General features: G+C 71.4%; 116 protein-coding genes and 2 pseudogenes (2 of these 118 running past the window's edge). 60 read left to right on the top strand and 58 right to left on the bottom strand.

All coding sequences use genetic code 11. The features are described 5' to 3' along the window. The 3 genes in view from JAP66_RS01095 to JAP66_RS01105 are tightly spaced (each overlapping or abutting the next) and all read right to left on the bottom strand, a layout consistent with a single transcriptional unit that may run on beyond the window. Positions 1-264, bottom strand: the 5' end (the start) of a protein-coding gene (locus tag JAP66_RS01095; RefSeq protein ID WP_199429263.1) for a YceI family protein. 567 nt of this gene lie to the left of the window's left edge; 264 of the gene's 831 nt are visible here — the first part of the coding sequence; it begins with the start codon at positions 262-264; its stop codon lies beyond the left edge, outside the window. Further along, positions 264-2897 (bottom strand): MFS transporter, encoded by a 2634-nt coding sequence (locus JAP66_RS01100; RefSeq protein WP_199429265.1) that lies wholly within the window; start codon positions 2895-2897, stop codon positions 264-266. Before JAP66_RS01100 ends, JAP66_RS01095 begins: the two co-directional genes overlap by 1 nt. After that, complete coding sequence (locus JAP66_RS01105) at positions 2894-3397, bottom strand: MarR family winged helix-turn-helix transcriptional regulator (protein ID WP_199429267.1); 504 nt, start codon at positions 3395-3397, stop codon at positions 2894-2896. The genes JAP66_RS01100 and JAP66_RS01105 overlap by 4 nt, the downstream gene beginning before the upstream one ends. Positions 3398-3587: 190 nt before the next feature. On the opposite strand from JAP66_RS01105, the gene JAP66_RS01110 reads away from it, so the two are divergent. Together JAP66_RS01110 and JAP66_RS01115 are read left to right on the top strand one after the other, a co-directional pair. Then, the gene (locus tag JAP66_RS01110) at positions 3588-4016 is read left to right on the top strand and encodes a PPOX class F420-dependent oxidoreductase (protein ID WP_199429269.1); all 429 of its coding nucleotides are present in this window, start codon (positions 3588-3590) and stop codon (positions 4014-4016) included. Positions 4017-4025: 9 nt separating this feature from the next. Further along, the gene (locus tag JAP66_RS01115) at positions 4026-5417 is read left to right on the top strand and encodes an FAD-binding oxidoreductase (RefSeq protein ID WP_199429271.1); all 1392 of its coding nucleotides are present in this window, start codon (positions 4026-4028) and stop codon (positions 5415-5417) included. Positions 5418-5424: 7 nt separating this feature from the next. Here the strand turns inward: JAP66_RS01115 and JAP66_RS01120 are convergent, their stop codons facing one another. The 5 genes from JAP66_RS01120 to JAP66_RS01140 all read right to left on the bottom strand — a co-directional run bounded on the left by JAP66_RS01120 (position 5425) and on the right by JAP66_RS01140 (position 9044). Beyond that, positions 5425-6105, bottom strand: a complete 681-nt coding sequence (locus JAP66_RS01120; RefSeq protein ID WP_199429273.1) for a DedA family protein — start codon at positions 6103-6105, stop codon at positions 5425-5427. Positions 6106-6138: 33 nt separating this feature from the next. Next, the gene (locus tag JAP66_RS01125) at positions 6139-6423 is read right to left on the bottom strand and encodes a hypothetical protein (RefSeq protein ID WP_199429275.1); all 285 of its coding nucleotides are present in this window, start codon (positions 6421-6423) and stop codon (positions 6139-6141) included. 11 nt (positions 6424-6434) lie between these two features. Further along, positions 6435-7196 carry a MerR family transcriptional regulator gene (locus JAP66_RS01130; RefSeq protein WP_199429277.1) on the bottom strand — a complete coding sequence of 254 codons (762 nt, stop codon included), beginning with the start codon at positions 7194-7196 and terminating at the stop codon, positions 6435-6437. Positions 7197-7206: 10 nt separating this feature from the next. Then, a complete protein-coding gene (gene nagA / locus JAP66_RS01135) occupies positions 7207-8364 on the bottom strand; it encodes an N-acetylglucosamine-6-phosphate deacetylase (RefSeq protein WP_199429284.1) in 1158 nt (385 codons plus the stop codon). 65 nt (positions 8365-8429) lie between these two features. Further along, entirely contained in the window at positions 8430-9044 is a 615-nt protein-coding gene (locus JAP66_RS01140) for a SigE family RNA polymerase sigma factor (RefSeq protein ID WP_199429286.1), read from the bottom strand. 167 nt (positions 9045-9211) lie between these two features. Between JAP66_RS01140 and JAP66_RS01145 the strand changes: the two genes are divergently transcribed. Continuing rightward, the gene (locus JAP66_RS01145) at positions 9212-9496 is read left to right on the top strand and encodes a YciI family protein (protein ID WP_199429288.1); all 285 of its coding nucleotides are present in this window, start codon (positions 9212-9214) and stop codon (positions 9494-9496) included. Between the two features lie 39 nt (positions 9497-9535). Here JAP66_RS01145 and JAP66_RS01150 read toward each other — a convergent pair whose 3' ends face one another. The 3 genes from JAP66_RS01150 to JAP66_RS01160 form a co-directional block, all read right to left on the bottom strand. Further along, positions 9536-10648: an NDMA-dependent alcohol dehydrogenase gene (locus JAP66_RS01150; protein WP_199429297.1), complete on the bottom strand. Its 1113-nt coding sequence runs from the start codon at positions 10646-10648 to the stop codon at positions 9536-9538. A gap of 133 nt (positions 10649-10781) precedes the next feature. Continuing rightward, positions 10782-12440, bottom strand: a complete 1659-nt coding sequence (locus tag JAP66_RS01155; protein ID WP_307849388.1) for a sigma-54-dependent Fis family transcriptional regulator — start codon at positions 12438-12440, stop codon at positions 10782-10784. A 144-nt stretch (positions 12441-12584) separates the two neighbouring features. Further along, positions 12585-13481 carry an SDR family oxidoreductase gene (locus JAP66_RS01160; RefSeq protein WP_199429299.1) on the bottom strand — a complete coding sequence of 299 codons (897 nt, stop codon included), beginning with the start codon at positions 13479-13481 and terminating at the stop codon, positions 12585-12587. 112 nt (positions 13482-13593) lie between these two features. Between JAP66_RS01160 and JAP66_RS01165 the strand changes: the two genes are divergently transcribed. The 3 genes from JAP66_RS01165 to JAP66_RS01175 all read left to right on the top strand — a co-directional run bounded on the left by JAP66_RS01165 (position 13594) and on the right by JAP66_RS01175 (position 16125). After that, the gene (locus JAP66_RS01165; protein WP_199429301.1) at positions 13594-14424 is read left to right on the top strand and encodes an LLM class F420-dependent oxidoreductase; all 831 of its coding nucleotides are present in this window, start codon (positions 13594-13596) and stop codon (positions 14422-14424) included. A 59-nt stretch (positions 14425-14483) separates the two neighbouring features. After that, positions 14484-15512, top strand: a complete 1029-nt coding sequence (gene fbaA, locus JAP66_RS01170; RefSeq protein WP_199429303.1) for a class II fructose-bisphosphate aldolase — start codon at positions 14484-14486, stop codon at positions 15510-15512. Between the two features lie 196 nt (positions 15513-15708). Continuing rightward, the gene (locus JAP66_RS01175) at positions 15709-16125 is read left to right on the top strand and encodes a DUF3151 domain-containing protein (protein WP_199429305.1); all 417 of its coding nucleotides are present in this window, start codon (positions 15709-15711) and stop codon (positions 16123-16125) included. An 18-nt stretch (positions 16126-16143) separates the two neighbouring features. Here JAP66_RS01175 and JAP66_RS01180 read toward each other — a convergent pair whose 3' ends face one another. Beyond that, entirely contained in the window at positions 16144-16773 is a 630-nt protein-coding gene (locus JAP66_RS01180; protein ID WP_372448934.1) for an HNH endonuclease family protein, read from the bottom strand. Positions 16774-16880: 107 nt separating this feature from the next. Then, entirely contained in the window at positions 16881-17528 is a 648-nt protein-coding gene (locus tag JAP66_RS01185; protein ID WP_199429309.1) for a hypothetical protein, read from the bottom strand. A gap of 84 nt (positions 17529-17612) precedes the next feature. Between JAP66_RS01185 and JAP66_RS01190 the strand changes: the two genes are divergently transcribed. After that, positions 17613-18899 carry an adenylosuccinate synthase gene (locus JAP66_RS01190; protein ID WP_199429311.1) on the top strand — a complete coding sequence of 429 codons (1287 nt, stop codon included), beginning with the start codon at positions 17613-17615 and terminating at the stop codon, positions 18897-18899. Positions 18900-18937: 38 nt separating this feature from the next. Here JAP66_RS01190 and JAP66_RS01195 read toward each other — a convergent pair whose 3' ends face one another. Further along, entirely contained in the window at positions 18938-19882 is a 945-nt protein-coding gene (locus JAP66_RS01195; protein WP_199429313.1) for a LysR family transcriptional regulator, read from the bottom strand. A 338-nt stretch (positions 19883-20220) separates the two neighbouring features. On the opposite strand from JAP66_RS01195, the gene JAP66_RS01200 reads away from it, so the two are divergent. Next, positions 20221-20595, top strand: coding sequence for a MerR family transcriptional regulator (locus JAP66_RS01200; protein WP_199429315.1), 375 nt, complete (start codon positions 20221-20223; stop codon positions 20593-20595). Positions 20596-20641: 46 nt separating this feature from the next. Here JAP66_RS01200 and JAP66_RS01205 read toward each other — a convergent pair whose 3' ends face one another. Beyond that, entirely contained in the window at positions 20642-21784 is a 1143-nt protein-coding gene (locus tag JAP66_RS01205) for a glycerophosphodiester phosphodiesterase (protein WP_235998646.1), read from the bottom strand. 154 nt (positions 21785-21938) lie between these two features. On the opposite strand from JAP66_RS01205, the gene purD reads away from it, so the two are divergent. The 12 genes and pseudogenes from purD to JAP66_RS01265 all read left to right on the top strand — a co-directional run bounded on the left by purD (position 21939) and on the right by JAP66_RS01265 (position 32073). Then, the gene (purD, locus tag JAP66_RS01210; protein ID WP_199429317.1) at positions 21939-23201 is read left to right on the top strand and encodes a phosphoribosylamine--glycine ligase; all 1263 of its coding nucleotides are present in this window, start codon (positions 21939-21941) and stop codon (positions 23199-23201) included. Positions 23202-23319: 118 nt separating this feature from the next. Continuing rightward, positions 23320-23697, top strand: coding sequence for a hypothetical protein (locus tag JAP66_RS01215; protein ID WP_199429319.1), 378 nt, complete (start codon positions 23320-23322; stop codon positions 23695-23697). Then, positions 23681-24268, top strand: coding sequence for a DUF3558 domain-containing protein (locus tag JAP66_RS01220; protein ID WP_199429321.1), 588 nt, complete (start codon positions 23681-23683; stop codon positions 24266-24268). The genes JAP66_RS01215 and JAP66_RS01220 overlap by 17 nt, the downstream gene beginning before the upstream one ends. Before the next feature lie 9 nt (positions 24269-24277). Then, entirely contained in the window at positions 24278-25969 is a 1692-nt protein-coding gene (locus tag JAP66_RS01225; protein WP_199429323.1) for a magnesium chelatase, read from the top strand. Beyond that, positions 25966-26742, top strand: a complete 777-nt coding sequence (locus JAP66_RS01230) for an ESX secretion-associated protein EspG (RefSeq protein ID WP_307849389.1) — start codon at positions 25966-25968, stop codon at positions 26740-26742. Before JAP66_RS01225 ends, JAP66_RS01230 begins: the two co-directional genes overlap by 4 nt. Positions 26743-26772: 30 nt before the next feature. Continuing rightward, a complete protein-coding gene (locus JAP66_RS01235; protein ID WP_307849390.1) occupies positions 26773-27099 on the top strand; it encodes a hypothetical protein in 327 nt (108 codons plus the stop codon). 62 nt (positions 27100-27161) lie between these two features. Continuing rightward, positions 27162-27395, top strand: a pseudogene (locus tag JAP66_RS32655) (WXG100 family type VII secretion target); the annotation flags it as partial. A 1725-nt stretch (positions 27396-29120) separates the two neighbouring features. Beyond that, positions 29121-29336: pseudogene (locus tag JAP66_RS01245) on the top strand (transglycosylase SLT domain-containing protein); the annotation flags it as partial. Between the two features lie 93 nt (positions 29337-29429). Continuing rightward, entirely contained in the window at positions 29430-30173 is a 744-nt protein-coding gene (locus JAP66_RS01250; protein ID WP_307849391.1) for a DUF8692 domain-containing protein, read from the top strand. A gap of 74 nt (positions 30174-30247) precedes the next feature. After that, entirely contained in the window at positions 30248-31411 is a 1164-nt protein-coding gene (locus JAP66_RS01255) for a pyridoxal phosphate-dependent aminotransferase (protein WP_199429327.1), read from the top strand. 116 nt (positions 31412-31527) lie between these two features. Then, on the top strand, positions 31528-31713 hold the full coding sequence (locus tag JAP66_RS01260) for a hypothetical protein (protein ID WP_199429329.1): 186 nt from the start codon (positions 31528-31530) through the stop codon (positions 31711-31713). A gap of 9 nt (positions 31714-31722) precedes the next feature. Further along, the gene (locus JAP66_RS01265; protein WP_199429331.1) at positions 31723-32073 is read left to right on the top strand and encodes a DoxX family protein; all 351 of its coding nucleotides are present in this window, start codon (positions 31723-31725) and stop codon (positions 32071-32073) included. 15 nt (positions 32074-32088) lie between these two features. Here the strand turns inward: JAP66_RS01265 and JAP66_RS01270 are convergent, their stop codons facing one another. After that, the gene (locus JAP66_RS01270) at positions 32089-32670 is read right to left on the bottom strand and encodes an HAD family hydrolase (protein ID WP_199429333.1); all 582 of its coding nucleotides are present in this window, start codon (positions 32668-32670) and stop codon (positions 32089-32091) included. Beyond that, positions 32667-33635 carry a threonine aldolase family protein gene (locus JAP66_RS01275; RefSeq protein ID WP_210769594.1) on the bottom strand — a complete coding sequence of 323 codons (969 nt, stop codon included), beginning with the start codon at positions 33633-33635 and terminating at the stop codon, positions 32667-32669. Before JAP66_RS01275 ends, JAP66_RS01270 begins: the two co-directional genes overlap by 4 nt. Before the next feature lie 201 nt (positions 33636-33836). On the opposite strand from JAP66_RS01275, the gene JAP66_RS01280 reads away from it, so the two are divergent. The 12 genes from JAP66_RS01280 to JAP66_RS01325 all read left to right on the top strand — a co-directional run bounded on the left by JAP66_RS01280 (position 33837) and on the right by JAP66_RS01325 (position 42213). Continuing rightward, the gene (locus tag JAP66_RS01280; protein WP_199429345.1) at positions 33837-34346 is read left to right on the top strand and encodes a SigE family RNA polymerase sigma factor; all 510 of its coding nucleotides are present in this window, start codon (positions 33837-33839) and stop codon (positions 34344-34346) included. Continuing rightward, entirely contained in the window at positions 34339-35055 is a 717-nt protein-coding gene (locus JAP66_RS01285) for a hypothetical protein (RefSeq protein WP_199429347.1), read from the top strand. Before JAP66_RS01280 ends, JAP66_RS01285 begins: the two co-directional genes overlap by 8 nt. Before the next feature lie 33 nt (positions 35056-35088). Further along, a complete protein-coding gene (locus JAP66_RS01290) occupies positions 35089-35667 on the top strand; it encodes a TetR/AcrR family transcriptional regulator (protein WP_199429349.1) in 579 nt (192 codons plus the stop codon). A 57-nt stretch (positions 35668-35724) separates the two neighbouring features. After that, entirely contained in the window at positions 35725-36111 is a 387-nt protein-coding gene (locus JAP66_RS01295) for a sigma factor (RefSeq protein WP_307849392.1), read from the top strand. Then, complete coding sequence (locus JAP66_RS32850) at positions 36039-36248, top strand: sigma factor-like helix-turn-helix DNA-binding protein (RefSeq protein ID WP_307849393.1); 210 nt, start codon at positions 36039-36041, stop codon at positions 36246-36248. The genes JAP66_RS01295 and JAP66_RS32850 overlap by 73 nt, the downstream gene beginning before the upstream one ends. Beyond that, complete coding sequence (locus JAP66_RS01300) at positions 36245-37069, top strand: hypothetical protein (RefSeq protein ID WP_199429351.1); 825 nt, start codon at positions 36245-36247, stop codon at positions 37067-37069. The genes JAP66_RS32850 and JAP66_RS01300 overlap by 4 nt, the downstream gene beginning before the upstream one ends. A 26-nt stretch (positions 37070-37095) precedes the next feature. Then, positions 37096-38526, top strand: coding sequence for an adenylosuccinate lyase (gene purB / locus JAP66_RS01305; protein WP_199429358.1), 1431 nt, complete (start codon positions 37096-37098; stop codon positions 38524-38526). A 3-nt stretch (positions 38527-38529) separates the two neighbouring features. Beyond that, positions 38530-39357, top strand: a complete 828-nt coding sequence (locus JAP66_RS01310; RefSeq protein WP_199429365.1) for an MOSC domain-containing protein — start codon at positions 38530-38532, stop codon at positions 39355-39357. A 70-nt stretch (positions 39358-39427) separates the two neighbouring features. Then, positions 39428-39526, top strand: coding sequence for a putative leader peptide (locus tag JAP66_RS33135; RefSeq protein WP_372448924.1), 99 nt, complete (start codon positions 39428-39430; stop codon positions 39524-39526). 67 nt (positions 39527-39593) lie between these two features. Then, positions 39594-40520 carry a sulfite exporter TauE/SafE family protein gene (locus tag JAP66_RS01315; protein WP_199429367.1) on the top strand — a complete coding sequence of 309 codons (927 nt, stop codon included), beginning with the start codon at positions 39594-39596 and terminating at the stop codon, positions 40518-40520. 21 nt (positions 40521-40541) lie between these two features. Continuing rightward, positions 40542-41435, top strand: a complete 894-nt coding sequence (locus tag JAP66_RS01320; protein ID WP_199429369.1) for a phosphoribosylaminoimidazolesuccinocarboxamide synthase — start codon at positions 40542-40544, stop codon at positions 41433-41435. Between the two features lie 97 nt (positions 41436-41532). Next, positions 41533-42213 carry a DUF2334 domain-containing protein gene (locus tag JAP66_RS01325; protein WP_307849394.1) on the top strand — a complete coding sequence of 227 codons (681 nt, stop codon included), beginning with the start codon at positions 41533-41535 and terminating at the stop codon, positions 42211-42213. Here the strand turns inward: JAP66_RS01325 and JAP66_RS01330 are convergent. Together JAP66_RS01330 and JAP66_RS01335 are read right to left on the bottom strand one after the other, a co-directional pair. Continuing rightward, positions 42176-42811 carry an MBL fold metallo-hydrolase gene (locus tag JAP66_RS01330; RefSeq protein WP_199429371.1) on the bottom strand — a complete coding sequence of 212 codons (636 nt, stop codon included), beginning with the start codon at positions 42809-42811 and terminating at the stop codon, positions 42176-42178. The genes JAP66_RS01325 and JAP66_RS01330 overlap by 38 nt on opposite strands. Before the next feature lie 31 nt (positions 42812-42842). Next, positions 42843-43778: an ArsR/SmtB family transcription factor gene (locus tag JAP66_RS01335; RefSeq protein WP_199429373.1), complete on the bottom strand. Its 936-nt coding sequence runs from the start codon at positions 43776-43778 to the stop codon at positions 42843-42845. Between the two features lie 72 nt (positions 43779-43850). Between JAP66_RS01335 and JAP66_RS01340 the strand changes: the two genes are divergently transcribed. Both JAP66_RS01340 and JAP66_RS01345 read left to right on the top strand, forming a co-directional pair. Beyond that, complete coding sequence (locus JAP66_RS01340) at positions 43851-44978, top strand: MFS transporter (RefSeq protein ID WP_210769519.1); 1128 nt, start codon at positions 43851-43853, stop codon at positions 44976-44978. Positions 44979-45039: 61 nt separating this feature from the next. Then, entirely contained in the window at positions 45040-46548 is a 1509-nt protein-coding gene (locus JAP66_RS01345) for an aldehyde dehydrogenase family protein (RefSeq protein ID WP_199429375.1), read from the top strand. A gap of 32 nt (positions 46549-46580) precedes the next feature. Here the strand turns inward: JAP66_RS01345 and JAP66_RS01350 are convergent, their stop codons facing one another. Next, positions 46581-48365: an ABC transporter ATP-binding protein gene (locus JAP66_RS01350; protein WP_199429377.1), complete on the bottom strand. Its 1785-nt coding sequence runs from the start codon at positions 48363-48365 to the stop codon at positions 46581-46583. A gap of 63 nt (positions 48366-48428) precedes the next feature. Here JAP66_RS01350 and JAP66_RS01355 point away from each other — a divergent pair, with 63 nt between their 5' ends. After that, positions 48429-48857: a MarR family winged helix-turn-helix transcriptional regulator gene (locus JAP66_RS01355; protein ID WP_199429379.1), complete on the top strand. Its 429-nt coding sequence runs from the start codon at positions 48429-48431 to the stop codon at positions 48855-48857. A 61-nt stretch (positions 48858-48918) separates the two neighbouring features. Here JAP66_RS01355 and JAP66_RS01360 read toward each other — a convergent pair whose 3' ends face one another. From JAP66_RS01360 to JAP66_RS01370, 3 genes are read right to left on the bottom strand one after another with little or no spacing between them, the layout of a single operon-like run. Further along, the gene (locus JAP66_RS01360; RefSeq protein ID WP_372448925.1) at positions 48919-50283 is read right to left on the bottom strand and encodes an aldehyde dehydrogenase (NADP(+)); all 1365 of its coding nucleotides are present in this window, start codon (positions 50281-50283) and stop codon (positions 48919-48921) included. Beyond that, positions 50283-51443 (bottom strand): mandelate racemase/muconate lactonizing enzyme family protein, encoded by a 1161-nt coding sequence (locus tag JAP66_RS01365; protein ID WP_199429381.1) that lies wholly within the window; start codon positions 51441-51443, stop codon positions 50283-50285. The genes JAP66_RS01360 and JAP66_RS01365 overlap by 1 nt, the downstream gene beginning before the upstream one ends. Continuing rightward, positions 51440-52387 carry a U32 family peptidase gene (locus JAP66_RS01370; protein WP_199429383.1) on the bottom strand — a complete coding sequence of 316 codons (948 nt, stop codon included), beginning with the start codon at positions 52385-52387 and terminating at the stop codon, positions 51440-51442. The genes JAP66_RS01365 and JAP66_RS01370 overlap by 4 nt, the downstream gene beginning before the upstream one ends. A 222-nt stretch (positions 52388-52609) precedes the next feature. On the opposite strand from JAP66_RS01370, the gene JAP66_RS01375 reads away from it, so the two are divergent. From JAP66_RS01375 to purQ, 4 genes are all read left to right on the top strand, one after another. After that, positions 52610-53959, top strand: a complete 1350-nt coding sequence (locus JAP66_RS01375) for an MFS transporter (RefSeq protein ID WP_199429385.1) — start codon at positions 52610-52612, stop codon at positions 53957-53959. A gap of 74 nt (positions 53960-54033) precedes the next feature. Continuing rightward, positions 54034-54609: a hypothetical protein gene (locus tag JAP66_RS01380; protein ID WP_199429387.1), complete on the top strand. Its 576-nt coding sequence runs from the start codon at positions 54034-54036 to the stop codon at positions 54607-54609. A gap of 183 nt (positions 54610-54792) precedes the next feature. Continuing rightward, on the top strand, positions 54793-55032 hold the full coding sequence (gene purS / locus JAP66_RS01385; protein WP_199429394.1) for a phosphoribosylformylglycinamidine synthase subunit PurS: 240 nt from the start codon (positions 54793-54795) through the stop codon (positions 55030-55032). Beyond that, entirely contained in the window at positions 55029-55715 is a 687-nt protein-coding gene (gene purQ, locus JAP66_RS01390) for a phosphoribosylformylglycinamidine synthase subunit PurQ (protein WP_199429396.1), read from the top strand. Before purS ends, purQ begins: the two co-directional genes overlap by 4 nt. A gap of 24 nt (positions 55716-55739) precedes the next feature. Here the strand turns inward: purQ and JAP66_RS01395 are convergent, their stop codons facing one another. Both JAP66_RS01395 and JAP66_RS01400 read right to left on the bottom strand, forming a co-directional pair. Then, positions 55740-57479, bottom strand: coding sequence for an ABC transporter ATP-binding protein (locus tag JAP66_RS01395; RefSeq protein ID WP_199429398.1), 1740 nt, complete (start codon positions 57477-57479; stop codon positions 55740-55742). After that, positions 57470-59092 (bottom strand): ABC transporter transmembrane domain-containing protein, encoded by a 1623-nt coding sequence (locus tag JAP66_RS01400; protein ID WP_199430015.1) that lies wholly within the window; start codon positions 59090-59092, stop codon positions 57470-57472. Before JAP66_RS01400 ends, JAP66_RS01395 begins: the two co-directional genes overlap by 10 nt. A 96-nt stretch (positions 59093-59188) precedes the next feature. On the opposite strand from JAP66_RS01400, the gene purL reads away from it, so the two are divergent. Further along, positions 59189-61477 carry a phosphoribosylformylglycinamidine synthase subunit PurL gene (gene purL, locus JAP66_RS01405; protein ID WP_199430016.1) on the top strand — a complete coding sequence of 763 codons (2289 nt, stop codon included), beginning with the start codon at positions 59189-59191 and terminating at the stop codon, positions 61475-61477. A gap of 15 nt (positions 61478-61492) precedes the next feature. Here the strand turns inward: purL and JAP66_RS01410 are convergent, their stop codons facing one another. From JAP66_RS01410 to JAP66_RS01430, 5 genes are all read right to left on the bottom strand, one after another. Further along, a complete protein-coding gene (locus JAP66_RS01410) occupies positions 61493-62566 on the bottom strand; it encodes a pentapeptide repeat-containing protein (protein ID WP_199429400.1) in 1074 nt (357 codons plus the stop codon). Positions 62567-62649: 83 nt separating this feature from the next. Beyond that, complete coding sequence (locus JAP66_RS01415) at positions 62650-63729, bottom strand: hypothetical protein (protein ID WP_199429402.1); 1080 nt, start codon at positions 63727-63729, stop codon at positions 62650-62652. Positions 63730-63924: 195 nt separating this feature from the next. Beyond that, complete coding sequence (locus JAP66_RS01420; RefSeq protein ID WP_199429404.1) at positions 63925-64791, bottom strand: lysozyme; 867 nt, start codon at positions 64789-64791, stop codon at positions 63925-63927. A 145-nt stretch (positions 64792-64936) separates the two neighbouring features. Next, positions 64937-65755 carry a lysozyme gene (locus JAP66_RS01425; RefSeq protein ID WP_372448926.1) on the bottom strand — a complete coding sequence of 273 codons (819 nt, stop codon included), beginning with the start codon at positions 65753-65755 and terminating at the stop codon, positions 64937-64939. Positions 65756-65893: 138 nt separating this feature from the next. Continuing rightward, positions 65894-66502 (bottom strand): type VII secretion system-associated protein, encoded by a 609-nt coding sequence (locus JAP66_RS01430; protein ID WP_199429406.1) that lies wholly within the window; start codon positions 66500-66502, stop codon positions 65894-65896. 58 nt (positions 66503-66560) lie between these two features. Between JAP66_RS01430 and JAP66_RS01435 the strand changes: the two genes are divergently transcribed. Beyond that, a complete protein-coding gene (locus tag JAP66_RS01435; RefSeq protein WP_199429408.1) occupies positions 66561-66947 on the top strand; it encodes a sterol carrier family protein in 387 nt (128 codons plus the stop codon). A 4-nt stretch (positions 66948-66951) separates the two neighbouring features. Here JAP66_RS01435 and JAP66_RS01440 read toward each other — a convergent pair whose 3' ends face one another. Then, the gene (locus JAP66_RS01440) at positions 66952-67749 is read right to left on the bottom strand and encodes an SAM-dependent methyltransferase (protein ID WP_199430018.1); all 798 of its coding nucleotides are present in this window, start codon (positions 67747-67749) and stop codon (positions 66952-66954) included. Positions 67750-67962: 213 nt separating this feature from the next. On the opposite strand from JAP66_RS01440, the gene JAP66_RS01445 reads away from it, so the two are divergent. The 8 genes from JAP66_RS01445 (at position 67963) to JAP66_RS01480 (ending at position 75852) form a co-directional block, all read left to right on the top strand. Further along, positions 67963-68841, top strand: coding sequence for a Sco1979 family transcriptional regulator (locus JAP66_RS01445; RefSeq protein WP_199429410.1), 879 nt, complete (start codon positions 67963-67965; stop codon positions 68839-68841). Between the two features lie 189 nt (positions 68842-69030). Beyond that, the gene (locus JAP66_RS01450; protein ID WP_199429412.1) at positions 69031-69270 is read left to right on the top strand and encodes a DUF397 domain-containing protein; all 240 of its coding nucleotides are present in this window, start codon (positions 69031-69033) and stop codon (positions 69268-69270) included. Further along, a complete protein-coding gene (locus JAP66_RS01455; protein WP_199429414.1) occupies positions 69254-69631 on the top strand; it encodes a hypothetical protein in 378 nt (125 codons plus the stop codon). Before JAP66_RS01450 ends, JAP66_RS01455 begins: the two co-directional genes overlap by 17 nt. A gap of 97 nt (positions 69632-69728) precedes the next feature. Next, entirely contained in the window at positions 69729-71276 is a 1548-nt protein-coding gene (gene purF, locus JAP66_RS01460; protein ID WP_199429416.1) for an amidophosphoribosyltransferase, read from the top strand. Between the two features lie 31 nt (positions 71277-71307). Continuing rightward, complete coding sequence (purM, locus tag JAP66_RS01465) at positions 71308-72378, top strand: phosphoribosylformylglycinamidine cyclo-ligase (protein ID WP_199429418.1); 1071 nt, start codon at positions 71308-71310, stop codon at positions 72376-72378. Beyond that, the gene (gene arfB, locus JAP66_RS01470; RefSeq protein ID WP_199429420.1) at positions 72359-72847 is read left to right on the top strand and encodes an alternative ribosome rescue aminoacyl-tRNA hydrolase ArfB; all 489 of its coding nucleotides are present in this window, start codon (positions 72359-72361) and stop codon (positions 72845-72847) included. The genes purM and arfB overlap by 20 nt, the downstream gene beginning before the upstream one ends. Positions 72848-72911: 64 nt before the next feature. Continuing rightward, positions 72912-74228 (top strand): M20 family metallopeptidase, encoded by a 1317-nt coding sequence (locus JAP66_RS01475; protein ID WP_372448927.1) that lies wholly within the window; start codon positions 72912-72914, stop codon positions 74226-74228. 67 nt (positions 74229-74295) lie between these two features. Continuing rightward, the gene (locus JAP66_RS01480) at positions 74296-75852 is read left to right on the top strand and encodes an AbgT family transporter (protein ID WP_199429422.1); all 1557 of its coding nucleotides are present in this window, start codon (positions 74296-74298) and stop codon (positions 75850-75852) included. Here the strand turns inward: JAP66_RS01480 and JAP66_RS01485 are convergent. From JAP66_RS01485 to JAP66_RS01495, 3 genes are all read right to left on the bottom strand, one after another. Next, positions 75798-76406, bottom strand: a complete 609-nt coding sequence (locus JAP66_RS01485) for a VanZ family protein (protein ID WP_199429424.1) — start codon at positions 76404-76406, stop codon at positions 75798-75800. The two genes, JAP66_RS01480 and JAP66_RS01485, sit on opposite strands and share 55 nt — an antisense overlap. A 124-nt stretch (positions 76407-76530) precedes the next feature. Further along, on the bottom strand, positions 76531-77214 hold the full coding sequence (locus JAP66_RS01490) for a response regulator (protein WP_199429426.1): 684 nt from the start codon (positions 77212-77214) through the stop codon (positions 76531-76533). Further along, positions 77211-78800 (bottom strand): sensor histidine kinase, encoded by a 1590-nt coding sequence (locus tag JAP66_RS01495; RefSeq protein ID WP_199429428.1) that lies wholly within the window; start codon positions 78798-78800, stop codon positions 77211-77213. Before JAP66_RS01495 ends, JAP66_RS01490 begins: the two co-directional genes overlap by 4 nt. Positions 78801-78949: 149 nt before the next feature. On the opposite strand from JAP66_RS01495, the gene JAP66_RS01500 reads away from it, so the two are divergent. The 3 genes from JAP66_RS01500 to JAP66_RS01510 are packed head-to-tail and all read left to right on the top strand — an operon-like array spanning position 78950 to position 81992. Beyond that, complete coding sequence (locus JAP66_RS01500; protein ID WP_199429430.1) at positions 78950-79936, top strand: Bug family tripartite tricarboxylate transporter substrate binding protein; 987 nt, start codon at positions 78950-78952, stop codon at positions 79934-79936. 8 nt (positions 79937-79944) lie between these two features. Then, positions 79945-80478: a tripartite tricarboxylate transporter TctB family protein gene (locus tag JAP66_RS01505; protein WP_235998698.1), complete on the top strand. Its 534-nt coding sequence runs from the start codon at positions 79945-79947 to the stop codon at positions 80476-80478. 2 nt (positions 80479-80480) lie between these two features. Next, positions 80481-81992: a tripartite tricarboxylate transporter permease gene (locus tag JAP66_RS01510; RefSeq protein WP_199429435.1), complete on the top strand. Its 1512-nt coding sequence runs from the start codon at positions 80481-80483 to the stop codon at positions 81990-81992. Between the two features lie 60 nt (positions 81993-82052). On the opposite strand, the gene JAP66_RS01515 is transcribed toward JAP66_RS01510, so the two are convergent. The 3 genes from JAP66_RS01515 to JAP66_RS01525 all read right to left on the bottom strand — a co-directional run bounded on the left by JAP66_RS01515 (position 82053) and on the right by JAP66_RS01525 (position 84103). Continuing rightward, positions 82053-82949, bottom strand: a complete 897-nt coding sequence (locus tag JAP66_RS01515; RefSeq protein WP_199429437.1) for a Gfo/Idh/MocA family protein — start codon at positions 82947-82949, stop codon at positions 82053-82055. Between the two features lie 23 nt (positions 82950-82972). Beyond that, entirely contained in the window at positions 82973-83833 is an 861-nt protein-coding gene (locus JAP66_RS01520) for a 3-hydroxybutyryl-CoA dehydrogenase (RefSeq protein ID WP_199429439.1), read from the bottom strand. Positions 83834-83917: 84 nt separating this feature from the next. Further along, complete coding sequence (locus JAP66_RS01525; protein ID WP_199429441.1) at positions 83918-84103, bottom strand: DUF3073 domain-containing protein; 186 nt, start codon at positions 84101-84103, stop codon at positions 83918-83920. 209 nt (positions 84104-84312) lie between these two features. Between JAP66_RS01525 and JAP66_RS01530 the strand changes: the two genes are divergently transcribed. Continuing rightward, positions 84313-85224: a DUF8083 family protein gene (locus JAP66_RS01530; protein WP_199429443.1), complete on the top strand. Its 912-nt coding sequence runs from the start codon at positions 84313-84315 to the stop codon at positions 85222-85224. A 31-nt stretch (positions 85225-85255) separates the two neighbouring features. Here JAP66_RS01530 and JAP66_RS01535 read toward each other — a convergent pair whose 3' ends face one another. From JAP66_RS01535 to ygfZ, 3 genes are all read right to left on the bottom strand, one after another. Then, positions 85256-86245, bottom strand: a complete 990-nt coding sequence (locus JAP66_RS01535; RefSeq protein ID WP_199429445.1) for an asparaginase — start codon at positions 86243-86245, stop codon at positions 85256-85258. Further along, positions 86242-86811 (bottom strand): RsiG family protein, encoded by a 570-nt coding sequence (locus JAP66_RS01540; RefSeq protein ID WP_199429447.1) that lies wholly within the window; start codon positions 86809-86811, stop codon positions 86242-86244. Before JAP66_RS01540 ends, JAP66_RS01535 begins: the two co-directional genes overlap by 4 nt. Before the next feature lie 167 nt (positions 86812-86978). Then, a complete protein-coding gene (gene ygfZ, locus JAP66_RS01545) occupies positions 86979-88100 on the bottom strand; it encodes a CAF17-like 4Fe-4S cluster assembly/insertion protein YgfZ (RefSeq protein WP_199429449.1) in 1122 nt (373 codons plus the stop codon). A gap of 31 nt (positions 88101-88131) precedes the next feature. On the opposite strand from ygfZ, the gene JAP66_RS01550 reads away from it, so the two are divergent. Continuing rightward, a complete protein-coding gene (locus JAP66_RS01550; RefSeq protein ID WP_199429451.1) occupies positions 88132-88983 on the top strand; it encodes an aminodeoxychorismate lyase in 852 nt (283 codons plus the stop codon). Between the two features lie 44 nt (positions 88984-89027). Here the strand turns inward: JAP66_RS01550 and JAP66_RS01555 are convergent, their stop codons facing one another. The 6 genes from JAP66_RS01555 to JAP66_RS01580 form a co-directional block, all read right to left on the bottom strand. After that, positions 89028-89645 (bottom strand): heme-binding beta-barrel domain-containing protein, encoded by a 618-nt coding sequence (locus JAP66_RS01555; RefSeq protein WP_199429453.1) that lies wholly within the window; start codon positions 89643-89645, stop codon positions 89028-89030. A gap of 191 nt (positions 89646-89836) precedes the next feature. Beyond that, positions 89837-90142, bottom strand: coding sequence for a DUF1416 domain-containing protein (locus tag JAP66_RS01560; RefSeq protein WP_199429455.1), 306 nt, complete (start codon positions 90140-90142; stop codon positions 89837-89839). Then, positions 90142-90978: a sulfurtransferase gene (locus JAP66_RS01565; RefSeq protein ID WP_199429457.1), complete on the bottom strand. Its 837-nt coding sequence runs from the start codon at positions 90976-90978 to the stop codon at positions 90142-90144. The genes JAP66_RS01560 and JAP66_RS01565 overlap by 1 nt, the downstream gene beginning before the upstream one ends. 49 nt (positions 90979-91027) lie before the next feature. Continuing rightward, positions 91028-91462, bottom strand: a complete 435-nt coding sequence (locus tag JAP66_RS01570) for a DUF4395 domain-containing protein (protein ID WP_199429459.1) — start codon at positions 91460-91462, stop codon at positions 91028-91030. Positions 91463-91678: 216 nt separating this feature from the next. Next, positions 91679-92104 carry a thioredoxin family protein gene (locus JAP66_RS01575; RefSeq protein WP_199429461.1) on the bottom strand — a complete coding sequence of 142 codons (426 nt, stop codon included), beginning with the start codon at positions 92102-92104 and terminating at the stop codon, positions 91679-91681. Between the two features lie 46 nt (positions 92105-92150). Continuing rightward, complete coding sequence (locus tag JAP66_RS01580) at positions 92151-93017, bottom strand: LmeA family phospholipid-binding protein (RefSeq protein ID WP_199429463.1); 867 nt, start codon at positions 93015-93017, stop codon at positions 92151-92153. 182 nt (positions 93018-93199) lie between these two features. Here JAP66_RS01580 and JAP66_RS01585 point away from each other — a divergent pair, with 182 nt between their 5' ends. Both JAP66_RS01585 and mshD read left to right on the top strand, forming a co-directional pair. Beyond that, positions 93200-93955 (top strand): winged helix-turn-helix transcriptional regulator, encoded by a 756-nt coding sequence (locus JAP66_RS01585; protein ID WP_199429471.1) that lies wholly within the window; start codon positions 93200-93202, stop codon positions 93953-93955. A 15-nt stretch (positions 93956-93970) separates the two neighbouring features. After that, positions 93971-94903, top strand: coding sequence for a mycothiol synthase (gene mshD / locus JAP66_RS01590; protein WP_199429473.1), 933 nt, complete (start codon positions 93971-93973; stop codon positions 94901-94903). On the opposite strand, the gene pstB is transcribed toward mshD, so the two are convergent. The 9 genes from pstB to JAP66_RS01635 form a co-directional block, all read right to left on the bottom strand. Further along, positions 94879-95658, bottom strand: coding sequence for a phosphate ABC transporter ATP-binding protein PstB (gene pstB / locus JAP66_RS01595; RefSeq protein WP_199429475.1), 780 nt, complete (start codon positions 95656-95658; stop codon positions 94879-94881). The two genes, mshD and pstB, sit on opposite strands and share 25 nt — an antisense overlap. Positions 95659-95685: 27 nt before the next feature. After that, positions 95686-96768, bottom strand: a complete 1083-nt coding sequence (gene pstA / locus JAP66_RS01600) for a phosphate ABC transporter permease PstA (RefSeq protein WP_199429477.1) — start codon at positions 96766-96768, stop codon at positions 95686-95688. Continuing rightward, positions 96768-97712, bottom strand: coding sequence for a phosphate ABC transporter permease subunit PstC (pstC, locus tag JAP66_RS01605; RefSeq protein WP_199429479.1), 945 nt, complete (start codon positions 97710-97712; stop codon positions 96768-96770). Before pstC ends, pstA begins: the two co-directional genes overlap by 1 nt. A 96-nt stretch (positions 97713-97808) precedes the next feature. Continuing rightward, complete coding sequence (gene pstS / locus JAP66_RS01610; RefSeq protein WP_199429481.1) at positions 97809-98909, bottom strand: phosphate ABC transporter substrate-binding protein PstS; 1101 nt, start codon at positions 98907-98909, stop codon at positions 97809-97811. Between the two features lie 277 nt (positions 98910-99186). Continuing rightward, the gene (gene phoU / locus JAP66_RS01615; RefSeq protein WP_199429483.1) at positions 99187-99849 is read right to left on the bottom strand and encodes a phosphate signaling complex protein PhoU; all 663 of its coding nucleotides are present in this window, start codon (positions 99847-99849) and stop codon (positions 99187-99189) included. A 108-nt stretch (positions 99850-99957) separates the two neighbouring features. After that, positions 99958-101466 carry an LCP family protein gene (locus tag JAP66_RS01620; RefSeq protein WP_199430020.1) on the bottom strand — a complete coding sequence of 503 codons (1509 nt, stop codon included), beginning with the start codon at positions 101464-101466 and terminating at the stop codon, positions 99958-99960. Positions 101467-102460: 994 nt separating this feature from the next. Then, positions 102461-103240, bottom strand: coding sequence for a GGDEF domain-containing protein (locus tag JAP66_RS01625; protein ID WP_372448928.1), 780 nt, complete (start codon positions 103238-103240; stop codon positions 102461-102463). Positions 103241-103478: 238 nt separating this feature from the next. Then, entirely contained in the window at positions 103479-103892 is a 414-nt protein-coding gene (locus JAP66_RS01630; protein ID WP_199429485.1) for a VOC family protein, read from the bottom strand. 147 nt (positions 103893-104039) lie between these two features. Continuing rightward, a complete protein-coding gene (locus tag JAP66_RS01635) occupies positions 104040-104681 on the bottom strand; it encodes a winged helix-turn-helix transcriptional regulator (RefSeq protein ID WP_199429487.1) in 642 nt (213 codons plus the stop codon). A gap of 46 nt (positions 104682-104727) precedes the next feature. Here JAP66_RS01635 and JAP66_RS01640 point away from each other — a divergent pair, with 46 nt between their 5' ends. Further along, positions 104728-105684, top strand: a complete 957-nt coding sequence (locus JAP66_RS01640; protein WP_199429489.1) for a sigma-70 family RNA polymerase sigma factor — start codon at positions 104728-104730, stop codon at positions 105682-105684. Positions 105685-105714: 30 nt separating this feature from the next. Then, positions 105715-106209, top strand: a complete 495-nt coding sequence (locus tag JAP66_RS01645; protein WP_199429491.1) for a GyrI-like domain-containing protein — start codon at positions 105715-105717, stop codon at positions 106207-106209. Here the strand turns inward: JAP66_RS01645 and dusB are convergent, their stop codons facing one another. Both dusB and JAP66_RS01655 read right to left on the bottom strand, forming a co-directional pair. Continuing rightward, positions 106210-107349, bottom strand: a complete 1140-nt coding sequence (gene dusB / locus JAP66_RS01650) for a tRNA dihydrouridine synthase DusB (RefSeq protein ID WP_199429493.1) — start codon at positions 107347-107349, stop codon at positions 106210-106212. A gap of 116 nt (positions 107350-107465) precedes the next feature. After that, entirely contained in the window at positions 107466-108041 is a 576-nt protein-coding gene (locus tag JAP66_RS01655; RefSeq protein ID WP_199429494.1) for a superoxide dismutase family protein, read from the bottom strand. 138 nt (positions 108042-108179) lie between these two features. Between JAP66_RS01655 and JAP66_RS01660 the strand changes: the two genes are divergently transcribed. Together JAP66_RS01660 and JAP66_RS01665 are read left to right on the top strand one after the other, a co-directional pair. Further along, positions 108180-109076 (top strand): DMT family transporter, encoded by an 897-nt coding sequence (locus tag JAP66_RS01660; RefSeq protein ID WP_199430022.1) that lies wholly within the window; start codon positions 108180-108182, stop codon positions 109074-109076. After that, complete coding sequence (locus JAP66_RS01665; protein WP_199429495.1) at positions 109073-109537, top strand: DUF6328 family protein; 465 nt, start codon at positions 109073-109075, stop codon at positions 109535-109537. The genes JAP66_RS01660 and JAP66_RS01665 overlap by 4 nt, the downstream gene beginning before the upstream one ends. 32 nt (positions 109538-109569) lie before the next feature. On the opposite strand, the gene JAP66_RS01670 is transcribed toward JAP66_RS01665, so the two are convergent. Beyond that, positions 109570-110780: the 3' portion of a glycoside hydrolase family 13 protein gene (locus tag JAP66_RS01670; protein ID WP_199429496.1), read on the bottom strand. 358 nt of this gene lie beyond the right edge of the window; only the last 1211 of its 1569 coding nucleotides appear in the window; the start codon falls outside the window, past its right edge; the stop codon is at positions 109570-109572.

A 110780-nucleotide genomic window follows, 5' to 3' on the forward strand; every position in this document is an offset into this window, starting at 1 on the left:
CGGTTCGAGGGTGACCTCGCCGATCGACGCCGAGCCGTCGCCGGCCACCCGCGCGGTGCGGGCGACCGGCAGGTGGCCGGCCGCCGTCACCACCGCGGTGCAGACGCCGGGCGGCAGCGCCTCGGTGGTCACCTCGCCACGCCCGTCCGCGGGCACGCGCGCCAGCTGCCGTCCCGTCAGGTCGGTCACCGTCAGCACCGCGTGCTCGACGGGCCAGCCACCGGCCGTGCGGATCAGCCCTCGCAGGCCATGCCGCCCTGGCATCAGTGCTGCGGTCCCGTGAGGTCCTCGATCACCTTGTCGTAGCCGAGCCGCACGTCGTGGGTGGCATCGCCAGCCGAGACCCGGACCTGGCTCGTTACCGGCGGATACCCGCTGGCGACCACGGTGTAGTCGCCCCGGGGCAGATCGCTCACCACGTACTGCCCGGCCTCGTCGGTGCGGGTCACCGCCGCCACGTCCCCTTCCGCGTCCAGCACGGTGATCCGCGCGTCGGGCACCGGCCTGCCGTCCTCGGCGCGCGCCGTACCGGTCAGCAGCACCGCGGCGGCCAGCTCGACGTCGTGCCGCAGCACGCCGCTCTCGGGCACGGTGAGCGGGACGGCGACGGGCCGCAACCGCTCGCCGCAGGCCACCAGTGTGTGGCCGCCCGAGCCGACGCCGCTGAACGCGTACACCCCGTCCGCCTTCGTGACGCAGGCCCCGGTGACCTCGCCACGGCCGTCGGTCAGCGTCACGGTGACCTCGGGCAGCGGTGCGCCGGAGCCTGCCGCGCGCACCACCCCGGTTACCTCGCCCGAACCGGCGAGTGTGATGTCCACGGTCGCCGGCCGCTCGCCGAGCACGACGCTGGACGCCTGCGGCTGGTGCCCGTCCGCGGAAACGATCAGTACGTAGCTGCCCTCACCGGGAGCGCTGATCGTGTAACCGCCGTCGGGCTGCCCGCTGCCCCGGCCCACCTGGCGGCCCCGCTGGTCGATCAGCGTCAGCGCCGCGCCGGACACGGAGCTGCCGTCCTGCTTGCGGATGTGCCCGGTGATCGGCAGGCCGGGCACGTCCACCCGGCCGGCGACTCCGTTCGCCGAGCCGGTGATCGGTGCGGCCACGCCCTCCAGCTCGCCGTGCCCGTTGCGCTCGGCCCGCCAGTGCCTGCCCGCGGCCACCAGCTCGGGGTCGGGCTCGCCCGCCGGCTGCTCGTCGAGCGCCGCGTCGGCGTCGGCGAGGGCGGCCTCACGCACGCTCTGCACGCCGTCCGTGCCGTCCGGTTCCGCCGTGCCTTCGTCGTCCAGGAGTGCCTCGCCGCCCTCGACCGGCGCGGCCTTCGGCGCGCCGTCGGAAAGCGGGATCTCCTTCATGAAGAGCAGTACCAGGAAGGCGAGGGCGGCCACGCCCGCACCGATGTAGAACACCGTGTTGATCGACTCGGTGAAGCCGATGAAGAACGGCCGCGCCTGCTCGACCGGCAGCGTCTGCAGGAAGGACGAGTCCTCCATGATGTTCCCGCCTGCCGAACGCATCGCCGCGGGTGAGAGCCCGGCGTCGCGGAAGGCGTCCGCGATGTTGCCGGTGAGCGTGCTGAACAGCACCGAGAGGAAGGCCGCGACACCGACCGTGCCGCCGATCTGCCGGAAGAACGTGGCGGAGGCGGTGGAGACACCCATGTCCCGCCGCGGTCCGGCGTTCTGCACGGCGATGATCAGCGTCTGCATGCACCCGCCGAGCCCGAGCCCGATGACCAGCATGTAGACCAGCGGCTGCCAGATCGGGCTGTCCCACTCCACCTGCGCGAACAGGAGCATGCCCGCCGACATCAGCGCCGTGCCGATGACGGGGAAGACCTTGTAGTGCCCGGTGCGCGAGGTGAGCTGGCCGGAGATGACCGACGCGGACATGATGCCGAGCATCAGCGGCAGCATCAGCAGGCCGGACTCGGTCGGCGAGTAGCCCTGCACGATCTGCAGGTACTGCGGGATCAGCATGATCGCGCCGAACATCGCGACACCTACGATGACGCCGCCCATGATCGCGACGCTGAAGGTCGAGTTGCGGAACAGTCGCAGCGGGATCAGCGCGGCGTCCTTCATCACGTGCTCGATGAACAGGAACAGCACGAGGCCGACGGCGCCGATGCCGTAGCAGAGGACGGCACCGGTGGAGGCCCAGCCCCACTCGCGGCCCTGCTCGGCGACCAGCAGCAGCGGGATGAGGCAAATCGCCAGCGCGAGACCGCCCCACCAGTCGATGCGGTGATCCTGCCGCTGGTGCGGCACGTTGAGCACCTTCGCGACGACGAACAACGCGATCGCGCCGAGCGGCACGTTCACCAGGAAGACCCAGCGCCAACCGTCCACCGAGAGGAAGGAGTCCATCCCGGCGAAGAACCCGCCGAGGACGGGGCCGAGCACGGTCGAGGTGCCGAATACGGCGAGGAAGAAGCCCTGGTACTTCGCGCGCCGCCGCGGCGGCACGATGTCGCCGAGGATCGTCAGGGCCAGCGACATCAGGCCGCCGGCGCCAAGGCCCTGCACCGCGCGGAAAGCGGCGAGCTCGTACATCGACTGCGCGAACGTCGCCGCCACCGACCCGGCCACGAAAATCGTGATCGCCGCGAGGTAGAAGGGCTTGCGGCCGTAGATGTCGGAGAGCTTGCCGTAGATCGGCGTCGCGATCGTCGCGGTGATCAAGTAGGCGGTGGTGATCCACGCCTGCAGGCTCAGCCCGTTCAGGTCGTCGGCGATCGTGCGGATCGAGGTGCCGACGATCGTCTGGTCGAGCGCGGCGAGGAACATCCCCGTCATCAGCCCGATCAGGATGACGACGATCTGGCGGTGGGTCAGGTTCGGTCCGCTGTCGTCGTCCGCACTCGGTGCGGGCGGCTTCTCCACGGCGGATGTCATGCGTCGGCCCCCTTGGTCGTGCGCTGCTCGTTCTCGGTGAGGAGCGGGTCATGTTCTTCGATGCCGGTATTGAGGCGGTCGAAGAGGACGTTGAACGTGCGCCGGTCCTCCTCGGGCCAGTCCGCGAGCAACGTCGCCAGCCACCGGTTGCGCCGCTGCCGGTTCTCCTCGAAGACCCGCAGCCCCTCCGGCGTCGGTGCGAGCAGGCAGGCGCGGCCGTCCTCCGGATCGGCCTGGCGCTCGACGAGGCCGTGCTGCACGAGTGAGCTGCTCTGCCTGCTGACCGTGGAGATGTCGGAGTGCAGGGCCTCGGCGAGGCGGCTGGTGCGCTGCGGGCCGTCGTGGATCAGGCTGAAGAGGATCGAGTAGGCGGCGCGTTCGATGCCGTCCGGCCCCGGCTTGGCTACCTGCGACTTCACCCGCGTCATCAGGCGCATGAACCGGACCATCTGCCTGCCCAGCTCGTCGGCTACGGCGAGCTCGTCGTCGTTGGATGCCATGAATGGATCTCTCGTTCGGAAGGGCTTGCTTGAGGGGCTACAACTAGTTGCCTCCAGCAAGGATGTCCGCGGCGACTTTCTTGCGCAAGCCAGCTGCCCGGGCCTGTGGGCGACACCACGTTAGTTGTCACACGCAAGTGTGTTCCCGGCGGCACAGGAATGTGACGCCGGTCTCGCGCGTTGGCCCGGCATGACGACGAATGATCAGGCACTGCGCGCGCTGCTCGGCGAGCGTGAACTCGGCGTGCTGGCGACCCTCAAGCGCGACGGACGTCCCCAGCTGTCCACCGTCACGCACCACTTCGACGCCGCGAACGACACGATCCTGGTGTCGGTCACCGACGGCCGGGCGAAGACAAGGAACCTGCGCCGTGATCCGCGGGCCAGCTACCACGTCGCGAGCGAGGACGGCTGGTCCTACGCGGTCGCCGAGGGCACGGCGGAGCTGTCCGAGGTGGCCAGGGACCCGCACGATGCCGCCGTCGAGGAGCTCATCGACCTGTTCCGGCGGGTCCAGGGCGAGCACCCGGACTGGGACGAGTACCGCGCCGCGATGGTCGCCGACAAGCGCGTCGTGCTGCGCCTGCGGGTGGCGCGGGTGTACGGCATGGCCCGCTAGCGTGTGGCCATGAGTGCTGACGCCCTGCTGCGTGACCTGCGGGAAGACCTCGGCGGGGACGCCGTGCTGACCGACGCCGACGTGACCGCCGCGTACTCCCGCGACATGATGCCCCTCGCTCCTGCGGGCGAGCCGCTGGCCGTGGTGCTTCCCGCCGACGTCGAAGGAGTGCGGGCCACCGTGCGGCGCTGCGCGGCGGCCGGAGTGCCGATCGTCCCCCGTGGCGCGGGTAGCGGGCTCTGCGGCGGGGCCAACGCGATCGACGGCTGCGTCGTGCTGGTCACCACCAGGCTCGACCAGATCGTCGAGGTCGATCCGGCCAACCGGCTCGCCGTCGTGCGGCCCGGTGTGGTCAACCTGGACCTGCGCGCGGCGGTGGAGAAGCACGGCCTCTTCTATCCGCCCGATCCGTCGAGCTACGACTGGTGCACGATCGGCGGCAACCTCGCCACGAACGCGGGCGGGCTCTGCTGCGTTAAGTACGGCGTGACCACGGATTCCGTGCTGGGCCTCGAGGTCGTGCTCGCCGACGGCTCGCTGCTGCGCACCGGAAGGCGCACGGTGAAGGGCGTCGCGGGCTACGACCTGACGAAGCTGTTCGTCGGCAGCGAGGGGACGCTCGGTGTCATCACCGAGGCGACGCTGGCGCTACGGCCGCTGCCCGAGGCGCCCGGCACGCTGGTCGCGGCGTTCGCCTCGGCGCGCGACGCCGGGGCGGCGGTGAGCCGCATCGTCGGCGAGGGACTCGTGCCTTCACTGATGGAGATCATGGACGCCACGACGATCGCCGCCGTCGAGGCGTACCTGCGCACCGACCTCGGCACCGGCTCCGACTCCGGCACGCTGCTGCTGTGTCAGTCGGACGCGGGCGGTGAGGCCGGGCGGCGTGAGCTCGCGGCCGTCGAGCAGGTGTGCCGCGACGCCGGTGCGGAGCTGACGCACGCCACCACCGACGTGGCCGAGGGCGGGATGCTGTTGCAGGCCCGCAGGGTGGTGCACCACGCGCTGGAGGCCTACGGCTCCTGCATGACCGACGACGTGTGCGTGCCGCGCACCCGCATCGCCGAGCTCATCGCGGGGTGCGAGCGGATCGGCGAGCGCGTGGGACTGCGGATCGCCGTCGCAGGCCACGCGGGGGACGGCAACATGCACCCGACGGTCGTCTACGACGCCACCGCCGAGGGTGAGTTCGAGCGGGCGCGGCGCGGGTTCGACGCGATTCTCGAGCTCGGCCTCTCCCTCGGCGGGACGGTGACCGGCGAGCACGGCGTCGGCAAGTTCAAGCAGGACTGGCTGGCCCGGGAGATCGGTCCGGTCGGCCTGCGCGTGCACCGGCAGCTCAAGCAGGCGCTCGATCCCGCCGGCCTGTTCAACCCCGGTTCGATGTTCTCGCCGGGCTGAAGCGCGCTCAGTGCTCGGTTTCGCCGGCCGCCGCGCCGGCGGCCGGCTTCCTGCTGCGCCGGCCCTTGACGTACTCGAGGGCGATCGGCACCACCGACACCAGCACGATCAGGATGAAGATCGCGTCGACGTTGTCCTTGATGAAGGTGATGTTGCCGAGCATCGCGCCGAGCACGATGATCCCGGCAGCCCAGAGGATGCCGCCGAGGACCGTGTAGGTCAGGTACTTGCGCGGGTCCATGCGGCCGATCCCGGCGAGCCAGGTGATGAAGGTACGGACGAACGGGACGAACCGCGCGAGCACCACGGCCTTCGGCCCGTGCTTCACCAGGAACTGGTGCGTCTTGTCGGCGTACTCCCGCTTGAAGAACCGGGAGTCCGGGCGGTTGAACAGCCTCGGTCCGGCCTTCCAGCCGATCCAGTAGCCGACGACGTTGCCGATCACCGCCGCGCCGGTAGCCAGCACGCAGACGAGCCAGAGCGGTGCGTCGATGGCGCCGTTGGCGATGAACAGCCCCGCGGTGAACAGCAGCGAGTCGCCGGGCAGCACGGGGAAGACGCTGCTCTCGGCGAAGAGAATCAGGCACAGCACCGCGACCACGGCCGGGCCGAGGCCGGACAGCAGGTGTTCCGGGTTCAGGAAGTCCGGCATGATCGACATCTTGGCCGGCGTCTGCGCGAGGATCACGCCGCAAACGGTACAGGGTCGGCGAATTCCGGTTTACACCAGCGTGAGGACTCCGACGACCGATCCGGCGGCGAGGCCGAGCAGCGCCGCGAGCAGCAACACCCAGTGCGCGGCGAGCGGCGGGCCCGGTTCCGGTTCGGCCGCGGGCGCGGTGGCGGGGACCGGTTCGGCCTCCAGCGCCGCCCACTCCCGCTCGAGGGAACCCTCACCGGCACCCGAGAGCAGGCCGTAGCCGTTCGGTGTCTCCACGACCGGCGGCGCATTCCTTGCCTGCGCCCGCAACGCCTCGGCCAGCAGCCGCTCCGGGTCGTCGCTCATGGTCCACCAGGTTAGTGCCCGCCGCCGCGCCGCGTGGTCTCGTGCTGGTGCAGCAGGGGGCCGAAGCGGTCGACGATCCAGTTGCTGAGCTCGTGGCTCATCGACCGGGACAGGAACGCGGACACCGCGGCCTGCGCCAGTGGCCGCAGCTGGGCTGCGCGGTCGGTGAGCTCCGGCACCTCCTCGGCGCTCGGCGTCCAGCCGGTGGCGCGGGATGGCAGTACGTGGTCCTCGACCATCTGCACGAACAGCGCCGCGAGCTGGTTGGTCTGCCGCTGTACGCGTTCGGCAAGGTCGAGCACGGCCGCCATCGGCACCCCCGCGGCAAGCAGTTCCCGGCCGGTGTTCAACAGGCGCGGGCTGCGGACGAGCACACCGGAGCCGTCCCGCTTGAACACGCCCAGCCGTTCCAGGCGCTTGAACGTGTCCGGGGTGGCGTGCGGCCCGAACTCGGCTTTCAGCTCGGCGTACGGGATGCGCTGCGGCGCCTCGTCGGTCCACGGCTGGGTGAGGACCTGTTCCAGGCCGAGCAGGTCGCCGAGGTCGCGGCCGGACTCCCAGGCGGAGATCAGCTCGCGGATCTGCGCGAACGTGTAGCCACGGTCGAGGAGGCCGAGGATCAGGCGCAGGCGGGCGAGGTGCGCCTCGGAGTAGAGGGCCACCCGGCCGTGCCGGATCGGCGGGGGCAGCAGGTCCCGGTCCTGATACACGCGCACGTTGCCAACCGTGGTGCCTGCCGCGCGAGCGAGATCGTCGACCCGGTACTCCGCCATCCCGCGAAGTCTAGGAGTCCGGACCGACCACCCAACCGCCACGCCGCAATACCCCGGTCGGGCGAAGATCGTCGTCGAGAACGACCAGGTCGGCCTGCAACCCCGGCCGCAGTGAGCCGGTGCGGTCGGCGATTCCGAGCAGTTCGGCGGGGCGGCCGGAGGTCGCGCGCACAGCCTCGGTGACGCTCAGCCGGGCGCCCCGGACGAGGTTGCGGAACGCTGCGTCCATCGTGAGCGTGCTGCCGGCCAGGGCGCCGTTGCCCGCCAGTGTCGCGACGCCGTCGCGGACGTCGACCGCGAGCCTGCCCAGCCGGTAGGTGCCGTCGGCCGCGTCGGTGGCCGACATCGCGTCGGTCACCAGCACGGTGCGGTCGGTGCCCGCATGCCGCGCGGCGAGGCGCAGCACGGTGGGATGCACGTGCACGAGGTCGCAGATCAGCTCGATCGTCACGCGCTCGTCGTCGAGCATCGCGCCGATCGGCCCCGGCTCGCGATGGTGCAACGGGCGCATCCCGTTGAAGAGGTGGGTGGCCACCGTCGCACCGGCCTCCACGGCCGGCCGGATCTGCTCCTCGACACCGTCGGTGTGGCCGATCGCGGCGAGCACGCCGGACTCGGTGAGCTGGCGGACCGCCTTGACGCCGCCCGTGAGCTCCGGGGCGAGGGTGACCATCCGGATGTGGCCCCGGCCGGCCTCCAGCAGCGTGTCCACCGTGCTGGTGTCCGGTTCGCGCAGTGCGCCCGGATCGTGCGCGCCGCACCGGGCCTGCGCGATGAACGGTCCCTCCAGGTGGATGCCCGCGAGGTCACCGTCCTCGACCAGTTCGGCGAGCGCCGCCATCCGCTCGGCCAGCACGGGTACCGGGTCGGAGACGAGGCTCGCCACCAGCGTGGTCGTGCCGTGTCCGCGGTGTGCGGCGACGGCCCTGGCCGCCTCCTCCGCGTCGGCGCCGGAGAACGAGCCGCCACCGCCACCGTGGCAATGGGTGTCAACGAATCCGGGCACGACGAGCGAGCCGCCGAGGTCCACGTGGACGCCTTCCGGCGGGGTTCCGGTGCCGACAGCGCTGAGCAGTCCACCGGATACGGAGAGCCAGCCCTGCTCCAGCACACCGTCGGGGCAGGCCAGCCGGCCGCCCGTGAGTACGAATTCCTCGGCACGTGTCACAAGCACATCATATTGGTCCAGACCAGAACGTGGGCAACTACCACTCTTTGAGAGTACCCCGTTAGTTACTGACGACCCGCGTCGTGCATCGCCTTCTGCAGCGCTTCCAGCGCGCGGCTGGCGGTCGACTTGACCGTGCCCTTGGAGATGCCGGCCACCTCGGCGATCTCCGCCTCCGACATCCCGCCGTAGTAGCGCAGCACCAGCACCTCGCGCTGCCGGGGCGGCAGCTTGGCCAGCGCGTTGACCACCGACTGGTGCTCGGTGGACAGCATCGCCAGGCTCTCCGCGGAGCGGGCGTTGACCGCGTGCGGCGGCACGTACTCGCGCGCCGTTTTACGCCTGCGCAGCACGCTGCGGGACCCGTTCACGACGGCCGTGCGGAGGTAGCCGACGGCGGCCGCGGCATCGCGCAACTTTCCCCAGTTGCGGTGCAGGCCGGTGAACGCCTCCTGCACGACGTCCTCGGCGGTGGCCGGTTCGTCGACGAGGAGGATGGCGAGGCGGACGAGCCGCATCCGGTGCGTGCGGTACAGATCCTCGAGCGTCAGCGGCCCGGCGGGCTGGGCGGGCGGCATCGGCGCGTCGATCGTCCGCAGGTGACCGAGCGTCTGCTCGACGCTGCTCTCCGCACTGCCCCGGGTAGCGCGCTCGCGCATGGGCTCCGCGCTGCCGTGCATGGAAACCTGCCCATCCCCTCGACGGTGTCCCTACGAGCCCCCTCCCCGTCAGGACTCACGCGCACACAGCGTATCGGGTCGGCGCGGCATTACCCAGCGATCTCACGTGACCATTGGGTACCGATACCGTGCGCATGAGGACAGAGCGGTCGACCCCGGGAGGATCAGTGGCCTGGTTCGTGGTGGAGATCCGGTACGTGCCGGAGAAGTTCGCCGAGGTGCGGCCCCGGCACAGGGACTACCTGCTGTCGCTGGCGGAGCGGGGCATCGTGGCGATCGCCGGCCCGCTGGAGAACGACACCGGCGGGATGGCGCTGTACCAGGCCGAGAGCAGGGAGGCGTTGCAGGAGATCATCGACACCGACCCGTACCACCTCGAAGGCGCGGTCGCCGAACGCACCGTGCGCGAGTTCAAGCCGGTGATCGGAGCGTGGCTGCCCGCGCCCTCGTGAGTGGCTACCCGAGTTAGAACTCGGGTAGCCACTCACGAGTCATTCGGCGTGCACCATGACGCCGCGGATGTTCTTGCCATCCCGCAGGTCCTGGTAGCCCTCGTTGACCTGTTCGAGCGTGTACTTCGTGGTCACCAGCTCGTCGAGCTTGAGCTGGCCCGCGTCGTACAGGCGCAGCATCTTGACGATGTCGTACTGCGGGTTCGCCGAGCCGAACAGCGTGCCTTTGATCGTCTTCTCGAACAGGGTGAGCACGCCGCCGGAGACGTGCACGGTCAGCTTCTCCGGGTTGGCCAGCCCGGTCACGATCACCGTGCCGCCCTTGCCGACCACGTCGAATGCCGCCGAGACGACCGCCTCGTCGACCGTGCCGACCGTGATCAGCGCCTGGTCGGCCAGCTGGCCCCAGGTGAGCTCCGCGACCTTCTCGGCGGCCTCCTCCGCCGTGGCGAACGCGTGCGTGGCGCCGAGCTTCAGCGCCGTCTCGCGCTTGAACTCCACCGGATCCACGGCTATCACGTTCTTCGCGCCCGCGTGCGCCGCGCCCTGCACCGAGTTGATGCCGATGCCGCCGATGCCGTAGACCACCGTCGTGTCGCCCGCGCGGACCCCGCCCGCGTAGTTCGCCGTCGCCCACCCGGTCGGCACGCCGCAGCCGACCAGCACGGCCGTCTCCAGCGGCAGCCAGTCGTCGACCTTGACGACCGAGTGCTGGGAGATGGTGGCTCGTTCGGAGAAGGTGCCGAGCATGCACATCGCACCGAAGTCGGTGCCGCCGGAGTGGAAGCGGAACGTGCCGTCGGGCAGGTGACCGTCGAGGATCGTCGCACCCATGTCACACAGGTTCGACCGGCCGGTCGCGCAGTAACGGCACGTTCCGCAGTTCGGGATGAAGCTGCACACGACGTGGTCGCCGGGCTTGACCTTGGTGACGCCGGGACCGACGTCCTCGATGACGCCCGCGCCCTCGTGGCCACCGACGATCGGGAACCGTGGTGCCAGGTCGCCGTCGATCAGGTGCAGATCGGAATGGCACAGCCCGGCCGCCGTGTACTTGATGAGGACCTCGCCGGGACCGGGACCGTCCAGGTCGAGCTCCATGATCTCGAACGGTTTGCCCGCGTCGTACAGTACCGCCGCCTTCGTCTTCACAGCCTGGGCTCCTCACATGCGCCGTTGCAGTGTTGCCGTGTCGATTGTGGACGGGCTCCCGGCGCGTCAACTGTGCAAATCCCGGACACCTCGGCTGTGCTCGAGAAACGCAAACAGCTCCTCGGCTGCGGTGCTACGAGCTGATGCGCAACGCCCGCATCCGGTTGTAGAGGGTCGAGCGGCTGATCCCGAGCCGTTTCGCGGCGTGCACCTTGTTGCCGCTCGCGGCGGCGAGCGCCTTGGTGATCGCGTCGTGCTCGGCCTGCTCCCAGCCGGTCAGCCGGTGCGCAGCGGCGCTGACCTGGCAGCTCGGCGCCACGTCCCGTGCCGTGATGTCCCCGGCCGAGCGGTGCTCGGTGGCGGCCCGCAGCACGGTCGCCAGCTCCCGCAGGTTGCCCGGCCACGGCTGCGCGGCCAGTAGTTCGAGTGCTCCCGCCGTCAGCCGCAGCGAGCTGTCCGGCCACAGCGCGCCGAGCAGTGTGCGGGCCAGAGCGGGGATGTCGGCCCGCCGCTCGCGCAGCGGCGGCAGCTCGACACGGCGGTGCATGCGGGTGGCGAGCGCGGCGTGCTCGCCGCTCAGCTCGGCGGAGGGCCCGCTGGTCAGCGCTATCCATGCGGACGTCTCGTCGAGCAGCCGGGCAACGCCCGCGGCGAGCACCGGCGGCAGCAGGTGCACGGCCTCGACGACGACGAGGCCCTGGTGTTCCGTGGCGAGTCGCTCCAGCCGGGCCGCCCAGGCGCCCTCGCCGAGTGCGGGCACGTCGGCGGCGTCCAGCCTGGCCGCCGGTTCCCGCCCGGCGAGCTCCGCGGTGGCCGTCGAGCGGCCGGTACCCGGCTCACCCGCGACGAGCACCCGGCGACGGGCCTGCATGCTCCGTTGCAGCCGGTCCTGCGCCTCGGCGGGCAGCACCCCACCGGCGCCGCGCCGCCCCGTCCGCCGCGCGGCCGACGGGTAGGCCGGGCGCACCGGTGCCAGCTCGAACAGCGTGCCCGCGTTCACCGACACCGCCTCGACCCGCACCTCCACCTCGGTGCCGGAGGTCAGGCGCAGCCTGCGCACGCCCCGGCGGGTCCGGCTCACCTCGCGCAGCAGCGGGTGGTCAGCGGCGTCGACCAGGTCGACCGCGGCCGTGTTGGCCAGCACGACGTCCTCACCCAGCGCCAGCACGGCCGACGAGCGGTGCTGCGCCGACTGGAACGCCGCGAGCAGCCGCTGCTCGGCCAGCTTCGATCCGTCGAGCAGTCGCCGCTCGATGTCGGCGACCGCGTGCACCAGGAACGGCGCGAGCAGCGGGTTGGTGTCCTCCACGAGACCGGTGATGTCCAGGACGCCTTCGAGGCGCTTCGTCGCCGGGTGGACGATGGGGTGCCCGTAGCAGGTGAACCGCTTCAGCGACTCCAGGTAGTGCTCCTCGCCGTGCACGGCCACGCCGTGTCCTACCTCGTACGGTGTGGCCAGCGAGTTCGTACCGCTGGTCTCCTCGGTGAACTGGCAGCCGGGCACGGCGTGGATGCTGTCGAGGACCCGCTCCACGGACCGGGTGCCGAACCGGCGAGCTACGATCCGGCACTCGCGGTCGGCGAGCATCACGCACAGGCCGGTGTCGGCGAGGTGCCGGGCCATCTCGTCGAGCACCGGGGTCGCCGCGCCGAGCAGCCTGCTCCGCCGGTCGATGTCCCTGACGGTCAGGCGGTCGGTCGGGCTGCCCGGCCTGAGACCGCTGAGCTCCGATCGCCGCCACGACTCCGCGATCTCGGGCCGCAGCTGTCGTTGCTCATCGAGAAGGTCCACGGCGCACTCCCCGTCGAGTGGGTTCTCGCCATCATGGCAGGTGAACACCGTTCGATGCACCCCCGCGCATACCACTCGTGAGTGCGTACACGAGTTAGAACTCGCGTAGCCACTCACGAGTCAGCTCAGCCGGCCGACGTCTCCTCAGCTCTGATTCGCCGCGCGACCGCCGTGGCCGGTGATCGACGACTCCCTGGCGCCGCGCGCGGCGATGTCCTCCAGCGCGGCCCGGTCGGCCGCGGGCACGCGGGTCCGCGAGCCGAGTTCGATCATCGGCGGCAGGAACGTGCGGATCAACTTCAGCCCGCCGACCCAGCGCGGCGCGTGGATGGTGCGGGCGCGGCGCCTGATGCCGGTCTCGATGCAGCCGAGTGCGACGTCGAGCGGGTAGGTCTTGCCGATCAGGCCAGGCATCCCGGTACGGAGCTTGCCGAACACCGGGTGCGCGTCGGCGCTGTCGACAAGGTCGGTCCTGATCCAGGTGGGGTGCGCGACGCCGACCCGCACGCCGAGGTGGGCGACCTCCGCGCGCAGGCTGTTGCAGAAGGCCTCGACGCCGGCTTTCGCGGCGGCGTAGTTCGCCATCCCGGGGGCGTGCGCGATCGCCGCGAGCGAGGAGATCGCGAGCAGGTAGCCCCCGCGCTCGATGACGTGTGGCATGGCGACGCGGAACGTGCGCCAGACGCCGAGGAGGTCGACCTCGATCACCTTCTCGAATGCGGCGGGGTCGACCGAGCGGACGAAGCCGGTGGACGCTATGCCGGCGTTGGCGACCACGATGTCGATCCCGCCGAAGTGCTCGACGATCCCGGCGGTGGCCCGCTCGAGCTGCTCCCAGCTGGTGACGTCGGCCTCCCACGACCTGGCGGCAGGTCCGATGCGCTCGGCCACCTTCTTCTGCTCGCCGGGTTCCAGGCCCACCAGGGCCACTTTCGCGCCGTCGGCGGCCAGCCGCTTGGCCAGCCCCGCGCCGATGCCGCGGGCCGCGCCGGTGATGAGCACGACCTTGCCCTTGATCTTCTGCCCGGTCAGGAACGCCATGGGTGCCTCCATCGGTATGCCTTGACCGGCACCGTACCTCAACTTACTCCCAGTAGGCTACTCGCAAGTAGGCTTCGGAATTCCGGGCCGCCGTCGAGCTGTTGGCACTGATATGACGATGAACCTGGGCAAGATCGGAATCTGGCGGTGGGCCAGCGGACTGAACCCCGCGCTGGCCGCCGAGGTGGAGCGGCTGGGCTACGGCGCGATCTGGATCGGCGGCTCGCCACCGGCCGACCTCGAGCTGGCGGAACGGCTGCTCGGCGCCACGAGCACGCTGACCGTCGCCACCGGGATCGTGAACATGTGGAACGCCGACGCGGCGACGGTCGCGGAGTCCTACCACCGCATCGCCGAAAAGCACCCCGGCCGGTTCCTGCTCGGCGTGGGGGTCGGGCACCCGGAGGCCACGCAGGAGTACCAGAAGCCCTACGACAAGATCGTCTCCTACCTGGACGAGCTCGACGAGGCGGGCGTGCCGGTCGAGGGCCGTGCCCTCGCCGCCCTCGGGCCGAGGGTGCTGAAACTGGCCAGGGAGCGCACGGCAGGCGCGCACCCGTACCTCACGACGCCGGAGCACACCCGGCAGGCCCGCGGGATCCTCGGCACCGCGGCACTGCTCGCGCCGGAGCAGAAGGTCGTGCTGGAGACCGACCCGGAGCGGGCGCGCGAGATCGGCAGGCCGCCGGTGCGCAACCCTTACCTCGGACTGGTGAACTACCGGAAGAACCTGCTGCGGCTCGGCTGGACCGAGGCCGACATCGACAACGGCGGCAGCGACCGGCTGATCGACGCGCTGGCGATCCACGGGGACGCGGCGACGGTCGCCCGCGGGGTCCGCGCACATCTCGACGCCGGCGCCGACCACGTCTGCATCCATGTGCTGACCGAGGACAACGAGCCGCTCCCGGTGTACCAGGCCCTCGCCGACGCTCTGTTCTGAGCGGGGCGCCGGGCTCGTAGGATCGAGTTGGAAGCGACTGTCAGCCGAGGAGGACAACGATGCCCATCGCCACACCCGAGGTCTACGCGGAGATGCTGGACCGGGCCAAGGCGAACGAGTTCGCGTACCCGGCCATCAACGTGACCTCGTCGGAGACACTGAACGCGGCCCTGCGCGGCTTCGCCGAGGCGGAGAGCGACGGCATCATCCAGTTCTCCACCGGCGGCTCCGAGTTCGCCTCGGGACAGAAGGTGAAGGACATGGTGACGGGTGCGACCGCGCTCGCCGAGTTCGCGCACGTCGTGGCGGCGAAGTACCCGGTCAACGTCGCCCTGCACACCGACCACTGCCCCAAGGACAAGCTCGACGGGTTCGTCTCCCCGCTGATCGAGATCTCCAAGGAGCGGGTGAACCGTGGCGAGAACCCGCTGTTCCAGTCCCACATGTGGGACGGCTCGGCGATCGACCTGGACGAGAACCTGAAGATCGCCTCCGACCTGCTGGACAGGGCTGCCGCCGCGAAGATCATCCTGGAGGTGGAGATCGGCGTCGTCGGTGGCGAGGAGGACGGCGTCTCCAACGAGATCAACGAGAAGCTCTACACCGCCGAGGGCGACTTCCTGAAGACGGTCGACGCGCTCGGCTCCGGTGACAAGGGCCGCTACCTGCTCGCCGCCACGTTCGGCAACGTGCACGGCTCCTACAAGCCCGGTGCCGTGCAGCTGCGCCCGGACGTGCTCAAGCGGGGCCAGCAGGTGGCCGCCGAGAAGCTGGGTCTCGGGCAGGACGCCAAGCCGTTCGAGCTCGTGTTCCACGGCGGTTCCGGCTCGCTGCTGGAGGAGATCCACGAGGCGGTGTCGTACGGCGTGGTGAAGATGAACGTCGACACCGACACGCAGTACGCGTTCACCCGGCCGATCGCCGATCACATGTTCAAGAACTACGACGGCGTGCTGAAGATCGACGGGGAGGTCGGCAACAAGAAGACCTACGACCCGCGTAGTTACCTGAAGGCGGCAGAGGGTGGCATGGCTGCCCGCGTGGTCGAAGCGGCCGAGAACCTCAAGTCCGCGGGCCAGAAGCTCTAGCCCTCGTCGCCCCGATGTGGCGTCCGGTGGGCCGGATGCCACATCGGGGCGGCCGAGTGGAGTGAGGCAAGCTGTTCACTCATGATGCCGAAACGTCTCGTTGCCGCCGTCCTCGTCGCCGCACTGGTGCTGGCGGGCGGGGGCATGGTGGTGACCCTCTTCTTCTGATCGCCGGGCCTGCACCACAATGGCGGCCATGACGCACGCCAACCTGCTCGGCCCGGATCCCACGAAGCTGCCCGAACGCCCGGAGGCGGAGGCGGCGATGGACTCCGGCACCGATCCCGCCGAGGTCGCCGCCGAACACCCAGACTTCAGCGAGGCGTGGGCGGCGCTGGCCGAGCGGTCCCTGGCCGCGGACGAGTTCGTCGCGGCCTACGCCTTCGCGCGCACCGGCTACCACCGAGGGCTCGACCAGCTGCGCCGTGCGGGGTGGAAGGGTTTCGGCCCGGTGCCCTGGGAACACCGGCCCAACCAGGGCTTCCTGCGTTCCGTCGCGGCGTTGGCGAAGGCGGCAGGCCGGATCGGTGAGACCGACGAGTACGAGCGCTGCCGGCAGCTGCTCGACGACTCCGATCCGGCCGCCGCGCAGGCGGCCGGCCTGGCCGACTGAGAACGAGCCGGGTGGGCTTCAGCAGCGGTCGAGCATGGCCGTCAGCGCGGCCTTCTCGGCGCCGCTCGTGGTCAGCCGGTACTCGTGCTTCACCGCGATCCACATGCTCGCGTAGGTGCACCAGTAGCCGGTCTCCGAGGGCTTCCATGCCTCCGGCCCGTCGTCGCCCTTCTCCTGGTTGACGTTGTCGGTGACGGCGATGAGCTGCGGGCCGTCGAGGTCGTTGGCGAACGCCTCCCGTTCGGTGGTGGTCCAGTCCGCCGCGCCGGTCCGCCATGCCTCCGCGAGCGGCACGACGTGGTCGATGTCCACGTCCGAGGGCTGCGTCCACGTGGCCCCGTCGTACGGGCTGCGCCAGCTACCGGACGTCGGGTAGCAGTCGCCGCCCGTCTCCACCCTGGTGCCGTCACGCTTCAGCACCGCCTCCCGGGTGTTGCAGTTGTCGCCCTGGCTGCTCCAGTGCGGGAAGCGGTCGCGGTCGTAGCCTGCCATCGAACCGTCGGCCGCGACCGTCAGCGCGGCGAGCTGGTTGCGTGCGGTGGCCTCGTCGGGAATGCCGGGCGGCTCGGCGGTCGCGACGCCGGCCGAGCCGGCCGTAAGAACGCCGATGGCGCCCAGCGCGATCAGTGAGTTACGGAGAGTGCGGATGGTCGGCACGGCGTCGCCTCTCTGCGCAGGGTGTTGGGGACTTTCCGACTCTGACTCACCAAGGTGACCGAGGCAACACTGTCGGGTTAACGTGGCGCGGAGCGTGTTCAACCAGGGCGCGTCAGCAGCAAGTCCTCGGTATGCCGGTACCAGGTCCAGCGCTCCATCGCGCGCGGGTACGGGACGCCGTCCAAAACGGGAGTCACCGGCACGCAGCCGAACTGCACCGCGCGTCCGGCGAAGCTCTTCCGCCGGTTGAGCAGCCGGCCGCGCGCCAGCGACACCACGAGCCCGGCGCCCTCGCCGCGGTCCGGTTCCACCTCGATCGAGCGCGTCCGCCCCCGCAGGACCAGCTGGTCGTCGCAGTACACGACGCCGCTCACGGGCGCGAGCGAGCCGCGCCCCAGTAGCACGCCGCCCGCGTCGTCGCGGATCAGCGGCACGGGCCGCGCCGTGCCGGTCAGCGCGAGCTTCAGTGCCTGCCGGGGGTCGGCCGGCAGTCCCCAGCGCCGCGCGAACGGCGAGTCCGCGTCGGTGGGCACGAACCCGACCGAGGTCACGGCCAGCCGTTCGGTGCGCAGCAGGCGCAGCACGACCGCCGCGAGATCGGCGTCGGTGCCCGCGACCACGAGCTCCGGTCCGAGCAGGGGGTCGACGTCCTTCCTGCCCGGCCTGGCGGGCAGCGCCTCGACCCGGAGCCCGTCCAGTGGCAGCGCCGTCGCGATCTGCCCGCAGGCCAGCACCGGTCCACGCACCCGCCGGTCCTCCGTTTCTGTACGCTCATGCACCGGCATTTACCAGCGCCAAGAATCCTGCCGTCGAATAACCAGGAGTGTCACATGCCGGCCATCGTGCTCATCGGTGCCCAATGGGGAGACGAAGGCAAGGGCAAGGCCACCGACCTGCTCGGCGACCGGGTCCAGTGGGTCGTCCGCTACCAGGGCGGCAACAACGCGGGCCATACGGTCGTGCTGCCCGACGGCCAGGATTTCGCGCTGCACCTCATTCCGTCCGGCATTCTCACCCCTGGTGTGACCAATGTGATCGGCAACGGCGTGGTGGTCGACCCGGGCGTGCTGCTCGACGAGCTCGCCGGGCTGGAGGAGCGCGGCGTCGACACCGCCGGGCTGCTGCTCTCCGCCGACGCGCACCTGATCATGCCGTACCACGTGGCGATCGATAAGGTCACCGAGCGTTACCTCGGCGCGAAGAAGATCGGCACCACCGGCCGGGGCATCGGCCCGTGCTACCAGGACAAGATCGCCCGCGTCGGTGTCCGCGTGCAGGACCTGCTGGACGAGAAGATCCTGCGGCAGAAGGTCGAGGCCGCGCTCGAGTTCAAGAACCAGGTGCTGGTGAAGGTCTACAACCGCAAGGCGCTCGACCCGGCGGAGGTCGCCGACACGGTGCTCGAACAGGGCGAGCGGTTCGCCCACCGCATCGCCGACACCCGGCTCGAACTCAACCGGGCACTCGAACGCGGCGAGACCGTGCTGCTGGAGGGCTCCCAGGGCACGCTGCTGGACGTGGACCACGGCACGTACCCGTTCGTCACCTCGTCGAGCCCGACCTCCGGCGGGGCGAGCGCCGGTTCGGGCATCGGGCCGGGCCGCATCACGACCGTGCTCGGCATCCTCAAGGCCTACACCACGCGGGTCGGCTCGGGGCCGTTCCCCACCGAGCTGCACGACGAGTCCGGCGAGAACCTGCGCAAGGCCGGCGGCGAGTTCGGTGTCACCACCGGCCGGTCCCGGCGCACCGGCTGGTTCGACGCGGTCATCGCGCGTTACGCGGTGCGGGTGAACGGCATCACCGACTACTTCCTGACCAAGCTCGATGTGCTGTCCGGGCTGGAGAAGGTGCCGGTGTGCGTGGCCTACGAGGTGGACGGCTTCCGCACCGAGGACATGCCGATGACGCAGACCGACGTGCACCACGCGATCCCGATCTACGAGGAGATGCCCGGCTGGTGGGAGGACATCAGCCAGTGCCGGACGTTCGCGGAGCTGCCGGTGAACGCGCGGGCGTACGTCGAGCGCATCGAGGAGCTCTCCGGGGCGCGAGTCTCGGCGATCGGCGTCGGCCCTGGCCGCGAGCAGACGATCGTGCGGCACCAGTTCGCCTGACGTGTTCGCGGTCGGCGAATTGACCCGAAGCGCGCGAGCTACCGCGCTACCCGCGAACGCGGCGCAGTAGAGGCGCTGCAGCCGTAGCCGCGCACGGCGTCGCCGAGCAGCGTCAGCGCGGCGGCGACCGGGGGCGCATCCCGGGCGCCGCGCCGGGTGCAGGTGAGGAACTTGCGCGACGGCGCGGTGCCGCCGAGGCGCACCCGGCGGACGTCGAGGTCAGGGAACAGCTGGGACAGCCGGGGGAACAGTGCGACGCCGAGCCCGAGATGCACCAGGTTCGCCACGAGGCTCGCGTCGGCGGCCTCGTGCGCGATGGTGGGGCTGAATCCCGCCGCGGAGCACGCCGCCAGTACGTGCTGCCGGGCCGGGTCCGCGGCCACACCGATGATCCACGGCTCGTCCGCCGCCTCGTCCAGCTCGACGTGCCGCCGCCCGGCCAGCCGGTGCCCGGCGGGGACCAGGAGGTCGAACGGGTCGTCGAGCAGCGGCCGCTGGTCGAAGCGCGGGTCGCTGGTCGCCGGGTTGCCGGGCACCGCCTCGAGCACGGCCAGGTCGGTGTCGCCGTCGAAGAGCAGGTCGAAGCAGGTCGCCGTGTCGGCCTCCCGTACGTGCACGGACAGCTTCGGGTGGCGGGCGGTCAGCGTCGCGGCGACCGGCCCGAGGAACCGGCACATCGCGGTCGGAAAGCCAGCCATGCGCAGGTTCCCCGCGGGCTCGTCGCCGCCCGCGTGCAACTCCGCCTCGGCCTGCTGCCAGCGGGTCTCGATCGCCTCGGCGTGGGCCAGCAGGTTGCGGGCGGCGGCGGTCAGCCGGACGTTGCGACCGTTCGGTTCGAGCAGTGGCACGCCGAGCTCCCTGCCGAGCTGGCGGACCTGCTGGGAGGCCGCGGACGGGGTCAGGTGCAACGCACGGGCGGCGGCGGTCACCGTGCCGTAGTAGGCAACCGCTCGCAGCACGCTCAGCCGGCGCAGGTCGATCATGTAGGCGATTCTTCACGTTTCCGTGCATTTATCCAACCTGGACCTGCACACTCAGCGCGCCCATGCTGGAGGCATGAGTAACTGTCCGTACTGTGGTTGGCCCGATACGCGGCCGTTCGCCGTGCTCTCGCGGCACCGGACGCCCGAGGGTGAGACCGTCTGGACGCGCTGCGCCTGCGGGTCGCTCCAGATGCGGCTGGTCGGCGCGGGCGGTGTCCGGATTGCGACGCGCAGCCGGCCGGGTCGCCACCCCTCGTGAGTGCCCACACGAGTTAGAACTCGCGTAGGCACTCACGAGTCTTGACCTGGAGTCCACTCCAGGTGCCACTCTAGGTTTCGTGATTTCCTACTCGCCGGCAGAGGTGAGCCAGAAGACCGGCTTCAGCATCGACACGTTGCGCTACTACGAGAAGATCGGCCTGCTCTACGACGTCGGCCGCACGGCGGGCGGCCGCAGGCGGTTCGACGAGAACAACCTGAACCTGCTGCGGCTGCTGCGCTGTCTGCGCGACACGGAGATGCCGATCGCGGACATGCTCCGGTTCGTGCAGCTGCTGCGCGCGGGAGACGAGCGGCGCCGGGAGCGGCTGGCCGTGCTGCGCGAGCACGACAGCCGGGTCGAGGAGCAGATCGCCCGGTTGCGCGAGCATCAGCGCCTGATCCGGCACAAGATCGAGGTCTACACGGCCGCGGAATCCACCACCTGCTCGTGAGTGCGCACGCGAGTTAGAACTCGCGTGCGCACTCACGAGCTGTGCCTTACCTGTCGCGGAAGGCGGCCACCGCGATGTCCGGGTGGTCGGCGAACACGCCGTCGATGCCGGTCGCCAGGAACGCGTCGTACTCGGCGAAGATGTCGCCCCACGCGGCCGGATCCGCCGAGGACCGGAAGTCGGCGGGCAGGAAGGTGTTCTCGGCGCGGAACGTGTACGGGTGCACCACCAGCCGCTCGGCGTGCGCGTCGTCCACCAGCGTCGTCGGCTCGGTGAGGAAGCCGCCCGCGTCCCTGGGGATGATCCGGTCCTTCGAAGGACCGATCCCCCGCGCGTACGTCGCGATCTCCGCGAGCCCCTCCGGCGTGGCGAGGTCGTCGTAGGTGCGCGGATCGCCCGCGGCCACCAGGTCGTACGGCGCCCCCGAGCCGCCGATCAGCTGCACGAGCGGTACCCGCAGCTGGCGCCGCAGCTCACGCAGGTTGGTCACCTCGAACGACTGCACGTACACCTTCGCGTTCGGCCGGTTCAGCCCGTTGCGCGTCAGCGTCCGCACGAGCGCCGGTTCCAGCGGCAGGCCCTGCTCCCGGAAGTACGTCGGGTGCTTGGTCTCCGGATAAAGGCCGATCTCGCGGTGCAGCTGCCTGGACAGCCGCCGGGACAGGTCCACGATCTCCTGCAGCGTCGGAACCTCGTACCGGCCGTCGTAGATCGTGTTCTCCTGGCGCAGCTCGGGAATCCGCTCCTTCGCGCGAAGCTTCTTGAGCTCGGCGAGCGTGAAGTCCTCGGCGAACCAGCCGGTCACCTCGGTGCCGTCCAGCGACTTCGTGGTCTTGCGGTCGGCGAACTCGGGATGGTCGGCCACGTCGGTGGTGCCGCCGATCTCCGGCTCGTGCCGCGCGACCAGCACGCCGTCCTTGGTCGTCACCAGGTCGGGTTCGATGTAGTCGGCGCCCATGCGTGCGGCGAGCTCGTAGGCGGCCAGGGTGTGTTCCGGCCGGTGCCCCGACGCGCCGCGATGCCCGATGACGAGGGGCTCGTCGTGCGCATGTGGCTGGCCGAAGGCCGTCCGCGGCGCCTCGGTGGCGCTCGCCGGGACGATCACCACGCTCGTCATGCCCAGTACGGCGAGGCCGGAAAGGGCCACCGCGGTCCGTCTCCAGGTGCGCGTGCTCCAGCGCTTTCGCATCTTCGTGACCTTCTCTCGTGAACGTCGGGATACGGGCACACCCTCGTCGCCCGGCCCGTCGCCCGCACGACGCCGATACGGCGTGCGGGGAACATGCGGGTGAACGGCAGGGGAGCCGGGCCGCGCCGAACGGTCGCGGCTACGCTGTGAAGCCGTGCGCGTCCTGGTAATCGGCTCCGGTGCCCGTGAGCATGCCCTCGTCCTCGCCGCCTCACACGATCCGGCGGTCACGGCACTCGGCTGCGCGCCGGGCAACGCGGGAACGGCCGCGCTCGCCGAGACACTCGGCGGCGACATGTCCGAGCCGGCCACGGTCGCGCAGCTCGCCCGTGAATGGAAGGCCGACCTCGTCGTGATCGGCCCCGAGGCGCCGCTCGTCGCGGGCACCGCGGACGCCGTGCGCAGGGCGGGCATCGCCTGCTTCGGCCCGTCGGCGGAGGCCGCCCGCATCGAGGGCTCCAAGTCCTTCGCCAAGGACGTGATGGCCGCGGCGAAGGTGCCCACCGCCCGCAGCGAGGTCGTCGACAACCCCGCGCATCTCGACGCGGCGCTGCGCCGGTTCGGCCCCACCTGGGTGGTCAAGGACGACGGCCTGGCGGCGGGCAAGGGCGTGGTGGTCACCACCGATTTCGACACCGCGCACAAACACGCTCTCACCCTGCTCGACGGCGGCCACCCCGTCGTGCTGGAGTCCTTTCTGGACGGACCGGAGGTCTCGCTGTTCTGCCTGGTCGACGGGCGCACGGTCGTGCCGTTGCTGCCCGCGCAGGACTTTAAGCGAGTCGGCGACGGCGACGCGGGCCCGAACACCGGCGGCATGGGCGCCTACGCGCCGTTGCCGTGGGCGCCGCCGAACCTGGTCGACGACATCGTGGCCACCGTGGTCCAGCCGGTCGTGGACGAGCTCGCCGCCCGGGGCATCCCCTTCTCCGGCCTGCTCTACGCGGGGCTGGCGCTGACCTCCGACGGCCCGCAGGTGATCGAGTTCAACTGCCGCTTCGGTGATCCCGAGACCCAGGCCGTGCTCGCCCTGCTGCGCACCCCGATCGCCGGGCTGCTGCACGCCACGGCCACCGGCACTCTCGCCGGGCAGCCGCCGCTGGACTGGGCGGACGGCGCGGCCGTCACCGTCGTGCTCGCCGCGAACAACTACCCCGGCGTCCCGCGCACCGGCGACGTGATCACCGGCAGTGAGGCCGAGGGCGTGCTGCACGCGGGCACCCGGCGGCGCGAGGACGGCGCCGTGGTGTCACACGGCGGCCGCGTGCTCAGCGTCGTCGGCACGGGCCCGGACCTGAGGGCGGCCAGGGAGCAGGCGTACGAGCGGGTGGCGAAGGTTCACCTGCCCGGGGCGCACCACCGCACCGACATCGCCCTGCGTGCCGTGCGCGGCGAGATCGCGCTGCCCACCGGCTAGCGATCCGCGGGAACCGGCGGCCCTCTCGATTCGTCGAACTTCAGGTCGCCGTCACACGGGGGTTGGTAGCCTGCGGTGTGAGTCCGGCTGGCTACCGACCGTAGCAAGGGGTGCGCACATGGCAGAGAACACGGACCTCGCCGCGGCTGTCCCCGGTGTCCCGGACGCCCGGGACATCCAGGTCTCGCCGGACAACATCCTCGACGTCGCAAGGGTGATCGACGAGCAGGCGGGCCTGCTGCAGGAGAAGATCGCCGGGCACCTCGCCGCGCTGCGCATCCCGCCGCCTGCCGCCGACGTCGTCTCCACCAACGCCACCGAGGCGTGGAACGTGCTCGTCGCCGGTGGCCCCGGCTCCTACGAGCAGCGGGTCCGCGCGTACGTGCAGGGCCTGCGCGACCTTGCCGAGCAGCTCCGGACCGCCAGCGAGACCTACCGCGTGAGCGAGGAGCAGAAAGCGGAGAGCTTCGGGGACCGCCGTGTCCACGAAGGCTGACCACGCGCTCCTCGCGTGCGCCGTGCTGCTGCTGGCGACGGCGTGCACGTCCACCGAGGCCGGGCTGGCGGGCGCCGACCCCTCCGCCGCGCCCGCGGCGCCCGAGCTGCCCCGCCGCCCCGCGGAGCTCTCGCTGCGCGGCGTCGACCCGTGCCGGTTGCTCAGCGACGCCCAGCTCGACGAGCTGAAGGTGACCAGCGAGCCGCGGCTCGCCACCGAGCAGCGGGACGGGCCGACGTGCTCGCTCGACGTCGACCGCACGGAGCCCTACTACAGCTACTACGTCGAGACGATCACCACCGCCGATGTGCGCGCCTGGCTGGACGGCGAGCGCGCGAACCCGAGCACCAACACCGAACCCGCCGAGGTCGAGGGCTTCCCGGCCCTGGTCAACCACGCGCCGGGCCCGCATCCGGGGGACTGCGAGACGCTCGTCGGCGTCGCCGAGGGGCAGACGCTGCGCACGCAGCTGTACCCGGTCACCCAGAACGCCTTCGATCAGCGGCAGCTGTGTGACATGTCCACCCAGGCGGCGCGGCTCGCCGTGCAGACCCTGCAGGCCACGAGGTAAGGACCCGATATGGACAACCTCGACATCCCCGCCCTCGTCGAGCGGATCCGCGAGCACCGGTTCAACGGCTACACCGACAACATGCTCGCCGACGAGGTCGAGCGGTTCCGCGCGGGTCCGGGCACCGACGGCATCGGGGCGGCCGTGGAAGCACTGAAGGCCGTCGCCACATCGCTGTCGGAGACCGACGACACCCTGCGTGACGAGCTCGGCAGGCTCGGCGTCGAGTGGCAGAGCGAGGCGGGCGCGCAGGCGGGTTCCGCGATGAACGAGCACGCCCGGTTCTCCCGCGACGCCAACGACAAGGTGCTCAACGCCGCGCAGTTGATCTTCGCGCAGGGTGAGGCGTTCAACCGCACCCTGCACAAGCTGCCCGATGCCCAGACCCTGCGGGCGGGTGCCGGCGGCTACAACGCGGCGGACTCCGTGCTCAGCCTCCTCGGCTTCGAGACCGACCACAGCAGGAAGGTCGCCGCGGCCAGGGAGGCGCGGCAGCAGGCGCTCGAGGCGCTCAACGCCTACGCGCGCGACAGCGGGGACAACCTCTCCGGCACCGAGGAGCTCGCGCCGCCCCAGGCCCTGCGTGCCGCCGCGGCGCCGCGACTGCCGGGCACGGTGGACGCGGGCGGCGGGCCCGGCGACGTGACGACCGCCGCGGGTGCCACCGCCGGTCAGCCCGCACCGGCACCGGCGGCCGCGCCGTCCGGGCCGTTCCCGGGGGGCGCTCCGGCGCACAACGCGCCGACCCCCGCCCTCGGGCTGCCGGCCCAGCACGCACCGGCGCGCGGCACGGGCAGCGGTACGCCGGCACCCGGCGCCCCGGCGCCGGAACGCACGGCGCCCAGCGGCGTCCCCACCGCACCGGCCGCGGCGGCGGGCGGCGTGGCAGGAGCCGTGGGAGCGCTCGGCGCCGCCGGTGCCCGCGGCGTGCCGCGCTCGGGCGGCCGTCCGGAGACCGCAGGCGGTGGGCAGCAGCCCGGCACGACGCCCCCCGGCTCCCCCGCTCAGGGCTCCGGTGGCGCCACCGGAGCGGCGCCCGGAGCGACCGCGCGGCCGGGTCCGGGCGGTACGCCGGGTGCGGGCCTGCCCGGCAAGGTCGCCGGACCGGGTTCCACCGGCGCGCCGGTGCCCGGCACTCCGGGCGGCACGGCGGTGCCGCCCGCGAGCGGGCTGGTCGGCAAGGTCGGGACGCCGAGCCCCGGCACGCCCGGCGGCAACGCGAACGAGCCGCCGCTCGGCAAGGGCAAGTCCTTCGGTTCCGCCCCGCAGCCGCAGACCCCGGGCAGCGGCACCGGCAGCGGCGGCTACCCGGCTGCGCCGAGAACCGGGATGTCCGCCAACGACTTCGGCGCGGGCGCGGCGGCACTCGGTGCGGGCGGGGTCGCCGGTGCGCTCAGTGGCGAGGGTGAGCGCCGTGGACGCGGGGTCGGCCGCAGCGCGCCGGGCGCCGCCCGGTCGCCCCACCAGCTGCCCATCGGCGACCTGCCGGAGGAGGAGGCCAGGGCGCAGCGCAACTCGGACCGCCTCGCGCCGAGGGAGAACAGCAGGCAGAACGGGCTGCTGGAGCGGGCAGCGGATCGCGACGAGCAGGACGGTGACCACGTGCGCCGCTACGGCGTCGACGACAGCGACCTGTTCACCGATCAGCGCATGGTGTCGCCCGACGTGATCGGCGACGAGCGTCCGGAAGGGCGCCGGTGAGCGGACCGGCAGGCGGCAGCGTCGTGCTGTCCTCGCTCGAGTTCGACATGCTGTGGGAGGCCGAGCGGCTCCCCGAACGGCACGTCGCCCTCGATGTGCCCAGCCCGGGCAGTACCCACGCCGAACGGGCCGCACTCGTCGAGCGGGCCTGGGAGTCACTTGCCGAGCGGCGGCTCGCCAGGGGACGTAAGGCGGCGGGCGAGCTGGTCGACATGCTCAACCTGCTCGCGTACCCGAAGGCGGGCATCGACCTGTGGGTCTGGACCGACCGGCAGATTTCCGGCGTCGCGGTGAGCATCGGCAGCCAGGCGCTGCTCGGCGTGCTCGACGGCGACGAGGTCTGGCTGATCCCCGCGCGGGACTCCGCGCTCGCGGAGGCGGCGGTGTCGGTGGCCGGGGAGCTGGCCGCGGGCGTGGGCCGCTCGGTGAGCCTGCCGCACGAGGTGCTGGTCGCCGCCGACGCCGAGGCCCGCGGCGACGCCAAGGCGCTGGTGACCGCGCTGGAGGACCGTGGGGTCGAGCTGTGGCAGGCGCAGGAGCTGGCGGGCATGCTCCTCGGCACGCTGGCGCGCGGGCAGTTCGGCGTGCAGCGGGCGGGCCGGGACGGGCAGACTCACCGTGCGCGCCGCGTCGTCGCGTTCCACGACACCGACGCCGGGCGGTACCTGTTCGAGGTGCGGCCCGGCGGCGACGGCCGGGACTGGGCGACGGTCGCGCCCGCGGACAACCAGCTGCTCGCGCAGCGCGTATGGGAACTGCTGGACGAGGTGTAGGGGCGAAGGGGGAGTGACGGAGCCGTGCCCGTGTACGACGCGGAATCGATGAACATCACGGCGGACGGTGTCGACCGGATCGCGGAGGACTTCCGCACGTCGAAAGGCAAGCTGAAGGGCTGCGTGGGACCCGAGGGGCGCGCGGGGCAGAGCCCGTTCGGCGAGGTCGAGGATCCGGACGATCCGGACCAGGTGGCGGGCACGCTCGGCTCGTTCACCACGGGGATGCAGGACGAGTTCGAGGCGGCGGCCGGCCTGATGTCGGCGGCCGGCTCGGCGCTGCGCGAGGCCGTGCGGACGATGAAGGAGACCGACGCGGTGGCGGCGGACAACCTGACGATGCGGGAAGTCCGGTGACGGGCGCGGGAATCCCTGCCGAATGGTCCGATGTGGAGACCAAGGCGGCCCGGGTGGACAAAGTGGACCCCGGGGCGATCCAGGACGTGGCGCGGCAGTTCGACGACGCCTCGCGCGACGCGGGCGACCACACGGCGGCGCTGACCAACGCCGCGGCCCCGCTGCGGGACGGCGGCGTGTGGGACGGGCCTGCGGCCGATCGGTTCTTCGACTACGTCGGGCGGGTCGCGGCGGCGGGCAACAAGGTCAAGGACAAGCTCGACGAGGTCGCGGCCGAGCTCAGCACGTTGCAGGGCACGCTGGCCGACCTCAAGCAGGAGATCCGGAGCACCAAGGAGGACGCCCGCAAGACCATCGACGAGCGCAACGACGACGCGCAGGGCCGGGCCGACGCCGCCACCGCGCGGATGGCCGCCTACCGCAACGGCGAGGCCGACGCGCCACCCGCGCCGACGGCGGAGGAGATCATCGCGGCCGCCGGCGAGGCCAACCGGCAGACCGCGCGGGACGCGGCGAAGCGCATCGACGCGCTGCTCCGGCAGTCGAACGAGGCCATCAAGCGGGCCCAGCAGCTGATGAAGGCCGAGATCGGCGGCGGCTTCTCCACGGTGCCCCCGCCCGGCTCGGCGGACTCGCAACTGGCTTCGACCGGCGGGATCACGCACGAAACGGGCGGGGGCGGCTCCTCCGGTGGCAGTGGCGCCTCGGGCGGTGGCGGCGCACCGGGCGGCGGGGGCGGCCTCGGTCCCAGCGGCGGCCCGCCGTCGAGCGGCCCGCCGCCCGGCAACGTCGACCAGTGGATCCGCGAGGCGATCAAGATCCTCCAGGCCAACGGCATCCCGGTGACCGAGGACAACATCGACGAGATCTGGACGATCATCGAGAAGGAGTCCGGCGGAGATCCACACGCGATCAACAACTGGGACTGCGTGCCGCTGGACACGATGATCCTCACCCGGCGCGGCTGGCTCAAGCACGACCAGGTCAGGATCGGCGACGAGACGATCGGCTACAACACCGCAACCCGCCGTAGCGAGTGGACCCGGATCACCCGGGTCGTCCACCACGACGACGCACCACTCGTCCGCATCGGAAATTCGCGCTGGCAGGCGATCACCACGCCCAACCACAATTGGGTCAACGTTCCCCGGGTCAGCCTGCGGCAGACCGGCCTGCCGACCATCTGCCCGGAATGCGAATGGATGCCGCGGAATCCGACGCAGGCGGTGAACGGGGTTGCGGTGCATCGTCGCAAGAGGCACGGGATCATCGCACCGAAGCAGCGCCATGTTTACGTGACGGACGCGCGGTTCGTGCACACCGGACAGATCCGCAGCCGGGACCGGGTCCTGCTGGCGGCACCCGCGGAGACCGACTCGCGCCTCGACATCTCCGTGCGGGAGGCGGGGATCCTCGGCTGGGTGGCGGGTGACGGTCATGTGGAGACACGCAGGCACCGGCCGACGATCTCGATCGCGCAGTCGAAGCCGGAGATGGTGCGCCGGCTCCGGGAACTGCTCGACGGCATACCGCACGCCGTGTACGCCGACGACCGCGGCGGATGTGGTCCACGGCATCAGTTCCGGCTCGATCACGACTACGCGCGCGGGTTGCTCGCCCGCGCGGGCCACCCGAAGTCGGAGGCGGTCGCTCAGGTGATCGGGATGTCGAGCGAGCAACGTGCGGCCTGGCTGAACGCGGTCATCGACGCCGAGGGACATCGCTCGATGCGGCCGGGCTGCACGAGGCCGAAGGTCACCATCTACCAGCGACCCGGTGCGGTTCTCGACGCCATCGTGCTTGCGGTGTACCTCTCCGGTGCGCGGCCGCGGGTGTTGCGGAGCACGCGCGAGGGGCGGCCGGAGAGCTGGAGCGAGGAGATGTCGGTCCGGTCGAACAAGGCGGTGGTGACCGGGGGATTCCTCGCGAAGGAGGACACCGGGCGCGGTGACGTGTGGTGCGTGACGACCGGGCTCGGCACGTGGACGGCGATGGCGGGCGAGCACGTATTCCTGACCGGCAACAGTAACGCCGCCAAGGGCACGCCGTCGAAGGGGCTGATGCAGTGCATCGACCCGACGTTCGAGGCGCACAAGCTGCCCGGGCACGACGACATCTACAACCCGGTGGACAACATCATCGCCGGTGTCCGGTACACGTTCGACCGCTACGGCGGCTTCGAGGGGCACCCCGGCCTTGCCTCGATGGCCGGTGGCGGCGGTTACCAGGGCTACTGACGGCCGGGTCCCACCGGTGCGGAGGATGCGCGGGCGGCGTGTGAGGATTGCCCGAAGTTTCCTCTTTGTTCACCCGGGCGAAAGGTGGCTGCCGTGGCCGACGACACCATCAGCAGGTCGGTGGCACCGGCCGTTGCGCCGGTCCGGCCGTTGCCGCTGCGGCTCCGCGCGTTCGGCTGGACCCTGCTCGGCATCTCGGTCGCGATCAACGTGGCCAGCATGGCGGTACCCGCGCTCGTTCATCACTCCCTGACCCGCAACCGCGGGGAGATCCAGCTCTACCTCGACGTGTTCGTGGAGGGCAACCTGCCGACCTGGTGGAGCACCGGCCTGCTCGTGGTCGGCGCGGCGGTCCACGGACTGACGGCGGTGGCGGCCCGGATCGGCGGTCGACGTGAGCATTGGGCCTGGTGGGTCAGCGCCGGGTTGCTGGCGGTGCTCTCGCTCGATGACCACACGCAACTGCACGAGCGTCTTGACCGCATCGGCAGGCAGCTCGTGACGTTCGACGGCTTCCCGTTCTACTGGCTTGTTCCCGGAGCCGTCGCGGGTTTGCTCGTCGCCGGAGCGCTGTTGGTGCTCGCGCGGCGACTGAGTGGTGCGCCGCGCTGGCTGACCGTCACCGGCTGCGCGCTGCTGCTCGGCTCCGCGCTGGGTATGGAGCTGCTGCAGGGGCTGTTGATCGCGGAGGGCGAAAGCGGACCGCTCTACGTGCTGACCTACCACGTGGAGGAGCTCGGGGAGAACCTCGGCGTGTTGCTCCTGCTGGCCGCGGCCGCACGGTCGTTGTCACTGGTGCGTGAGGGGAGCCGGCTCACGCTCGACTACCGGGGCTGACCCCCTCGTGAGTGCGCACACGAGTTAGAACTCGCGCGCGCACTCACGAGGGGTGGGGGGCCTAGGGTGGCCGCATGGTCGACTTCGCCACGTTCCCCGGGCCCGCGGCGCGCGCCGACGTCGCCCCGTTCCACGTCATGGAGGTGCTCTCGGCCGCGCAGGCGCGCCAGCGCAGCCACGGCGACGTGATCGCGCTCTGCGCGGGACAGCCCACGGCGAGCGCGCCGCGGCCCGTACTTGAGGCCGCCGAGAAGGCGCTGCGCGGCGACCTGGGCTACACCGTGCAGCTCGGCATCCCGGAGCTGCGTGAGGCCATCGCCGGGCACTACGAGCGCGGCTACGCCCTCGACGTGAGCCCGCAGGACGTGACCGTCACCACCGGCTCCTCCGGCGGGTTCCTGCTGTCGTTCCTCTCCGCGTTCGAGGCGGGCGACCGCGTCGCGATGGCCCGGCCAGGCTATCCGGCCTACCGCAACCTGCTGGCGGCGCTCGGCTGCGAGGTTGTCGAGTTCGCCACCGACGAGCGCACCCGGTTCCAGCCGACGACGGACCTGCTCGACGAGCTGGGCCCGGTCAAGGGCCTGATCGTGGCCAGCCCGAGCAACCCGACCGGCACCGTGCTGCCGCCCGGCGAGCTCGCCGCGATCGCCGGCTGGTGCTCCGCGCGCGGCGTCCAGCTGATCAGCGACGAGATCTACCACGGCATCTCCTACGAGGCCGAGCCCGGCTGCGCGTGGCAGACATCCACCGAGGCGGTCGTGCTCGGCTCGTTCTCCAAGTACTTCGCGATGACCGGCTGGCGGCTCGGCTGGATGCTCGTGCCGCAGCGGCTGCACCGCGCCGTCGACGTGCTCACCGGCAACTTCAACATCTGCCCGCCCGCGCTGGCGCAGCAGGCGGCCGTCGCGGCGTTCACCGACGAGTCCTACGCCGAGCTGGACGGTCACGTTGCGCACTACCGCAGCAACCGTGACCTGCTGCTGGACGGCCTCCGGGACATGGGCCTCGGCCGGGTCGCACCGGTCGACGGCGCGTTCTACGCCTACGCCGACGTCTCCGAGCACACCGACGACAGCCTCAGCTGGTGCCAGCGGCTGCTCGCCGACACCGGCGTGGCCATCACCCCTGGCATCGACTTCGACCCCGTCGAGGGTGGCCGGTTCGTGCGGTTCTCCTTCGCGGGTGCGCGCGCCGACGTCGCCGAGGGGGTGCGGCGACTGGGCGAGTGGCTGCGCTGAGCATCGGGGAACCCCGAATTCTCCCTGAACGTTGGTCCGGGCAGCACCGATCCGGGCCCAGGCGTGACAACCTGGAGGGGTACTCGGCACCAAGCCACGCGCAACGGAGGAATGCCATGTTCTGGAAGATCGTCGGCGGCCTGCTGCTGGCCTGGGTCGCCTTCATGGTGATCGGCTCGATCGTCGGCTTCCTCGTCAAGGCGGTGTTCTGGATCGCCGTCATCGGCGGGGCGGTCTTCCTCGGCACCGCGGCCTACGGCGCCATCAAGGGCAGGGGCAACTCCAAGCAGATCCGCTCGTAGCCGGCACGCATGTCGATCGTCATCGGCGTGCTGTCGCTCCTGCTGACAGTCGCCTTTCTCGGTGCGGCCGGGCTCCGCATCGCCGGCGCGCCGTCGATCCGCGCCGCCGACGCGCGCCTCGGCGTTTCGCCCGCCCTGGACCGCGCGATCGGCGCGCTGGAACTGGCGGCGGTGGCCGGTCTCATCGCGGGCTTCTGGTTCCGGCCGCTCGCGCTGGCGGCGTCGATCGGCCTCGTGCTGCTGATGATCGGTGCGGTGACCTACCACCTGCGGGCCCGCGATCCGGCCGCGCTCGCCGCGCCCGCCGCGACGCTCGGGCTGGCCGCCGTCGCCAACGCGGTGTTGCTCGGCCTCGCCTGATCCGGGACGGCGTGCTCAGCGCAGCGAGGCAGGATCGGGCGCACCGACCCAGCGCTGGGCACGCAGGCCCACCGCCCTGGCGGCGTCCACATTGGCCTGTTTGTCGTCGAGGAAGAGGCAGTCGCCAGGTTCCGCGCCGATCCGCGAGGTGAGCAGCTCGAAGATCTCGGCGTCGGGCTTGGCGATGCCGACGTCGCCGGAGAACAGCAGGTGCCGGAAGTGCCTCGTCCACGGCTGCCGCTCGGCGAACCGCGCGAACGACCGCGGCGCGTTGGACAGCAGCGCGAGTGGCGAACCCGCCTCAGCCAGCCCGGCCAGCAGGGCCATCGACGACGGCTCGATCCGCGACCACCCCGCGATGTCGAGCGCGGTGAGATCGTCCGAAGTGGACTCGTCGACGGTGGTCCCGACCACCTCGCCGATGGCTCGCCAGTAGTCGATATCGGCGGCCCCGCGGTCGTAGAAGTCGCGGTAGGCCCAGTAGGCGGGTTCGAAGTCGGTCACCGGCACGCCGAGGCGGGCCGCGAGCTCGGGTACCGCCGCCGTGCGCGAGCAGATCACCTCGCCGTAGTCGAACACGACCCAGCGCGGGCTCATCTGCTGCCCGCCTTGATCCGGCGGAGCGCCTCCTCGACATCGCCCGCGGAAAGGTCGCGGTGGGTCACGAACCGGACCTTGCCCGCCATCGGCAGGGCGAGCACGCCGAGCCCGCGCAGCCAGTCCAGCGTGAGCAGCAGGTCCGGCACCCTCGCGAGCACGATGTTGGTCTGCGGCTCGCTGACGTCCCAGCCGTACTCGCGCAGCCCCTCGGCGAGGGTCCGTGCGTGGGCGTGGTCCTCGCCGAGCTCGCCGACGCGGTCCAGCGCGAGCAGGCAGGCCGCCGCGAGCACCCCGCCCTGGCGCACCCCGCCGCCGAGCATCTGGCGCATCCGCCTCGCCTCCTCGACGAACTCCTCGCCGCCGGCCAGCACGGAGCCGACGGGCGCGCCGAGGCCTTTGCTGAAGCACGCCGACACCGTGTCGACGCCGACCGTCAGCGCGGCGGGTGGCAGGTCCAGCGCGGCCGCCGCGTGCCACAGCCGCGCCCCGTCGAGGTGCACCCGGAGCCCGGCCTCCCGCGCGGTCGCGACGAGCTGCGCGTGCTCGTGCGGTGGGGTGATCGCGCCGCCGGCCACGTTGTGCGTGTTCTCCAGGCACAGCAGCGTGGTGCGCAGTACGTAGTACGGCCCCTCCCGGGTGCCCGCCGCGGCCCGCACGGCACCCGCCGAGGGGCGGCCGGGGCCCGCGTCGTGCTCCAGCGGCTCGGGCATGCCACCGGCCAGCCATGCCGCCGAGCCGAGCTCGTTCACCAGCACGTGCGCATCCCGCGGCGCCAGGAACCGGTCGCCGCGGCGCAGGTGCGTGGACAGCGCGATGAGGTTCGCCATCGTCCCGCTCGGCGTCCACAGCGCCGCGGGCGTGCCGAGCGTCTCGGCGGCCCGCTCCTCCAGCGCGCGGATCGTCGGGTCCGAGTCGATGACGTTGTCGGCGACCTCCGCCCGTGCCATCGCGGAACGCATCATCTCATCCGGCCGGGTGACGGTGTCCGAGCGGAAGTCGATCACCGAACTGGCTGCAGAGGTCACTTTCCGATCACATCACACTGGTTGTTGATCTCACAAACGGGTGACATATGGGTGCCGGGGCGCCGGGCGTGCAACCGTGGGACACGTCAGTTTCGTCTCTACCTTCGGACAACAGACTCAGACCGGAGAGCCGACCGCGTGGATCACCGCGAGGAGCAGGAGTTCGCGGAGTACTTCGCCGCAAGGCGGGACTCCGTGCGCCGGACCGCGTACATGCTCTGTGGTGACTGGCACCGCGCGGACGACCTCGCGCAGACGGCGTTCGTCTCGTTGCACCGGCGCTGGCGCAAGATCCGCGACCGGGCGGCGACCGACGCCTACCTGCGGAAGACGCTGGTGAGGGCGGCCATCGACGAGTCCCGGCGCCCGTGGCGGCGGGAGCGGCAGACCGATGAGCTGCCGGAGCCGCCGCCCGCCGGCGAGCTGGTCGCCGACCGGGTGGCGACCAGGGAGGACCTGCTCGCCGGCCTGCGCCGGGTGCCGCCGAGACAGCGTGCGGTGTTGGTGCTGCGCTACTTCGAGGGCCTCGACGTCGGCGGCGTCGCGCGGGTGCTCGGTTGCAGCGAGGGCAACGTGAAGAGCCAGACCGCGCGGGGCCTGGCGAACCTGCGGGACGTGCTGGGCGAGGAGGTGGAGACGCATGGATGAGCACGAGCTGGAGACGCTGTTCCGGCAGGCGCCGGGCGAGCCGCCGCCACCGACCTTCACGGAGCGGGACGTGGCCGCGGCCTCGCGCAGGGCCACCATGCGGCGCCGTTCCGTGACCGCGGCCGTGAGCGCGTGCGTCGTCCTGCTCCTCGGTGGGGTCAGCGTGGTGGGACTCGGCCAGAGGGCGAACACGGGCGGTGACTCGGGCGCCGCCTCCGCGCCCGCATACGGTGACGCCGAAGCGGAAGCGGGCGAGCAGGAGCAACCCGGCGGCTCCGCCGGACGTCTTCCGAACGCACAGGGCTTCCCGGATGGCTCGCCCAAGCAGGGGGGCGAGGCTTCCGGGGAGAACGGCCCACGGGCCGGTCGCACCTCCGGGTGCGAAAAGGTCGACCGGGAGCTCGCCATCGCCCTCGCTGGCGAGCTCCCGGTCACCGCCGGGGCGGATGCCGTGCCCGGGCTGGTCTGCCCGGAGCCGTCGCGCTCGGCCGCGTACGCCGTGGACGGCGGCCTGGTTTCCGCCGTGCTGGTGCCGTCCGGCGTCGCATCGCAACTGCCCGAACAGCCCGAGGGAACCGTCATCGCGGAGGAGCGCACCGCGGCCGGGGCGACCGTCGTCGTGCTGAGCACCCCGGCGCCGGACAAGGCCACCGCACCGCTGGCCGGGGGGCTGCAGGGCATCGCGACCGCGCTCGCGCGGCAACTCTGAGTTCGCGAATCCCGGATGGCAGACTTGGCTGCCATGACGTCAGCCGCGAGCACACCGAAAGGTGAACGCAGGCGTGCCGCCCTCGTGGCGGCGGCGGCCGACCTGCTCGTCGAGGGCGGGTTCGACGCGGTGCGGCACCGGGCGGTCGCCGAGCGGGCCGGTCTTCCGCTCGCCTCGACCACCTACTACTTCGACTCGCTCGACGATCTGATCTACGCCGCGATGGAGCACTACGGGCGTTCCGAGCTGGCCAGGGGGCGCGAGCAGCTCGCCGAGCTGAGCACCGAGCGCCGGGGCACGGACACGCTCGTCGAGCTGGTGCTGGACCAGCTGCTCGGCGAGGACCCCGAGTACGACGCCGTGCTGCTGCGCTACGAACGGCTGGTCGCCACCGGCCGCAGGCCGCATCTGCGCCCGCTGATGCGCACGCTCGCGGTGGAGCTGCGTGCGCTGCTGACCGAGATCTTCGTCAGGTCCGGGGTGGAGATCGGAGGGCGGCGGCTCGAACAGCTCATCGCGCTCGTCGACGGCGCCGTGGTCAACGCGCTCATCGAGGTGGACCCCGACCCGCGCGCCGCCGCCGCGCGGATGCTGCGTGCGGCGCTGAGCTGACCCCCGTGCAACCTCTCGCCCGCCGCCACCGTGGGAAGGGGTTGGAAAGGGGATCGCATGGACGACAACGACGAAGCGCGGTTCCGCGAATTCGCCTCGGCGCAGGCGCACGGGCTGCGCCGATCCGCCTACCTGCTGTGCGGGGACTGGCATCTGGCCGAGGACCTGATGCAGAACGCGCTCATGCGGATATACCGTGCCTGGTCGCGGATCGACGTTGCCGAGCCGCTCGGCAACTACGCGCGCAAGGTCCTGCTGCGGGCGTGGCTGGACGAGTGGCGCCTGCGTGAACGGCGGGAGCCAGTCCCGGACCTGGCCGACGCCGCACCCGCCCCGCCGAGCACGCCCAGCGCGACTGGACACGCGACAAGGTGCGGCGCGGGCTGCGGGAGCTGCCGCCGAGGCAGCGGGCCACGCTCGTCCTGCGTTACTTCGACGAACTGAGCGTCGGCGAGACCGCCGCGATCCTCCGGTGCTCCGAGGGCACCGTCAAGAGCCAGACAGCGAGGGGCCTGGCCACCCTCGGCCGCGTACTCGCCCGCCCCGAACTGGGCGCCGAACAGGGAAAGGTGACGACATGAGCGAGCACGAGGTACGCGAGGCGCTGGTCGATGCCGTCGCGGACGAGCCCCCGCTGAACTTCGACCCGGATGAGCTGATCGGCACGGTGCGGGAGCGCACCAGGCGGCGCCGGGCCGTGTGGAGCGCGGGCGCGGGCGTGGCGCTGGTCGCGGCGCTCGCGGTGGCCGTGCCGCTGGCGCTCGGCGGGCCCGGCGAACCCGGGTCGACGCAGGCGGCCGCCGGTTCCCGGGCCCCGTCGGCCCCGGCAGCCCCGGCAGCCCCGGCACAGCCGGGGTGGCCGCCGGACAACGTCGAGCCGACGCGGTACACCGAGGCCGAGCTGCGGCAGCGCGGCGAGGAGATGCGCACGCACCTGCGCGACCGGTTCCCGGCCGTGGTGCCGGAGGCGGCCGATGTCGAGGTGGGCGAGTTCTCCGGGGAGGCGACCGGATCGGTCACCGAGGGGCAGCGGTATCTCAACTCGTTCGTGCGGTTCACCGCGGACGGAGCGCCCACGGCGGTCAACGTCCAGGTCAACGCGGCCGGTGCGGACATGCCGCCGCCCGGCGGGATGTGCGAGGCGGAGCCGTCCGCGGAGTGCACGGTGCAGGTCCAGCCGGACGAGAGCGTGCTCGTGCTGGTGGAGCACTCCGGTGTCGGGAACGGCCCGGACATGAAGGTGACCACGGCGTACCACTACCGCACCGATGGCGTCGTGCTGATGGTGTCGGGGTACAACTACGACCCGACCGCCGGGGCGGAAACCGATCACCTGCCGGATCTGACGGTGACCACCGCCCAGCTCATCGAGCTGGCGAGCGACCCGGCGCTGCGGTTGTGACCCGGCTCGCCGGTTAGCCTGACCGCGTGAGCGACAAGCCGAGCATCCCGAACGTACTCGCGGGCCGTTACGCCTCCCCCGAGCTCGTGACGCTGTGGTCCCCGGAGAACAAGGTCAGGCTGGAGCGAGAGCTGTGGCTCGCCGTGCTGCGGGCCCAGTCCGAGCTCGGGGTCGAGGTGCCCGACGGCGTGCCGGCCGACTACGAACGGGTGCTCGGCGACGTCGATCTCGCGTCGATCGCCGCCCGCGAGCGCGTCACGCGGCATGACGTCAAGGCCAGGATCGAGGAGTTCAACGCGCTGGCCGGGCACGAGCACGTGCACAAGGGCATGACCTCGCGGGACCTCACCGAGAACGTCGAGCAGCTTCAGGTGCGGCGCTCACTCGAACTGATCCGCGGCCGGACGGTGGCGCTCCTGGCGATGCTGGGCACGCTGGCCACCGAGCACGCGGACCTGGTCATCGCGGGGCGCTCGCACAACGTGGCCGCGCAGGCGACGACGCTGGGCAAGCGGTTCGCCACCGCCGCGGACGAGCTGCTGGTGGCCTACGAGCGGCTGGACGAGCTGATCGCCCGCTACCCGCTGCGCGGGATCAAGGGGCCGGTCGGCACGGCGCAGGACATGCTCGACCTGCTCGGCAGCGAGTCCACATTGGAGTCTCTTGAGGCGCGGGTCGCGGAGCATCTCGGCTTCGAGCGTGTACTCACGAGTGTGGGGCAGGTCTACCCGCGCTCACTCGACTTCGACGTGCTGTCCACCCTGGTCCAGCTCGCCGCGGCGCCGGGCAGCCTGGCAACGACGATCCGGCTGATGGCCGGGCACGAGCTGGTCACCGAGGGCTTCCAGCCGGGGCAGGTCGGTTCGTCGGCCATGCCGCACAAGATGAACACGCGCTCGTGCGAGCGGGTCAACGGGCTCGCGGTGGTGCTGAGGGGTTACCTCTCGATGATCGGCGAGCTCTCGGGCGACCAGTGGAACGAGGGGGACGTGTCCGATTCGGTGGTCCGCCGGGTCGCGTTGCCGGACGCGTTCTTCGCGCTCGACGGGTTGCTGGAGACGATGCTGACCGTGCTGCGCGAGTTCGGGGCCTTCCCGGCCGTGGTCGACCGCGAGCTCGCCCGGTACCTGCCGTTCCTGGCGACCACGAAGGTGCTGATGGCCGCGGTGCGGGCCGGGGTCGGCCGGGAGCGTGCGCACGAGGCGATCAAGGAGAACGCCGTCGCCGTGGCGCTCGCGATGCGCGAGCAGGGACAGGTGGAGAACGACCTGCTCGACCGGCTGGCCGCCGACGAGCGCATCCCGCTCGACCGCGCCGAGCTGGACGAGCTGCTCGCCGACCGGCTCTCGTTCACCGGCACGGCCGCCGGGCAGGTGGGCGCCGTGGTGGCGCGGATCGAGGACGTGCTCAAGCACTTCCCGGACGCCGCCGCCTACGTTCCGCGGCCGATCCTCTGACCCATGGCACGCGTCGCGGATCTCATCACCTATCCGGTCAAGGGCTGCGCAGGGACGCGGGTGCAGGCCGCTGAGCTGGCTCCGGCCGGGCTGGAGCACGACCGCACGTTCATGGCGGTCGGCGAGGACGGCACGTTCCGCAGCCAGCGCCGCCACCCGGTGCTCGCGGTGGTCCGGCCTGCCGTGCTCGACGGCGGCGCCCGGCTCGCGCTGAGCGCGCCGGGCCACACCGACATCGAGGTCGCCGTCGCGTTCGACGGCCGCCGCCGCGACGTTTCGGTGTTCACCTGGGCGGGCCAGGGCGTGGACCAGGGGGATGAGGCGGCGGCGTGGTTCTCCGCCGTGCTCGGCGCGCCGTCCCGGCTGGTCCGGGTCCCGCCGGAGCACAGGCGCGAGACCAGCGGCGAGACACCCGGCAGCGCCGGGTTCGCCGACGGGCACGCCGTGCTGGTCGCCTCGTGGGCGTCGCTGGACCTGCTGAACGAGCGCATCGCCGAACGGGGTGGCGAGCCGGTGCCGATGGACCGGTTCCGCCCCAACCTGGTGGTCGACGGCTGGACCGAGCCGCACACCGAGGACGACGTGTGGCGGATGACCGCGGGTGGCGCGGAGCTCGGCTTCGCGAAGGTGTGCGTGCGGTGCACGGTCCCGACCGTCGACCAGGAGACCGGCACCAGGTCGGGCCCCGAGCCCGTTCGCACGCTGGCGGGGTACCGGCGGGGCCCGGACGGCGGCGTCACGTTCGGGATGAAGGCCGCGGTCCTTCGTGCCGGAACTGTCCGGATCGGCGACCGGGTGCGGGTCGAGTCCAGGGTGACGTCGCCCACGTGAGGCGGTCAGTCGTCGTCCAGACTTTGAGAACGACTGGAACGGCGGGTGCGGGTCTGTCACGATTAGGATCGTGATATCGCAGGTGGGGCGTGCGCACGGGCCGGCGCTGGTGCAGCGCAGGCACGTCGACCTCCTGCGGGTCAACTCGGCGGCGTGCCGTCCGCGCTGAAGCTGGCTGCCCGGTTCTCGTATGCTGCCGCTGTCGACATGACGGCCGCCTGACGCTGAGGTTCTAAATGGAAACGCTCTTGCTGTTCGGCCTCGCCGGTATGCTCGCCCAGCTCGTGGACGGCTCGCTGGGCATGGGCTACGGCGCGACGTCGACGACCGCACTGGTCGCGTTCGGCACGGCGCCGGCGATCGCGTCCGCGTCGGTCCACCTCGCGAAGGTCGGCGCCTCGCTCGCGTCCGGCGTCTCCCACTGGAAGTTCCGCAACGTCGACTGGCGGACGGTCGGCATCCTGGCGGTGCCCGGTGGCCTCGGTGCCATCGTCGGCGCGTTCCTGCTCGTGTCGCTGTCCGGCGGCGTCGCGGCCGTGCTGATCAGCTCGATCCTGTTCCTGCTCGGGCTCTACGTGCTGATCCGGTTCGCCTTCCTCAAGCTGGGCAAACTGATCACCGACAAGCGCCCTGGCGCACGGTTCCTCGGCCCGCTGGGGCTCGTCGCCGGGTTCGTCGACGCCACGGGTGGTGGCGGCTGGGGGCCGGTCGCCACCACGACGCTGCTGTCGAGCGGGCGGCTGGAGCCCCGCAAGGTCGTCGGGTCGGTCAGTGCCGCCGAGTTCGTCGTTTCGGTCGCGGCGAGCGTCGCGTTCTTCTTCGCGCTCGCCCAGAACCAGGGGATGAACTTCCTGGTCGTCGCCGGGCTGCTGGGCGGCGGCGTGCTCGCGGCCCCGTTCGCCGCATGGCTGGTGCGGCTGATGCCGCCGCGCGTACTCGGTGCCGCGGCGGGCGGGATGATCGTGCTCACCAACGCCTGGCTGCTGCTGCGGGTGGCGGATGCGACCCCCACCGTCTTCGGCACGGTCTACGTCGCGATCGTGGCGCTGTGGATCGCCGGGCTGGTCGCCGCGGTCCGCTCGGTGCGCGCCGAGAAGCGGATGAACGCGCTCGTCGGCGAGGACTCACCACCGGCGAAGCCCCACCAGGCCACCCGCCGCTGACGTCGCGGCTAGGGTGACGCCGTGACGACGACGCTCGCCGACTACTCCAAGATCGCCTCCGGCAAGGTCCGGGAGCTCTACGCGGTGGACGCCGAGCACCTGCTGCTCGTGACCTCGGACCGGATCTCCGCGTACGACTTCGTCCTCGACACCCCGATCCCCGACAAGGGGCGGGTGCTGACCGCGATGAGCGCGTTCTGGTTCGAACTGCTCGGTGACGTCCTGCCGAACCACCTCGTCGGCCACGACGACGAGCGCATCCCGCCGGAGGTCCGTGGCCGGGCGCTGCTCGTGCGCAGGCTGGGGATGCTGCCGGTGGAGTGCGTGGCGCGCGGCTACCTCGCCGGTTCCGGCTACTCCGACTATCTGCGGACCGGCTCGGTGTGCGGTGTCGAGCTACCTGGCGGGCTGACCGAGGCCGAGCGGCTGCCGGAGCCGGTCTTCACCCCGGCCACGAAGGCCGATCTCGGCGCCCACGACGAGAACGTGAGCTTCGCCGACGTCGTGGCCACGGTCGGCGCCGAGCGCGCGGCCGAGCTTCGGGACGCCACGCTGGAGCTGTACCGGCGCGGTGCCGAGCACGCGGCCGGGCGCGGCATCCTGCTGGCGGACACGAAGTTCGAGTTCGGGCTCGACGCGAGCGGGCGGCTGGTGCTCGCCGACGAGGTGTTGACGCCCGATTCGTCCCGGTACTGGCCCGCGGAGGGGTACCGGCCGGGACGGCCGCAGCCGTCGTTCGACAAGCAGTACGTGCGCGACTGGCTGACCGGCCCGGAGTCCGGCTGGGACCGGGCCGCCGACACGCCGCCCCCGCTGCCCGACGACGTGGTCGCGGCGACCAGGCAGCGCTACGTCGACGCCTACGAGCGCATCACCGGCCGCACCCTCGCCGACTGGCCCGCGCCCCCCTCGTGACCCTCGTGAGTGGTGACGCGCGTTCTAACTCGTGTCTTCACTCACGACTCACGCGGATGTCAACGCGTCGTCATCCCGGTCGGGCCTACTGGGAGTCGTGGACGCGTGTTTGCTGGTGTCGCTCTCCGGGATCGGCCCCCGGACGCTGCATCGCTGTGCCGACCTCGCGGCCGAGCTGGGCCGGCGTGCCGTGCCCCTTTCGATGCTGTTCACGCCGAGTGCCGAGGACGGCTCCCCGCAGGTGGCCGAGTGGATGCGGGAGCGGGTCCGCGGCGGGGACACCGTGCTGCTGCACGGCTACGACCAGCGCGTCCGGGCGGAGTTCGCCACGCTGCCCGCGCACGAGGCGCGGCTGCGGCTGATCGCGGCCACGTCCGCCCTGGACCGGGGCGGCCTGCGCACCGAAGGGTTCGCGCCGCCGCGCTGGCGGGTGTCGCGCGGCACGCTGGACGCCCTGCGCCAGCACGGGTTCTCCCTGTGCGCCGACCTCTCCTCCGTGCGCGACCTGCGTACGGGCGGGGTCCGGCGGGCGCGGGTGCAGGGCTTCGGCAGCCAGCGCCAGCGCACCGAGACGGTGCGGTGCTTCGCGCTCGTGCTGAGCGCGGCGCGGGCGGCCCGCCGCGGTGGCCTGGTCCGGCTGGGGGTGGACGCCGCCGACCTCACGCGGCCGGGCCGGCGGCAGGCGTTCCTGGACGCCGTGGACATCGCGCTGGAGAACGGCGCCGTCGGCGGTGCCTATCTCACGGCGTCGCCTGCTCGCCCCTCGGCAGCACCCTGACCTCCGTGCCCGCCGGTGCGAGGTTGGTGAACAGGCCGTAGTGCATCTGCGGGCTGGCGAGCACCGCCTCGTGGATCGGCACCGCGACCCTGGGGGCGACCGCCCGCAGGAAGTCCACGGCCTCGGCCGCCTTCAGCCACGGCGCGGCCGTGGGCAGGCCGAGTACGTCGATCCCCTGGTCGGGCACGAAGAAGGAGTCGCCGGGGTGGTAGAAGGCGCCGTGCTCGAACACGTAGCCGACGTTGGGCACGATCGGGATGTCCCGGTGGATCATCGCGTGCTGGCCGCCGACCACGTGCACCGTGGCTCCGCCGATGGCGAGTGTCGTGCCCGGCTGCGCGGTGTGCGAGGACAGGCCCAGCTTGGCCACCGTCTCCGCCGAGCCGGGGTCGGTGATCAGCCGCGCCCGCGGGTTCGCCGCGAGCAGGCCGGGCAGTTTCTCCGAGTCGATGTGGTCGTAGTGCTGATGCGTGATCAGCACCGCGTCCAGCTCCCGCTCGCCCTCGAAGCCGGTGGAGAAGGCGCCGGGGTCGAGGAGCATCCGGGCGTCGTCCGCTTCGAGCAGTACGCAGGAATGTCCATAGTGGACGATACGCATCGGCTTCTCCCTACGGTCTGGCGACACCACACTACGCGCGCAGCAGGGCGTCACCAAGAGCGCTGCGGCGGTAGTGCACCGCCCTTCCGCGGCGGGCGGCGATGAGCAGCCCGGCGTCCCGCAGCGCGGTGAGGTGCCCGGAAACCGTGGCCGGGGAGAGGCCGAGCGCCCCGGCGAGCGCCGTCGTGCCCGCCGGCTCGTCGAGCGTGTACAGCAGCGCAGCCTTGGTCCGCCCGAGCACGGCGGCCAGCGCCTCCGGGGGTCTGGGCTCGGGTTGCCAGACCCGTGCCGCCCCCCTGGCCGGGTAGACGAGCGCGGGCTGCCACGGTGGCAGCAGCACCACGGCGACGTCCGGCCAGCCGAACACGCTCGGCAGCAGTTGCAGCCCCCGCTCGTCGAGTCTGGCGCGGTTGCGGGTGGGGGTCTGCACCAGCACGGCGTTGTCGGTCAGGCTCACCCGTGGATGGACCTCGCCGAGCATCAGCGCGAGCCCGCCTTCGGCCAGCCGGCGCGAGCGGTGTTCGATGTCGGCGGCGAGGACGTTCGCGATCCGTGACCAGTGCGGCGCGATCAGCTCCGTCCAGGCCAGTTCCAGCTGATCGGCGAGCAGGTCCCTGGCGTGTGCCGGGTCGGTGGGCAGGCCGGTGAGGTCGGCGTCGACGAGCGCGAGCTCCGCCGCCACCTGCTTCGGCGGGGTTCGCCGGACGAGCGCGAGCTGCTCCTCCGCGGTAGTGGCCGGTCCGCTCGTCGGCGGAGCGAGGAAGTCGGTGATGTAGCGGCGGGCGCTCAGCACCGCCAGCAGTTCGCGGATCGGCAGGTCGCGCGCCGCGCCGGCGAGCCACGGCAGGTGGGCCGGGTGCCGCCGGGTGCCGGCCAGTACGCGCAGCGCGCCGAGGGCCTCCTCCAGCGGGCAGATGGCGAAGCGCACGCGGTGCGCGCTTGCGGGGGTGAGCACGAGCTCGATCACCGGCCACCGTCCTGGATTCGGAAATGACCGAATCAGTATGCGCCCGGCGACCGCGTGCACAGGCTTGGCGCCATGACGAATGGGGTGCTTGCCCGGCTGCGGGACACCGGTTACCCGCGGTGGTCCGTGGCCGCGCAGTTCGGTCGGTTGCCCTCGGCGGTCGCCCCGCTGGCGTTTACCATCCTGACCACGGCCACCACCGGTTCGTACCGGCTGGGCGGCGTCATGATGGCGGTGTTCGTGGCCGCGGAACTCCTCGGCGCCGTGCCGGCGGGGCGGTTCCTCGACCGGGCCGGGCCGCGAAGGGGCATGGTGCTGCTGCTGGCAGGGGCGGCAGCGGGATTCGCCGCGCTCACCGTAGCGGCGGCGGTCGCGGCGCCCGGCGGCGTGCTGCTGGCACTCGTCGCCGTTCCGGGGTTGCTGGCGGGCGGCCTGGCCGGTGGTCTCCGGTCGTTGCTCGCGGGCGCGGTCCCCGACGAGTTGCTGCCACGTGCGGTGGCGGTGGACGCGATGCTCATCGACGGGGTGCTGATCGCGGGCCCGCTGCTCGCCGCGCTGCTCGCGTCGGTGCACGCGCTGGCTCCGCCTGCGGTGATGACACTGGCGTACGTGGCGTGTGCGGCGCTGCTGCCTCGCGGCGGCGGAACCGCCGTGGTGGCACCGGAGGGCGCGCGGCTGCCGGTGCGGGCGGCCGCTGGCTGGCTGGCGTGCGTGTTCGCGATCGGACACCTGCTCGCGACGATCGAGGTCGCCCCGCTGCCGCTGGCCGGGCGGCTCGGCGCCGGCGAGGTCGCGGCCGCGCTGATCGTGGCCGTGCTCTGCGGTTCGAGCATCGCGGGCAGCGCCGTGTTCGCCTGGCGCGGTCGCACGACGCCGGTCGCGGCGAGGGTGTTCCTCGGTGTCTTCGTCGGCGGTGGTGTGCTGGTCTCCCTGGATCTGGGCTGGCCCGGCCTGCTCGCCGGGGTGGTGCTTGTCGGCGCGTGCACCGGTCCGCTGCTCACCGTCGCGACGGTGAACCTGCAGCGCCTGCTGCCGCCCGGCCGCCGGTCGGAGGGGTTCTCCGTCGCCTTCGCCGTCCAGGCGACCGGTTTCGCGCTCGGCTCGCTCAGCGTGGGGCTGCTGCCGCTGGCCCTCGCGCCGCTGCTCGGAGCGGGCAGCGCGGCGCTCGCCTGTGCGATGCTGAGTCGGACCGAAAGGTAGTTGGCAGTCTGCCAGTAAGCGTCGTACGCTGGGGGCGAGCCGAGGCCGATGGAGGCATGTCATGACCACCGTGCAAGCTCCGCGATCCGATGCCGCCAGTGCGAGCGCCGAGACGTTCGACTCGCTGAACCCGGCGACCGACGAGGTGGTCGGGACCTATCCCGTGCACACCGCCGAGCAGGTCGAGGCCGCCGTGGCCAGGGCGAGGGAGGCCGCGCGCTGGTGGGACTCACTCGGGTTCGACGGCCGCGCCGAACGCCTGCGCCGGTGGAAGGGCATCCTCGCGCGGCGGCTCACCGACCTCTGCGAGGTGGTCCGGCAGGAGACCGGCAAACCGCGCGGCGATGCGCAGCTCGAAGCCGTGCTCGCGATCGAGCACGTCGCGTGGGCGACCAGGAACGCGCGCAAGGTACTGGGCAGGCAGCGCCGCTCGCCCGGGCTGCTGCTGTCCAACCAGGCCGCGACCGTCGAGTACCAGCCGCTGGGCGTGGTCGGCGTGATCGGGCCCTGGAACTACCCGGTCTACACCCCGCTCGGCTCGATCAGCTACGCGCTGGCCGCGGGAAACGCGGTGGTGTTCAAGCCGAGTGAGTACACCCCCGGCGTCGGCAAGTGGCTCGCCGACGCCTTCGCAGAGGCGGTGCCCGAGCAGCCGGTGCTCCAGCTGGTCACCGGCTTCGGCGCGACGGGTGCCGCGCTCACCCGCGCCGACGTGGACAAGATCGCGTTCACCGGCTCGACCGCCACCGGCAAGAAGATCATGGCCGCCGCCGCGGAGAGGTTGACCCCGGTCATCATCGAGGCCGGCGGCAAGGATCCGGTCCTCGTCGACGCCGACGCCGATCTGGATGCCGCCGCGGAGGCCACCGTCTGGGGCGCGTTCTCCAACTCCGGCCAGACGTGCATCGGGGTCGAGCGCGTCTACGTGCACGAGCGCGTGCACGACGAGTTCGTCGCCAAGGTCGTCGAGCGGGCGGAGCGGGTGCGCGCGGGCTCCGGCCCCGGCGACCAGTACGGGCCGATGACGATGCCCGCGCAGCTGGACGTGGTGCGCAGGCACATCGCGGACGCCCTCGCGCGGGGCGGTCGGGCGCTGGTCGGCGGTGCGGACACCGTCGGCGACCGTTACGTCCAGCCGACGGTGCTGGTGGATGTCCCGGAGGACTCGCTGGCCGTGCGCGAGGAGACGTTCGGGCCCACGGTGACGATCGCGAAGGTCACCGACATGGACGAGGCCGTGGCCAAGGCGAACGACTCGGCGTACGGGCTCGGCTCGACGGTGTTCTCGAAGCGGCGCGGGCTGGAACTGGCGCGGAAGCTGCGGACCGGGCAGACGGCGATCAACGCGCCGCTGTCGTTCGCCGGCATCGCGTCGCTGCCCTTCGGCGGGGTCGGCGACTCCGGCTTCGGGCGTATCCACGGCCCGGAGGGGCTGCGGGAGTTCGCGCGCGCGAAGTCGATCGCCCGGCAGCGCTTCACGCCCCCGCTCGCGCTGACCACGTTCGCCCGCACCGCGAAGACCGAGGCGCTGGTGGGCAAGCTGATCGCCAGGCTGCACGGCCGCTCGTGAGTGCGCACACGAGTTAGAACTCGTGTCGCCACTCACGACCCGCTGGCGAGGGCGAGGGCAGGGCGGTCGCGTTCGAGCAGGGTGGCGTAGTGCCCGCCCTCGGCGAGCAGCTCCTCGTGGGTGCCGCGCTCGGCCACGCGCCCGCCCACCAGCACCACGATCTCGCCGGCGTCGCGGACGGTGGAGAGCCGGTGGGCGATCGTGATCGTCGTCCGCCCGGCCGACAACGAGTTGATCGCCTGCTGCACGGCCCGCTCGGTCTGCGTGTCCAGCGCGCTGGTGGCCTCGTCGAGTACGAGGATCGGCGGGTCGCGCAGGATCGTGCGGGCGATCGCGAGCCGCTGCTTCTCGCCGCCGGAGAACCGGTAGCCGCGTTCGCCGACGATCGTGTCGTAGCCATCCGGCAGCGCGGTGATGTGCTCGTGGATCCGCGCGGCGCGCGCCGCCTCGTGCAGGTCCTCGTCGGTGGCGTCCGGCTTCGCGAAGCGCAGGTTGTCGGCGACGGACGCGTGCAGCAGGTACGTCTCCTGCGACACCACGCCGACCGTCCGCGCCAGCGTCTCGAAGCTCAGGTCGCGCACGTCCACGCCGTCGATGGTGACCCGCCCGGTCGTGGCGTCGTAGAGCCGCGGCACGAGGTAGCTCAGCGTCGTCTTGCCGGAGCCGGTCTCGCCGACGATCGCCACGTTGCCGCCCGCGGGCACGGTGAGGTCGATGCCGTCCAGCGTGTCGTGCTCGCCGTCGTAGGAGAACCGCACGTCCCGCAGGCGGACCTCGCCGCGGACCGGGTCGAGTGCCACGGGCCTCGCCGGCTCGGCGATGTCGACGGGCAGGTCCAGGTACTCGAAGATGCGCTGGAACAGGGCGAGCGAGCTCTGCAGCTCCACCCCCGTCTGCAGCAGCGACATCGTGGGCCGGAAGAGCGTCTGCTGCAGCGTCACGAATGCGACCAGCGTGCCGAGCGAGGTCATCGGGATGCCCAGGAGCGCGCCCGCGCCGGCCGCCCAGTAGATCAGCGCGGGCATCGCTGCCATCACGATCTGGATGGTCGACATGCGCCAGCGTCCGGCCATGCTCGAGGAGATCTCCAGCCGCGCCAGCCGGTCGGACTCCTCGGTGAACTCCCGGGTCAGCGACTGCGACCGGCCCATCGTGCGGCCGAGCAGGATGCCGCTCACCGACAGCGACTCCTGCACGCTCGACGAGATCGTGGCGAGCTGCTTCTGCCGCCGCGCGGTGATCCGCTTGCGCTCCGCGCCGACCCGGCGGCTGATCCAGACGAACACCGGCAGCAGTGCGAGCGAGACGATGGTCAGCCGCCAGTCGAGCGCGATCATCGCGATCACCGTGGCGACGACGGTGGTCACGTTGGACACCAGGGACGTGGCGGTCGAGGTCACGGTCGCCTGCATGCCGCCGATGTCGTTGGCGATGCGCGACTGCACCTCGCCGGTGCGCGTACGCGTGAAGAACGCGAGCGACATCCGTTGCAGGCGGGCGTAGACGGTGGCCCGCAGCCCGTGCATGACGCGCTGCCCGACCGAGGTGGACAGATAGGTCTGCAGCACGTTGAACACGCTGGTGGCCACCGCGACGCCGAGCATGCCGAGCACCAGCAGGGTCAGCAGGCCGGTGCGTTGCTGCGGGATCGCCACGTCGAGCACCTCGCGGAGCAGGAACGGCGAGGCCACCGAGACCAGCGACGACAGGCCGACGAGCAGGCCGACGACCGCGAGCCTGCCGCGGTGGGGCCGGAAGAGCCGCAGGATGCGCCGCACGGCGACCGGCTGCTGGCTCGGATTCTCGGCGAGTGACATATACCGAGCATAGCTCTTAATTACCTAAGTTCACAATTACCTATGCTCTGCTAGTCTGTGTGGGTGGACACGGAGGAGAGCGAGGGCCGCCTCGGCGAGCTGTTCCTGCGGCTGACTCATCGAGCGCGCGCGCTACAGATCGAGCGCTTCGCCCCGCTCGGGCTGACCCCGGCGCAGGCGCGTGCGCTCAGCGTCATCGGCCGGTGCGACCGGCCGCCACGGATGGCGGAGCTGGCGGAGAAGCTGCACGTCGTGCCGCGAGCAGTGACACCGCTGGTCGACGCGCTGGAGGAGGCGGGTCTCGTGCACCGCCGGATCGATCCGGAGAACCGGCGCTCGACACTGCTCACGCTCACCGAACGCGGCCTGCGGCTGCGCAGGAAGGTGTACGAGACGCGGACGGCCGCGGTCGAGGAACTCTTCACGCCGCTCACCCCGGACCAGCGCGCGACGCTGCTCGAACTACTGGAGACAGTGGACGAGGCCGGCTGACAGCACGAGGGCCACCGGCACCGCGGGTAGCGGCTCCGGTGGCCCTCGGGTGTGCGTACGCTCAGGCGGGCAGCAGGTGCTCCGGCACGTTCTGGAACGCGACCGGGCGCAGGAAACGCGCGGTCGCCGCGGTGCCCACCGAGGTGTGCAGCGGTGCGGTGGTGGCGGGGTAGGGCCCGCCGTGGTGCATCGCGTGGGTGACCGCCACGCCTGTCGGCCAGCCGTTCCACAGCACCCGGCCGGCCCGCGCGGCCAGCTCCGTCAGCAGTGGCCGCGCGATCTCGTCGTCGTCCTCGCCGTGCACGGTGCCGGTGAGCTGCCCCTCCAGCGCGCGGGCGACGGCGAGGGCCTCGTCCCGGCTCGCGTACTCGACCACCAGCGACGCCGGGCCGAAGCACTCGGTCAGCAGCGGCTCGCCGTCGTCCAGCAGTGCCCGCGCCGTGGTGGCCAGCAGCGTCGGCGCCGGGCCCTCCGGGGTGTCGGCGCCCTCGACGAGCACCCGCACCTCCTCGTGTTCCACGAGGCCGCCGAGGCTCGCGCGGTAACCCGCACCGATCCGCTCGTTCAGCAGCGGGGCCGCCGCCTTCTCCCGCACCCGCTCGGCGGCCAGCGAGCCGAGCCCGGTGCCCGCTGGTACCACGAACAGCCCCGGCTTGGTGCAGAACTGGCCCGCGCCCATGGTGAACGAGTCCACGTAGCCAGCCGCGATCTCGGCGCCCCTTGACCGGGCGGCCTGTTCGGTGACGAACACCGGGTTGATGCTGCCCAGCTCGCCGTAGAACGGGATCGGTTTCGGCCGGGAGACCGCGAGGTCGAACAGCGCCCTGCCGCCGCGCACGGAGCCGGTGAACGCCACCGCCTCGACGCGGGGGTCGAGCACCGCCGACCGGCCGTTCTCGTCCCCGTGCACCACGGCGAACGTGCCCTCCGGTGCGCCCGCCCTGCTCAGGGCGCGGTGCACGACCTCGCCGGTCGCGTCGGAAAGGCGCGGATGCCCGGGGTGCGCCTTGACGATCACCGGGCAGGCCGCCGCCAGCGCCGACGCCGTGTCGCCGCCGGCGACCGAGAACGCGAACGGGAAGTTCGAGGCCGCGAAGACCACGACCGGGCCGATCGGCAGGTGGACGCGGCGCAGCGCCGGGCGCGGTCCCGGCGGCCAGTCCGGGTCCGGCGCGTCCTCGGCGACCTCGAACCCCGCACGCACCTGCTCCGCGAACAGTCGCAGCTGAAACGTCGTGCGCACCAGCTCCCCGCGCAGGCGGGCCTCCGGCAGGTGGCTCTCCTTCTGGGCGAGCGGCACGAGCTCGTCGGCAGCGGCGTCCAGCTCGTCGGCGACCGCGGTCAGCGCCGCCGCCCGCTCGGTCCGCGGCAGCTCGCCCCACGGCCGCGCGGCGGCGTCGGCCGCGGCGAGTACGTCCTCCAACACTATTCGCTCGCTCCCTTCGTGCCCCGGAACTGCCAGTCGTCCGCGAACAGGTTGAACTGCGCGGCCTGGAACGGGTGCTCCGCGATGAAGTCGGTGTCCAGTTCGAGCCCGAGCCCGGGCGTGGTCGGCAGCGTGAAGTAGCCGTCCTCGACCTCCGGCAGTCCCGGCGCGGCGCGCTTCACGTGCTCGTCGGCGAAGTCGTTGAAGTGCTCCTGGATCTTGAAGTTCGGCGTACATGCCGCCAGGTGCAGGTTCGCCGCGGTGAGCACCGGCCCGCCGACGTTGTGCGGAGCCACCAGCACGAAGTGCGTCTCGGCGGTGGCCGCGAGCTTGCGGGTCTCCAGGATGCCGCCGAGGTGCCCGATGTCCGGCTGGATGATGTCGGCGGCCTGCAGCTCGAACAGCTCGCGGAACTCGGCGCGGTCGTGGATGCGCTCCCCGGTGGCCACCGGGGCGTCCACCTGCCCGGCCACCTTCGCGAGTGCCCTGAGGTTCTCCGGTGGTACCGGCTCCTCCAGCCAGCTGGGGTCGAACGGCGCCAGCGCCTTCGCGATCCGCACGGCCTCACCGGGGGCGAACCGGCCGTGCATCTCGACGAGGATCTCCACGTCCGGCCCGACGGCGTCGCGGACCGCCTCGACCAGCCCGACGCTGCGCCGCCGCTCCTCCGGCTCCAGCTCCCACTGCCCGGGGCCGAACGGGTCGAACTTCAGCGCCCGGTACCCGCGTTCGACGACCTTGAGCGCGGCGGCGTGGAACTCCTCCGGCGAGCGCTCGACGGTGTACCAGCCGTTGGCGTACGCCTTGACGCGGTCGCGCACCTTGCCGCCGAGCAGCCGCCACACGGGCTGGCCGAGCGCCTTGCCGACGATGTCCCAGCAGGCCATCTCGACGCACGCGATGCCGGACATCATGATCTCGCCCGGCCTGCCGTAGTCCCCGCGCTTCATCCGCTGCACCAGCGACTCGATGTCGAACGGGTCGGTGCCGAGGACGTGCCTCGGTACCGCCTCGGTCAGGTAGCCGCGCAGCCCCTCGGTGTGGCCGAGCATCCGCGTCTCGCCGATACCGCTCAGGCCCTCGTCGGTGTGCACGCGCACGAAGGTGAGGTCCCGCCAGGGGGTGCCGAGGACGAACGTCTCGACGTCGGTGATCTTCATGTCGCACTCCTCATCGCGTTGCCGGGCACGGCCAGGTCGTCGGCGGGCAGCAGCGAGCCGACGGCCTCCGGCGCGTACCTGGCCAGCATCTCCAAACCTATTTCCGCCCGCCGCACCCGTTCCCGGCCGAGGCTGACCGCGGTGTGCGTGAGGTGACTGCCGCTCGGATAGATGTTGGGCGCGTTGCGCAGCCCGAACTTGAGGTAGACGGGCGCGGCCACGCGCACGATCTCCGCGATCTCGAAGTGCCGCACGAAGCCACCGAGGTCGTCGGGCGACTCGACGTAGATGTCGATCGGGATGTCGATCGCCGCGCGGATCGCGGCCAGCTGCGCCAGCGACAGGTCGGTGGGCACGTTGTAGGTGCTCGCACCGGCCTGCTCGGCGACCCGGATCGCCGCGGGGTTGGCCAGGCCCATCTGCACGCTGGCCTTGAACTGCAGGTCGGCGGGCAGCTCACCGGCCTCCCGCATCCTGGCCGCGACGGTGAGCACCCCGAGGTCGGTCACGAGCACGCTGCGGATGCCGGCCCCTGCGGTGCGGCGGATGTCCTCCAGCGCGTGCACGAGCTGCTCGGTGCCCCTGGCCTGGGCGGCCAGCGGGCCGCCGCCGGGCGCGAGCGATCCGGCGCCGGTGTCCCAGCAGGCCACCGGCCGCGCGAACAGGCTCAGCTCGACGCCGCGTGCCTCGGCGAGCCCGGCCATCGCGGTGAGCTCCCGCGCGGTGAGCAGCATCCCGCCGCTGCCCTGTGACAGCCGGTGCACGACGACCCCGCGTGCGTCCGCCTCGCTGTAGACCGCCTCCATCGCCTCGGTGCCCTCGACACTCGGGATCTCGACGCGGTACTGGGCTCCGTCGGGGAAGCGTTTGGTGCTGCTCGGCAACTCGCCGGGATCGCCGCCCGGCAGGCCGAGCGAGCGGAGGAAGGCACGCGACCGTTCCACTGGACCACCGCCATGTTCGATATTTCGGAATAGGTTCGCTATCGCAGACGACCGTAGAGAACCGGCCGGTGCCGGTCAAGGCCGGCGTCGGCCGCTGTTGACAGTGCAGGGGGCCAGCCATACTCTTCGCTGCCGAACGTGATCTCGGACGCCGTCCGAAATATCGGACGAAGGTCCGAAGTGTCCAGACTGTGTAACCAGAGACAACGGAGTCAGAAAAGAATGGCCTCAGTGCCCCCTGCCGCGGCGGCCGCCGGTGAGCCGGACATCGTCCGCTCTACGGTGCGCAAGGTCGCGTGGCGGCTGCTGCCGCTGCTCGCGCTGCTATACGTGATCGCCTACGTCGACCGGTCGAACGTCGGCTTCGCCAAGCTCACGCTCCAGGCCGAACTGGGCCTCTCGGCGACCGTGTTCACGCTCGGCCAGGTGTGCTTCTTCGTGGCGTACGCGCTGCTCGAGGTGCCCAGCAACCTGGCCCTGCACCGCTTCGGCGCGCACCGCTGGATCGCCAGGATCATGCTGACCTGGGGCATCGTCACGATCGCCACCATGCTGGTCAGCGAGACCTGGCAGTTCTACCTGGCGCGCTTCCTGCTCGGCGCCGCCGAGGCCGGGTTCTTCCCCGGCGTCATCTACTACCTGACCCGCTGGTTCCCCGCCTCCCATCGCGGTGCGGCGATCGGCATGTTCATGCTGGCCGGGCCGATCTCGTTCATCATCGGCAACCCGGCGATGGGCGCGCTCAACGACCTGCACGGAGTGTGGGGCCTCGCCGGGTGGCAGTGGATCTTCCTGGTCACCGGTGTGCCCGCGGTGCTGATGGCCCCGGCCGTGCTGTGGCTGCTGCCGAAGGACCCGGAGTCGGCGTCCTGGCTGAGGCCCGCCGAGCGGAACTGGCTCAAGGGCAGGCTCGATGCCGAGGCGGCCGAGGCGGGTGCGCAGCCGCACAGCGCGTGGAAGGTGCTCAGGGACCGCAGGGTGCTGTCGATGGCACTGTTCTTCCTCTGCTTCCCGCTGGCCACCTACGGGCTCGCGTTCTGGCTGCCGACGATCGTCGACGGCTTCGGCGGGCTCTCCGGGTTCGGCGTCGGCCTGGTGACGGCGATCCCGTACGTGTGCGTGATGGCCGGCCTGCTCGTCGTGCCGCGGCTGGCCCGGACCAGGGGCACGCCGTTCGGCTGGCTGGCACTGATGCTCGGCTTCTCCGCGGCTGGCTTCCTGGTCGCCGCGGTGGCCGGCGCGCCGTGGCTGCAGATGATCGGCATCTGCGTCGCCTCGGTCGGCGGCTTCGCGGCGCAGCCGGTGATGTGGGGGCTGGTGCCGCGCTTCCTCACCGGCGCGGCGGCGGCCGCGGGCATCGGCGCGATCAACGGCATCGGCAACCTCGGCGGCGGCTTCGGCCCGATGGGCATCGCGGCGATCGTCGACGCCACCGGTTCGGCGCTCACCGGCCTCGCGTTCCTCATCGTGGTGTCCGTGCTCGGCCTGATCGGCACGTTCGGCCTGCGCCGCGTGCTCACCAGGCACCAGGCCCCCGAACCCGCCCCGGCGAACCCCCTGCCCACCGCCTGACCGGCATGCTATGAACGACTCGTTACTGGGACTTTCGCCAGTAACGGGTCGTTCATGGCAGTTGGGGGAGCCCGATGAGTTATCCGCCGCAGGGGTGGCAGCAGCCGGGCTACCCGCCGCCGCCCGGGTACCCGCCGGCCGGCTACCCACCGCCCGGATACGGGCCTGGCGGCCCCTACGGCCCGCCGCGGCAGAGCACGGCGATGGCGTACGTCGCCGCGCTGCTCTTCCTCCCGGCCGTGGTCTACACCTACCTCGCCGCCGTCATCTCCTGGGACGGCCGGACCGACAACGCGCACATGCTCGCCTCGACGGTCGGTATGGCCTTCTCGGGCGAGCTCACCGGCAACGTCGACTTCGCCATCGCGGCGTCGATGTCCGTGGCCTCCACCGCACTCGCGCTGGCCCTCGCGCTCCTGTTCCGGCTCGGCTTCATCCGCTGGCTCCTCGTCGGCGTCGCCGCGCTCGTCACGGCCTACTACGTCTACGCCGTCGGCTACCTGCTCAGCGAGGGCGCGGCCGAGTACGTGATCATGCCGATCGTCGCGCTGCTGCTGTGGGTGGCGCCGCTCGTGGTCGCGCTCCTGCCGGCGGTGGGCAGGGCCATGCGTGGCCACCGCCCGCCGGTCGCCCACGGTCACTGGCGCTGAAACTGGTTGAGCCGATCCGGCGAATCGGACTCCTCCGACGCAACGTGCGGGAACAACCGGACGTCTTCCGAACGTATGAACCCGGTGAAGTCGGTGAAGGGGCCGAGGGGTGTCGGGGGCCTCTCGGCCCCTTCGCGTATCCTTTAGGGGCATCGACCTGCACAAATGAGGGAGCAGCCTGTCGTGGCCCGAGTAGTCGTCGACGTCATGCCCAAGCCCGAGATCCTGGACCCGCAAGGTCAGGCCGTCGCCGGTGCGCTCCCGCGCCTCGGCTTCCAGGGGATCACCGAAGTGCGCCAGGGCAAGCACTTCGAGCTCGAGGTCGACGACGCGGTCGACGACGAGACGCTGGCCAAGATCGCCGAGGGCCTGCTGGCCAACCCCGTGATCGAGAACTGGACGGTACGGAGGATCGAGCAGTGACCGCCCGTATCGGCGTCATCACGTTCCCGGGCACCCTCGACGACGTGGACGCCGCCCGCGCCGTGCGGTACTCCGGCGCCGCGCCGGTCGATCTCTGGCACGCCGACGCCGACCTCAAGGGCGTCGACGCGGTGATCGTGCCCGGCGGGTTCTCCTACGGCGATTACCTGCGCTGCGGCGCCATCGCCCGCTTCGCGCCGGTGATGACCCCGGTGATCGAGGCCGCGGGCAAGGGCATGCCGGTGCTCGGCATCTGCAACGGCTTCCAGGTGCTCTGCGAGGCCGGCCTGCTCCCCGGTGCGCTGGTGCGCAACGACAAGCTGCACTTCGTCTGCCGCGACCAGTGGCTGCGCGTGGAGAACAACACCACCGCGTGGAGCACCCGCTACGACACCGGCGCGGAGATCCTGGTGCCGCTGAAGTCGGGCGAGGGCGGCTACATGGCCGACCGGTCGACGCTGGACACCCTGGAGGGCGAGGGCCGGGTGGTCTTCCGCTACGTCGGCGAGAACCCGAACGGCTCGCGCAACGACATCGCCGGGATCAGCAGCCCGAACGGCCGGGTGGTGGGCCTCATGCCGCATCCGGAGCACGCCGTCGACGCGCTCACCGGCCCCTCGGACGACGGGCTCGGCATGTTCTACTCCGCCCTCGACGCGCTCGCCGGCCTCGTGAGTGCGTAACAGCGTTCTAACTCGTGTACGCACTCACGAGGCGGCGCGCACCAGGCGGGCGTAGGGTCCGCCCGCGGCGAGCAGTTCGGCGTGGCTGCCGAGCTCGCTGATCCGGCCGTCCTCCAGCACTGCGACGCGGTCGGCCGCCGCCGCCGTGTGCAGCCGGTGCGCGATCGCGATCACCGTCCGCCCGGCCAGCACCCGGGCCAGCGTGCGCTCCAGCTCCCGCGCCGACGTCACGTCCAGCAGCGACGTCGCCTCGTCCAGCACGAGCGCGTGCGGGTCGGCCAGCACCACCCGCGCCAGTGCGAGCTGCTGCGCGATCGCCGCGGGTATCCGGTTCACCCCGGCCAGCCGCGTGTCCAGGCCCTCGGGCAGCGCCGCCGCCCAGTCCCGCGCGCCCACCGCGGTGAGCGCGTCCAGCAGCTCCCGGTCGCGGAACTCGCCGCCGCCCGGCCGTGCGGGCAGCGTCAGGTTCTCCCGCAGCGTTCCCGCGAACACGTGCTGCTCCTGCGTGAGCAGCAGCACCTCACCGCGCAGCACGTCTTCCGGCAGCGCCGACACCTCCGCCCCGCCGATCGTCACCGACCCGGCGCCGGGCGCCGCGATCCCGGCCAGCAACCTGCCCAGTGTCGACTTCCCCGCGCCGGAAGGGCCGACCACCGCGAGCCGCTGCCCGCGCGGGATGCGCAGGTCGATGTCGTGCAGCACCGGACGGTCCGCCGCGTACCCGAAGCGCACGCCGCGCAGCTCGATGTCCCGGCCGCGTGGCGCGGGACCCGCTGCCCGTGCCACCACCGGGGTGCGCACGCCGAGCACCCGCCGCAGCGCGGTACCCGCCACGGCGAGGTCCTCGAACCACCACAGCAGCTCGTCCAGCGGCACGGCCAGTGCCTGCACGTACAGCACCATCGTGGTGATCGTGCCCAGCTCGACCCAGCCCTGGCCGTAGGCGAACCCGCCGAGCAGGACCATCGCCGCGACCGGCAGCGCGTGGGCGAGCTCCAGCCACGGCAGCCAGCGCAGCTGGAGCTTCCGCAGCTCCCGCTCACCGCCGACGGCGGCCTGCAGCCCGGCCTCGCCCCGTGCGACGCGGCGCCCGGCCAGTCCGAGCGCCTCGGCGGTGCGGGCGCCCTCGGCCGTCTCGTGCGTCGCCGACTGGACGTCCGACCAGCGCTGGAGCATCCGCTCGATCGTCGCGGGCGAGCGCCGCCAGTACCAGCGCGTCGGCAGCACCAGCACCGGGACGGCCACCAGCAGCCCGAGCGCGAGCAGGGGCGAGGTGACGATCATGGCGACGACCGTCAGCGTCACCGTGGTCGCCGCGATCAGCATCTCCGGCGCGGCGCGACGGACCGCGACGTCGATCCGCTCCACGTCGGAGGTCGCGCGGGTGAGCAGGTCGCCGGTGCCCGCAGCCTCCACCGTGCCCAGCGGCAGCCGCAGCGTCCCTGCGACGAACTCCTCCCGCGTGCGGGCGAGCACCCGCTCGCCGAGCACGCCCGCCCGCACCCGCGCGACCTTCTTGAGCAGCGCCTGCCCGAGCAGCAGCGCGGCGAACACGAGCGCCAGCACGTCGACGCCGCGCGTGCCCGACCCGCTCGCCACCTCCTCGACCAGGTGGCCGAGGATCTGCGGCCCTGCGAGCCCGGTGACCGTGGCCAGCCCGAAGAGGGCGGTGACCCACAGGAAGTCGCGCCGGTTCGACCGCCAGGTCGCGCGTGCCCAGGCGCCGGCGTCGGCGCGGGTGGCCAGCGGCAGTTTCAGCTGCATGGTCCCCGCACCACCTCGTCGGCCACCGCGGCCCACAACGGGCTCTGGCTGAACACCACCGTCGTGCGGCCGCGCCGCAACGTCGTGACCCGCTCGGTGATGCGGGCCTCGGTGTGCGCATCCACCGCCGAGGTCGGCTCGTCGAGCAACAGCACGTCGGCGTCGAGGGCGAGTGCCCGGGCCAGGTTGAGCCGCTGCCGCTGCCCTCCGGAGACCTCACGGCCCCGCTCGCCGATCACCTCGTCGAGCCCGGCGGGCAGCGCGTCGACGATGTCGCCCGCGTCGGCCGCCCGCAGCGCACCGCCGACGGTCACGGCACCGGCCCGGACCGGCGCGACCTCGTCGCGCAGCACCCCGGAGAACCACAGGTCCTGGTTGTGCGCGTACACGACCCGACGGCGCAGCTCCGCCAGCGCCACCCGGTCGGCGGGCACCCCGGACACGAGCACGCGCTGGCCAGGTGCGGGGTCGGCGAAGCGGGCGAGCCGGGCGGCCAGCGCCTCGGCCCCGGCGCTGTCGGACACCACCAGCTTGCCCGCCACCGCGGTGAAGCCGGTCTCGGTGTCGTGCAGCTCCAGCGGCCCGGCCGGCAGTGCCACCGGGTCGTCCGCGTCGGCCAACCGCGGCCGCAGGTCCAGGATGCTCCCGGCCTTGCGGGCGGCGACCAGCGCCGCGGCCCACACCCCGGCGGTCTCCGTCGCCGTGCTCACCGGGATCACCAGGAAGGCCGAGGCGCCGTAGAAGGCCACCAGTTCGCCGACACTGATCGTGCCGGCCAGCGCCAGTCGCGCGCCGAGCCACGTGATCGCGACCGTCACCAGGCCGGGAAACAGCACCTCGGCGCCGACCAGCCACGACTCGCCGCGTGCCACGTCGATCCCGGCCCGCCGGACCCGCTGGCTCGACGCGCGGAAGCGGCCGAGGAACTGCGCCTCACCGCCGACACCGCGCAGGATGCGCAAACCGGACACGATGTCGGAGCCGAGGGCGTTGAGCGCCGACAGCTCCTCCCGCTGCGCTCCCTGCCGCCGCTGCAACGGCGCGATCAGCGGGCCGATCCCCAGCACCGCGAGTGGCACGCCGACCATCGCCACCGTGCCGAGCAGCGGGGAGTAACCCAGCAGCACGAGCCCGACCGTGAGGAACGCCACGACGGCGCCGGCGAGCCTGCCGAGCACCTCGAACGCGTAACCGATCTTGCCGATGTCCGCGGACGACGCCGCCATCACGTCACCGGTCGTGACCTGCTCGCGCAGTGTGGACCCCAGCCGCGCGGCGTGCCCGGCCACGAGCCGCTGCGTGGTCGACGCACCGTGGATCCACATCCCATGCGCGAGGAAGCCGAGCGTCGCCCCGAACACCGCCTGTGCCACACCGATCGCCAGGATCGCCCCGGCCAGGCCGAACAGCGCGGCGGTGTCCCCGCGCGCGATCCCGGCGTCGACGGCCCGGCCGACCACCAGCGGGAGCAGGGCGCCCGGGGTCAGCCACAGCGCGCCGGTCAGCGCCGCCCCTGCGGCGAGCCAGGGGCGGGTACGCAGCACCGCCAGCAGGTAGCCGACCGGGGCCGGCCGGGCGGGCAGGCGCACGTCGGGAGCCGGATACGGCTTCATGGGCACGCCGGACGACGTTACGAGCGTCACGAGCAGGTGGCGAACGATTTTCGCCGGTCAGAGCCAAGTATCGTGGGGGCCGTGGCAGCACCTCACGTGGAAACCCCCGCCGTCGACACCACCACGCACGCCGCGGCGAGCCCCGAGCTCCCGCAGCCCTACCTGGAACTCGGCCTCGCCGATGACGAGTACGCCCGCATCCGGGAGATCCTCGGCCGCAGGCCCACCGACGCCGAACTGGCCATGTACTCGGTGATGTGGAGCGAGCACTGCTCGTACAAGTCGTCGAAGCGGCACCTCGGCTACTTCGGCGAGACCACGACCGAGGAGATGCGGGCCAAGATGCTCGCGGGCATCGGGGAGAACGCCGGTGTCGTGGACGTCGGTGACGGCTGGGCGGTCACCTTCAAGGTCGAGAGCCACAACCATCCGTCCTATGTGGAGCCCTATCAGGGCGCCGCGACCGGGGTCGGCGGCATCGTGCGCGACATCCTGGCGATGGGTGCCCGCCCGCTCGCCGTCGCCGATCCGCTGCGGTTCGGCCCCGCCGACGCGCCGGACACCCGGCGCGTGCTGCCCGGCGTGGTGGCCGGGGTCGCCGGGTACGGCAACTGCCTCGGCCTGCCGAACGTCGGTGGCGAGGTGGTCTTCGATGACAGTTACGCGGGCAACCCGCTGGTGAACGCGATGTGCGTCGGCGCGATGCGGGTCGAGGACCTGCACCTCGCGCACGCCTCGGGCACCGGTAACAAGATCATTCTCTTCGGGGCTCGCACCGGGCTCGACGGCATCGGCGGCGTCTCCGTGCTGGCCAGCGACAGCTTCTCCGGCGACGAGACCAGCGGCGGCCGCAAGAAGCTGCCGAGCGTGCAGGTGGGCGACCCGTTCACCGAGAAGGTGCTCATCGAGTGCTGCCTCGAACTGTTCGGCAAGAAGCTCGTCGTGGGCATCCAGGACCTCGGCGGCGCCGGCCTCTCCTGCGCGACGTCCGAGCTCGCCGCGGCGGGTGACGGCGGGATGCGGGTCGAGCTCGACCGCGTTCCACTGCGGGCCGCGGGCATGACGCCGGCCGAGATCCTGTCCAGCGAGTCGCAGGAGCGGATGTGCGCCGTCGTACGTCCGTCCGATGTGGACGACTTCATGGTGGTGTGCGCAAAGTGGGACGTGATCGCCACCGAGATCGGCGAGGTCACCGACGGCGACCACCTCGTCATCACCTGGCACGGCGAGACCGTGGTCGACGTGCCGCCGCGCACCGTCGCGCACCAGGGACCGGTGTACGACCGGCCGTTCGCCCGCCCCGCCGGGCAGGACGCCGTGGCGGCCGACACGCCAGACTCGCTGCCCCGCCCGTCCGGTCCGGACGAGCTCAGGGACACCCTGCTGCGGATGATCGCCTCGCCGAACCTCGCTTCCAAGGAGTGGGTCACCCAGCAGTACGACCGCTACGTGCGCGGCAACACGGTGCTCGCGCAGCCGTCCGACTCCGGCGTGATCCGGATCGACGAGTCGACCGGGCGCGGGGTCGCCGTCGCGACCGACTGCAACAGCCGGTTCGTCTACCTGGACCCGTACCGGGGCACGCAGCTCGCGCTGGCCGAGGCGTACCGCAACGTCGCGACGAGCGGCGCCATGCCGCTCGCGGTGACCAACTGCCTCAACTTCGGCTCGCCGCGCGACCCCGGTGTGATGTGGCAGTTCGAGCGGGCCGTGCACGGCCTCGCCGACGGCTGCGCGCTGCTCGGCGTCCCGGTGACCGGCGGCAACGTCAGCTTCTACAACCAGACCGGCGACACCGCGATCCTGCCGACGCCGGTGGTCGGCGTGCTCGGCGTGCTCGACGACGTGCGGCGCGCCATCCCCACCGGGATCGGTGCCGAGCCGGGCGAGACGTTGCTGCTGCTCGGCGAGACGCACGACGAGTTCGGCGGGTCCGCGTGGGCCCAGGTGATGCACTCCCACCTCGGTGGCGTGCCGCCCGCGGTGGACCTCGAGCGCGAGCGGCTGCTCGCGGAGATCCTGGTCGCCGGCTCGCGGGACGGGATGATCTCCGCCGCGCACGACGTGTCCGACGGCGGTCTCGCCCAGACCCTGGTCGAGATGGCGCTGGTCGGCCAGTGCGGCGCCCGGGTGCTGCTCGACGCCGATGCCGATCCGTTCGTGCAGCTGTTCTCCGAGTCGGCTGGCCGGGTGGTGGTGGCCGTGCCGCGCAGCGAGGAGTTGCGGTTCACCGAGATGTGCACCGCCCGTGGCCTGCCGTGGCGCAAGACCGGCGTCGTCGACCCGGAGGCCGGCGCGCTGGAGATCCAGGGCGTGGCGAGCCTCGGCCTCGACGAGCTGCGCGCCGCATGGGAGGGCACGCTGCCCGCCCTGTTCGCCTCGTGAGTGTCTAGCCGAGTTCTAACTCGTGTACGCACTCACGACGGTGAGGCGGGTGCGGCCGTCCGGTAGGCGTTCCGTGGTCCAGCCCGGCGGCAGCTCGGCGTCCAGCTCCGGGTTCACTACCGTGTCGTAGAGCGAGACCCCGGCCGGTTGGGTTCGCCAGCGCAGGTCCACGAACCCGTCGAACCTGGCGCGGCGCAGGTCGAGCCCGGCGCCGTAGTTCGTGTCCGCAAGTTTCGCGTCGCCGCCGAAGACGGCGTCCTTGAAGCTCGCCTCGCCGGTGAACGTGGTTCCGGTGAAGTCGGCGAGCGAGTTGAACGTGGCGCCGCTGAACCAGGCCCGCTCGTGAAACGTCGTCCGCGCGCAGAGGAAGCGCCCGGACAGCCTGCCGTCTCCCGTGCGGGTCGAGGAGAACCAGGCCGGTCCGGCGAACTCGCAGTCGCTGAGGTTGGTGCTGCTGTGCAGGTAGGCATAGCGCAGGACCACGGTGCCGAGCCTGCGCCCGGAGAGGTCGAGGTACTCCAGCGCAGCGCCGGTGAGGTCCAGGTCGTAGGCGGGTGCGCCGGTTCCCGGTTCGGGCAGCAGGCGATGGACGAGCCGCTGTGCGGCGAGCCGCACCTGGAGCTCGCGCTCGGCCTCCTCGTCCACCACCGCCTCGGTGCCGGTGAAGCGGGGGTGGCCGAACGGCCTGCGCAGGTACGCGCACAGCACGTCGAGGACGGTCTGCGTGTAGCCGGGTCTGCTCCCGGCAAGGCCCGCGAGCGCGTGCAGCGCACCGATTCGCACCTGGTCGGCCTCGTGCCCGAGCAGCTCGACCGACCGCGCGAAGCGCTCGTCGGAGACCCGGTCGGTGTCCAGCTCGTGCCGTTGCCGCTCGATCTCCTGCCGCGCCTCCTCGACGCGCCGGCGGCGGTCGTTCAGCCAGAGCGCGTAGAGCGCCACGACGGCGCCACCCGCCAGCCCGCCCGTGCGCAGTGCGTCGCTGCGGCTCGTGCGGTCGTCGGTGAGCAGCCAGGCGCTGATCGAAAGCAGCAGCAGGACCGAGCACAGGATCGTGCCGAGCAACGGTGACTTCCAGCCCGACCGCGCCATACCAGCCCCAGCCCCCTCGTGAGTGCCTACGCGAGTTCTAACTCGGGTATTCACTCACGAGGGGGCGCTGGGGCAAAAGCGGCTCAGAGCCACAGGATCGAGATGCAGAACCCGGTCTCGTCGAAGTTCGTGGCGGACACCGAGCTGTCGGTGAGCTCCTCGCCGTCGATCTTGCCGGTGATCTCGGCCTCCACGCGGAACTCGGAGCCCTCGGCAGGCGAGGCCTGCAGTTCGGCGTTGCCGTTGACGGCCCGGTCGACGTCGGGCTCGTTGAGGTCGCCCGAGTCGCTGCACATGAGGTCCATCGCGGCCTGCTTGTCGCCGCCGTTGAGCGCGTCGATGAGCTGACCGATGATCTCGTCACCGTCGGTGGAGCCGGTGCCGTCCGTGCCGCTGCCGGTCGGGTCGGCCGAGTCGGTCGCGGTCGCGGACGTCTCCTCGCCGGCCTGGCCGGTGGCGTCCGGCTGCGGGCCCTGCAGGGCGATGTTCTGCCAGCACCACTTGCCGTTCGCCTTGGCGAGCTCACCGTCCACCGGGACCGCCGAGCCCTCGTAGGTGACGCTCACCGGGGCCTTCGCCGTGTTACCGGACTCGGTGACCTCTCCCGTCAGCTTGGCGTTCGAGAGGTCGTTCACCGACTCGATGGTGTCGTCCACGTCCCCGTCGGCGTCGGGGCACTTCAGCGACTGGAGCTTGCGCGTGTCGTTGGCGTTGATGCCGTCGACGATCTGCTGGGCGACCGCCTTCGCCCCGCCGCCGTCCTCGCCGTTCTCGTCGTCGCCGAGCAGGAAGCCGGGGGCGAGGAACCCGGTGACCAGGAAGGCGATGATGACGACCGCGCCGGCCGAGAGGCCGATCCACAGACCCGTCTTGCTCTTCTTGGGCGGCGGTGGCGGTCCGCCGAACCCGCCCGCCTGGGGGTAGCCGCCGGGATACTGGCCGTACGGCGCGTTCGGGTCGTAGCCGGGCTGCTGCCCGTACTGCCCGCCCTGCGGGTACGGCTGGCCGCCGGGCGGGTACTGGCCACCCTGGGGATACTGGCCGCCCTGCGGGGGGTACTGGCCACCCTGCTGCGGGAATCCGCCGGACTGCGGGTAGCCGCCCTGACCGTACGGGTCCGGTTGCTGGCCGTAGGGCTGCCCGGGCTGAGGTGGGTACGTCATTACCGAAGCCTTCCGTCGAACACAGCGCCCCCAGTGGTGCGCTCCGGGTGGTCCGACGCAGCCACGGTCGCCACGGTTCCTGCCCCGCGCGGCGTCGGTCACGCGCATTGTGCCTGGTGATCGTTACGGTCGCGACAACAGGCTCCCGCCCGGCCGCGTGCCGGACGGGAGCCGTGCGCGTGTGATCGCCGTGAGTTATCCGGTCGCGAGGACCCGCAGGCGGTCGTATGCGCCGTTGAAGGTGTTCTGATCGATGGGGCTGGATGTGTACTGCCAGAAGGTGTGGAAGCTCCAGCCGCTGGGCAGGGTGCCCACCGACGAGGAGTAGCGCGCCACCCAGAGCGGGACCGTGCTGCCGAAGCTCTGCGCGGTGCCCACGCACTGGTTCCACCAGCTCGTCGACGTGTAGATCACGGGCCAGCGGCCGGTGCGGCGGTGATAGGTGTCATGGAAGTCACGGATCCAGGCCGCCATGCCCGCCTTGCTCTTTCCGTAGCAGGTGGCTCCGTAGGGGTTGTACTCCATGTCCAGCGCACCGGGCAGCGTCTTGCCGTCGCCGGACCAGCCGCCGCCGTTGTCGACGAAGTAGTTGGCCTGGGCGGCGCCGGAGGAGCGGTCCGGCAGCGCGAAGTGGTACGCGCCGCGGATCATGCCGACGTTGTACGAGCCGTTGTACTGCTGCGCGAAGTACGGGTTCTTGTAGGTCGTGCTCTCCGTCGCCTTGACGTAGGCGAACCGCTTGCCCTGGTTCCACCAGTGGTTCCAGTCGACGTTCTTCTGCCATCCGCTGACGTCGATGCCGGCGACGGTCGCGGCGGCCTGCCCGCCGTCGGAGTTCAGGCCCTGCGGTCGCCTCGCCGCGGCCTTGCTCTCCCGGTCCGACCGGTCGCCCTCGACCCTGGCGATCTGCGAACCCATCGGATGATCGTTTCGCTGGACGTAGGCGTCCACGCTCGGCGGACTGGCCGCCACAGGGGTCAGCGCGCCGAGCAGGAGCGCGCCGACCGTACCGGCGATCGCGGCGCTGGTGACACGCCGCCACATTCTTCGTGCGGTGATCATGGGAGTTTCCTTTCCCGGATCCATCGTTGCCCTCGCGACGAACGGCTCACTGCAGGTAGCCGCTCGGGCGTTGATTGTTACCGCACGATGTGGCCGTTGTCACTAGTTTGCGTGAAAAGTATGCGGCGAGTGGGTGATTAACGCGTCAGCCGCCCGCCAGCTTGCCGATGCGCTCGCGGTTGCCGTTGAAGTAGTTCTGATCACCGGGCAGCTCGCCGGAGTCGGCGAACTGCCAGATCGTCTGCGTCGCCCACCCGGCGGGGAGCGGGCCGATCTCCGGCGCGTAGCGCGCCAGCCAGAGCGGGTTGGCCCCGCCGAACTCCGCGCTGTTACCGGTGCACTTCTCCCACCAACTCGTGCTGGTGTAGATCACCGGCGCGCGACCGGTGCGCTCGGCGTAGGTGTCCGAGAAGTCCTTGATCCACGCGGTCATGGCGGCCGGGTCCTTGCCGTAACAGGTCTCGCCGTACGGGTTGTACTCGATGTCGAGCGCACCGGGCAGGGTCTTGCCGTCCGGCGACCAGCCGCCGCCGTTCTCGATGAAGTAGTCGGCCTGCGCGGCTCCACCGGACACGTCCGGGCGCGCGAAGTGGTATGCGCCCCTGACCAGGCCGGCCCGGTAGGAACCGTTGTACTGCTGGGCGAACTTGTCGCTGGTGAACCCGGTGCCCTCGGTGGCCTTGACGTACACGAACTTCGCACCCGCCGCGGACGCCTTCGGCCAGTCGACGTCGCTCTGCCAGCCGCTCACGTCGTGGCCGAGGGTCTGCTCGGCCGGGGCGTACCGGCCGGTCGGCGGTTTCCCGTGCACGCCCTCGTGCAGGGCGATCTGCGAGCCCGCGGAGCGCTCTTCGGCCCCGGTGTAGTCGGCCTGACCGGCGGCGGCGGAACCGTTCCCGCAGACCAGCGAGCCGGTCGTGACTATGGCGACACCGAAGCATGCCAAGGGTTTGCGACGTCCCACATTAGACTCCCGATGCGTCTGCGTCCCCGTTCAGACGACACGATGCCCCGATGGGACGGGTTCCGCGAGCGGGTGTCACTCTCCTGAGTGGTTCGCAGGGCCGATCCGGCGCGCCTGCTGGGCCTGGAAAGGCCCTGGCTAGCGTTCGTCGGTGAGTGCGCGCTCGAGGTGCTCGGCGGGCACGACCGCGGTGACGATGTCGTGCGGGTTGATCGCGACGGCGTGCCCGGCGAGCAGTTCGACCATGTCGCGGCCGAGCACCGCGCGAGCGTGCGGCCATTCCTTCGGCACCAGCGCCTTCGACGTGTACGCGGGCACCAGCACCCGGCCGTCGGTGTTGTGGAAGCCGATCACGGTGCGCTGGACGGGAGACATCGCGTAGACGAACAGCGTCGAGTCGAGTACGACGGGCGGCACGTCCTCGGCCGGGCGGTGGCGGGTGCGTACGAGCTGCAGCAGCCGCTCGAGGTTGTTGGCGGGCTCGGGGAAGCCCAGCGCCTTCGGCGACGGCCGGTAGCGGTCGTTGGGGTGGAAGTCCTCCACGATCTGGCCCGCGCCGTTGACCGGGTACGCGCCGACGACGGCCCACGAGGGCACCCGGCCGTTCGGGTCGAACGCCTCGTCGATCACGTAGAGCCAGCTGTTCGGATTCGCCTTGGCGTTGGCCCGCATCTCCCGGGTGATCTTGGGTTTCTCGGTCGCGGGCCTGCCGGGTACCAGCCGGTTCGTCTCGTCCCGCTGCGCCATGGTTTCTACCCCACGTTCTGCCGTGCGTTCGTTCTGCCGGTCACTCTACTGTTGGGTCATGCCCGCTTCGCGTTCGGTCGACCCCACTGAGTTACGTGCCGCGGTGGCCGCGGTGTCGGACTGGCTGAGCGGGCACGGGCCGGAGCCGGAGCGCGCTCGCCTCGCCAGCGCAGTGCGGCTGAGCCTGCGCACACTCGCCGCCGACGCCCCTGGACGCAGCGTCGAGGTCCGGGTGCCGCCGTTCGCCGCGGTGCAGTGTGTGCCGGGGCCCCGGCACACCCGGGGCACGCCGGCGAACGTCGTCGAGACCGACCCGCGGACCTGGCTGGAACTCGCCACCGGACGTCTACAGTGGACCGATGCGGTCGCCGAGGGCAGGGTCGGCGCGTCGGGCACCCGCGCCGACCTCTCCCCGTGGCTGCCGATCGTCCGGATCCGCGACTAGGGCATCAGGGCTTGCGGCCGACGCCGCCCGCGATGCAGTACTGGACCTGGTTGAGCGGCTTGAGGCGCGGCCCGTCCTGCCACCAGTCGGCGCAGAGCGTCACGCCGGGGTCGATCATCTCGAGCCCGTCGAACAGCGCCTCGATCTCCGCCTTGGTGCGGAAGGTCCCCGAGCCCATCGGGCTGTGCCGGAAGACGTCCTCCATCTTCCGCGCGATCGAGCTGTGCTCGTTCTCCGGGTCGAGGAAGTGGCTGATCGCGACGTAGGAGCCCGACGGCAGCGCGTCGATGTACTCCCGCATGATCTGCGCCGGCTCCTCGTTGGGGCCCTCGTAGTGGTGCAGCGTGCCGAGCTGGAAGAAGGCGAGCGGCTCGGTGAAGTCGATGTGCTTGCGCACGATCTCGTTCTCCAGGATCTCCTTCGGCTTGAAGATGTCCGCGGAGACGAAGTGGGTGTTCTCGTTCTCCTCCAGCAGTGCGCGCCCGTGCGCGAGCACGACCGGGTCGTTGTCGACGTAGACCACGCGCGAGTCCGGGTCGACGCGCTGGACCGCCTGGTGCACGTTCTCCGCGGTCGGCAGCCCCGAGCCGCAGTCGAGGTACTGGTGGACCCCGGTCTGGGTGGCGATGAAGCGGCACACGCGGATCAGGAAGCCGCGGTTCTCGGTCGCGAGCTCCTGTGCCTCCGGCGCGGCCCGCTGGACGCCCCGCAGCACCTCCCGGTCGATCTCGTAGTTGTCCTTGCCGTTGAGGAAGGCGTCGTAGACTCGGGCGATGCTCGCCCTCGTCGGGTCGACCCCCACGGGGACGCGATCGGTTTGGGGCACGGGACCAGCCATCGGAACCTCGCAGAATGCGTCTCGGATGTCGCGGATCACACGTAGCGTAGGTGTTCGCTCTCGGCCGGTAAACGCCGCCTTGACCACGGTGTGCGGAGTAGTACGTTCTGTGATCGGGCATTTCCCTCCGGTATCATCACCTGTCCGGCAGCCGTCGCGAGTTCAGGAAGGTCCGGCATGGCTTCGTTAGACGCCTCCGCGGGGGATCAGGGCACCGGCCCGACCGCGCGGCGGATGGTGCTGGGTGCCCAGCTCCGCCGTCTGCGGGAGCGGGTCGGGCTGAGCCGGGCGGACGCCGGCTACCACATCCGCGCGTCCGAGTCGAAGATCAGCCGGATGGAGCTGGGCCGCGTCGGCTTCAAGGAGCGGGATGTCGCCGACCTGCTGACCATGTACGGCGTCGGCGAACCGGAGGAGCGGGCCAGCTTCCTCGAGATGGTGAAGGACTCCAACCAGCCGGGCTGGTGGCACCGCTACAACGACCTGATGCCGCGGTGGTTCGACGACTACGTCGGTCTGGAGGAGGCCGCCTCCCGGATCCAGACCTACGAGCTGCAGTTCGTGCCCGGGCTGCTGCAGACGGAGGAGTACGCGCGGGCCGTGATGAGCCACGGCGTTCCGCAGTCGGTGAACGACGAGCTCGAACAACGCGTCGCGTTCCGGATGCGCAGACAGAAGACGCTGTTCCGGCCCGGCGGGCCACGGCTGTGGGCGGTGATCGACGAGTCGGTCCTGTGCAGGCACATCGGTGGCCGCGAGGCCTTCCGCCGCCAGCTCGACCAGTTGCTCGAGCTGACCGCCCTGCCGCACATCTCGTTGCAGATCATCCCGTTCGATCGCAGCGGCTACGCCGCCGAGGGTGCCTTCACGCTGCTGCGCTTCCGCGAGCCGGAGCTGCCGAACATCGCCTACGTCGAGCACCTCGCGGGCGCGGTGTACCTGGAACGCCTCGACGACATCGAGGTCTTCGGCCGCGCGCTCGACCGGCTGGCGGTGGACGCCTACACGCCGGACCGTTCCCGCCAGGAGCTCTCCAAGCTGCGGACCGAGCTGTAGTTATCGCCATGCGCGACGCCGGTGTTACGCATCGGCACTCGGTTGTGATTCACCTGATCGGCTAATACTTGGCGAACATGTGGATGCACGTGCATTCACACCTGCACCGGCACGTGCTACCGTCTGTGCACAACCGAATGCACGTGCATATGCATCCTCCACAGGTTTTGAGTCGGGAAGGTGAGGATCATGGCGAAGTCGATTCGCAACGGGATCTCCGCGGAGCTGATCCCGGGCGCTACCTGGCGCAAGAGCAGGTACAGCGGCGCGGTGGGCAACTGCGTCGAGGTCGCCACCCTGTCGGGCGGCGAGATCGCGATGCGCAACTCGCGTGACCCGAAGGGCCCCGCCCTGGTCTACACGCGAGAGGAGATCGCGGCGTTCCTGGCGGGCGCCAAGGACGGTGAGTTCGATGACGTGGTCGCCTGAGCCCACGCTGGAGGACGTGCTCGGCCGCCTGATCGGTCTCGGCTACCGCTTCGTCCATCCTCGTGACGACCGGGGCGAGATCGTCACCGTCGTCGGCGTTCGCGCCCACGGGACTGTCATCGACGTCATCCGGCTCGATGCCGAGGACGACGTCACCGCCATGCGGATGCCGGGCGACGAGTCCGACATCCTCCAACCGTCGAACGTGCACTGGCGGCGCTCCGGAGCGATGCGGACCGTCGTCGACGAACTGCTGGCGCTGGCCGACGACGACTACCCCGTAGAGCGCCGCTCACCGGTGAAGGGTTGCTGGGTGGGAGAGCGCGCTGGACGCGCGAAGTTCGTCCTGGCCACCGCCTGAGCGAAAGCGCCACGCGCTGAGCGCTACATCACCGAGCCGGGCCGCCTCCAGCGACTACACTGGAGGCGGCCCGTTCTCATACTCAGGGAGCTCTTCGGTGCACACCGATCAGTCGTCCGGGGATGTCACCGTCGACGGCGTAACCGAACAGCCCGAGTCCGAACCCCGCGAGGAATGCGGGGTGTTCGGTGTCTGGGCGCCCGGCGAAGAGGTCGCGAAGCTCACCTACTACGGCCTGTACGCGTTGCAGCACCGGGGGCAGGAGGCGGCCGGCATCTCGGTGTCCGACGGCAAGCGGATCGTCGTGTTCAAGGACCTCGGCCTCGTCAGCCAGGTGTTCGACGAGCAGGTGCTCTCCTCGTTGCAGGGCTACATCGCCGTCGGGCACTGCCGCTACTCCACCACCGGTGGCGGTAGCTGGGAGAACGCCCAGCCCACGTTCCGTACCACCACGGCAGGCACCGGGCTCTCCCTCGGCCACAACGGCAACCTGGTCAACACCCACGAGCTGCACGAGAGGGCCCGGCAGCGCGGGGTCATCGGCAAGAGCGGCGCGACCACCGACTCCGACCTGATCTGCGGCCTGCTCGCCGACGCGGCCACGGACAAGGGCATCGAGGCCGCCGCCCTCGAACTGCTGCCCACGCTGCGTGGAGCGTTCTGCCTCGCGTTCGCCGACGAGAACACGCTGTACGCGGCGCGCGACGCCCACGGCGTGCGGCCGCTGGTGCTCGGCCGGCTCGAACGCGGCTGGGTGGTCGCCAGCGAGACCGCGGGACTCGACATCGTCGGCGCGTCGTTCGTCCGCGAGGTCGAGCCCGGCGAGCTGATCGCGATCGACGCCGAGGGGCTGCGCTCTTCCCGGTTCGCGAACCCGGAGCCGAAGGGCTGCGTGTTCGAGTACGTCTACCTCGCCCGGCCCGACACCACCATCTCCGGCCGCAGCGTGCACGCGACGCGCGTGGAGATCGGCCGCAGGCTCGCCGAGGAGCACCCGGCCGAGGCCGACCTGGTGATCCCGGTGCCGGAGTCGGGGACGCCCGCGGCGATCGGCTACGCGCAGGCATCCGGTATCCCGTACGGCTCCGGCCTGGTGAAGAACGCCTACGTCGGCCGGACGTTCATCCAGCCGTCGCAGACGATCCGCCAGCTCGGCATCCGGCTCAAGCTCAATCCACTACGCGAGGTGATCCGCGGAAAGCGGCTGGTCGTCGTGGACGACTCGATAGTCCGCGGCAACACCCAGCGGGCGCTCGTGCGGATGCTGCGGGAGTCCGGCGCGCTCGAGGTGCACGTGCGGATCGCGTCGCCGCCGGTGCGCTGGCCGTGCTTCTACGGCATCGACTTCGCCTCGCGGGCGGAGCTGGTCGCCAACGGCGCCGACCTCGACGGTATCCGGCGCTCGATCGGCGCCGACTCGCTCGGCTACGTCTCGCTGGACGGCCTGGTGGCCGCGTCGGAGCAGCCCCGGTCGCGACTCTGCGCGGCGTGCTTCGACGGCGAGTACCCCATCCCGCTGCCCGACGACGCGTTGATCGGCAAGCACCTGCTGGAGAGCATGGGCGGCGCCGAGGACGCCGCTGTGTCCTCCTTACCCGTCACCCCGGCGGGGTACGGTGCCGAGGATGCCGTCCGGCGTCCCTAGCCGTTCCAGTCCCAGGATGGAGTCCGCTTTCGTGAGCGAGTCCACGAGCGCCACGTACGCCGCCGCCGGGGTCGACATCGACGCCGGTGACCAGGCCGTCGAACTGCTCAAGCCCCACGCCGCGCGCGCTTCGAGGCCCGAGGTGATGGGTGGCGTCGGTGGGTTCGCCGGGCTGTTCTCCCTCAAGCTCGACCGCTGGACGGAGCCGGTGCTCGCCTCGTCCACCGACGGCGTCGGCACCAAGATCGCGATCGCCAAGGCCCTGGACAAGCACGACACGGTGGGCATCGACCTGGTCGCGATGGTGGTCGACGACCTGGTGGTCACCGGAGCGGAGCCGCTGTTCCTGCAGGACTACATCGCCGTCGGCAAGGTGGTGCCCGAGCGGATCGCGGCCCTGGTCGAGGGCATCGCGGAGGGCTGTGTCCAGGCCGGGTGCGCGCTGCTCGGCGGGGAGACCGCCGAGCATCCCGGGATGATGGGCGAGCACGACTACGACATCTCCGCGACCGGGGTCGGTGTGGTGGAGGCCGCCGAGCTGCTCGGGCCGGAGCGGGTGCGGCCCGGTGACGTGGTGATCGCGCTCGGCTCAACCGGCCTGCATTCCAACGGCTACTCGCTGGCCAGGCACGTGCTGCTGGACATCGCCCGGATGCCGCTCGGCGGGCACGTCGAGGAGTTCGGCCGCACACTCGGCGAGGAGCTGCTCGAACCGACCCGCGTCTACGCGAAGGACTGCCTCGCGCTGACCGCCGAGGCGGACGTGCGCACGTTCGCGCACGTCACCGGTGGTGGGCTGGCCGCGAACCTGGCGCGGGTGATGCCGCGCGGGCTGACCGCCCACCTCGAACGCGGCACCTGGACGCCCGCGCCGGTGTACGCGGTGATCGCGCAGCGCGGCCGGGTGGATCGCGCCGAGATGGAACGTACCTTCAACATGGGCGTCGGCATGGTCGCCGTGGTGTCGCCCGAGGACGCCGACCGGACGCTTGCCGTGCTCACCGCGCGGCACGTGCCCGCGTGGGTGCTCGGTGACGTCCGGCCCGCCGAGGACCCGGACGGCCCGCGTGCCGTTCTGTCCGGTGACCACCCCCGGTTCTGAGGGACCGGCTCCGCGACGCGATCGCCTCGCGGGTTTCAAGCCAGGCACGGAGCTTCGGGTCACGCGGCAGCTGGTGATCCCGGACGCCGAGCTGTCCGAGCGCTTCTCGCGCTCGTCCGGACCGGGTGGCCAGGGAGTGAACACCACCTCGTCGCGGGTCGAGCTCTCCTTCGACGTCGCCCGGTCGCCGTCCGTGCCGGAGGACCTGCGGGAGCGGCTGCTCGACCGGCTCGGCGGCAGGCTGGTCAACGGCGTGCTGACGATCGCGGCGAGCGAGCATCGCGCGCAGCTGGCGAACCGGGAGGCGGCAAGGCAGCGGCTGGCCGCCGTGTTGCGGGAGGCCGCGGCTCCGCCGCCGCGCAAGCGGCGGCCGACGAAACCCAGCCGCGGCGCCAAGGAGCGGCGGCTCGCGGAGAAGAAGCGCCGCGGCGACATCAAGCGCGGCAGGGGCGGCCGGCACGACGACTGACTCGTGAGTGCCACGCGAGTTAGAACTCGCGTGCGCACTCACGAGGGGTCGTAGGCTGCGGCGGGTGACGACCGATCCTCAGCCCCCGGACGACAGCTACCTGCGCGCGCTGAACGCCGCGACCGCCGACGCCGTGGCGAGGGCCGAGCCGCCCGGCTCGGCCCATGACGGCGCGCCCGCACACCTGCGTGAGCGGGCCGGCGCCGCCGTGGCCGGCCGGCGCGCCGACCTGGTGGCGCTGAGCAGGGACCTGCATGCCCATCCCGAGACCGGCTTCGCCGAGCACCGCTCCGCAAGCGCGGTCGCGGACCTGCTCGGCACCTGCGGGCACTCCGCACAGGTCGGCGTCGGCGGGCTCGACACCGCCCTGCTCGCGACCGCGGGCGAGTCCGGCCCGCACGTCGCCGTGCTAGCCGAGTACGACGCGCTGCCCGGCATCGGGCACGCCTGCGGGCACAACATCATCTGCTCGGCGGCGGTCGGCGGCTTCCTCGGGGCGGCGGCCGCGGTCGGCGAGACCGGTGGCCGCGTGTCCCTGGTCGGCACGCCCGCCGAGGAGGGCGGCGGCGGCAAGGAGACCCTGGCCCGCGCCGGGGTGTTCGACGACGTCGACACCGTGGTGATGCTCCACCCGTTCGGCCACGACGTCGCGATGCACCCGTTCCTCGGCCGCAGGCAGCTGGAGATGATCTTCCACGGCGTCAGCGCGCACGCCTCCGCGCAGCCTTTCATGGGCCGCAACGCCCTCGACGCGGCGGTGAGCGCGTACCAGGGGGTCGCGGCCCTGCGGCAGCACCTGCCACCGGGCGATCGCGTGCACGGCGTCTTCACCGACGGCGGCTCCCGGCCGAATGTGGTGCCAGACCGCGCCGCCGTGCTGTTCTACCTGCGTTCGATGCGGCCGGAGACGCTGCGCGACCTGGCCGGGCGGATGGCCGCCATCGCCCGTGGCGCGGCGGAGCTGACCGGTTGCGGGGTCGAGCTGGTGTGGGACGCGCAGCCGCCCTACCTGCCGATCCGGTTCAACCACGCGCTGGCCGGACGGTGGACGGCCAACCAGGAACCGTGCGGGCGCAGGCCCCTGCCGCCGGGTGTGGTGCCCGACTTCCTCACCGGCTCCACCGACCTCGGCAACCTCTCCTACCGCATGCCGGCGATCCACCCGATGATCGCGGTTTCCGAGCCGACGGTGGCGCTGCACACCCGGGACTTCGCCGAGGCCGCCGGGTCGGCGGCGGGCGACCGCGCGGTCGCCGACGGCGCGCTCGGCCTGGCACTGACCGCGGTGGACTACCTCGCCGATCCCGAGCTGCGCACCGCCGTGCACGAGGAGTTCGCCGCGGCAGGCGGCCCGCTCGACGTACCGAGATTTTTCGACTGACCAATACACAGGTGAAACATTTTCTGGCTAACCTCCCTCCCACGACTCCGGCAACGGGAGGTGGGCGATGTCCGAGGTGGCGGCCCAGGCGGCACAGACGCGGCTGGACCGGGTGCTCAACCGGATCGAGCGGGCCGGCAACCGGCTACCCGAGCCGTTCATCCTGTTCGCGCTGCTGACCCTGCTGATCGCCGTGATCTCCACGGTGATGGCCGCCTTCGACGTCACCGTGAGCATCCCCGGCGAGGAGGAGGTCACCCCGGTCCAGGGTGCGTTCACCGGCGCGGGCGTGCAGTTCATGTTCACCGGGCTCGCGGAGAACTTCATCGAGTTCCCGCCGTTGCAGACGGTGGTCACGATCATGCTGGGCGTCGGGATGGCCGAGCGCACCGGCCTGCTGGCCGCGCTGATCCGGCTGGCCTTCCGCCGCGCGCCCCGCTGGCTGCTGCCGTACGCGCTCGGCTTCATCGGCGTCACCGGCAGCGTCATGGCCGACTCCGCGTTCATCATCATCCCGCCGCTCGCCGCGATGGTGTTCAAGGCCGCGGGCAGGCATCCGGTCGCGGGCCTGATCGGCGGCTTCGCCGCGGCGGGCGCGGGTTACTCGACGTCGGTGGTGGTGACCAGCCTGGACGCGCTGTTCGCCGGAATCAGCAACTCGGTCGCGGCTACGCTGCCCGATCCGGGCACCACGGTCACGCCGGTGTCGAACTACTTCTTCAACGTCGTCGCCGCGGTCCTGCTCAGCCTGGTCGCGGGCCTCATCATCGCGAAGGTCGTCGAGCCGTCGCTGGAACGCAACGGGTTCCCGCGCGAGGAGGTGGAGCCGGCAGGCACGACCCTCTCGGCCGAGCTCGAGCCTGCCGAACGCCGGGCGCTGCGCCGGGCCGGGGTCACCCTGCTCGCCGTGGTGGCGGCCGTGCTCGCGCTGGTGCTGGTCCCCGGATCGCCGCTGCGCAACGAGGACGGTGGCTTCCTGCCGGAGTCGCCGCTGCTCGGCTCGGTCAGCACGCTCGTCTTCCTGGCTTTCTTCGTCCCCGGGCTGGCCTACGGCGCCGCCACCGGCGCGATCGGCCGCGCCGCGGACGTGCCGCTGCTGATGGGCAAGGCGCTCAAGGACCTGTCCGGCTTCATCGTGCTGGCGTTCGTCCTCGGGCAGTTCATCGCGCTGTTCGCGTGGACGAACATCGGCGCGTGGCTCGCCGTGACCGGGGCGAACTTCCTGCAGGGCATCGGCCTCACCGGCTACGCGGCGTTCCTCGGCTTCATCGTGCTGGCCTCGCTGCTGAACCTGTTCGTCGTGTCCGGTTCGAGCCTGTGGACGCTGATGGCCGCGGTGTTCGTGCCGATGTTCCTGATCCTGGGCTTCGAACCGGGTTTCAGCCAGGCGGCGTTCCGGGTGGGCGACTCGGCGACGCAGGTGATCACGCCGCTGAACCCGTACATGATCGTCCTGCTCACCTTCGTCCGCCGGTACCAGCCAGGGGCCGGGCTGGGCACGGTGATCGCCAAGATGATCCCGTTCGTGGTGCCGTTCTGGACCATGTGGGCGGTCATCCTGTCGGTGTTCTACTTCGCCGATCTCCCGATGGGGCCCGGGATGGACATCCGCGTCGAACGCTGAGGCGGCGCGATCCGGGCGAGCAGCCAGTCGAGGTCGAGCAGTCTCAGCCCGGCCCGCGAGCGGGTCAGCGTGACCCCCGCCGCCGCGCCGACGGTGTTGAGCAGGACGTCGTCGGTCGATGTGACCCGTCCCGCGGCGAACAGGTACTGTGCCAGCTCGATCGCGATCGAGGCGAGAAGGGCCGCGCCGGCCAACCTGCCGACCGGCCGCCACCAGCGCCAGCGCAGCGGCAGCAGGACGCCGAGCGGAAGCAGCATCAGCACGTTCGCTGCCACCTGCCAGAACGACTCGCTGTCCGCGAGCGCGATCTCCAGGTCTGTGCCGGGCGCGAGGTGCAGCGCGCCGGAGCCGGGAACGGGCATGGCGACCAGGGCCAGGACCAGGCCCGCGAGCAGCCCGATGGACACGTCCAGTGCGGCGGTCGCGGCCGCCTCGCGGGGCGGCTTGGTCCTCGTTCGTCGACGGGTCAGCAGCCGCCAGACGAGCACCGCGAACGGCAACGCCATGACCCCGATCGGAATGAGCACACCGAAACTGCGCAGCAGAAACTCCACGCGAAACCTCCCCTGTTCGCGACTCTCCCAAGATCACCTTCGCATCGCATCGGCGGAGCCGCAGGAGGAAAGGTGTTGCACTTTCCGGTGATCTTGAAGTCGCGCGCGTGGCGCTACACGGCCTTCAGCCGCGCCAGTGGTACTGCCGCTCGGGCCGCCCGGAACCGCCGTAGCGCAGCCGGACCTCGGCCTTGCCCGCCTCGACGAAGTGTTCGAGATAGCGCCGCGCACTGGGCCGGGACAGCTTGGTCGCCCGCGCGCATTCGCTGGCCGAAAGGCCGTCCGGATGGGTGAGCAGTGCCTGCTGCACGAGTTCCGCGGTCTGCGTGGTGAGACCCTTCGGCAGCGCGCTCGCCGCGCGCGGACGGGCGCCGAACACGGCGTCCACGTCCTCCTGCCCGGCCGCCGGGCGCTGGGCGAGCCGGGCCAGCTTCGCGTGCAGGGCGCCGACGTGCTCCAGTTGTTCCCGCAGGGCGGCGAAGGAGAACGGCTTGATCAGGTAGTGCAGAGCGCCGCCGCGCATCGCGCTGCGGATCGTCTCCGCGTCCCGTGCCGCGGTGATCACCACCACGTCGGTGTCCACTGTGGAGGCATCCGCGCGCAGTTCCCTGAGCACCGCGAGGCCGTCGAGGTCGGGCAGGTAGATGTCGAGCAGCACCAGGTCGGGGCGCAGATCGCGGACGGCGCGCAACGCATCCGCGCCGGTGTGCGCGGCACCGACCACCGTGAAGCCCGGTGTGCGCTCGACGTACCCACTGTGCACGCGCGCGACCATGAAGTCGTCGTCGACGACGAGCACCCGGATCACGGCGTCACCCTCGCCGGGACGGGCTCGAATGGCAAGACGGCGGTGAACACGGCGCCTCCGGAGTTGTGCACCGCCACCGTGCCGCCCCGGCGGCGGCAGGTCTGCCGGGTCAGCGCGAGACCGAGGCCGCGCTGCCCGCCGTGCACCGCGGCCTTGGTGGTGAAGCCGTGCGTGAACACCTCGGTGACGAGCTCGGGCGCGACGCCGGGGCCCGAGTCACGCACGACCACCGACACCCTCGACGGCTCGTGCCGGATGGTGACCTCGACCCACCGGTCGCCGCCGTCGGCGCCGCGTAGCGCGTCGAGGGCGTTGTCCACCAGGTTGCCGACCACGGTCACCAGGTCGGCGGAGAGCTGCTCGTCGACGTCACCGAGGCGGCTGCCGTCGGTCAGCCGCATGCCGACGCCCTGCTCGGCTGCCAGGCTCGCCTTCGCGATCAGCAGCGCCGCCACGGCCGTGTCGCTGATCCGCCCGCTCACCCGCTCGTGCCACTCGTCGTGCGCGCGGCTGACCAGGTCGACGTAGTGCCGGGCCTCGTCGTACTCACCCAGTTCGATCAGCCCGGCGATGGTGTGCAGCCGGTTGGTGAACTCGTGGGCCTGCGCGCGCAGCGTGTCGGTCGTGCGCGAACTCGCCGCGACCTCCTCTCGCAACGTGACCAGCTCGGTGCGGTCGCGCAGGGTCACCACCGCGCCGAGCTCGCGGCCGTCGCGGGCGATCGGCATGCGGTTCATCACCAGCACCCGCCCGGCGCGCAGCACGATCTGGTCGGCGCCGTGCGCCCGCCCGGTGAGCACGTCCGGCAGCCGCGCGTTGCCGCCGAGCTCGTCCACGCTCATGCCGAGGCAGTCCTCGGGCAGCGCGAGCAGCTCCCGGGCGTGGTCGTTGGCCAGCGTGATCCGGTGCTGCTGGTCCAGGCCGAGCACGCCCTCCCTGATGCCGTGCAGCAGCGCCTCCCGGTGCTCGACCAGGCCGGTGATCTCGCGGGGCTCCAGCCCCAGCGTCTGCCGCTTGACCCGCCAGGCGAGGAACAGTGATCCGGCGATGCCCAGCACCGTGGCGATGCCGAGCAGCGCGAGCGCGTCCGTCGGCCGGTTGGCGATGCCCTCGAAGAAGCCGGGTGTCTCCTTGCCAGCCGCCACGATGCCGACGACGGAGCCGTCGTCGCCGATCACCGGCACGTGGGCGACCAGCGAGTCGCCGACGACACCGACCCAGGACCGGCCCTCCGTGACCGTGCTCTCGCCGAGCGGCAGCGCCGTGCGCAGCTGCGCGGGGTCCGGCGAGGCGAGCACGCGGCGGCGCGGGTCGGCGATGACGACCGAGTCGGCGCCGGAGAGCGTGCGAGCGCTCTCGGCGAAGATCGGCAGCGCGTCGCGGCGGAGCGGGTCGGTGAGGCTCGGCCGGACGCCCGGGGTCGCGGCGACGTTCTCCGCCACCGAAAGCAGCCGCCTGCCCTCGATGTCGGTGAAGTTCTTGCCGGACTGGATCACCGAGAACACTACGACGCAGCCGAGCAGTGCGAACACGATCGCCAGCTGCCAGCCGAGTAGTTGCCGCGCGAGCGAGCCCTTCGCGCCCATCGGGCCACTATGACACGGGTCGGGCCCGGACACGGGTGACCAAAAAGAACACAAGTACCGATACGCCCGCAACCGAGACACCCGGTGCCGCGGGAGGCACCATCACCCACCAGCCGAGGTACGAGCGAGCACAGTGAGGTGCAGGCTGGATGAGGAATCCGAAGACATGGCTTTCGGTGCTGGCGGCGGCGCTGCTGGTGCTGCTGGTCCCGCCGCTGGCGAGCTCGGGCGGCGACGAGGCGGACTCGCGGATCCGCGGTCTGCGCTTCATGGTGCCGAACACACCGGGCGGTGGCTACGACATCACCGCGCGTACGGCGGCCAAGACGATCGAGGACAACGACATCAACGGCGCCATCGAGGTGTTCAACCTGCCCGGCGCGGGCGGGACCGTCGGTCTCGGCAGGCTGGTCAACGAGCGCGGCAACGGCAGGCTCGCGATGTCGATGGGTCTCGGCGTCGTCGGGTCGGTCTACACGAACTCCGCGCCCTCGTCGTTGCAGGACACGACGCCGATCGCGCGGCTGACCGAGGAAGCCGACATCATCGTGGTCGGCAAGGACTCCCCGTACCAGGACATCAACCAGCTGCTCGACGCCTGGAAGGCCGATCCGGGTGGCGTCCCGGTGGGCGGCGGGTCATCGCCCGGTGGGCCGGATCACCTGGCGCCGATGCTGACGGCGAAGGCGATCGGCCTCTCGCCGAAGCGCGTCCGCTACGTCTCCTACGACGGTGGCGGGGAGCTGATGGCCGCGGTGCTCGGCGGCAAGGTCGGGTTCGGGGTCTCCGGGATCGGCGAGACCCGCGACCAGATCGACGCCGGTGAGCTGCGCGCACTGGCCGTGACGAGTCCCGAGCGGGTGCCCGGGATCGACGCGCCGACGCTGCAGGAGTCCGATGTGGACGTGAGCTTCACGAACTGGCGTGGTGTGGTCGCGCCGCCCGGGCTGGCCGACCGCGACCGCGAGAAGCTGATCACGATGTTCAGCAGGCTGCACGACACCGAGCAGTGGCGCGATGCGTTGCGGCGCAACGGCTGGAGCGACGCGTTCGCCACCGGTGACGAGTTCGCCGGGTTCCTGAAGTCGGAGAACGACCGGGTCGTGTCGGTGTTGAAGGAGCTGGGACTGGCATGAGCACGGACATGTCCACTGTGGATAGAAATCCCGCCGAGGCTTCGGGCGTCAGGGGCCGGCTGCGCGGGCACTCCGAACTCGGCGTCTGCGTGCTGCTGCTCGCCGTCGGCGTGCTGGTACTCACCGATGCGCTGAGCCTGCCGACCGACTTCACGCAGCGCGGACCGCTCGGACCGAAGGCGGTCCCGGTCGTGGTCGGCACCCTGCTGTTGCTGATCTCCGCGCTGCTGGCGCGGGACGTGCTGCGCGGCGGGCGGGGCGAAGCCGAGTCGGGTGAGGACGTCGACCTCTCCGCGCCGGCCGACTGGCGCACCGTGCTGCTGCTGGCCGGGGCGTTCCTGCTCAACGCGGCACTGATCGACGTGGCCGGCTTCCCGATCTCGTCGGCGCTGATGTTCTGGGGCGCGGCCTACGCGCTCGGCAGCCGCAACCCCGTGCGGGACCCGCTGGTCGCCGCCACGGTCTCGGTGGTCACGTGGGTGGCGTTCAACGAGCTGCTCGGGGTCCCGCTGCCGGGCGGTCCGCTGATGGGGGTGCTGTGACGATGGATTCGATCTCGCTGCTGCTCGACGGGTTCGCCACCGCGCTGACCCCGCAGCACCTGCTGTTCGCGGCCGTCGGGGTCGTTCTCGGCACCGCCATCGGCGTGCTGCCGGGCATCGGCCCCGCGATGGCGGTGGCGCTGCTGCTGCCGGTCACCTACGGCCTCGAGCCGACCGCCGCGTTCATCATGTTCGCCGGCATCTACTACGGCGGGATGTTCGGCGGCTCGACGACGTCGATCCTGCTCAACACGCCCGGCGAGAGCGCCTCCGTGGTCACCGCCATGGAGGGCTACCCGATGGCCAAGAGCGGCCGCGGCTCCCAGGCGCTGGCGGCCGCGGCGATCGGCAACTTCATCGGCGGCATGCTCGGCACGATCGCGCTGGTGCTGCTCGCGCCGGTCGTCGCGGCGCTGGCCGTCGACATCGGCGCGCCCGACTACTTCGCGATCATGGTGCTGGCGTTCATCGCGGTGACGTCGGTGCTCGGCAGGTCCCGGATCCGCGGGTTCGCCTCGCTGCTGATCGGCCTTTCGATCGGGCTGATCGGGCTCGACCAGCTGACCGGGCAGGCCCGGCTGACCTTCGGCTCGCTGCATCTGGCCGACGGCATCGACATCGTCATCGTCGCGGTCGGGCTGTTCGCGGTCGGCGAGTCGCTGTGGGTCGCCGCGCACCTGCGGCACAAGCCGGCCAAGCCGGTCCCGGTCGGCAGGCCGTGGCTCGGCCGGGCCGACCTGCGGCGCACCTGGCGGCCGTGGCTTCGCGGGCCCGCGATCGGGTTCCCGTTCGGCGCGATCCCGGCCGGTGGCGCCGAGGTGCCCACCTTCCTGTCCTATGTGACCGAGAAACGCTTCTCCCGGCGCAAGGACGAGTGGGGCAAGGGTGCGATCGAGGGCGTGGCCGGTCCCGAGTCGACTGCGAGCGCCTCCGCCGCGGGCACGCTGGTGACGATGCTGACGCTCGGCCTGCCGACCACCGCCGTGGCCGCGGTGATGCTGGCGGCGTTCCAGCAGTACGGCATCCAGCCGGGACCGCTGCTGTTCGAGCGCGAGTCCGCGCTGGTGTGGGGCCTGATCGCGAGCCTGTTCGTCGGGCTGGTGCTGCTGCTGCTGATCAACCTGCCGATGGCGCCGCTGTGGGCGAAGCTGCTGCGCGTCCCGCGGCCGTACCTGTACGCGGGGATCCTGTTCTTCGCCAGCGTCGGGGCGTACGCGGTGGGCGGCGAGGTGATCGACCTGCTGCTGTTGTTCCTGATCGGCGTGCTCGGCTTCGCGATGCGCCGCTACGGGCTGCCGGTGCTGCCCGCGATCATCGGTGTGATCCTCGGGCCGGCCGCCGAGCTGCAGATGCGGCGGGCACTGCAGCTCAGCGACGGCAGCCTGGTCGGGCTGGTCAACTCGCCGATGGCGGTCGTGGTCTACCTGATCGTCGCGGTGATCCTGACCTGGCCGCTGCTGCGCAGGCTCCTCCGCCGGGCTCCGGCCGAGCCGAGGGAGCACACGGGCGTCTGAGCGCGTTGTGCCTGGTCACCCCTCGTGAGTGCGCACACGAGTTAGAACACTGTTACGCACTCACGACCGGTGACCTGCGAGACGGAGGCACTCGGCGAGCAGTCGTTGCAGGTGGACGCCGCGGTGCACGTCGCACGGGTGCGCGCGGGTGCCGCTGGCGATCATGGCGGCGAAGTCGTCGAGCAGCGCGGTGTAGGAATCGCCGGCCGAGTCGGGCTCGCGGCCGAGCGTGCGGTAGCCCGGCTCGCCGTACACCGCGAACTCGACGACGGTCGGCCGGACGGGCAGCCGCAGCGACAGGCTGGCGGTACTCGTCGCACCACCGGCGTGCTCGAACAGCACGTGCCAGAGGTCCTCGCCGGTGCGGTGTGCGGCGAGGACGCCGGTGATCTCGCCGAGCGCGGCGTCGAGCAGGTCGAAGGCGTGCGGGCCGATATCGGCGAGCGCGCCTTCGGCCTGCCGCCAGGGCGAGCCGCCGTAGCGGTCACCGAGCAGGGCGCCGGAGAGCCAGCGGGCGCTACCGCCGAGCCAGCCGCCCACCTCGCCGACCCCGGCCAGCCATTCGCGCGTCCGCAACGCGTAGCGCAGGGTCAGCACCATGAGTGCGGCCACGCCGGCGTCGGCGACCGCGTCCGCGATCCGTTCGGCTCCCGCGACGTCGGCGGCCAGCGGCTTCTCCAGGATCAGGTGCTTGCCCGCTCGCGCCGCGGCAACGGCGAACTCGGCCTGTGCGGCGGGCGGCACCGCGAAGGCGACCGCGTCGACCTCCCCGAGCAACTCGTCGAACGTCGCGCACGCGCGGGCGCCGTGCTCGTCGGCGAACGTGCCGGCCACGTCCGGCCTGCGGGCCCATACCGCGCTCAGAGCCGTGCCGGGATGCTCGGTGAGGCCGGGCGCGTGCACCGTCCGTGCCCATGGGCCTGCGCCGACCAGGCCCACCCGAAGCGTGTCGTCCACGCCGGACAGCCTAGGGGCCGGGCTCACTCGTAGCTGTAGAAGCCTCGCCCGGTCTTCTTGCCGAGCAGGCCCGCGTCCACCATGCGCAGCAGCAGCGGCGGCGAGGAGTACAGCTGCTCCTTGAACTCGGCGTACATCGAGTCGGCGATCGCCTTGATGGTGTCCAGGCCGATCAGGTCGGCCAGCCGCAGCGGTCCCATCGGGTGTGCCGTGCCCTGTTCCATGCCCCGGTCGATGTCCTCGGCCGAGGCGAAGCCCGACTCGAACATGCGGATCGCGGACAGCAGGTACGGCACCAGCAGCGCGTTCACCACGAACCCGGCGCGGTCCTGCGAACGGATCACGGTCTTGCCGAGCACCCCGGTGATGTGCGCGTCCGTGCGCCGGACGGTCTCGTCGCCGGTGAGCAGCGACGGCACCAGCTCGACCAGCGGGAGCACCGGCACCGGGTTGAAGAAGTGGATGCCGACGACCTGCTGTGGCCGCTCGGTGGCCATGCCGAGCTTCATGATCGGGATGGAGGAGGTGTTGGAGGCGAGGATCGCCTCGGGGTTCTCGACCACCTTGTCCAGCGAGCGGAACACGTCGACCTTCGCCTGCTCCTGCTCGAGCACGGCCTCGACGACCAGTTCGCGGTCGGCGAACGCCTCGTGCTCGGTGGTGAAGGTGAGCCTGCCCAGTGCCGCGTCGGCGTCCTCGGTGGCCAGCTTGCCGCTGCGGACACCGCGTTGCAGCGACTTCTCGATGCGTGCCCGGCCGGCATCGAGCGCGGGCCGGTTCACCTCGGTGACCACCACGTCCAGCCCGGCCCTGGCGTGTACCTCGGCGATCCCGGAGCCCATCAGGCCCGCTCCGACCACGCCTACCCGCTGGATGTCAGGCACGACCGCTCCTCAGTGCTCGGAACGTGGAACGCGAGGGTGGCCCCGGCTCCGCCGGTGTCCACCCTCGCGTCTCCCGTTCATCTCTCAACGGCGGTAATCGTCGTACCCGTCGTCGTACGGGTCCTCGTACCGCTCCTCGTCCTCGTGGCTGTCATTCGAGGAGTTGCTCGACAGCTCACGCTGCAGCGCATCGAAATCCGTGGTGGGAACGCTGTATTTGAGCTCCCGGGCCACTTTCGTCTGCTTGGCCTTAGCTCGGCCGCGCCCCATGGCTCGACCCCCTCGCACAGGGGCGGGGCGGCCGGGGGAAATCGGCGGCCCCGCGTCGTCTCGACAACTATTTCCTAGCGACACCGTACCGTGCCGAAGGCCTCCGATGCGACGCGGCATGGTGTGCGAACCATGACAGTATTCCTGTCGGTAGGCCGAACAGACCAGCCGGTGCCCGCGATTTCGCGCCGACGTGCCACGATTCACCTGTGCTCCGACCGTTCGTGGCCTACCTCCGGGTGTACGAGCCGCTGTCGGCCTTCGGGGAGCCCCCGGACGAGCAGCTCGTGCAGGCCGCCGAGGCCGCCGAGCTCACCCGAGGGAGCGCGGGACAGCGCGAGCACCTGCTGTGGCTCAAGTCACAACTGGCCACGCCGACGCGCCTGTTGCCCGGGGACCTGCCGAACGGCAATGCGGCGCCGAGCACCAAGACCGATCTCCTGGTGCTCGACCCCGCCGACGTGCCGGTGAGCGACGCCGGGGAGGGCGAGCTCGGCCCCGGTCCGCTCATCTGCCCGCTGGAGCTGCGGGCGCGCTCGGCCGCCGCGCTCGTCGGTTTCCTGGGTGAGGCCACCCCGGCACTGCGGGCCGCGGTGCTGGAGGCCAGCGGCGTGTCCGGCGAGCACGTCCGCGCCCGTGCCTCCGCGGCGATCGCCGAGATGCGCAGACCCGCGATGCACGTGCTGTCCACGGCATGGACCGTGCCGCTGCCGTGGTTCTCCCTGGTCGAACCCGGCCAGCGCAGGCTCGTGCTCGGTACCGGGCAGCTCGACCCGGACCGGGAGCTGTCCTGGCGGGTCACGATGAGCGACGCGCGCAGGCGCATCGCCGAGGCGGCGGAGCTCGTGGAGGGCGCGCTCGGTGAGTCCAGCCCGGCCAGGGTGCTCGCCGAGACCGGACGCTGGCTGGCGAGCTTCGACGCCCGTTCGGCGGTGGAGCTGGACTACGGCGGACTGGTGCAGCTCGTCACCGACCCGATCCTGGAGACCGACACGTCGGCCGACGAGGTGCAGACGATCCTTGAGGCGCTGCGCAACGACGACGTAGAGGAGCTGGCCGAGTCGTTCCAGGAGCTGCGCGACTACTGGGGCGACATGGCCGCGCGGGAACGGTTCAACTGACCGAGCCGCCCGCCCCCCCGCTCGTGAGTGCCTACACGAGTTCTAACTCGCGTGCGCACTCACGAGTCAGCCGCAGCTCGCCTACCTGGGCGCCGCCGCCGAGCACCTCGCCGTGCCCGCGGCCGAGGCCGTCCAGCACCGAGGCGGCCGCCGGGTTGTCCGGCACGGCGCCCAGCGCGCGCAGCGCAGCGACGACCAGCGGCCTGCGCGCGCGGGCGGCGCCGTCGGCGATCTTGCAGGCCACCGCCGTGCCATCGGGAAGGGCGACCGCGTGCACGCCCTCCGCGCCGACCTTCGCCAGGAGCCCGGGCACCGCGAGCATCAACAGCGTGTCCTCGCGGCCGGTGCCCGCCACCAGCCACGGATGTGCGCGCATGGCGTCGGCGACCCGCCGCTCGGCGCCTTCGCCGGCGGCGGCCAGCCTGCCGAACGCGCGGGCGAGGCCGGTCAGCGAGTAGGCGAACAGCGGCGCCCCGCAGCCGTCCACGCCGGTGGCCGCGATCGGCTCACCGGTCAGCTCCGCCACCGTGCCGGCGATGGCCTGCTGCAGCCGGTGCCGCTCATCCAGGTAGTCGCCCGTGGACCAGCCGTTGTGCACGCAGGTGGCCAGCATCCCGGCGTGCTTGCCCGAGCAGTTCATCGCGCCGCGGCGGCTGCCGGGCCACGCGCGGATCGCGGCCAGCCTGCTCGGCTCGTGCAGCGGGTAGTCCGGCGGGCAGCGCAGGTCGTCCTCGGTGAGCCCGGCCCGGCCGAGCAGCGCCGAAACGCCCTCGACATGCGCGGACTCCCCGCTGTGTGACGCGCACACCAGCGCCAGCTCGGCGGCGTCGACCCGCAGGCCCGCGCGCAGCATGCCGAGGGCCTGCAACGGCTTCGTCGACGAGCGCGGATACACCGGCCGGTCGGTCTCGCCGATGGCGAGCCGCACGGAGCCGTCCGGGGCGGTGATCACCAGTGCGCCGTGGTGGACGCTCTCGACGACCCCGGAGCGAACGACCTCGACGAGGGCGGGCCCGGTCAATCCGCGTCGTCCCTCCGCCGCTCGCTGGCCAGCAGCTCGTCCACCGACGCCGTGCCCTGCGCGTAGCGGCCGGCGATCTCGGCGTTCAACGCGTCGACCACGGCCTGGACCTCGCGCCGGCGCATCGAGACCGACGCCTCCTGCTCGCGGTAGGTGCTCAGCGTCTCGGCCAGCTTCTCGTCGGTGAGCGAGGACACGTCCGAGAGGTCCGCGTCACCCACGAGCGCCTCGGCGCGCCGCCGGTACTCGCCCGCCCGGGACGGTTCGAGCGGCTGGTGACGGCCGGATCCCGCCGCCGGGCCGATGGCGTTGTCGGCGAGGATCGTGGCGAGCTGGTCGACGATGCTGGCCTCGCCGCCGGAGCTGCGGCGCTGCTGCTCGGCGCGGACGATGTCGATGCGGGCGTGCAGCAGGCGGCGCAGGTAGGACAGGTCCGTCTCCTCCTGGGCGGCCTCGTCCCGCCGCTCGCGCAGGTTCGCCAGCGTCAGGGTGTTCAGGTCACGCACATAGTCGGCGGCGAGGACACGGTCGATGCGACGGCGCCCGCCGGGCCGGACTTCGATCACGGGGGTCATCCTGCTCTACATCGGTCGGACACACCAGGGTGGGCACGCGACGGTACCGCAGTCACGTGATCGCTTGCCGCCGGTCCGGGCCTGAGCGCGTGTCCCCGATGCGGCGTTGGTTGCGTTGAGCGCACGCGGTGCCGCATTGGGGCGCTGTGCTGTCGCTGCTACCCCCGCAGGCGCTGCGCCGCCTCCCGGCCCGGCGCCACCCGCTCACCGGGCACCGAGTCCGGATCGATCGAAGCCTGCACCACCCGGTCCTCGGCGCCGACCAGCAGCTCGGCTTCCGTCGGCGTCGAACGCTTGACCAGCGCGAGGGCGACCGGGCCCAGCTCGTGGTGCTGCGCCACGCTGCCCACCCGGCCGACCGTCCGGTCGCCGAGCAGCACGGGATCACCCGTCTCCGGGTAGATCTCCGGCGACCCGTCGAGGTGCAGCAGCACCAGATGCCGCGGCGGCTTCCCGACGTTGTGCACCTTCGACACCGTCTCCTGCCCCCGGTAGCAGCCCTTCGCGACGTGCGCGGCCGAGCCGATCCAGTTCACCTCGTGCGGGATCGTGCGCTCGTCGGTGTCGACGTCGAGACGCGGGCGCAGCGACTCCACCCGCAGCGCGTCGAACGTCCAGATCCCGGCGGGCCGCGCACCCGCGTCGGTGAGCCTGCCCCACCATTCATCCAGCGCGGTCCTCGGCACGAGCAGGTCCACGGCGTCGTGGCCGGGCCAGGGCATGCGGCGCGCGAACCCGCCGCCGGGCAGATCGGCGACGGCATAGGGCTCGCCGGCGAGCTCGACGTCGAGGACCTTCGGGATCTCCGGGCCGAGCAGCGTGAGCACGGCCAGCTCGCCGGTGGCGTCGGTCAGCTCCACCTTGGCCCAGAACTTCATCGCCTCGAGGTACTCCAGCAGGGTCTGCTTCCCGCCCTTCGGCAGCGCACTGGTCGCCTGCGGCTGCGGATCCGAGTCCAGCCAGACGGTGCCGTCGGTGTGCGCGAGCACCATGTGCGTGTCGATCCGGCCGTGGCTGTCGAGCACGAGTGCCTCCGTGCCCGATCCCTCGGGCAAGGCGGTGACGTGCTGCGAGATCACCAGGTGCAACCACGACAGCCGCTCCTCGCCGCGGACCGCGATCACCTCCCGGTGCGATCGGTCCACGACGGTGACCCCGCGCACCGCCGTGCGTTGCTCGGCGAACGGGTCACCCCAGTGCCAGGGGATCCCGGTCTCCGGATGGCCTTCGGGCGTTGCGACCGCGCCATGGTGGTCGAGCAGCGGCGACTGGTACGTCATGTCCTCGATCGTATGTGAGTACGGTGGCCCCATGCGCGTGCTCGCCTTCCTCGACGGAACCCTGGCCGATCCCACCGCGGCCCACATCCGGGTCGACGACCTCGGATTGCTCCGCGGTGACGGCGTCTTCGAGACGGTCCTCGTCGTCGACGGCCGGCCCCGGGAGCTCGGTCCGCACCTCGACCGGCTGGCCAGGTCCGCGGCGATGCTCGACCTGCCCGAGCCGGACCGGGCGGCGTGGGAACGGGTGACGCGGCTGGTGATCGACAACTGGTCCGGCCCGTCCGAGATGGCGCTGAAGCTGGTCTACACGCGCGGCGTCGAGGACGACCCGACCGCGACACCGACCGCGTTCGCGGTGGGCAGCGAGATCAGCGACAGGTACGTGCGGGCCAGGGCCGACGGCGTCGCCGCGGTCACCCTCGACCGGGGCATCGACCCGGGGCTGGCGGACCGTGCGCCGTGGCTGCTGCTCGGCGCCAAGTCGCTGTCCTACGCCATCAACATGGCGGCCTGGCGGGAGGCCGCCCGGCGCGGCGCCGCGGACGTCATCTTCACCGGCACCGACGGCTCCGTGCTGGAAGGGCCGACCTCCAACGTGATCCTCGCGCGCGGCCGGACGCTCTACACGCCGCCGCCGTCCATCGGCATCCTGCGCGGCACCACCCAGGAGAGCGTGTTCCGGGCCGCCGAGCGGCTGGGCTGGAGCACGAAGGTCGAACCGCTGGCGGCGGCGGATCTGCCCTCGGCGGACGGCGTTTTCCTCGCCTCGTCGGTGCGCAAGCTGACCAGGGTGCACACGCTGGACGGCGAACCGTTGCCGGACTCCGCCGCGATCCACGCGGAGCTGGCGCAGGCCTACGAGGACGAGTACGCCTCGTGAGTGCGCACGCGAGTTAGAACTCGTGTGCGCACTCACGAGGGGCGTTAGCCGACGACGCGGTGCAGTAGCGCCGACGCGTGCGGCGTCATCGGCTCGCCGACCATGGCGCGTTCCTCGACGTAGCCGAGGTCGCCGTTGCCCACGATCCCGTAGAGCCGCTTCGCGGCCGTGACGTCCTTGGCGCTGACGCTGCGCACGACCGCGTCGGTGCCCAGCTCCCACGCCGTCTGCTTCGTCGGCTTGCCGTAGAACAGTTCGAGGATGCCGCTGGAGTGGGTGAGCAGCAGTTCGATCGTGTCGTCCGCCTGCGGCCGCCACCAGCCGGTCTCGCGCGCGGCGGGCCGGATCACGTTGCCGTCGGCGTCGAGCAGCCACGAGCGGGCCTCGTGGCACAGAAAAGGGCGACCGTCGTGGGAGATGGTGAGCTGCTGCGCGAACCGGAACGGGCCGTCGATCGTCGGATAGCTGATCTCACCCTCGCCGCGCCACACACCGACCAGGGGCAGCAGCGCCAGGCAGGCGTCGTTGAGGCTCGGCCCCTCGCGCAGGTTGGCCGTGTCGCCCTGGATGGGCAGGTCGTCGAGCTGTGGGATGTTGCGCCCGGCCGTGCTCTCGGCTCGCTCGGCCGCGGCGCGGATCGCCTCGTCACCGCTGGAAGTCATCGAACCCGGCACTCAGCGCTGATCGGAGTACAGCCGGTAGACGACGTAGCCACCGAACCATGTCGTGGCGACGATGGCCAGCACCAGCAGCGTCGTAAACAGAATTTCCACGGGCGAAGGATAACCCCTCCGCCCCGGACGCGGTGAAGGCCACCAGCACGGATGCCGGTGGCCTTCACTACACGAAACCGTCAGGCGACCGCGATGGCGACCTGGTGCAGCCCGGGGCCTTCGGCGCTGACCGAAGCCTCGCCGTTGCCGGAGCGGTGCAGCGCGCGCACCGTCCAGCTGCCCGGGGCGGCGTAGAACCGGAAGTCACCCTCCGCGGAGGCCTGCACCTCGCCGGCGAACTCGCCGTCGGCGTCGAGCAGCCGCACGAAGGCGCCACCGAGCGGCCCTTCGCCGCCGGTCACCTTGCCCGCGACGACGACCTGTCCGTTCGTGTCCGCGTCGGCGGCGATCGCCGTCTGCGCGGGGGCACCGCAACCGTCACTCATCACTTCGCTCCCGTCTCGACCGGCACGCCGACCAGCGAGCCGTACTCCGTCCACGAACCGTCGTAGTTCTTCACGTCCTCGAGCCCGATCAGCTCGTGCAGCGCGAACCAGGTGTGGCTGGAACGCTCGCCGATCCGGCAGTAGGCGATGGTCGGCTTCGAGGTGTCCAGACCCGCCTCCCGGTAGAGCTCGGCGAGCTCCTCGGCGGACTTGAACGTGCCGTCCTCGTTGGCCGCCTTGGACCACGGCACGTTCACCGCACTCGGGATGTGGCCGGCCCGCTGCGCGGACTCCTGCGGCAGGTGCGCCGGCGCCAGCAGCTTGCCGGAGAACTCGTCCGGCGAGCGCACGTCCACCAGGTTCTTGGTGTTGATCGCGTCCACGACCTCGTCCCGGAACGCCCGCAGGCTGAGGTCCTGGTCCTTGGCGGTGTAGTTCGTGCGCTCGCGCTTGACCTCGTCGGTGCTCAGCTCGCGGCCGTCGAGCTCCCACTTCTTGCGGCCGCCGTCGAGGAGCTTGACCTTGTCGTGGCCGTAGAGCTTGAAGTACCAGTACGCGTACGCGGCGAACCAGTTGTTGTTGCCGCCGTAGAGGACCACCAGGTCGTCGTTGCCGATGCCCTTCTCCGACAGCAGCGCCTCGAAGCCGGCCCTGTCGACGAAGTCCCGGCGGACCGGGTCCTGCAGGTCGTTCTTCCAGTCGATCTTCACCGCCCCCGGGATGTGCCCGCCGTCATAGGCGGTGGTGTCCTCGTCGACCTCGGCGAACACCACGCCGGGAGTGTTGAGGTTGTCCTCTGCCCACTGGGTGGTGACCAGGACGTCTTCACGGCTCATTGAGCGGCACTCACTTTCTCTACTCGTTTTCTCGATCGGGGGACTGTCTTCACGCTTGCCCGGCGCGTGGTGTGAACCGCCGGAGGAGCAGGTAAGCCTCGCAGCCGAGGCAGAAGTTGAACGCCGCGTTGAGGAACGCGGCGAACAGGGCGAACGCCGTCGCCACGATGCCCACCGTCGTCAGCCCGGACGCGTAACCGACCGTGCCGACGAGGGCGAACACGAAACCGACCGCCTGCGCGAACCGCAGCGGCGCCGCATCCTCACGTTCGGTGGTCGGCCGCAGCCGGGGCGCGACGAGCAGCCGGTAGAGCACCGAGTACGGGGCCGGCCGCAACCCCACGAAGGCACCGATGGCGAACACCACCGTCTGCGCCGCGAGCAGCGGCCACCAGCCGGTGACCAGCACCACGGCCAGCACCACCGTGGTCACCGCCGCGGCGAAGCGCGGGCCGCGGGGGTCGACCGCGGGACTTGCTGACATGGCACCTCCTGAGCTGGACGTCGAGCCGGAACTATCGGCACGACGAACACAGGCTGCTGCGCACGCGGCACAGATCCACCGCGCGGCGCTGCGTCAGGAGGTGAAGGGGCAGCCGGTCCACGGCGCCAAGGGTACCCAGACTCCCTGACAGTGGGAACAGCGTTCAGTCTGTGGGACGAGCGGCGCCGGCGCCGTCCTACCAGGTGGGAGGGCCGCTCAGCCGAGGTGCGGTTCGAGAGCGGCGAGCAGCTCCCCGCTCCGGGGGACGCCGCTGACGCGCAGCAACTCCTCACCGGCGCGGCCGAGCGCGAGGGTGGTCGGGGTCCGGAGCACGCCGAGTTCCTGTGCCACCTGCGGCCGGTTCGTCACGTCCAGCTCGACGTGGTGCAGCCCTTCGGTGCGCTCGGCCAGGCCGGCCAGCACCGTGCGGGCCTGCCTGCACGGCGCGCAGAAGGTGGTCGAGAGCTGGACCAGGGTCACGCTCGCCGCGGGGTCGAGGGCCTCCACGACCGGCCCCGGCAGTGTCCGTGGTGTCTGTCCGGCCCGCCCCGAACCGCGGATCCGCCCGTTGCGGGCGGCGAGCACGCCACCCGCGACCAGGCCGGCCACCAGCGTGGCGACCAGGACCCACAGACCGGTCATGGCATGTTCCTCGGCGGTGTCGGTGTCGGTGTCGGTGTCGGTGTCGTCACTGTCCCGCGGACGCCCCGGAGAAGGTCACGTTGCTGGCCTTGCCCTTGATGGTGATGGAGCCGGGATCGACCTTGACGGTCGTCGGCGTCACCGTGAAGGGCAGCTCACCGGTGTTGATGTCCGCCTCGAAGTTCGGCAGGAGCGCCTCCTGCACCTCCCGGGGAACGACCGTCGTCTCCCGGTCATTCCCGAACTGGAGCCGCTGCGGCGTGATGCGGATCGCGGTGCCGTCGAGTTCGATCATGGCGAAGGCGAAGATCTCGACCCGCTCCCCCGCGATCTGTGCCTCGCCGGAGAGCCGCACGCCCGCGGTCGAGCCCTCCTCCGAGTCCGTCGAGCCGGAGCCCGAGTCCGGGTCGCCCGTGCCGTCGGAGCCCTCGCCGCTGCGGACGTACTCCTCCGAGGCCGGTTCGATCCGCAGGTTCTCGATGTTGGTCAGCGGCTCGACGCGGGAGATGTCGCTGGCCTTCAGCGTCACCTGTCCCTCGAGGTCGCCGATGGTGATCGCCTCCATGTTGCCCGCGGTCAGGTCCGACAGCGGCGCGGTGACGTCGCGCAGGTCGGCCCGGATCGCGACGTCGCGGAGCGTGTCCTGCACCGGAACCCCCTCCGCGGAGACGGTGATGTGGTCGTACTCGCCGGACAACGCCTGGGTGGCGAACGGGAAGCCGTTGATCGTCACCGCCGGGTCGTCGGCGAGGCCGAGCTGCTCGCGGGCCTTCTGTGACACGGTGTGCTCGGCGAACGCGGCGGCGGCGAAGTCGGCACCCACGAGCAGTCCGACGAAGACCACGAGTACGACGAAGATCTTCCTCGCCCGGCGGCCTTTGCGCCGGCCGGAGGGCCGGGTTTGCCGAGTCACCACAGCGTTGCTCACAATCGCGTCCGATCTGTTACCTGGCAGGCTCTTTACCCCGTGGGACCCCGTACGACCTCGTGTGATGCCGATTTCACGGGCGAGACAGTCCGGTTTCCACCCGCTATTCTCCTTGAGGACCGGCCGGAGCTGTACGCGAGGCGATCCCAAGATATAGGGCGGTGGCCATGAGCCTGGACCTACTGGTACTCACAGCGGAGTCCGACGCCACATCGGTACTGCCCGCTCTCGACCTGCTCCCGCACACGGTCCGGGTGCGTGCTCCCGAGGTGACCGCCCTGCTCGACGCCGGTCACCGGGACGTCATCCTGCTCGACGCCCGCAGCGACCTGGCCTCCGCCAAGAGCCTGTCGCGCCTGCTCAAGGGCGCGGGCGACGACGAGGCAAGCACGCCCGTCGTCGCGGTGGTCGGCGAGGGCGGCCTCGTCGCGGTCAGTGCCGAGTGGCGCGCCGACGACATCATGCTGCCCACCGCGGGCCCGGCCGAGGTGGACGCCCGGCTGCGGCTGGCCACCACGCGTGACGGTGTCACCACGCAGGTCGACGCGGAGCTGCGGGTGGGGGATCTGGTCATCGACGAGGCGACCTACACCGCGCGCCTGCGCAAGCGCACGCTGGAGCTCACCTACAAGGAGTTCGAGCTGCTCAAGTACCTGGCGCAGCACGCGGGCCGGGTGTTCACCCGGGCCCAGCTGCTGCAGGAGGTCTGGGGCTACGATTTCTTCGGCGGTACCCGCACGGTGGACGTGCACGTGCGGCGGCTGCGCGCCAAGCTCGGCCCCGAACACGAGCAGATGATCGGCACCGTGCGCAACGTCGGTTACAAGTTCGAGCGGCCCGCCAAGGCCATCGGCCCGGTGCGGGGCGGCACGCCGCAGGCCGCGCGTCAGCCGTCCGAGGCGAACGAGTTCTCGGCCAGGTAGCGATAGTGTCGACTCATGCTCAACACGGCGTGGGTCGACGATCTGGACGATGCGCGGACCGAACGCGTGCGCGCGCTGCTGCTCGCGGCCCGGGAGACCGACGGCAGGCCCGAGGTGGAGACCACGGGTCCGCTGCCCCCCGAGTTCTCCGGTGGCAGTCACCTGCTCGCTCGCGAGGGCGATGAGCTCCTCGGCTACGCCCACCTGGACGAGCGCGGCGACGCGTTCGGCCGGAAGGTCGCCGAGCTGATCGTGCATCCCGGGCGCCGCAACAGGGGCTACGGGCGGACCCTGCTCGACGCGTTGGCCGAGCGAGTACCCACCGGGCTCCGGGTCTGGGCCCACGGCGATCACCCCGCCGCCGCGCGGCTGGCCGCGAGGGCCGGCCTCGAAAGGGCCCGCGAGCTGCTCGTCATGCGCGCCCTGGTCGGTGACGCCGACTGGCCGGAGCCGGCGCCCGCAGGCGGGGTGAGGATGCGCACGTTCGTGCCGGGCCAGGACGAGCAGGCCGTGATCGACGTCAATGCCCGGGCCTTCGACTGGCACCCCGAGCAGTCGGCGTTCAGCGTGGCGCAGCTTCGCGAGGCCGAGTCGGAGAGCTGGTTCGACCCGGACGGGTTCTTCCTGGCCGAGAACGCCGAAGGTGAGCTCGTCGGCTTCCACTGGACGAAGGTCCATCCGCCCGACCCGCATCGGTTCGGCGGGGAACCCGTCGGCGAGGTCTACGTCGTCGGCGTGGACCCGCGGGCGCAGGGCAGCGGGCTCGGCAAGGCCCTCACGCTCGCGGGCCTGCGCCACCTCCGCGCCCTCGGGCTGCGCCAGGTGATCCTCTACGTCGAGGGCGACAACGCTGCGGCCGTCGCCGTGTACCGCAAGCTGGGCTTCGAACCGTACGAGGTCGACGTCCAGTACGCGGGGCCGGATCAGCCGAAGCGGCCCGAGATGTAGTCCTCGGTCGCCTTGTTGCTCGGGGTGGAGAAGATCTTCGTGGTCTCGTCGATCTCCACCAGCTCGCCCGGCTGGCCGACGCCGCGCAGGTTGAAGAATCCGGTGACGTCACTGACCCGGGCCGCCTGCTGCATGTTGTGGGTCACGATGACGATCGTGTAGTCGGACTTGAGTTCGAGCATCAGGTCCTCGATCGCCTGCGTGGAGATGGGGTCGAGCGCAGAGCAGGGCTCGTCCATCAGCAGCACGCCCGGCTGGACCGCGATCGCCCTGGCGATACACAGCCGCTGCTGCTGCCCGCCGGAGAGGCCGGAGCCGGGCCGGTTCAGCCGGTCCTTGACCTCTTCCCACAGGTTCGCCGAGCGCAGCGAGCGCTCCACGAGTTCGTCCAGGTCGGCCTTCTTGATCCGCGTGCTGTTCAGGCGCAGCCCGGCCGCGACGTTCTCGTAGATGGACATCGTCGGGAACGGGTTGGGCCGCTGGAAGACCATGCCGATCTCCCTGCGGACGCTCACCGGGTCCACGCCGGGACCGTAGAGGTCCTCGTCGTCCATGAAGATCTTGCCGTCGACCCGGGCGTTGGGCACCAGCTCGTGCATCCGGTTGAGCGTGCGCAGGAACGTCGACTTTCCGCAGCCGGACGGGCCGATCAGTGCGGTGATCGACCGCGGCTGGATCGTCATCGACACGCCCTGCACGGCGAGGAACTTGTCGTAGTAGATGTCGAGGTCCTTGACCTCGATGCGCTTGGCCACAGTGCTTCCTTTGCTCCGGTGTTGCCGCTAGCCGCGGGTCTTCGGTGCGAACAGTCGGGAGATGAGCCGGGCGGCGAGGTTGAGCACCATCACGATGATGATGAGCGTGAGCGCTGCTGTCCACGCCCGGTTGAGTGCCGGGTCCGGCGGTACTCCGGGCGTCACGTACTGGTAATACGAGAATACCGGCAGTGTCGCCATCCGTCCGTCGAACGGATTGAAGTTGTCACTCGACGTGATCCCGACCGTGACCAGCAGCGGTGCCGTCTCGCCGATCACCCTGGCGACGGCGAGCGTCACCCCGGTCGCGATCCCGGCGAGCGCGGTGGGCAGCACGACCTTCACGATGGTGCGCCACTTCGGCACCGCCAGCGCGTACGCCGCCTCCCGCAGCTCGTTCGGCACGATCTTGAGCATCTCCTCGGTGGACCGCACGACCACCGGGATCATCAGCACGCTCAACGCGACGGCACCCATGATGCCCATCCGGACACCCGGCCCGAAGATCAGCGCGAACAGCGCGTAGGCGAACAGCCCGGCGACGATCGAGGGGATGCCGGTCATCACGTCGACGAAGAAGGTGATCGCCCTGGCCAGCTTGCCGCGGCCGTACTCGACCAGGTAGATGGCCGTGAGCAGGCCGATCGGGACGGAGATCAGCGCCGCGAGGCCGGTGATGATCAGCGTGCCCATGATGGCGTGGTAGGCGCCGCCGCCCTCGCCGACGACTCCGCGCATCGAGTACGTGAAGAACTGGTCGTCGAACCGGGGGGCGCCCTTGGAGATCACGGTGAACACCACCGAGATCAGCGGGATGAGCGCGAGCAGGAAGGCACCGGTGACCACGGCCGTGACCAGCCGGTCGGTGGCCTTCCTCGGCCCCTCGACCGCGCGGGACCAGGCGTAGACCACGACCGCGTAGCCGAAGCCGGCGACGATCGCCGCCGCGGCGACGTTCCAGCCGCTCAGCAGGAGTGCGATGCCGGCCACCAGGGCCGCGAGGAAGACGGACTGGGGCGCGCGGCGCGGAAGTTGCCCGTGGGTCAGCGGCGCCGCGTTCAGCGGCGTGTGCAGGTCGGGTCCCTGGTCGCGGGACGTCGTCGTAGGCATCAGTTGGCTCCCGAGAATTCACGACGCCGGTTGATCACCGCGCGGGCCGCCATGTTCACCAGCAGGGTGACGGCGAAGAGGACGAGGCCGGACGCGATCAGGGTGTTCACCGCGATCCCGGTCGACTCGGGGAAGTCCAGCGCGATGTTCGCGGCGATCGTCTTGGGGTTGCCGCTGCTGATCAGGTTGAAGGTGACGCCGCCGGACACCGACAGCACGATCGCGACGGCCATCGTCTCGCCGAGTGCGCGGCCGAGGCCGAGCATCGAGGCGCCGATGATGCTGGAGCGGCCGAACGGCAGCACCGCCATCCGGATCATCTCCCAGCGCGTCGCGCCGAGCGCGAGCGAAGCCTCCTCGTGCAGCCGGGGCGTCTGGCGGAAGGCCTCCCGGACCACCGCTGAGGTGATCGGCAGGATCATCACCGCGAGCACGATCACCGCGACGAGCATGGTGCGGCCGGTCGATGTGGCGGGGCCCGCGAACAGCGGGATGAACCCGAGGTTCTCGGCGAGCCACTCGCTGGGTTCCACGGAGAGCGGCGCGAGCACGGCGATGCCCCACAGGCCGTAGATGATGCTCGGCACCGCGGCCAGCAGGTCGATGAGGTAGCCGAGTGCCTGGGCGATCCGGCGCGGGGCGTAGTGGGTGATGAACAGGGCGATGGCCACGGCCAGCGGCGCCGCGATCAGTAGTGCCAGGAAGGCCGAGAGCAATGTGCCGAACAGCAGCGGCCAGATGTAGATGGCGACGCCCTCGCCGCCGGGAATGTCCTCCGCGGGGGCCACCAGCGCGGGCCAGGCCTCGGTGAGCAGGAAGGCGGCGACCCCGGCCAGGACGACGAGGATGAGGACTCCCGCCCCGGTCGAGAGCCCGGCGAAGACGCGGTCCCCCGGCCGTTGCGGCGCCCGGTGGGCCCGTGTCCTCTCTGTGCTGGAGGGCACTGTTTCTCCCTTTCTCGATGCTCTGTCGCAGAAGTCCAGAAGTCTCCGGTGGTCACCTGCTCAGGTGACCACCGGAGACCATAAGGGCTGGCCGGACTAGCTGCCGGAGGAGATGGCGTCGACGGCCGGCTGGATCTGCTGCCGCAGAGCATCAGAGATCGGTGCGGACCCGGCGGACTCGGCCGCGGCCTGCTGACCCTCCTCGCTGATCATGTAGTTGAAGTAGGCCTTCACCAGCTCGGCCTTGTTCGCGTCGTCGTAGTTGGCGCACGCGATGCCGTAGGACACCAGCACGATCGGGTAGGTGCCCGCCTCGGTGGTGTCGCGGGCGAGGTCGTAGGCGAAGCTGTAGTCACCACGGCCCTCGACGCGCTCCGAGACCTCAAGCACCTTGGCGGCCGCCTCGGGCGAGTACTGGACGAACTCGCCGCCCACGCCGACCTTGGCAGTGCTCAGCTCGCGGGCCTGGCTGGCGTCGGCGTAGCCGATCGTGCCGTCGCCACCGGAAACGGCCTGGACCACGCCGGAGGTGCCCTGCGCCGCCTCGCCGCCGGCCACCGGCCAGTCACCGCTGACCTCGTGCGGCCAGTCCTGCGGGGCCGTGGCCTTGAGGTACTCGACGAAGTTCTCCGTGGTGCCCGACTCGTCCGAGCGGTTCACCGGCGTGATCGTCTTGTCCGGCAGCTGTACGCCGGGGTTGTCCGCGGCGATGGCCGGGTCGTTCCAATTGGTGATCTGCTGGTTGAAGATCTTGGCGATCGTGGCCGGCTTCAGGTTGAGCTCGTTGACGCCCTCGACGTTGAAGATCACGGCGATCGGCGAGACGTATGTCGGCACCTCGACGACCTGGCCGCAGCGCTCGTTGGCACCGGCCAGCTCCTCCTCGTCCAGGTAGGCGTCGGTGCCGCCGAAGTCGGAGCCGCCGTTGACGAACTGCTCACGGCCGCCGCCGGAACCGATCGGGTCGTAGTTGACCGTCACGTCGGGGTTCGCCTCGATGAAGCCGGCGCGCCAGGCCTGCTGCGCGGCGTCCTGCGAGCTGGCGCCAGCACCGGAGATGGTGCCGGACAGTCCCGAACCGCCACCGTTGCCACCGCTGTCGCTGGGCTCGTTCGCCGAGCCACAGGCCACCAGGCCGAAGGTGAGCGCTGCTGCCGCTGGGAGGGCGAGAGCGCGGCCCAGGGTGGTACGCTTCACAATTAACCTCTTCCGAAGTTTTCCGGTCGGCCTGAGCCGACTCGTGGACATGCTCACGGGCTGGACGCTAAGTGCGGGACATGACACCGCAGGGCAGTGCGGGTGAACGAAACATGAATGAAGCCCGACAAGAAAGCGTCGTCACGGCTACATCACAGAGACGTAACTGTGTGTTGTCATGGAGTGTGAAGGCCGTCATACAAAAGGTGGACGTCAGGTAAGCAACAGGCTCGTGAGTGTTTGCGGCGAGTGAGAACTCGTCTCCGCATTCACGAGATCAGATGTCGTCGCTGGTGTAGCCCGGCATCTTTCCGGTGACGACGAACACCATGCGCCTGGCCACCGAGACGGCGTGGTCGGCATAGCGCTCGTAGAAGCGGCCGAGCAGGGTCACGTCCACCGCGGAGGCGACGCCGTGCGGCCACTCCTTGTCCATGATCACCGTGAACAGGTGCCGGTGCAGGTCGTCGACCCGGTCGTCGTCGGACTCGATGGTGCGGGCCGCGTCGACGTCCCTGGTCTTGATGACCTGCTCCGCCTGCCTGGCCAGCCGGACGGCGACCTCGCCCATCTCGGAGAAGTACGAGCGCACCGCGTCCGGCAGCACCGGCTCGGGATGTCTGCGGCGGGCCGCCTTCGCGACGTGCAAGGCCAGATCGCCCATGCGCTCCAGGCTCTCGGCCGCGTGGATGGCAGCGAGCACGGTACGCAGGTCGGTGGCCACCGGAGCCTGCAACGCGAGCAGCGCGTAGGCCTGCTCCTCGCACTCGGCTCGTGCGTCGTCCACCTTGACGTCGTCGCTGATGACCTGCTCGGCCAGCTCCAGGTCGACCTCCAGCATGGCCCGCGTCGCCCGCTCCATGGCGTCGGCGACCTGGCTGGACATCCCGGCCAGGTTGTTCGCCAGGTTTTCGAGTTCAACGTGGTAAGCCTCGCGCATGGCCGCCACTTTACGTCCAGTGCAGCACCGGTGCCGGGCCGCGGAGTGAACCGGACATGAATGCGGGCTTACATGTTCGGCTCCAGTTGTGGTGCCGGGCCGGTTCGGCTATGCGGGCGCGGCCTGCTGGCCGGTCACGGTGGGTGGGCTGCTGGGCTCGGGCTCCTCGCCGGGCAGCGGCGTGTCCTGGATCAGCGCCTGGAACAGCTCGCCGGTGTCCTTCTCCAGCAGGACCTCGTTGCCGCGTTCATTGGCCTCCCCGACCGTCGGCACGGTCATGAAGACCACGCTGCCCGCGTCCAGGCCACGCATGGACTGGGCCAGCGTCAGCAACTGGTCGACGCCGATGTTCTCGCCGAAGGTGGAGGCGGCGAACGCGTTGACGAAGTCGGTCAGCTTGCCCATGTCCAGCAGCACCTTGCGCGACATCGTGGTCTTGAGCAGCGAGGACATGAACTCCTGCTGCCGCTGCATCCGGCCGTAGTCGGAGAAGGTGGGGTCGCCGTACACCTTGCGGGCGCGGACGAAGTTCAGGGCCTGGTCGCCGCGCAACACGACGTCCCCGGTCTGGGAGATGATCATTCCGAGCTCGGCGTCCCGCATCGGCTCGTCGACGTGCACCGGCACGCCGTCGACGGCGTCGACCATGCCCTTGAAGCCCTGGAAGTCGATACCCACGAAGTGGTTGATCTTCATTCCGGACAGCTGCTGGACCACCTTCGTGATGCACCGGGGGCCGCCGACCGCGAAGGCGGTGTTCAGCTTCACCTGGTCGCCGCCCGCGACGACTTCGCCGTACTCGCCCGTCTCGGGGTTCCAGCGCGCGCAGTCCGGGCGGCTGACCTCGAGATCCCGGGGAAACGACACCACCACGGCGCGGTCGCGATCCTTGGGAACGTGCGCCAGCATCATGGTGTCCGAGCGCGCTCCTGGGACGCCGCCCGTGTCCCCGATGTTGTCCTCGAGCTCGGCGCCCTCCCGGGTGTCCGAGCCGATGATGAGGAAGTTCTCGTCGCCCAGCTGTGCCGAGGCGTTGCGGATGTCGGCCGAGTTCTCGTCCAGCGCGAGGATCTCGGTGAACTTCGCGTTGAACCACGTCTTGGTGCCCCAGGCCGCGCCGGTCGCGAGGAACACCAGCGCGGCGGCCACGACCGCGGTGATCCGTCCGGCCCGGCCGACGCGGCGGCCACGCCGCTCCTTCTTCTCCTGCAGGCGCGTCTGGCCCGCTCCGCCGGTGCCGGAGTCGTGGTTCTCGCGGTCCCGCCCGGAAAGCGCGGGCCGTGGCGGCGGGGCATCGGCAGGCACGCTGCGCGTGGTGCGGTCCGGATCGACGGCGGCGGCGTTGTTCTCGCTGTCCGCGTCGTTCGCGTCGTTCTCGGCGTTTTCGGGGTGACCGGCGAGCAGGGGCTTCGGCAGCCGCTGCGAGGTCGCGGACACCACCCGCTGCAGCTTCGTCCGGGTCTGGTCCAGCCGCTCGGCCAGCCGCTCCCGGCGCTGCCTGCGCTGCCGCTCCTCGGCTTCGAGCTCGTCATGTGCGGCGGAGAAGCGGGCCAGCGAGTCATCGATCTTGCGGCGGTACTTCGTGGCGTCGTCGACCGGTTCCAGCTGGTCCGTCATCGTCAGCCGGTCCTCGAGCGACGGCTTCGGCCGCTCCATGGGGCGCCGGGGCCGCGGCGGCGGTGCGACCGGCGGTGGCTGCTTCGGCGGCGGCGGCGGCGTGCGCCGGGTCGGCGGCTCGCTCTCGGGTAACGGTGGAACGGGCCCGGCCATGTTCCGGCCGCTCCTGTTCCGGACCGGTTCGGCGGGCGGCTCCCGGCGCGGCGGTGCGACCACCGGCGGCGGGGGGACCGGCCGGCCAGGGCGCCGCACGTCCGGGCGGGCGGGCTCCGCGCGGGACGGATGCTGTTCCGGGCGCTGTTGTTCCGGGCGTGGTGCTTCCGGGCGTGGCGGTTCGGCCCGCGGCGGCTCCGGCCGGGGCGCGGGGCTCACCCGTGGCGGCGCCGGTGCCGGTGGCGCGGCCTGCGGCGGCTGCCTCCGCGGCGGTGGTGCCTGCGGAGCCTCGGACGGGAACGGTCCGGAGTTCATCGGCGGACGCCGCCGCGGCGGCTCGTCCGGTCTTGCGGCAGGTGGCCGCCGTGGGCGGACAGGACGCTGCGGTTCGGCGGCGGGCGGTGGGGCAGGCCGCTCGGGCGGCCTGCTCACCGGTTTCGGTGGCACCGGCTGCTGCCCGGTCTCGAACTGTGGCCGTCTGCCGGTGTGCCGGGCGACCACCTCGGAAACGCTGATGCCGCCCTGGCCCTCCATGGAGCGGCGCCGCCTGCGCTCCGCTGCCCGGCGGTTCTGCTGGGCTTGGGCGCGCCACTCGTCGGCCTGCGAACTCTCGCCGGGAGCGTTGCGGTCCTCTGACACGCAGTCTCCCTTCGCAGTCGGTCCGATCAGGTCGCCGGTTTCTCAATCCGGCGTGGTGGTGCCGTGGCAGCCTTTCTCAGCAAGGTTCTCCCGCTGAGTCTGATCGCCCGGCGGGCAGCGTTCGTTATCGTACGGATACCCGCCGTTCGTGACGACACCATGCCGTGAGTTTTTTACGCAGAGTTGTTCTATCGTCCCGAGGTCAGCCACGGTCGAGGGATGCCGCGCAGTTCCATTCGCGGGCATGGCCGAACGGTACGCCACGGACAGTGCGCACCGTGTCGATGCGCTCACGTTCCCGGTAGGCGACCAGATTGCGTCCGGCGCGCTTGGCCGCATAGAGCATGGAGTCGGCCTCGATGAGCTGTTCCTGCGGGTCACCGGGGGTGTCCGCGCGGAGCGCGACCCCGGCGCTGATCGTCACTTCGAGGCCATGACGCAGGCGTGACCAGGTATGCGCGGCGACGCGGGCGCGAGCACGCTCCGCGATCATGACGGCGGCGCGTAGTCCGGTGTCGGGAAGCACGAGCACGAACTCCTCACCGCCGTAGCGGGCGCAGAAGCCGTTCGGCGGCAGGCTCTGCTGCAACAGGGCGACGACCAGGCGGAGTACCTGGTCGCCGACCTGGTGGCCGTACGTGTCGTTGACCCGCTTGAACAGGTCCAAATCGACCAGCGCGATCGCGGGTGCGGGGAGATCGACGAGGCGGCGGTCGAGGTAGCGGCGGTTGAACGTCGCCGTGAGGGCGTCGGTCAGGCTCTCGCGGCGCAGTTGCTCGACCTCGTGCCGGTACTGCTCGGGCACGTGCGGCTGCGGGGACCGGGTCTCGCGGGCCAGGTCGAGGGCCGAGCGCAGGTGCTCGTAGGCCCTTCGCCAGTTTCCCTGTGCGGCGAACATGTCCGCGACGGACTCGTGCACCGCGAGCAGGTCTGTGCAGTCACGGGCTTCCACGCCGTCCTGCGCCCTGTTTCGTACCACCACGCCGGCCTCCGTCGCGCTGCCCGATGCATCGGTTGTCGTCTGTAGAGACAGCACGGCGCCGCGCTGGGGACGGCCGAAAGGCGAATATCGCTCAAGGGGACGACGGGTAGCCGGACGGTGTGGTGGGGGACGGACACGGTGCGCAGCCATACGCCCCGCCGAACGGTTCCACCACTCGTTCGAGGCGGGGCGTATGGCTGTGTCGGTTACTGTCGTCGCTTACTGTCGCCTGCTCTGCCTACTGCTGCGCCGCGGAGGGGTCCATCCACATGATCTCCCAGTGGTGCCCGTCGAGGTCCTGGAAGCTGCGGCCGTACATGAACCCGTGGTCCTGCGGGTCGTTCGCGGGCTGCCCGCCCGCTGCGAGCGCCTTGTCGGCCAGCTCGTCGACCGCCGCTCTGCTCTCGGCGCTCAGGCACACGATCGCCTCGGTCGACTTCGTGGCGTCGGCGATCTCCTTCTTGGTGAACGTCTGGAAGAACTGTTCTTTCAGCAGCATCACGTGGATGGTGTCGCTGATGACGATGGCCCCAGCGTTCTCGTCGGTGAAGTTCTTGTCGTTCGAGAAGCCGAGCTGCTCGAAGAAGGCGATCGACTTGCCCAGGTCCTGGACGGGGAGGTTGATGAAGACCTTGGTGGGTGCAGCGGACATCAGGTGCCTCGATTCTTCTCGACTGCTCGGTTGCTTGAGAGCAAGCTTGCTAAAAGCAACCACGCTTGTCAAGAGTTGACTCATCGGTCGTGAGTGGCTACGCGAGTTAGAACTCGTGTGCGCACTCACGAGAGGTGACCAGGCTGCTCAGATCCGGAAGACCTCGGCGAAGCGGTCCAGCAGGGCGGTGTCCCCGGTGACCCGGACGCTCCCGCTCTCGACCGCCTCGGCGGGCGTGAGCTCGGCCGCCAGCAGCGACCTGATCGCCGGTCCGGCCTCGATGACCAGATCCGCGTCCGCCTGGGCACCCGCCGCCACCTTCAGCTCGCCGTGGTCGATGCGCAGGTGCACGACCACGTCGCCGACCCGCAGCTCGTAGCTCGCCTGGAGGCCGAGTGCCGCCTCCCGGCGGAACGTCGAGCGCATGGCCATCACCAGCGAGTCCGGCGTGACGATGTCCTCAGGGCCCGGTTCGCCCATCGTGCGCGCCCCCCACCGGCCGAGCGCGAGCACGATCGCCTCCAGTTCGTTGCCGTAGTCGGTGAGTTCGTAAACCACGGAGCCGTCCGGCCGCGGCAGCACTCGGCGCTGGATGACCCCGGCGCCTTCCAGCTGCTTGAGCCGGCTGGAGAGCACGTTCGTCGGAATGCGGGGCAGTCCGCGTCGCAGGTCGGTGAATCTCTTGGCGCCGACTAGCAGATCGCGAACGATCAGCAGGGTCCACCGCTCACCGACGAGGTCCGCGGCGTGCGCCAGCCCGCAGAACTGTCCGTACTGTCGCTTGGCCATGGTACTTATTGTAGCGTCTTATTCTCTGCAGAGAGTCTACTTGCTCATGGAAACTACGGTCGCACAACTGGAACCGTACCGTGCCGGGCTGACCGGCTACTGCTACCGGATGCTGGGTTCGGCGTTCGAGGCGGAGGACGCCGTGCAGGAAACGTTGCTGCGCGCTTGGCGGGCGTTCGAGCGGTACGACGAGCGGCGGGCGAGCCTGCGCACCTGGTTGTACTCGATCGCGACCAACGTTTGCCTCGACATGCTGTCGAGCAGCCAGCGCCGCGCGCTGGCAATGGATCTGGGGCTGCCGTCCCGGCCCGGCGGGGCGCTGGGCGCGCCGCTGCCGGAGAGCACGTGGGTCCAGCCCGTCCCGGAGAGCCGGGTGCTGCCCCCGCATGCCGACCCGGCCGAGGCCGCGGTGCTGCGGGAGTCGATCCGGCTGGCGTTCGTCGCGGCACTGCAGCACCTGCCACCCCGTCAGCGCGCGGTGGTGATCCTCCGGGACGTCCTGCGCTGGCGGGCCGCCGAGGTCGCGGGGCTGCTCGGCGGCACGGTCGCCGCCGTGAACAGCGCGCTGCAGCGTGCCAGGGCGACCCTGGCGGACGTCGACTCCGCGCCTGCCGAGCCGCTGCGTCCGCTCGACGAGAGGCAACGGGACCTGCTCGCCCGCTACGTCGCGGCGTTCGAGCGGCACGACGTCGACACGCTCACCGCGCTGCTGCACGAGGACGCGACGATGTCGATGCCACCGTTCGCCTGGTGGCTGCGTGGCCGCGCCGACATCCGGCAGGTGTTCGAGGCTGGGGGCGATGCGTGCGCGGGCGACCGGCTCGTGCCCACCGAGGCCAACGGCAGGCCCGCGTTCGGGCAGTACCGGCCCGGTGCGGACGGTCTGGAACCGTTCGCGCTCGTGCTGCTGGACGTCGTGGACGACCACATCACCGGGACGACCACGTTCCTCGGCTCGGCCGGACTGTTCCCCCGGTTCGATCTGCCCGCCCGGTTGCGCTGAGTTTTCGGCCGCCCCGTCGTACCACCTGTTATGGACATCCGACCCACCATCGAGCACCGGGCCCCGCTGCGGTACGTCGGCGTCCGGCACCACGTCAGCGGGCGGGCCTTCGGCGAGCTGAACGCCCGTGTCCCGGAGCTGTTTGCGTTTCTCGCCGGGCAGGGCACCGGGCCCGAGGGGCCGCCGTTCTACCGGTTCGAGGTCGTCGGGGACGGCCGGCACGTGGTCCAGGCCGGGGTGCCCGTGGCGGCGGACGTGCCGACCGAAAGCGACCTGTTCCTGGGGACTCTGCCGGAGGGCAGGTACGCGACGGTGCTCCACCGGGGCCATCCGGACGCCCTGTTCGACGTCAACGCCGCGCTGCTGGAGTGGGCGGGCCGGAAAGGCCTGCGGCTCGACCGCACGACGGCCGCCGATGGGGAGCACTGGGGCTGCAGGCTGGAGGTGTTCCGCACCGACCCGCAGGTCCAGCCCGACCCGGCGCAATGGGAGACGGAGGTGGCGATCCGGCTCTCCGGCGGCTGATCAGCCGCCGGAGTGCATCATGTCCGCGCCCTCCGGCACGCATGGGTCGTCGGGGTCGTTCAGCCAGCCGTGCGGCAGGGTGACCTTGCCGGGCGAGCCCTGGCGCCCGCGCGGGCCGAGGGCGTCGGCCGGGAACGGCACGTCGGGGTCGAGCTGGGCGATGAGCTCGTCGAGCTCGTCGAGCGCGGACACCGTGGCGAACCCGCGGCGCAGCTCGGAGCCGACCGGGAAGCCCATGAAGTACCACGCCATGTGCTTGCGCAGGTCGCGCATGGCCTTGTCCGGCCCGTCGTGCTCGATGAGCAGCTCGGCGTGCCTGCGCAGCACGCGGGCCACCTCGCCGAGCCGGGGCCCCTCGGGCACCGGCCTGCCCTGGAAAGCGGCTTCGAGCTCGCCGAACAGCCACGGCCTGCCGAGGCAGCCGCGGCCGACGACGACGCCGTCGCAGCCGGTCTCGGCCATCATGCGCAGGGCGTCGTCCGCCGCGAAGATGTCCCCGTTGCCGAGTACGGGGATCGTGGTGACGGCTTCCTTGAGGCGGGCGACGTGGCTCCAGTCCGCCTGGCCGGAGTAGCGCTGCGCCGCCGTCCGCGCGTGCAGGGACACCGCGGCGGCGCCCTCGGCCTCGGCGATCCGGCCCGCGTCGAGGTAGGTGTGGTGGTCCTCGTCGATGCCCACCCGGAACTTCACCGTGAATGGGACGCCCTCGGCCGCGGCCGCCTCGGCGGAGGCCCGGACGATCTCGCCGAACAACCTGCGCTTGTACGGCAGCGCCGCGCCCCCGCCCTTGCGGGTCACCTTGCTCACCGGGCAGCCGAAGTTGGCGTCGACGTGGTCGGCGAGGCCCTCGCTGACCACGATCTTCACGGCTTCGCGCATCGTCGCGGGGTCGACGCCGTAGAGCTGCATCGACCGGGGGAACTCGCCCTCGTCGAACGACATCATGTGCATGGTGCCGGGGTGACGCTCGACCACGGCGCGGGCGGTGATCATCTCGCACACGTAGAGTCCGGCGCCGTACTCGCGGCACAACCTGCGGAACGCCACGTTGGTGATGCCCGCCATCGGCGCGAGCACCACCGGCGGATCGACCTCGTAGGGGCCGATCCGCAGGGCGGGCTTGGTCAGAGCTGCGGTCACGCCTCCATTGTCGCAGGCACGGCGAGTCCCCCGTTCCTACCCGCGAGTCCTGCGTACAGGAGCACGAGTTCCGCGTTCAGAACGCCGGACGACGCCGTCGCGGCACCTCCGGGCGCCTAGAAGTCCACGTTGATGCAGGCGAGCCGGTCACCGGCATCGCCTGCCTCGCCTGGCGCGGTGGAGGTGTGGTGGTCGTGGATGACGATCGACTGCGGCCGCCGCTCGCCGAACGCCCACTCGACGCTCGACATCGCGAAGCCGTTGCCGGACGCGCGGGTGGTGAAGTCGAGCCAGATCTCGTTCTCCGGGTTGGCGAAGGCGGGGTCGTCGGAGGGGCCCTGCACGTGCTGGAAGTGCGGTCCGGCCGCGGAGCCGGTCTCACCGCAGGGCTCGGTGTGCGCGTGGGCGCCGTACTCCCGGTTCGGCACGAGCCCGGACACGTGGAGCGCGGTGCGCGTGCCGAAGGCGGACTTGGAGACCGCGAACACACCCGCCCGCGCGCCCTCGGGCACGAGTTCGGCGTCGTAGGTCACGGCGGTGCGTCCCTCGCGGTACTCACCGAACTTGCCGTGCTCGATGGTGACCGGGCCGCCCGACCCGGCGGGAGTCGCGGCCGCCTGTCCGGCCCCGGCGAGCACCAGCGCGGAGGCGGCGGCGAATGCGGTGACGGTAGCGGGGAGAAGTCGTTTCATGCCTCCCCTAAACCAGACATGACGTGCGTTCGCAACTCGGCGAAGGATGTGGGGGACCTCCCACTGGCTGGTACGGCGAGCCCACCGTGCACCGGAGGCTCGTAACCTGGGTCCGTGAAGACGGACCGGACCTGGCTGGTGGCGATCGCCGCGGCGCTGTGGGGCACGGACGGGCTGCTCCGGCTGCCGCTGGCCGACGCGTTGCCGGCCGCGACCGTCGTGTTCTGGGAGCACCTGCTCGTGGCGGTCGTCCTGCTGCCGCTGTTACCCGCCGCCGTGCGGTCGCTGAGCCGGTGCGGGCCGCGGGAATGGGCCGCGGTGCTCGTGATCGGGGGCGGTTCCTCTGCGCTGGCGACGGCGCTGTTCACCGCCGCCTTCCAGGCGGGCGACCCGGTGACCCCGCTGGTGCTGCAGAAGCTGCAGCCGCTGTTCGCGGTGCTGGCGGCCTTCGTCGTGCTCGGCGAGCGGCTGCGGCCCGGTTACCTGCTGTTCGCCGTGCCTGCGGTGCTGGGTGCGTGGCTGCTGGCCTTCGCCGATCCGCTGGACGTGCGGGTCACCGCGTTGCGTGCCGCACTGCTGGCGCTCGGCGCGGCGGCACTGTGGGCGGCCGGCACCGTGCTCGGCAGGCTGGTCTCGACGCGGCTGCGCCCGCGGGACGTGACCGCGCTGCGGTTCTCGATCGGCCTGCCCTTCGCGGCGCTCATCGTCCTCGGCACGGGCAACGAGTTCGCCGTGAGCCGGGACAACGCCGTCGGCCTCGTCCTGCTCGCGCTGGTGCCGGGACTGCTCGCGCTCAGCCTCTACTACGTCGGGCTCCGGGCCACCCCGGCGGCTCGGGCGACGCTGGCGGAACTGGCGTTCCCGGCCACCGCGGCGATCATCGGCGTGTCCTTCCTGAACGCGACACTGACGCCGACCCAGTGGCTCGGACTGGTGGTCGTGGTCGTCTCGATCACCGCGCTGGGCTGGCACGAGCGCCGGGCACGGCGGGCGCCGGTCGTGGCCGAGCCCGAGCTGGCGGGGGTGGCCGGATGAGCCCGAGCGAGGAGCCCCGGCACCAGCGGCTCGCCCGTAACGTCAACGAGTTGCTCGGCGAGCTGCGCGTGGCCCAGGCCGGTGTGCAGATCCTGTTCGGCTTCCTGCTCGCGGTCGCCTTCACCAGCACGTTCCGCGACGCCAGCGGGTTCGAGAAGGCGCTGCACCTGATCACCGTGGTGTTCACGGCGGCGGCCACGGCGCTGCTCACCGCGCCCGCCGTCTGGCACCGGGTGCTCTTCCGAACCGGCAGCCGCGACGAGATCCTGCGGGTGGGCAACCGGCTGGTGCTCGCGGGCCTCGGCTGCCTTTCCGTCGCGGTCACACTCACCGTCGGCCTCATCGCCAAGGTCGTCTACGGGCCGATCGCGATGGCCGCGGTCGGCGTGCCCATCGGAGCCATGTTCGTGACGCTGTGGTTCGTGATGCCGTACCGCCTCCGGAGGCCCGGCGCCTCGTGAGTGCGCACATGAGTTCTAACTCGGGTAGGCACTCACGAGGGTGAGGGCGCGGGTTCGGTCCACCACGCCGCGCTGTCCGGCGGCAGCGTGACGGTACGGCCGGTGCCGCCGAACTCCGACCTGGCTGTGCTGGTCAGCAGCAGCCGCCCCGGCCGGGGCATCGTCACCGGTGCCGAGCCGAAGTTGACCGTGCAGGTGAAGCCCGTCCCCCGGTGGAACGCCAGCACGTCCGGGCCGGTCTCGGCCCAGCGCAGCGGCGCGGCGGGCAGCTCCCGGCGCAGCCGCAGGGCCGCGCGGTAGAGCGACAGCGTCGACTCCGGGTCCGGTCGCTGTGCCGCCACGGTCAGCCGGGCCCAGTCGGCGGGCTGCGGAAGCCAGGACGAGGCGCCGAAGCCGAACGGCGGCTCGCCGCCCGACCACGGGATCGGCACCCGGCAGCCGTCGCGGCCACGCTCGGTGTAGCCGGAGCGCCGCCACTGCGGATCGGCGAGCACCTCGTCCGGCAGGTCGGTCACCTCGGGCAGCCCCAGCTCCTCGCCCTGGTACACGTAGACCGAACCGGGCAGCGCCAGCGTCAGCAGCGCCGCCGCCCGCGCGCGGCGCAGGCCGGTCTCCCCACCGCCGTAGCGGGTCACGTGCCGCACGATGTCGTGGTTGGAGAGCACCCACGTGCACGGCGCGCCGACCCGCGCCACGGCGTCGAGGGACTCCTCGATCACGGTGCGGAACTGCGCGGCCGACCATTCCGCCTTCACGTAGTGGAAGTTGAACGCCTGGTGCAGCTCGTCGGGACGCAGGTAGAGCGCCAGCCGCCCGGCGCTGGGCGCCCACGCCTCAGCCAAACCGATGCGCTCGCCCGGATAGGAGTCGAGGATCTTGCGCCACTCGCGATAGATCTCGTGCACGCCGTCCTGGTCGAAGTACGGCAGCTCCGCCGAACCGAGCAACGCGCTCTGTCCGGTCCGGCCCGCGTCCGGCAGGCCGTCGGCCTTCACCATGCCGTGTGCCACGTCGATGCGGACGCCGTCGACCCCCCGGTCGAGCCAGAACCGCAGGACGTCGGCGAACTCGGCGTGCACCTCGGGGTTCCGCCAGTTCAGGTCCGGCTGCGCCGGGTCGAACAGGTGCAGGTACCACTGGCCGTCCGGCACCCGGGTCCAGGCTGGACCCCCGAACACCGACTCCCAGTCGTTGGGCGGCCGGTCCCCCACGCCGTCACGGAAGATGTAGCGCTCGCGGGCCC

Origin of the sequence: Qaidamihabitans albus (genome assembly GCF_016464705.1) — a bacterium.
Taxonomy (GTDB): Bacteria; Actinomycetota; Actinomycetes; order Mycobacteriales; family Pseudonocardiaceae; genus Qaidamihabitans; species Qaidamihabitans albus.

Bases quoted from the DNA above. Each gene is read 5' to 3' on its own strand.
- JAP66_RS01100 (WP_199429265.1), bottom strand. From the start codon at position 2,897: ATGACATCCGCCGTGGAGAAGCCGCCCGCACCGAGTGCGGACGACGAC.
- JAP66_RS01105 (WP_199429267.1), bottom strand. From the start codon at position 3,397: ATGGCATCCAACGACGACGAGCTCGCCGTAGCCGACGAGCTGGGCAGG.
- JAP66_RS01110 (WP_199429269.1), top strand. From the start codon at position 3,588: ATGACGACGAATGATCAGGCACTGCGCGCGCTGCTCGGCGAGCGTGAA.
- JAP66_RS01115 (WP_199429271.1), top strand. From the start codon at position 4,026: ATGAGTGCTGACGCCCTGCTGCGTGACCTGCGGGAAGACCTCGGCGGG.
- JAP66_RS01125 (WP_199429275.1), bottom strand. From the start codon at position 6,423: ATGAGCGACGACCCGGAGCGGCTGCTGGCCGAGGCGTTGCGGGCGCAG.
- JAP66_RS01130 (WP_199429277.1), bottom strand. From the start codon at position 7,196: ATGGCGGAGTACCGGGTCGACGATCTCGCTCGCGCGGCAGGCACCACG.
- JAP66_RS01140 (WP_199429286.1), bottom strand. From the start codon at position 9,044: ATGCACGGCAGCGCGGAGCCCATGCGCGAGCGCGCTACCCGGGGCAGT.
- JAP66_RS01160 (WP_199429299.1), bottom strand. From the start codon at position 13,481: ATGGCGTTCCTGACCGGGCAGAAGATCAAGGGCAAGGTCGTGCTCATC.
- JAP66_RS01165 (WP_199429301.1), top strand. From the start codon at position 13,594: ATGACGATGAACCTGGGCAAGATCGGAATCTGGCGGTGGGCCAGCGGA.
- fbaA (WP_199429303.1), top strand. From the start codon at position 14,484: ATGCCCATCGCCACACCCGAGGTCTACGCGGAGATGCTGGACCGGGCC.
- JAP66_RS01175 (WP_199429305.1), top strand. From the start codon at position 15,709: ATGACGCACGCCAACCTGCTCGGCCCGGATCCCACGAAGCTGCCCGAA.
- JAP66_RS01190 (WP_199429311.1), top strand. From the start codon at position 17,613: ATGCCGGCCATCGTGCTCATCGGTGCCCAATGGGGAGACGAAGGCAAG.
- JAP66_RS01195 (WP_199429313.1), bottom strand. From the start codon at position 19,882: ATGATCGACCTGCGCCGGCTGAGCGTGCTGCGAGCGGTTGCCTACTAC.
- JAP66_RS01205 (WP_235998646.1), bottom strand. From the start codon at position 21,784: ATGCGAAAGCGCTGGAGCACGCGCACCTGGAGACGGACCGCGGTGGCC.
- JAP66_RS01215 (WP_199429319.1), top strand. From the start codon at position 23,320: ATGGCAGAGAACACGGACCTCGCCGCGGCTGTCCCCGGTGTCCCGGAC.
- JAP66_RS01225 (WP_199429323.1), top strand. From the start codon at position 24,278: ATGGACAACCTCGACATCCCCGCCCTCGTCGAGCGGATCCGCGAGCAC.
- JAP66_RS01255 (WP_199429327.1), top strand. From the start codon at position 30,248: ATGGTCGACTTCGCCACGTTCCCCGGGCCCGCGGCGCGCGCCGACGTC.
- JAP66_RS01260 (WP_199429329.1), top strand. From the start codon at position 31,528: ATGTTCTGGAAGATCGTCGGCGGCCTGCTGCTGGCCTGGGTCGCCTTC.
- JAP66_RS01265 (WP_199429331.1), top strand. From the start codon at position 31,723: ATGTCGATCGTCATCGGCGTGCTGTCGCTCCTGCTGACAGTCGCCTTT.
- JAP66_RS01270 (WP_199429333.1), bottom strand. From the start codon at position 32,670: ATGAGCCCGCGCTGGGTCGTGTTCGACTACGGCGAGGTGATCTGCTCG.
- JAP66_RS01275 (WP_210769594.1), bottom strand. From the start codon at position 33,635: ATGATGCGTTCCGCGATGGCACGGGCGGAGGTCGCCGACAACGTCATC.
- JAP66_RS01285 (WP_199429347.1), top strand. From the start codon at position 34,339: ATGGATGAGCACGAGCTGGAGACGCTGTTCCGGCAGGCGCCGGGCGAG.
- JAP66_RS01290 (WP_199429349.1), top strand. From the start codon at position 35,089: ATGACGTCAGCCGCGAGCACACCGAAAGGTGAACGCAGGCGTGCCGCC.
- JAP66_RS01295 (WP_307849392.1), top strand. From the start codon at position 35,725: ATGGACGACAACGACGAAGCGCGGTTCCGCGAATTCGCCTCGGCGCAG.
- JAP66_RS01300 (WP_199429351.1), top strand. From the start codon at position 36,245: ATGAGCGAGCACGAGGTACGCGAGGCGCTGGTCGATGCCGTCGCGGAC.
- JAP66_RS01310 (WP_199429365.1), top strand. From the start codon at position 38,530: ATGGCACGCGTCGCGGATCTCATCACCTATCCGGTCAAGGGCTGCGCA.
- JAP66_RS01315 (WP_199429367.1), top strand. From the start codon at position 39,594: ATGGAAACGCTCTTGCTGTTCGGCCTCGCCGGTATGCTCGCCCAGCTC.
- JAP66_RS01330 (WP_199429371.1), bottom strand. From the start codon at position 42,811: ATGCGTATCGTCCACTATGGACATTCCTGCGTACTGCTCGAAGCGGAC.
- JAP66_RS01340 (WP_210769519.1), top strand. From the start codon at position 43,851: ATGACGAATGGGGTGCTTGCCCGGCTGCGGGACACCGGTTACCCGCGG.
- JAP66_RS01345 (WP_199429375.1), top strand. From the start codon at position 45,040: ATGACCACCGTGCAAGCTCCGCGATCCGATGCCGCCAGTGCGAGCGCC.
- JAP66_RS01350 (WP_199429377.1), bottom strand. From the start codon at position 48,365: ATGTCACTCGCCGAGAATCCGAGCCAGCAGCCGGTCGCCGTGCGGCGC.
- JAP66_RS01365 (WP_199429381.1), bottom strand. From the start codon at position 51,443: ATGAAGATCACCGACGTCGAGACGTTCGTCCTCGGCACCCCCTGGCGG.
- JAP66_RS01375 (WP_199429385.1), top strand. From the start codon at position 52,610: ATGGCCTCAGTGCCCCCTGCCGCGGCGGCCGCCGGTGAGCCGGACATC.
- JAP66_RS01380 (WP_199429387.1), top strand. From the start codon at position 54,034: ATGAGTTATCCGCCGCAGGGGTGGCAGCAGCCGGGCTACCCGCCGCCG.
- JAP66_RS01395 (WP_199429398.1), bottom strand. From the start codon at position 57,479: ATGCAGCTGAAACTGCCGCTGGCCACCCGCGCCGACGCCGGCGCCTGG.
- JAP66_RS01400 (WP_199430015.1), bottom strand. From the start codon at position 59,092: ATGAAGCCGTATCCGGCTCCCGACGTGCGCCTGCCCGCCCGGCCGGCC.
- JAP66_RS01410 (WP_199429400.1), bottom strand. From the start codon at position 62,566: ATGGCGCGGTCGGGCTGGAAGTCACCGTTGCTCGGCACGATCCTGTGC.
- JAP66_RS01415 (WP_199429402.1), bottom strand. From the start codon at position 63,729: ATGACGTACCCACCTCAGCCCGGGCAGCCCTACGGCCAGCAACCGGAC.
- JAP66_RS01420 (WP_199429404.1), bottom strand. From the start codon at position 64,791: ATGATCACCGCACGAAGAATGTGGCGGCGTGTCACCAGCGCCGCGATC.
- JAP66_RS01430 (WP_199429406.1), bottom strand. From the start codon at position 66,502: ATGGCGCAGCGGGACGAGACGAACCGGCTGGTACCCGGCAGGCCCGCG.
- JAP66_RS01435 (WP_199429408.1), top strand. From the start codon at position 66,561: ATGCCCGCTTCGCGTTCGGTCGACCCCACTGAGTTACGTGCCGCGGTG.
- JAP66_RS01445 (WP_199429410.1), top strand. From the start codon at position 67,963: ATGGCTTCGTTAGACGCCTCCGCGGGGGATCAGGGCACCGGCCCGACC.
- JAP66_RS01450 (WP_199429412.1), top strand. From the start codon at position 69,031: ATGGCGAAGTCGATTCGCAACGGGATCTCCGCGGAGCTGATCCCGGGC.
- JAP66_RS01455 (WP_199429414.1), top strand. From the start codon at position 69,254: ATGACGTGGTCGCCTGAGCCCACGCTGGAGGACGTGCTCGGCCGCCTG.
- JAP66_RS01480 (WP_199429422.1), top strand. From the start codon at position 74,296: ATGTCCGAGGTGGCGGCCCAGGCGGCACAGACGCGGCTGGACCGGGTG.
- JAP66_RS01495 (WP_199429428.1), bottom strand. From the start codon at position 78,800: ATGGGCGCGAAGGGCTCGCTCGCGCGGCAACTACTCGGCTGGCAGCTG.
- JAP66_RS01500 (WP_199429430.1), top strand. From the start codon at position 78,950: ATGAGGAATCCGAAGACATGGCTTTCGGTGCTGGCGGCGGCGCTGCTG.
- JAP66_RS01505 (WP_235998698.1), top strand. From the start codon at position 79,945: ATGTCCACTGTGGATAGAAATCCCGCCGAGGCTTCGGGCGTCAGGGGC.
- JAP66_RS01510 (WP_199429435.1), top strand. From the start codon at position 80,481: ATGGATTCGATCTCGCTGCTGCTCGACGGGTTCGCCACCGCGCTGACC.
- JAP66_RS01525 (WP_199429441.1), bottom strand. From the start codon at position 84,103: ATGGGGCGCGGCCGAGCTAAGGCCAAGCAGACGAAAGTGGCCCGGGAG.
- ygfZ (WP_199429449.1), bottom strand. From the start codon at position 88,100: ATGACGTACCAGTCGCCGCTGCTCGACCACCATGGCGCGGTCGCAACG.
- JAP66_RS01550 (WP_199429451.1), top strand. From the start codon at position 88,132: ATGCGCGTGCTCGCCTTCCTCGACGGAACCCTGGCCGATCCCACCGCG.
- JAP66_RS01555 (WP_199429453.1), bottom strand. From the start codon at position 89,645: ATGACTTCCAGCGGTGACGAGGCGATCCGCGCCGCGGCCGAGCGAGCC.
- JAP66_RS01560 (WP_199429455.1), bottom strand. From the start codon at position 90,142: ATGAGTGACGGTTGCGGTGCCCCCGCGCAGACGGCGATCGCCGCCGAC.
- JAP66_RS01565 (WP_199429457.1), bottom strand. From the start codon at position 90,978: ATGAGCCGTGAAGACGTCCTGGTCACCACCCAGTGGGCAGAGGACAAC.
- JAP66_RS01570 (WP_199429459.1), bottom strand. From the start codon at position 91,462: ATGTCAGCAAGTCCCGCGGTCGACCCCCGCGGCCCGCGCTTCGCCGCG.
- JAP66_RS01575 (WP_199429461.1), bottom strand. From the start codon at position 92,104: ATGACCGGTCTGTGGGTCCTGGTCGCCACGCTGGTGGCCGGCCTGGTC.
- JAP66_RS01585 (WP_199429471.1), top strand. From the start codon at position 93,200: ATGAGCCTGGACCTACTGGTACTCACAGCGGAGTCCGACGCCACATCG.
- mshD (WP_199429473.1), top strand. From the start codon at position 93,971: ATGCTCAACACGGCGTGGGTCGACGATCTGGACGATGCGCGGACCGAA.
- pstA (WP_199429477.1), bottom strand. From the start codon at position 96,768: ATGCCTACGACGACGTCCCGCGACCAGGGACCCGACCTGCACACGCCG.
- phoU (WP_199429483.1), bottom strand. From the start codon at position 99,849: ATGCGCGAGGCTTACCACGTTGAACTCGAAAACCTGGCGAACAACCTG.
- JAP66_RS01620 (WP_199430020.1), bottom strand. From the start codon at position 101,466: ATGACGGACCAGCTGGAACCGGTCGACGACGCCACGAAGTACCGCCGC.
- JAP66_RS01630 (WP_199429485.1), bottom strand. From the start codon at position 103,892: ATGTCCGCTGCACCCACCAAGGTCTTCATCAACCTCCCCGTCCAGGAC.
- JAP66_RS01635 (WP_199429487.1), bottom strand. From the start codon at position 104,681: ATGGCCAAGCGACAGTACGGACAGTTCTGCGGGCTGGCGCACGCCGCG.
- JAP66_RS01640 (WP_199429489.1), top strand. From the start codon at position 104,728: ATGGAAACTACGGTCGCACAACTGGAACCGTACCGTGCCGGGCTGACC.
- JAP66_RS01645 (WP_199429491.1), top strand. From the start codon at position 105,715: ATGGACATCCGACCCACCATCGAGCACCGGGCCCCGCTGCGGTACGTC.
- JAP66_RS01655 (WP_199429494.1), bottom strand. From the start codon at position 108,041: ATGAAACGACTTCTCCCCGCTACCGTCACCGCATTCGCCGCCGCCTCC.
- JAP66_RS01665 (WP_199429495.1), top strand. From the start codon at position 109,073: ATGAGCCCGAGCGAGGAGCCCCGGCACCAGCGGCTCGCCCGTAACGTC.